Origin of the sequence: Streptomyces sp. NPDC058052 (assembly GCF_042885515.1) — a bacterium.
Taxonomy (GTDB): domain Bacteria; phylum Actinomycetota; class Actinomycetes; order Streptomycetales; family Streptomycetaceae; genus Streptomyces.
This window is the reverse complement of the sequence record NZ_JBHVRX010000020.1, coordinates 1-110,902: the sequence shown is the minus strand read 5'-3', so window position 1 is coordinate 110,902 and position 110,902 is coordinate 1. Positions and strand designations below refer to the sequence as shown.

At 73.5% G+C, this 110,902-nt stretch carries 105 protein-coding genes, 3 tRNA genes, 1 other RNA gene, 1 pseudogene and 2 riboswitches (1 of these 112 cut by a window edge); of the genes and pseudogenes, 79 read left to right on the top strand and 31 right to left on the bottom strand.

Going from position 1 to position 110,902, the window contains the following annotated elements; genetic code table 11:
* Window positions 1-412, top strand: the 3' portion of a protein-coding gene (gene smpB, locus ACFVU3_RS25785; RefSeq protein ID WP_390069700.1) for an SsrA-binding protein SmpB. The gene continues 125 nt to the left of window position 1, outside the view; the window shows 412 of its 537 coding nt (coding positions 126-537); the start codon falls outside the window, past its left edge; it ends in the stop codon at window positions 410-412.
* 78 nt (window positions 413-490) lie between these two features.
* Window positions 491-859, top strand: a transfer-messenger RNA (tmRNA) gene (ssrA, locus tag ACFVU3_RS25780).
* A gap of 87 nt (window positions 860-946) precedes the next feature.
* Here the strand turns inward: ssrA and ACFVU3_RS25775 are convergent.
* Window positions 947-2,197 carry an MFS transporter gene (locus ACFVU3_RS25775; protein WP_390069698.1) on the bottom strand — a complete coding sequence of 417 codons (1,251 nt, stop codon included), beginning with the start codon at window positions 2,195-2,197 and terminating at the stop codon, window positions 947-949.
* Between the two features lie 84 nt (window positions 2,198-2,281).
* Here ACFVU3_RS25775 and ACFVU3_RS25770 point away from each other — a divergent pair, with 84 nt between their 5' ends.
* From ACFVU3_RS25770 to ACFVU3_RS25740, 7 genes are all read left to right on the top strand, one after another.
* Window positions 2,282-3,265, top strand: a complete 984-nt coding sequence (locus ACFVU3_RS25770; RefSeq protein ID WP_390069696.1) for a LysR family transcriptional regulator — start codon at window positions 2,282-2,284, stop codon at window positions 3,263-3,265.
* A 108-nt stretch (window positions 3,266-3,373) separates the two neighbouring features.
* Window positions 3,374-4,729, top strand: a complete 1,356-nt coding sequence (locus ACFVU3_RS25765; protein ID WP_390069695.1) for a nitrate/nitrite transporter — start codon at window positions 3,374-3,376, stop codon at window positions 4,727-4,729.
* Between the two features lie 84 nt (window positions 4,730-4,813).
* Entirely contained in the window at window positions 4,814-5,947 is a 1,134-nt protein-coding gene (locus tag ACFVU3_RS25760; protein ID WP_390069693.1) for a uroporphyrinogen-III synthase, read from the top strand.
* 71 nt (window positions 5,948-6,018) lie between these two features.
* The gene (locus ACFVU3_RS25755) at window positions 6,019-6,534 is read left to right on the top strand and encodes a GNAT family N-acetyltransferase (RefSeq protein WP_390069692.1); all 516 of its coding nucleotides are present in this window, start codon (window positions 6,019-6,021) and stop codon (window positions 6,532-6,534) included.
* Between the two features lie 62 nt (window positions 6,535-6,596).
* Window positions 6,597-8,885, top strand: a complete 2,289-nt coding sequence (locus ACFVU3_RS25750; RefSeq protein ID WP_390069690.1) for a HelD family protein — start codon at window positions 6,597-6,599, stop codon at window positions 8,883-8,885.
* A 399-nt stretch (window positions 8,886-9,284) separates the two neighbouring features.
* Window positions 9,285-10,700 carry an NAD-dependent malic enzyme gene (locus tag ACFVU3_RS25745; protein ID WP_390069688.1) on the top strand — a complete coding sequence of 472 codons (1,416 nt, stop codon included), beginning with the start codon at window positions 9,285-9,287 and terminating at the stop codon, window positions 10,698-10,700.
* Window positions 10,701-11,039: 339 nt separating this feature from the next.
* Window positions 11,040-11,321, top strand: a complete 282-nt coding sequence (locus tag ACFVU3_RS25740; protein ID WP_017237029.1) for an HU family DNA-binding protein — start codon at window positions 11,040-11,042, stop codon at window positions 11,319-11,321.
* Window positions 11,322-11,421: 100 nt separating this feature from the next.
* Here the strand turns inward: ACFVU3_RS25740 and murA are convergent, their stop codons facing one another.
* Window positions 11,422-12,768: a UDP-N-acetylglucosamine 1-carboxyvinyltransferase gene (gene murA, locus ACFVU3_RS25735; protein ID WP_390069686.1), complete on the bottom strand. Its 1,347-nt coding sequence runs from the start codon at window positions 12,766-12,768 to the stop codon at window positions 11,422-11,424.
* Between the two features lie 288 nt (window positions 12,769-13,056).
* On the opposite strand from murA, the gene ACFVU3_RS25730 reads away from it, so the two are divergent.
* The 9 genes from ACFVU3_RS25730 (at window position 13,057) to ACFVU3_RS25690 (ending at window position 24,095) form a co-directional block, all read left to right on the top strand.
* Window positions 13,057-13,617: a YqgE/AlgH family protein gene (locus tag ACFVU3_RS25730; protein WP_388878390.1), complete on the top strand. Its 561-nt coding sequence runs from the start codon at window positions 13,057-13,059 to the stop codon at window positions 13,615-13,617.
* Window positions 13,618-13,647: 30 nt separating this feature from the next.
* Window positions 13,648-13,944 (top strand): DUF3039 domain-containing protein, encoded by a 297-nt coding sequence (locus ACFVU3_RS25725; RefSeq protein ID WP_390069684.1) that lies wholly within the window; start codon window positions 13,648-13,650, stop codon window positions 13,942-13,944.
* Window positions 13,945-14,187: 243 nt separating this feature from the next.
* A complete protein-coding gene (locus tag ACFVU3_RS25720; protein WP_390069682.1) occupies window positions 14,188-15,492 on the top strand; it encodes an extracellular solute-binding protein in 1,305 nt (434 codons plus the stop codon).
* Between the two features lie 5 nt (window positions 15,493-15,497).
* Window positions 15,498-16,451, top strand: a complete 954-nt coding sequence (locus ACFVU3_RS25715; RefSeq protein WP_390069681.1) for a carbohydrate ABC transporter permease — start codon at window positions 15,498-15,500, stop codon at window positions 16,449-16,451.
* Window positions 16,448-17,296 carry a carbohydrate ABC transporter permease gene (locus ACFVU3_RS25710; protein ID WP_390069679.1) on the top strand — a complete coding sequence of 283 codons (849 nt, stop codon included), beginning with the start codon at window positions 16,448-16,450 and terminating at the stop codon, window positions 17,294-17,296. The genes ACFVU3_RS25715 and ACFVU3_RS25710 overlap by 4 nt, the downstream gene beginning before the upstream one ends.
* Before the next feature lie 4 nt (window positions 17,297-17,300).
* Window positions 17,301-18,944 carry a beta-N-acetylhexosaminidase gene (locus ACFVU3_RS25705; protein WP_390069678.1) on the top strand — a complete coding sequence of 548 codons (1,644 nt, stop codon included), beginning with the start codon at window positions 17,301-17,303 and terminating at the stop codon, window positions 18,942-18,944.
* A gap of 308 nt (window positions 18,945-19,252) precedes the next feature.
* Window positions 19,253-20,128, top strand: a complete 876-nt coding sequence (locus ACFVU3_RS25700; RefSeq protein ID WP_390069676.1) for an FAD binding domain-containing protein — start codon at window positions 19,253-19,255, stop codon at window positions 20,126-20,128.
* On the top strand, window positions 20,125-21,771 hold the full coding sequence (locus ACFVU3_RS25695) for a 2Fe-2S iron-sulfur cluster-binding protein (protein WP_390069674.1): 1,647 nt from the start codon (window positions 20,125-20,127) through the stop codon (window positions 21,769-21,771). Before ACFVU3_RS25700 ends, ACFVU3_RS25695 begins: the two co-directional genes overlap by 4 nt.
* Complete coding sequence (locus tag ACFVU3_RS25690; protein WP_390069672.1) at window positions 21,768-24,095, top strand: xanthine dehydrogenase family protein molybdopterin-binding subunit; 2,328 nt, start codon at window positions 21,768-21,770, stop codon at window positions 24,093-24,095. Before ACFVU3_RS25695 ends, ACFVU3_RS25690 begins: the two co-directional genes overlap by 4 nt.
* A gap of 15 nt (window positions 24,096-24,110) precedes the next feature.
* Here ACFVU3_RS25690 and ACFVU3_RS25685 read toward each other — a convergent pair whose 3' ends face one another.
* From ACFVU3_RS25685 to ACFVU3_RS25665, 5 genes are all read right to left on the bottom strand, one after another.
* Window positions 24,111-26,204 carry a protein kinase gene (locus ACFVU3_RS25685; RefSeq protein WP_390069670.1) on the bottom strand — a complete coding sequence of 698 codons (2,094 nt, stop codon included), beginning with the start codon at window positions 26,202-26,204 and terminating at the stop codon, window positions 24,111-24,113.
* An 87-nt stretch (window positions 26,205-26,291) separates the two neighbouring features.
* A complete protein-coding gene (locus ACFVU3_RS25680) occupies window positions 26,292-28,457 on the bottom strand; it encodes a protein kinase (protein WP_390069668.1) in 2,166 nt (721 codons plus the stop codon).
* A 7-nt stretch (window positions 28,458-28,464) separates the two neighbouring features.
* The gene (locus tag ACFVU3_RS25675) at window positions 28,465-29,574 is read right to left on the bottom strand and encodes a serine/threonine protein kinase (RefSeq protein WP_390069666.1); all 1,110 of its coding nucleotides are present in this window, start codon (window positions 29,572-29,574) and stop codon (window positions 28,465-28,467) included.
* Window positions 29,575-29,666: 92 nt separating this feature from the next.
* The gene (locus tag ACFVU3_RS25670) at window positions 29,667-30,050 is read right to left on the bottom strand and encodes a hypothetical protein (protein WP_390069665.1); all 384 of its coding nucleotides are present in this window, start codon (window positions 30,048-30,050) and stop codon (window positions 29,667-29,669) included.
* Window positions 30,051-30,203: 153 nt separating this feature from the next.
* Window positions 30,204-30,278, bottom strand: a tRNA-Cys gene (locus ACFVU3_RS25665).
* A 316-nt stretch (window positions 30,279-30,594) separates the two neighbouring features.
* On the opposite strand from ACFVU3_RS25665, the gene ACFVU3_RS25660 reads away from it, so the two are divergent.
* From ACFVU3_RS25660 to ACFVU3_RS25620, 9 genes are all read left to right on the top strand, one after another.
* Complete coding sequence (locus tag ACFVU3_RS25660) at window positions 30,595-31,008, top strand: hypothetical protein (RefSeq protein WP_390069664.1); 414 nt, start codon at window positions 30,595-30,597, stop codon at window positions 31,006-31,008.
* A 31-nt stretch (window positions 31,009-31,039) separates the two neighbouring features.
* A complete protein-coding gene (locus ACFVU3_RS25655; protein WP_390069663.1) occupies window positions 31,040-33,388 on the top strand; it encodes a hypothetical protein in 2,349 nt (782 codons plus the stop codon).
* Window positions 33,389-33,893: 505 nt separating this feature from the next.
* Window positions 33,894-34,061, top strand: coding sequence for a hypothetical protein (locus ACFVU3_RS25650; protein WP_390069662.1), 168 nt, complete (start codon window positions 33,894-33,896; stop codon window positions 34,059-34,061).
* Window positions 34,062-34,203: 142 nt separating this feature from the next.
* On the top strand, window positions 34,204-35,679 hold the full coding sequence (locus ACFVU3_RS25645) for an MFS transporter (RefSeq protein WP_390069661.1): 1,476 nt from the start codon (window positions 34,204-34,206) through the stop codon (window positions 35,677-35,679).
* A 113-nt stretch (window positions 35,680-35,792) separates the two neighbouring features.
* Window positions 35,793-35,993 (top strand): CopG family transcriptional regulator, encoded by a 201-nt coding sequence (locus ACFVU3_RS25640; protein WP_384312531.1) that lies wholly within the window; start codon window positions 35,793-35,795, stop codon window positions 35,991-35,993.
* Entirely contained in the window at window positions 35,990-36,382 is a 393-nt protein-coding gene (locus tag ACFVU3_RS25635) for a type II toxin-antitoxin system death-on-curing family toxin (RefSeq protein WP_390069659.1), read from the top strand. Before ACFVU3_RS25640 ends, ACFVU3_RS25635 begins: the two co-directional genes overlap by 4 nt.
* 194 nt (window positions 36,383-36,576) lie before the next feature.
* Window positions 36,577-38,370 (top strand): DEAD/DEAH box helicase, encoded by a 1,794-nt coding sequence (locus tag ACFVU3_RS25630; RefSeq protein WP_390069657.1) that lies wholly within the window; start codon window positions 36,577-36,579, stop codon window positions 38,368-38,370.
* A gap of 420 nt (window positions 38,371-38,790) precedes the next feature.
* Window positions 38,791-39,432, top strand: coding sequence for an IclR family transcriptional regulator (locus ACFVU3_RS25625; protein WP_189847334.1), 642 nt, complete (start codon window positions 38,791-38,793; stop codon window positions 39,430-39,432).
* A 64-nt stretch (window positions 39,433-39,496) separates the two neighbouring features.
* Window positions 39,497-39,970 carry a MarR family winged helix-turn-helix transcriptional regulator gene (locus ACFVU3_RS25620; RefSeq protein ID WP_390069655.1) on the top strand — a complete coding sequence of 158 codons (474 nt, stop codon included), beginning with the start codon at window positions 39,497-39,499 and terminating at the stop codon, window positions 39,968-39,970.
* On the opposite strand, the gene ACFVU3_RS25615 is transcribed toward ACFVU3_RS25620, so the two are convergent.
* The gene (locus ACFVU3_RS25615) at window positions 39,908-40,969 is read right to left on the bottom strand and encodes an ArsR/SmtB family transcription factor (RefSeq protein WP_390069653.1); all 1,062 of its coding nucleotides are present in this window, start codon (window positions 40,967-40,969) and stop codon (window positions 39,908-39,910) included. The two genes, ACFVU3_RS25620 and ACFVU3_RS25615, sit on opposite strands and share 63 nt — an antisense overlap.
* Window positions 40,970-41,052: 83 nt before the next feature.
* Here ACFVU3_RS25615 and ACFVU3_RS25610 point away from each other — a divergent pair, with 83 nt between their 5' ends.
* Both ACFVU3_RS25610 and ACFVU3_RS25605 read left to right on the top strand, forming a co-directional pair.
* On the top strand, window positions 41,053-42,147 hold the full coding sequence (locus tag ACFVU3_RS25610; RefSeq protein ID WP_390069652.1) for an acetylhydrolase: 1,095 nt from the start codon (window positions 41,053-41,055) through the stop codon (window positions 42,145-42,147).
* A gap of 189 nt (window positions 42,148-42,336) precedes the next feature.
* Window positions 42,337-43,119: a S16 family serine protease gene (locus tag ACFVU3_RS25605; RefSeq protein WP_390069756.1), complete on the top strand. Its 783-nt coding sequence runs from the start codon at window positions 42,337-42,339 to the stop codon at window positions 43,117-43,119.
* Here ACFVU3_RS25605 and ACFVU3_RS25600 read toward each other — a convergent pair.
* The 4 genes from ACFVU3_RS25600 to ACFVU3_RS25585 all read right to left on the bottom strand — a co-directional run bounded on the left by ACFVU3_RS25600 (window position 43,052) and on the right by ACFVU3_RS25585 (window position 45,894).
* A complete protein-coding gene (locus ACFVU3_RS25600) occupies window positions 43,052-44,425 on the bottom strand; it encodes an MFS transporter (protein WP_390069650.1) in 1,374 nt (457 codons plus the stop codon). The genes ACFVU3_RS25605 and ACFVU3_RS25600 overlap by 68 nt on opposite strands.
* The gene (locus ACFVU3_RS25595; RefSeq protein ID WP_390069649.1) at window positions 44,422-44,595 is read right to left on the bottom strand and encodes a hypothetical protein; all 174 of its coding nucleotides are present in this window, start codon (window positions 44,593-44,595) and stop codon (window positions 44,422-44,424) included. The genes ACFVU3_RS25600 and ACFVU3_RS25595 overlap by 4 nt, the downstream gene beginning before the upstream one ends.
* Before the next feature lie 127 nt (window positions 44,596-44,722).
* Window positions 44,723-45,322, bottom strand: a complete 600-nt coding sequence (locus tag ACFVU3_RS25590; protein ID WP_390069647.1) for a helix-turn-helix domain-containing protein — start codon at window positions 45,320-45,322, stop codon at window positions 44,723-44,725.
* Window positions 45,323-45,417: 95 nt separating this feature from the next.
* A complete protein-coding gene (locus tag ACFVU3_RS25585) occupies window positions 45,418-45,894 on the bottom strand; it encodes an Lrp/AsnC family transcriptional regulator (RefSeq protein WP_043228120.1) in 477 nt (158 codons plus the stop codon).
* A 121-nt stretch (window positions 45,895-46,015) separates the two neighbouring features.
* On the opposite strand from ACFVU3_RS25585, the gene hppD reads away from it, so the two are divergent.
* Window positions 46,016-47,161 carry a 4-hydroxyphenylpyruvate dioxygenase gene (hppD, locus tag ACFVU3_RS25580; protein WP_390069645.1) on the top strand — a complete coding sequence of 382 codons (1,146 nt, stop codon included), beginning with the start codon at window positions 46,016-46,018 and terminating at the stop codon, window positions 47,159-47,161.
* 51 nt (window positions 47,162-47,212) lie between these two features.
* On the opposite strand, the gene ACFVU3_RS25575 is transcribed toward hppD, so the two are convergent.
* Window positions 47,213-48,742 (bottom strand): tetratricopeptide repeat protein, encoded by a 1,530-nt coding sequence (locus tag ACFVU3_RS25575; protein ID WP_390069643.1) that lies wholly within the window; start codon window positions 48,740-48,742, stop codon window positions 47,213-47,215.
* A 98-nt stretch (window positions 48,743-48,840) separates the two neighbouring features.
* Here ACFVU3_RS25575 and ACFVU3_RS25570 point away from each other — a divergent pair, with 98 nt between their 5' ends.
* Window positions 48,841-50,217: an FAD-binding oxidoreductase gene (locus ACFVU3_RS25570; protein WP_390069641.1), complete on the top strand. Its 1,377-nt coding sequence runs from the start codon at window positions 48,841-48,843 to the stop codon at window positions 50,215-50,217.
* 16 nt (window positions 50,218-50,233) lie between these two features.
* On the opposite strand, the gene ACFVU3_RS25565 is transcribed toward ACFVU3_RS25570, so the two are convergent.
* The gene (locus tag ACFVU3_RS25565; RefSeq protein WP_390069639.1) at window positions 50,234-50,725 is read right to left on the bottom strand and encodes an SsgA family sporulation/cell division regulator; all 492 of its coding nucleotides are present in this window, start codon (window positions 50,723-50,725) and stop codon (window positions 50,234-50,236) included.
* A gap of 333 nt (window positions 50,726-51,058) precedes the next feature.
* Here ACFVU3_RS25565 and ACFVU3_RS25560 point away from each other — a divergent pair, with 333 nt between their 5' ends.
* Window positions 51,059-52,450: an RDD family protein gene (locus ACFVU3_RS25560; protein WP_390069637.1), complete on the top strand. Its 1,392-nt coding sequence runs from the start codon at window positions 51,059-51,061 to the stop codon at window positions 52,448-52,450.
* An 81-nt stretch (window positions 52,451-52,531) separates the two neighbouring features.
* Window positions 52,532-53,194 (top strand): RDD family protein, encoded by a 663-nt coding sequence (locus ACFVU3_RS25555; RefSeq protein ID WP_390069636.1) that lies wholly within the window; start codon window positions 52,532-52,534, stop codon window positions 53,192-53,194.
* Between the two features lie 21 nt (window positions 53,195-53,215).
* Here ACFVU3_RS25555 and ACFVU3_RS25550 read toward each other — a convergent pair whose 3' ends face one another.
* Window positions 53,216-53,494, bottom strand: coding sequence for a hypothetical protein (locus ACFVU3_RS25550; RefSeq protein ID WP_390069634.1), 279 nt, complete (start codon window positions 53,492-53,494; stop codon window positions 53,216-53,218).
* Between the two features lie 363 nt (window positions 53,495-53,857).
* Between ACFVU3_RS25550 and ACFVU3_RS25545 the strand changes: the two genes are divergently transcribed.
* Both ACFVU3_RS25545 and ACFVU3_RS25540 read left to right on the top strand, forming a co-directional pair.
* Window positions 53,858-56,290, top strand: coding sequence for an immune inhibitor A domain-containing protein (locus ACFVU3_RS25545; RefSeq protein ID WP_390069632.1), 2,433 nt, complete (start codon window positions 53,858-53,860; stop codon window positions 56,288-56,290).
* Window positions 56,291-56,435: 145 nt separating this feature from the next.
* The gene (locus tag ACFVU3_RS25540; protein ID WP_390069630.1) at window positions 56,436-56,747 is read left to right on the top strand and encodes a hypothetical protein; all 312 of its coding nucleotides are present in this window, start codon (window positions 56,436-56,438) and stop codon (window positions 56,745-56,747) included.
* Between the two features lie 116 nt (window positions 56,748-56,863).
* Here the strand turns inward: ACFVU3_RS25540 and ACFVU3_RS25535 are convergent, their stop codons facing one another.
* Window positions 56,864-57,463 (bottom strand): isochorismatase family protein, encoded by a 600-nt coding sequence (locus tag ACFVU3_RS25535; protein ID WP_390069628.1) that lies wholly within the window; start codon window positions 57,461-57,463, stop codon window positions 56,864-56,866.
* A 93-nt stretch (window positions 57,464-57,556) separates the two neighbouring features.
* Complete coding sequence (locus ACFVU3_RS25530) at window positions 57,557-58,885, bottom strand: nicotinate phosphoribosyltransferase (RefSeq protein ID WP_390069626.1); 1,329 nt, start codon at window positions 58,883-58,885, stop codon at window positions 57,557-57,559.
* A 165-nt stretch (window positions 58,886-59,050) separates the two neighbouring features.
* Here ACFVU3_RS25530 and clpS point away from each other — a divergent pair, with 165 nt between their 5' ends.
* The 10 genes from clpS to ACFVU3_RS25480 all read left to right on the top strand — a co-directional run bounded on the left by clpS (window position 59,051) and on the right by ACFVU3_RS25480 (window position 66,741).
* Window positions 59,051-59,356: an ATP-dependent Clp protease adapter ClpS gene (gene clpS / locus ACFVU3_RS25525; RefSeq protein WP_282695576.1), complete on the top strand. Its 306-nt coding sequence runs from the start codon at window positions 59,051-59,053 to the stop codon at window positions 59,354-59,356.
* Window positions 59,356-59,937, top strand: a complete 582-nt coding sequence (locus tag ACFVU3_RS25520; protein ID WP_390069624.1) for a DUF2017 domain-containing protein — start codon at window positions 59,356-59,358, stop codon at window positions 59,935-59,937. The genes clpS and ACFVU3_RS25520 overlap by 1 nt, the downstream gene beginning before the upstream one ends.
* Before the next feature lie 334 nt (window positions 59,938-60,271).
* Window positions 60,272-61,708 carry an amino acid permease gene (locus tag ACFVU3_RS25515; protein ID WP_390069623.1) on the top strand — a complete coding sequence of 479 codons (1,437 nt, stop codon included), beginning with the start codon at window positions 60,272-60,274 and terminating at the stop codon, window positions 61,706-61,708.
* A gap of 77 nt (window positions 61,709-61,785) precedes the next feature.
* Window positions 61,786-62,211 carry a Mov34/MPN/PAD-1 family protein gene (locus tag ACFVU3_RS25510; RefSeq protein WP_390069621.1) on the top strand — a complete coding sequence of 142 codons (426 nt, stop codon included), beginning with the start codon at window positions 61,786-61,788 and terminating at the stop codon, window positions 62,209-62,211.
* A gap of 22 nt (window positions 62,212-62,233) precedes the next feature.
* Window positions 62,234-62,372: riboswitch (cobalamin riboswitch) on the top strand.
* 37 nt (window positions 62,373-62,409) lie between these two features.
* On the top strand, window positions 62,410-63,387 hold the full coding sequence (locus ACFVU3_RS25505; protein ID WP_390069619.1) for an ABC transporter substrate-binding protein: 978 nt from the start codon (window positions 62,410-62,412) through the stop codon (window positions 63,385-63,387).
* Window positions 63,384-64,457, top strand: a complete 1,074-nt coding sequence (locus ACFVU3_RS25500; protein ID WP_390069617.1) for a FecCD family ABC transporter permease — start codon at window positions 63,384-63,386, stop codon at window positions 64,455-64,457. Before ACFVU3_RS25505 ends, ACFVU3_RS25500 begins: the two co-directional genes overlap by 4 nt.
* Window positions 64,454-65,251, top strand: a complete 798-nt coding sequence (locus tag ACFVU3_RS25495) for an ABC transporter ATP-binding protein (RefSeq protein ID WP_390069615.1) — start codon at window positions 64,454-64,456, stop codon at window positions 65,249-65,251. The genes ACFVU3_RS25500 and ACFVU3_RS25495 overlap by 4 nt, the downstream gene beginning before the upstream one ends.
* Window positions 65,252-65,295: 44 nt before the next feature.
* Window positions 65,296-65,412, top strand: a complete 117-nt coding sequence (locus ACFVU3_RS25490; RefSeq protein ID WP_355958135.1) for a putative leader peptide — start codon at window positions 65,296-65,298, stop codon at window positions 65,410-65,412.
* 94 nt (window positions 65,413-65,506) lie between these two features.
* Window positions 65,507-65,785 carry a MoaD/ThiS family protein gene (locus ACFVU3_RS25485; RefSeq protein ID WP_390069613.1) on the top strand — a complete coding sequence of 93 codons (279 nt, stop codon included), beginning with the start codon at window positions 65,507-65,509 and terminating at the stop codon, window positions 65,783-65,785.
* 5 nt (window positions 65,786-65,790) lie between these two features.
* Window positions 65,791-66,741 carry a PLP-dependent cysteine synthase family protein gene (locus ACFVU3_RS25480; RefSeq protein ID WP_390069611.1) on the top strand — a complete coding sequence of 317 codons (951 nt, stop codon included), beginning with the start codon at window positions 65,791-65,793 and terminating at the stop codon, window positions 66,739-66,741.
* Window positions 66,742-66,750: 9 nt separating this feature from the next.
* Here ACFVU3_RS25480 and ACFVU3_RS25475 read toward each other — a convergent pair whose 3' ends face one another.
* Entirely contained in the window at window positions 66,751-67,257 is a 507-nt protein-coding gene (locus tag ACFVU3_RS25475) for a type II toxin-antitoxin system PemK/MazF family toxin (protein ID WP_390069609.1), read from the bottom strand.
* A 206-nt stretch (window positions 67,258-67,463) separates the two neighbouring features.
* Here ACFVU3_RS25475 and ACFVU3_RS25470 point away from each other — a divergent pair, with 206 nt between their 5' ends.
* Window positions 67,464-68,216, top strand: coding sequence for an MBL fold metallo-hydrolase (locus ACFVU3_RS25470; protein ID WP_390069607.1), 753 nt, complete (start codon window positions 67,464-67,466; stop codon window positions 68,214-68,216).
* A 92-nt stretch (window positions 68,217-68,308) separates the two neighbouring features.
* On the opposite strand, the gene ACFVU3_RS25465 is transcribed toward ACFVU3_RS25470, so the two are convergent.
* Together ACFVU3_RS25465 and ACFVU3_RS25460 are read right to left on the bottom strand one after the other, a co-directional pair.
* Window positions 68,309-69,562 carry a PTS transporter subunit EIIC gene (locus ACFVU3_RS25465; protein ID WP_390069605.1) on the bottom strand — a complete coding sequence of 418 codons (1,254 nt, stop codon included), beginning with the start codon at window positions 69,560-69,562 and terminating at the stop codon, window positions 68,309-68,311.
* A gap of 266 nt (window positions 69,563-69,828) precedes the next feature.
* Window positions 69,829-71,133, bottom strand: coding sequence for a PTS transporter subunit EIIC (locus ACFVU3_RS25460; RefSeq protein ID WP_390069604.1), 1,305 nt, complete (start codon window positions 71,131-71,133; stop codon window positions 69,829-69,831).
* A 237-nt stretch (window positions 71,134-71,370) separates the two neighbouring features.
* Between ACFVU3_RS25460 and ACFVU3_RS25455 the strand changes: the two genes are divergently transcribed.
* The 4 genes from ACFVU3_RS25455 (at window position 71,371) to rdgB (ending at window position 73,597) form a co-directional block, all read left to right on the top strand.
* Window positions 71,371-71,604: a glucose PTS transporter subunit EIIB gene (locus tag ACFVU3_RS25455; protein ID WP_043228148.1), complete on the top strand. Its 234-nt coding sequence runs from the start codon at window positions 71,371-71,373 to the stop codon at window positions 71,602-71,604.
* A gap of 107 nt (window positions 71,605-71,711) precedes the next feature.
* Complete coding sequence (rph, locus tag ACFVU3_RS25450) at window positions 71,712-72,443, top strand: ribonuclease PH (RefSeq protein ID WP_390069602.1); 732 nt, start codon at window positions 71,712-71,714, stop codon at window positions 72,441-72,443.
* Between the two features lie 148 nt (window positions 72,444-72,591).
* Window positions 72,592-72,978, top strand: coding sequence for a hypothetical protein (locus tag ACFVU3_RS25445; protein WP_390069600.1), 387 nt, complete (start codon window positions 72,592-72,594; stop codon window positions 72,976-72,978).
* Between the two features lie 10 nt (window positions 72,979-72,988).
* Complete coding sequence (gene rdgB / locus ACFVU3_RS25440; protein ID WP_390069598.1) at window positions 72,989-73,597, top strand: RdgB/HAM1 family non-canonical purine NTP pyrophosphatase; 609 nt, start codon at window positions 72,989-72,991, stop codon at window positions 73,595-73,597.
* Window positions 73,598-73,649: 52 nt separating this feature from the next.
* On the opposite strand, the gene ACFVU3_RS25435 is transcribed toward rdgB, so the two are convergent.
* From ACFVU3_RS25435 to bcp, 4 genes are all read right to left on the bottom strand, one after another.
* Window positions 73,650-73,722: transfer RNA gene (locus ACFVU3_RS25435), tRNA-Leu, on the bottom strand.
* A gap of 12 nt (window positions 73,723-73,734) precedes the next feature.
* The gene (locus tag ACFVU3_RS25430; RefSeq protein WP_390069596.1) at window positions 73,735-74,388 is read right to left on the bottom strand and encodes an HNH endonuclease signature motif containing protein; all 654 of its coding nucleotides are present in this window, start codon (window positions 74,386-74,388) and stop codon (window positions 73,735-73,737) included.
* Window positions 74,385-75,026 carry an HNH endonuclease signature motif containing protein gene (locus ACFVU3_RS25425; protein ID WP_390069594.1) on the bottom strand — a complete coding sequence of 214 codons (642 nt, stop codon included), beginning with the start codon at window positions 75,024-75,026 and terminating at the stop codon, window positions 74,385-74,387. Before ACFVU3_RS25425 ends, ACFVU3_RS25430 begins: the two co-directional genes overlap by 4 nt.
* A 144-nt stretch (window positions 75,027-75,170) precedes the next feature.
* Window positions 75,171-75,638, bottom strand: coding sequence for a thioredoxin-dependent thiol peroxidase (bcp, locus tag ACFVU3_RS25420; protein ID WP_390069592.1), 468 nt, complete (start codon window positions 75,636-75,638; stop codon window positions 75,171-75,173).
* A gap of 125 nt (window positions 75,639-75,763) precedes the next feature.
* Between bcp and ACFVU3_RS25415 the strand changes: the two genes are divergently transcribed.
* The 3 genes from ACFVU3_RS25415 (at window position 75,764) to ACFVU3_RS25405 (ending at window position 76,912) form a co-directional block, all read left to right on the top strand.
* Window positions 75,764-76,084, top strand: a complete 321-nt coding sequence (locus ACFVU3_RS25415) for a DUF3618 domain-containing protein (protein ID WP_390069590.1) — start codon at window positions 75,764-75,766, stop codon at window positions 76,082-76,084.
* Between the two features lie 22 nt (window positions 76,085-76,106).
* On the top strand, window positions 76,107-76,442 hold the full coding sequence (locus ACFVU3_RS25410) for a GroES family chaperonin (RefSeq protein ID WP_390069588.1): 336 nt from the start codon (window positions 76,107-76,109) through the stop codon (window positions 76,440-76,442).
* A gap of 48 nt (window positions 76,443-76,490) precedes the next feature.
* Window positions 76,491-76,560, top strand: a riboswitch (guanidine-III (ykkC-III) riboswitch).
* Between the two features lie 31 nt (window positions 76,561-76,591).
* Window positions 76,592-76,912, top strand: coding sequence for a multidrug efflux SMR transporter (locus tag ACFVU3_RS25405; protein WP_043228159.1), 321 nt, complete (start codon window positions 76,592-76,594; stop codon window positions 76,910-76,912).
* A gap of 1 nt (window position 76,913) precedes the next feature.
* On the opposite strand, the gene ACFVU3_RS25400 is transcribed toward ACFVU3_RS25405, so the two are convergent.
* Window positions 76,914-79,193, bottom strand: a complete 2,280-nt coding sequence (locus ACFVU3_RS25400) for a transglycosylase domain-containing protein (RefSeq protein WP_390069586.1) — start codon at window positions 79,191-79,193, stop codon at window positions 76,914-76,916.
* Between the two features lie 381 nt (window positions 79,194-79,574).
* Between ACFVU3_RS25400 and ACFVU3_RS25395 the strand changes: the two genes are divergently transcribed.
* The 4 genes from ACFVU3_RS25395 to ACFVU3_RS25380 are packed head-to-tail and all read left to right on the top strand — an operon-like array spanning window position 79,575 to window position 83,542.
* On the top strand, window positions 79,575-80,378 hold the full coding sequence (locus ACFVU3_RS25395) for an ABC transporter permease (protein ID WP_390069754.1): 804 nt from the start codon (window positions 79,575-79,577) through the stop codon (window positions 80,376-80,378).
* The gene (locus ACFVU3_RS25390) at window positions 80,371-81,249 is read left to right on the top strand and encodes an ABC transporter permease (RefSeq protein ID WP_390069584.1); all 879 of its coding nucleotides are present in this window, start codon (window positions 80,371-80,373) and stop codon (window positions 81,247-81,249) included. Before ACFVU3_RS25395 ends, ACFVU3_RS25390 begins: the two co-directional genes overlap by 8 nt.
* 6 nt (window positions 81,250-81,255) lie before the next feature.
* Entirely contained in the window at window positions 81,256-82,236 is a 981-nt protein-coding gene (locus ACFVU3_RS25385) for an ATP-binding cassette domain-containing protein (RefSeq protein ID WP_390069582.1), read from the top strand.
* Between the two features lie 37 nt (window positions 82,237-82,273).
* Window positions 82,274-83,542, top strand: coding sequence for a DUF445 domain-containing protein (locus tag ACFVU3_RS25380; protein WP_390069752.1), 1,269 nt, complete (start codon window positions 82,274-82,276; stop codon window positions 83,540-83,542).
* A 130-nt stretch (window positions 83,543-83,672) separates the two neighbouring features.
* On the opposite strand, the gene ACFVU3_RS25375 is transcribed toward ACFVU3_RS25380, so the two are convergent.
* From ACFVU3_RS25375 to ACFVU3_RS25365, 3 genes are all read right to left on the bottom strand, one after another.
* Entirely contained in the window at window positions 83,673-83,975 is a 303-nt protein-coding gene (locus tag ACFVU3_RS25375; protein WP_390069580.1) for a hypothetical protein, read from the bottom strand.
* Window positions 83,976-84,077: 102 nt separating this feature from the next.
* Window positions 84,078-85,499, bottom strand: coding sequence for a YDG/SRA domain-containing protein (locus ACFVU3_RS25370; RefSeq protein ID WP_390069579.1), 1,422 nt, complete (start codon window positions 85,497-85,499; stop codon window positions 84,078-84,080).
* Window positions 85,500-85,638: 139 nt separating this feature from the next.
* Window positions 85,639-86,637: an SEC-C domain-containing protein gene (locus ACFVU3_RS25365; protein ID WP_390069577.1), complete on the bottom strand. Its 999-nt coding sequence runs from the start codon at window positions 86,635-86,637 to the stop codon at window positions 85,639-85,641.
* A 63-nt stretch (window positions 86,638-86,700) separates the two neighbouring features.
* Between ACFVU3_RS25365 and ACFVU3_RS25360 the strand changes: the two genes are divergently transcribed.
* Window positions 86,701-87,516 carry a class E sortase gene (locus ACFVU3_RS25360; RefSeq protein ID WP_390069576.1) on the top strand — a complete coding sequence of 272 codons (816 nt, stop codon included), beginning with the start codon at window positions 86,701-86,703 and terminating at the stop codon, window positions 87,514-87,516.
* Here the strand turns inward: ACFVU3_RS25360 and ACFVU3_RS25355 are convergent.
* Window positions 87,488-89,104: an MFS transporter gene (locus tag ACFVU3_RS25355; RefSeq protein WP_390069574.1), complete on the bottom strand. Its 1,617-nt coding sequence runs from the start codon at window positions 89,102-89,104 to the stop codon at window positions 87,488-87,490. The genes ACFVU3_RS25360 and ACFVU3_RS25355 overlap by 29 nt on opposite strands.
* A gap of 130 nt (window positions 89,105-89,234) precedes the next feature.
* Here ACFVU3_RS25355 and ACFVU3_RS25350 point away from each other — a divergent pair, with 130 nt between their 5' ends.
* The 5 genes from ACFVU3_RS25350 (at window position 89,235) to ACFVU3_RS25330 (ending at window position 92,964) form a co-directional block, all read left to right on the top strand.
* Window positions 89,235-89,765 (top strand): winged helix-turn-helix transcriptional regulator, encoded by a 531-nt coding sequence (locus ACFVU3_RS25350; protein ID WP_390069572.1) that lies wholly within the window; start codon window positions 89,235-89,237, stop codon window positions 89,763-89,765.
* 96 nt (window positions 89,766-89,861) lie between these two features.
* Complete coding sequence (locus ACFVU3_RS25345; protein WP_390069570.1) at window positions 89,862-90,182, top strand: DUF6412 domain-containing protein; 321 nt, start codon at window positions 89,862-89,864, stop codon at window positions 90,180-90,182.
* A gap of 267 nt (window positions 90,183-90,449) precedes the next feature.
* A complete protein-coding gene (gene yidC / locus ACFVU3_RS25340; RefSeq protein WP_390069750.1) occupies window positions 90,450-91,121 on the top strand; it encodes a membrane protein insertase YidC in 672 nt (223 codons plus the stop codon).
* Window positions 91,122-91,225: 104 nt separating this feature from the next.
* A complete protein-coding gene (locus ACFVU3_RS25335; RefSeq protein WP_390069569.1) occupies window positions 91,226-92,095 on the top strand; it encodes a fumarylacetoacetate hydrolase family protein in 870 nt (289 codons plus the stop codon).
* Between the two features lie 107 nt (window positions 92,096-92,202).
* Window positions 92,203-92,964 (top strand): choice-of-anchor A family protein, encoded by a 762-nt coding sequence (locus ACFVU3_RS25330; protein ID WP_390069567.1) that lies wholly within the window; start codon window positions 92,203-92,205, stop codon window positions 92,962-92,964.
* On the opposite strand, the gene ACFVU3_RS25325 is transcribed toward ACFVU3_RS25330, so the two are convergent.
* Entirely contained in the window at window positions 92,927-94,042 is a 1,116-nt protein-coding gene (locus ACFVU3_RS25325) for a Gfo/Idh/MocA family oxidoreductase (RefSeq protein ID WP_390069748.1), read from the bottom strand. The genes ACFVU3_RS25330 and ACFVU3_RS25325 overlap by 38 nt on opposite strands.
* A gap of 65 nt (window positions 94,043-94,107) precedes the next feature.
* Between ACFVU3_RS25325 and ACFVU3_RS25320 the strand changes: the two genes are divergently transcribed.
* The 14 genes from ACFVU3_RS25320 to ACFVU3_RS25255 all read left to right on the top strand — a co-directional run bounded on the left by ACFVU3_RS25320 (window position 94,108) and on the right by ACFVU3_RS25255 (window position 108,641).
* Window positions 94,108-95,577 carry an ROK family protein gene (locus ACFVU3_RS25320; RefSeq protein ID WP_390069746.1) on the top strand — a complete coding sequence of 490 codons (1,470 nt, stop codon included), beginning with the start codon at window positions 94,108-94,110 and terminating at the stop codon, window positions 95,575-95,577.
* Between the two features lie 124 nt (window positions 95,578-95,701).
* A complete protein-coding gene (locus tag ACFVU3_RS25315) occupies window positions 95,702-96,631 on the top strand; it encodes a hypothetical protein (protein WP_390069566.1) in 930 nt (309 codons plus the stop codon).
* A gap of 247 nt (window positions 96,632-96,878) precedes the next feature.
* Window positions 96,879-97,655 (top strand): GntR family transcriptional regulator, encoded by a 777-nt coding sequence (locus tag ACFVU3_RS25310; protein WP_390069564.1) that lies wholly within the window; start codon window positions 96,879-96,881, stop codon window positions 97,653-97,655.
* Window positions 97,656-97,790: 135 nt separating this feature from the next.
* Window positions 97,791-98,912, top strand: a complete 1,122-nt coding sequence (locus tag ACFVU3_RS25305; RefSeq protein WP_390069562.1) for a TIGR03364 family FAD-dependent oxidoreductase — start codon at window positions 97,791-97,793, stop codon at window positions 98,910-98,912.
* A 5-nt stretch (window positions 98,913-98,917) separates the two neighbouring features.
* Complete coding sequence (locus ACFVU3_RS25300; protein WP_390069560.1) at window positions 98,918-99,604, top strand: phosphonatase-like hydrolase; 687 nt, start codon at window positions 98,918-98,920, stop codon at window positions 99,602-99,604.
* Window positions 99,601-100,653, top strand: coding sequence for an ABC transporter ATP-binding protein (locus ACFVU3_RS25295; protein WP_390069558.1), 1,053 nt, complete (start codon window positions 99,601-99,603; stop codon window positions 100,651-100,653). Before ACFVU3_RS25300 ends, ACFVU3_RS25295 begins: the two co-directional genes overlap by 4 nt.
* On the top strand, window positions 100,646-101,506 hold the full coding sequence (locus tag ACFVU3_RS25290; RefSeq protein ID WP_390069556.1) for a 2-aminoethylphosphonate ABC transporter permease subunit: 861 nt from the start codon (window positions 100,646-100,648) through the stop codon (window positions 101,504-101,506). The genes ACFVU3_RS25295 and ACFVU3_RS25290 overlap by 8 nt, the downstream gene beginning before the upstream one ends.
* Window positions 101,493-102,290, top strand: a complete 798-nt coding sequence (locus ACFVU3_RS25285; RefSeq protein ID WP_390069554.1) for an ABC transporter permease — start codon at window positions 101,493-101,495, stop codon at window positions 102,288-102,290. Before ACFVU3_RS25290 ends, ACFVU3_RS25285 begins: the two co-directional genes overlap by 14 nt.
* A gap of 26 nt (window positions 102,291-102,316) precedes the next feature.
* Window positions 102,317-103,375, top strand: coding sequence for a 2-aminoethylphosphonate ABC transporter substrate-binding protein (locus tag ACFVU3_RS25280; RefSeq protein WP_390069552.1), 1,059 nt, complete (start codon window positions 102,317-102,319; stop codon window positions 103,373-103,375).
* Window positions 103,376-103,507: 132 nt separating this feature from the next.
* A complete protein-coding gene (locus tag ACFVU3_RS25275) occupies window positions 103,508-105,046 on the top strand; it encodes an alkaline phosphatase family protein (protein WP_390069549.1) in 1,539 nt (512 codons plus the stop codon).
* A 118-nt stretch (window positions 105,047-105,164) separates the two neighbouring features.
* The gene (locus ACFVU3_RS25270) at window positions 105,165-105,944 is read left to right on the top strand and encodes an HAD-IIA family hydrolase (protein ID WP_390069548.1); all 780 of its coding nucleotides are present in this window, start codon (window positions 105,165-105,167) and stop codon (window positions 105,942-105,944) included.
* Window positions 105,945-106,018: 74 nt separating this feature from the next.
* Window positions 106,019-106,588 (top strand): hypothetical protein, encoded by a 570-nt coding sequence (locus ACFVU3_RS25265; protein ID WP_390069546.1) that lies wholly within the window; start codon window positions 106,019-106,021, stop codon window positions 106,586-106,588.
* Window positions 106,589-106,685: 97 nt separating this feature from the next.
* Complete coding sequence (locus tag ACFVU3_RS25260; protein WP_390069545.1) at window positions 106,686-107,333, top strand: class F sortase; 648 nt, start codon at window positions 106,686-106,688, stop codon at window positions 107,331-107,333.
* 219 nt (window positions 107,334-107,552) lie between these two features.
* On the top strand, window positions 107,553-108,641 hold the full coding sequence (locus ACFVU3_RS25255; RefSeq protein ID WP_390069543.1) for a glycoside hydrolase family 6 protein: 1,089 nt from the start codon (window positions 107,553-107,555) through the stop codon (window positions 108,639-108,641).
* A gap of 55 nt (window positions 108,642-108,696) precedes the next feature.
* On the opposite strand, the gene ACFVU3_RS25250 is transcribed toward ACFVU3_RS25255, so the two are convergent.
* Window positions 108,697-108,770, bottom strand: a tRNA-Lys gene (locus ACFVU3_RS25250).
* 183 nt (window positions 108,771-108,953) lie between these two features.
* On the opposite strand from ACFVU3_RS25250, the gene ACFVU3_RS25245 reads away from it, so the two are divergent.
* Together ACFVU3_RS25245 and ACFVU3_RS25240 are read left to right on the top strand one after the other, a co-directional pair.
* Window positions 108,954-110,312: a peptidoglycan-binding protein gene (locus tag ACFVU3_RS25245; protein WP_390069541.1), complete on the top strand. Its 1,359-nt coding sequence runs from the start codon at window positions 108,954-108,956 to the stop codon at window positions 110,310-110,312.
* Window positions 110,313-110,337: 25 nt separating this feature from the next.
* A pseudogene (locus tag ACFVU3_RS25240) lies at window positions 110,338-110,902 on the top strand (hypothetical protein); the annotation flags it as partial.

Below are 110,902 nucleotides of genomic sequence, written 5' to 3'. Positions count from 1 at the left end.
CGAGGCGGGCGTGGCGCTCATGGGCACGGAGGTGAAGTCGCTCCGGATGGGGCGGGCCTCTCTGGTGGACGGCTTCGTCCAGATCGAGGGCCACGAGGCGTGGCTGTACAACATCCACGTCCCCGAGTACATGCAGGGCAGCTGGACCAACCACTCGGCGAAGCGGAAGCGGAAGCTGCTGCTGCACCGGGCGGAGATCGACAAGCTGGAGCAGAAGGCGTCGGAGACCGGTCACACGATCGTGCCCCTCGCGCTGTACTTCCTGGGCGGCCGGGTGAAGTGCGAGATCGCGCTCGCCAAGGGCAAGAAGGAGTTCGACAAGCGCCAGACGCTCCGGGAGAAGCAGGACACGCGCGAGACCGCTCGCGCGATCGCCGTGGCGAAGCGGCGCCAGCGGGCCCAGGCCCGTTAATCCGCTGGCACCGGTGGCCGCGGGTCACGTACCATGGGCCACGCACCCCACCGAGGGCGCACTTTGAAAAATCAACATGGGGATGATCGGTTTCGACAGCGGATGTCGAAGCAGGGGAAGCGTGTCGAGGAAGCGGCAATGATCTCGTAAACCACGCGCCGAAACCAATAATCGCCAACACCAAGCGCGATTCCTTCGCCCTCGCTGCCTAAGTAGCGACTTGCGAAGTGTCAGCCCGGGGCTGTTCCCGACCCGGATCCTGGCATCAGCTAGGGGACTAAACCTTGATCCCGGTCACGGGGTGAAGAGGGAAATCAAACAGTGACTGAGCCCGTTCCGGACTTGTCTGGGTGATCCGGAGGGCTGAGAAACTCGTACCAGACTGCACACGGAGAAGCCCTGATTCCGCACCGTTGGACGCGGGTTCGATTCCCGCCATCTCCACCGAGAGCCCGGGAGGCCAAGCACCTCCCGGACGCCTCATCCCATGTGGGCGAAGGCCCGGTGGTCGCGCGAGCGACCGCCGGGCCTTCGTCATGTCCGCACCGCGCCGCGGCGGCCGACACCGGTCGCCGCGCACAGGGCCAGCGCCAGGGCCGCGGCCGCCACCGGGAGGACGAAGCCGAGCGCCGGGTCCGGAGTGTGGTCGGCGGTCCAGCCGCCGAGGGCCGCGCCCGCCGCGACCCCCGCCAGGAGCGCGGTCACCGCCAGGGTCATGCCCTCGTTCAGCCGGTCCGGCGGGACCAGCCGCTGGACCAGGCCCATGCCCGTGACCATCGTCGGGGCCGTCGCCATCCCCGCCACCAGCAGACCGGCGGCCAGGGCCGCGAGCGAGCCCGTGCGGGCCGCCAGCAGGGGCGCCGTCATCACCAGCGTCATCGCCGCCAGGCAGACGGCCAGGCCGGCGGTGCGGCGGGCCCGTCCGTAGAGCAGCCCGGCCGCGCAGGAGCCCGCCGCCTGGAGCGCGAGCACCGGCCCCGCGGCCGGACCGTCCACGAACGCCAGGGCGGTCACCTCCATCGAACCGAAGATCGCGCCCGTGGCGAGGAAGACCGCGAGCAGCGGGACCATCCCCGGCGCGCTCAGCGGCGAGCCCGCCGAGGTGCGCGGGGCGACCGGTGGCTCGGTCGACCGCTGGGCCGTGAAGAGCAGGACGCCGGCCAGGAGGAGGGCGGCGGCCAGCAGCGTGCCCGCCTCCGGGAAGAACGCCGAGCAGACCACCGCCGCCAGCACCGGTCCGAGCATGAAACAGAGCTCGTCGACGGCCTGCTCGAACGAGTTCGCCGTGTGCAGCGCCGCCGGGTCGCCCCGCAGCAGGTGCGCCCACCGGGCCCGGGACATGCCGCCCGCGTTCGGGGCGGTGCCGGTCAGCGCGACCGCGGCGAACAGCGCCCAGGCCGGCGTCCGCCCGAGGACGCAGAGCGCGAGGAGCACCTGGCCGGCGGCGGCCAGCGCGGCGGCCGGGACGGCGATCCGGGCCTGTCCGCGCCGGTCGACCAGCCGGGCGACCCAGGGCGCGGCCACCGCGCCGGACACCAGGCCGGTCGCCGCGACCGAACCGGCCAGGGCGTAGGAGTCGTACGCCGCCGAGATCATGATCACCCCGCTGATGCCGAACATCCCCGAGGGCAGCCGCGCGATCAGGTTCCCGGCCGTGAACGCGCGCGTGCCGGGGAGGACGAAGAGCCGGAGATAGGGGTTGCGGGGGACGGCGGCGGGCCGGTCGCGATAGCGGGGGGCCAGGCCCGGACCCGCCGGGGTGGGGACGAGAAGCTGGTGAGGCATGGTCCAAGGCTCCGGCCCGCCCGCCCGGACCGTCCAACACCCATGGGGTCGCCATTCACGCACCTGTGTTGTTGAATGCGGCGGGTGGCCACACCGTACGACATCGAGCCCCGGCTGCTGCGCGCCTTCACCGCCGTCGCCGAGGAGCTGCACTTCACCCGCGCCGCCGGACGCCTCTTCGTCGCCCAGCAGGCGCTCAGCCGGGACATCCGGCGCCTGGAGCGCGAGGTCGGCGCCCCGCTCTTCGTACGGACCACCCGGCAGGTCGCCCTCACCCCCGACGGCGAACGGCTCCTCCCCTACGCCCGCCGGGTCCTCGACGCCCACGACGCGCTCCGCGACGCCTTCCGGGCCGAGCACCGACCGCTCCTCGTGGACCTCAACACGCCCGGCCTCGTCCAGGACCGCGTCCTGCGCCGCGCCCGCGAACTCGCCCCCGAACAGGAGCTGATGGCCCGCTTCGAGTCCGGGCTCACCGGCGCCGTCCAGGAGATCCTGGCCGGACGGCTCGACGCCTCCTTCGGACGGTACGGCGGGCTCGCGCCCGGCCTGCGGGCCCGGCTCGGCGCGCAGTTCGTGCGGTACGAGCCGATGGCGGTGATCCTGCCCGAGGACCACGCACTCGCCGGACTCCCCGAGGTGCCGCTCGGCCGGCTCGCCGGCGAACGCCTCTACGCCGGCGCGGGGAACGACCGCACCCCCGAGTGGACCGACCTCGCCGTCCGGCTCTTCGACGGCCGCGGCATCCACCTCTCGCCGCCCGCGCCGCTCGCCGTCGGCCCGGAGGAGTTCCAGCGGATCATGGCCAAGCACCGGCACCCGGTGCTCGCCGTCGTCGGCTTCCCGCCCATGCCCGGCTGCGTCCTGCGCCCCCTCGTCGACCCCGTCCCCCTCTCGCCCGTCAGCCTGGTCTGGCGCAAGGGCCTGCGCCACCCCGCTCTCGACGCCCTCCGCGCGGCCGCCGCGGAACTGGCCGAGCGGGAGGGATGGCTGGAACGCCCGGCCGGCTCCTGGCTGCCGGACGGGGAACCGGGCGCCCCGCTCACACGGTCCGCCGCCGCCGGGTGAGAGCAAGGTTCCGCCGACGTCACCTCACGGCACCGTCCTGAAACGCGCCCTTCCTAGCGTCGGGGACACCAGGATCCGGGACCGGATCCGACACCGTGGAGGTGCGAGATGGGCGGGCGCTGGATCGACGTCTGGGAACCGGAGGACGAGACCTTCTGGCGGGAGAAGGGCGAACGGATCGCCCGGCGCAACCTCGCCTTCTCCGTCCTCTCCGAGCACATCGGCTTCTCCATCTGGAGCCTGTGGTCCGTCATGGTCCTCTTCATGGGGCCGCAGTACGGCATCGACCCCGCGGGCAAGTTCTTCCTCATCGCCACCGCCACCTTCGTCGGCGCGCTGATCCGCATCCCGTACACCTTCGCCGTCGCCCGCTTCGGCGGCCGCAACTGGACGATCTTCAGCGCCCTGCTGCTGCTCCTGCCGGCCGGCCTCGCCTTCGTCGTCATGGAACCCGGCACGTCCTATTCCACCTTCGTCCTGGTGGCCGCCCTCACCGGCGTCGGCGGCGGCAACTTCGCCTCCTCCATGACCAACATCAACGCCTTCTTCCCGCTCCGGAAGAAGGGCTGGGCCCTCGGCCTCAACGCCGGCGGCGGCAACATCGGCGTCCCCGTCGTCCAGCTCGTCGGCCTCCTCGTCATCGGCACCGCCGGCGCCCTGCACCCGAGGATCGTCCTCGGCGTCTACCTGCCGCTCATCGTGATCGCCGCCGTCTGCTCCGCGCTCTACATGGACAACCTCACGCCCGTGAAGAACGACACCGGAGCCGTCCGCGAGGCCCTCGGCGCCCGTCACACCTGGATCATGGCCTTCCTGTACATCGGGACCTTCGGCTCCTTCATCGGCTACAGCTTCGCCTTCGGCCTCGTCCTCCAGACCCAGTTCGGCCGCACCCCGCTCCAGGCCGCCTCGCTCACCTTCATCGGCCCCCTGCTCGGCTCCCTCATCCGCCCCTTCGGCGGCTCCCTCGCCGACAGGCACGGCGGCGCCCGCATCACCCTCGGCACCTTCGCCGCCATGTCCGCGGCGACCGGCGTGGTCCTCTACGCCTCCGTGACCGGGTCCCTCACCGTCTTCCTCGTCGGCTTCATCGCCCTCTTCGTCCTCAGCGGCCTCGGCAACGGCTCCACGTACAAGATGATCCCGGCGATCTTCCTCGCCCAGGGCCACCGCAAGGGCCTCTCCGGCGAGGCCGCGGAAGCCTACGGACGGCGGCTCTCCGGCGCCTCCATGGGCCTCATCGGCGCCGTCGGCGCCCTCGGCGGCCTCGGCATCAACCTCGCCTTCCGGCAGTCCTTCCAGACCGTCGGCACCGGCACCGGCGCCTTCGTCGCCTTCCTCGCCTTCTACGCCGCCTGCATGGCCGTCACCTGGGCGGTATACCTTCGGCGCCCGCCCGTCGTCCCCGACACCGCCGAGGGCGCCGAGGAGCCGGAGACCCGCCCCGGATACGCGAAGGTGTGAGCAGGCGTGCAGGGCGCGTACCGTAACGGCCAGGAAATACGCGTGAACCCCGACTGTCACGCGTCCGCGCCACTCTCGATGACCATGGACCAGCACGAACACGGACCCCTGGCCGGCTTCACCGTCGGCGTCACCGCGGCCCGGCGCGCGGACGAACTCATCGCCCTGCTGCGCCGGCGCGGAGCGTCCGTCGTGCACGGCCCCGCGCTGCGGATCGTCCCCCTCGCCGACGACACCGAACTCCTCGCCGCCACCAAGGAGATCATCGGCAACACGCCGGACGTCGTCGTCGCCACCACCGCGATCGGCTTCCGCGGCTGGGTCGAGGCGGCCGAGGGCTGGGGCCACGGCACCGAACTCCTCGGCGCCCTCCGCGAGGTCGAACTCCTCGCCCGCGGACCCAAGGTGAAGGGGGCCGTACGGGCCGCCGGACTCACCGAGTCCTGGTCGCCCTCCTCCGAGTCCATGGCGGAGGTCCTCGACCGGCTCCTCGCCGAAGGCGTCGCCGGGCGGCGGATCGCCCTCCAGCTCCACGGCGAACCGCTCCCCGGCTTCGTCGAGGCGCTCACCGCCGCCGGGGCGACCGTCCTCGGCGTCCCCGTCTACCGGTGGATGCCGCCGGAGGACCTCGGACCGCTCGACCGGCTCATCGACACGGTGCTGTCCGGCGCCGTCGACGCGGTCGCCTTCACCAGCGCGCCCGCGGCGGCGTCGCTCTTCGCCCGGGCCGCGGAGCGAGGGGTACGGGAGCGGGTCGTCGAGGCGCTGCGGCACGAGGTCCTCGCCGTGTGCGTGGGGCCGGTGACGGCACTGCCGCTCCAGGCCGAGGGGATCCCGACGCACCAGCCCGAACGGTTCCGGCTCGGGCCGCTCGTGCAGCTCCTCTGCACCGAACTGCCCGCGCGGTCACGGGTGCTGCCGGTCGCCGGGCACCGCGTCGAGATCCGCGGCCACGCGGTGCTCGTCGACGGCGAGCTGCGGCCCGTGCCGCCGGCCGGCATGGCGCTGCTCGGCCTCCTCGCCCGGCGGCCCGGCTGGGTGGTGTCCCGCGCCGACCTGCTGCGGGCGCTGCCGGGGGCCGGACGGGACGAGCACGCGGTCGAGACGGCGATGGCGCGGCTCCGCGCGTCGCTCGGGACGCCCAAGCTCATCCAGACGGTCGTCAAGCGCGGCTACCGCCTCTCCCTGGACCCCCTGGCCGACGACCCCACCCCATGACCGCGCGCTCCCGCGCCACCGCCCGTCCGCCGGCCCGCGACGGGGCGGCGGGCGCGGGGTACCGTACGCGGATGGCGGACGTGGGGGTCAGGGAGGCGCGGGCGGAGGACGCCCAGGCGCTGGCGGACGCGCTGACGCGGAACCGGGCGCACATGCGGCGCACCGAGCCGTACCGGGCCGAGCGGTACTACACCGCCGAGGCGCAGGCCGAGCGGCTGGCCGACGGCGGCCGCCGCTGGTTCGCCGTGGACGGGGAGCGGATCGTCGGCGCCGCCATCCTTTCGGGCATCGTGCTGGGGCCGTTCCGCAGCGCCTCCCTCGGCTACTGGGTGGACGGGGAGCTCCTCGGCCGGGGCGTCGCCTCCCTGCTCGTCGCCGAGGTGATCCGCGCGTCGCGGGACGAACTGGGGCTGCACCGGATCGAGGCGTGCACCCTGCTGGACAACCACGCCTCGCAGCGGGTCCTCGCCAAGGCGGGGTTCGAGCGGATCGGGACGGCCCCGCGCTACCTGCACATCGCGGGGGAGTGGCGCGACCACCACCTCTTCCAGCGGATCCTGCACGATCAGGCGCCTCCCCTCGCCTGACACGACCGCCACCGGTGGCGTACCTTTGACGGCTGCCCAGTGCACGTCAGAAGGGGGCCTTAGTGGCCGCGCAGGAAGCCGTCGACACGGTCGCAGACCGTGAGATCGGCGTCGAGCAGGAACATCTGGACCAGGTCTACCGCCGCCTGGAGGAGAAGATCCACGAGGCGGAGTTCCTGATGAACGACGCCGCCCAGAAGGGGCACGTCGGCACGCCCGGCGCTCTCGCCGAGCGCGACGCCCAGGTCTTCCGCGCAGGTGTCCACCTCAACCGGCTCAACAACGAGTTCGAGGACTTCCTGTTCGGGCGGATCGACCTCCTGGAGGGCAAGGACGGGGTCAAGGGCCCCGACGGCGCGTACACGTCCGTGGAGCCCGCCGACGACGCCATCCGGCCCGACAACACCGCCGACATCGGCGAGACCCTGCACATCGGCCGCATCGGCGTCCTGGACGCCGACTACTCCCCGCTCGTCATCGACTGGCGCGCCCCGGCCGCCGCGCCCTTCTACCGGTCCACGCCCGTGGAGCCGGGCCGGGTCGTGCGCCGCCGGGTCATCCGGTCGAAGGGACGGCGGGTCCTCGGGGTCGAGGACGACCTGATGCGACCGGAGCTGAAGGCGAGCCTCGGCGGCGCCGAGCTGCACGTCATCGGCGACGGCGCCCTGATGGCCGCCCTCGGGCAGGCGCGCGGCCACTCCATGCGCGACATCGTCTCGTCCATCCAGGCGGAGCAGGACCTCGTCATCCGCGCCCCCGCCGCCTCCGTCACGTACGTCGAGGGCGGGCCGGGCACGGGGAAGACGGCCGTGGCGCTGCACCGGGCCGCGTACCTGCTCTACCAGGACCGCAGGCGGTACGCCGGCGGCATCCTGATCGTCTCGCCGACCCCGCTGCTCGTCTCGTACACCGAGGGCGTGCTGCCCTCCCTGGGCGAGGAGGGGCAGGTCGCCATCCGGGCGCTGGGCGATCTCGCCGAGGACGCCGCGGGGGGCGTGGCCGACACGTACGACGAGCCGGCCGTCTCGCGGATCAAGGGCTCCTCCCGGATGCTCGCGGTGCTCCGCAAGGCCGCCCGGGGCGCCCTGGACCACTCCGACACCCCGAAGCTGCTCCGCGTCGTCGCCTTCGGGCGCCGGCTGGAACTGGAGGAGGCCGAGCTGCGGCGGATCCGGCAGAACGTGCTCTCCGGCACCGCCCCGGTCAACCTCCTCCGGCCGCGCGCCCGCCGCCTGCTCCTCGACGCCCTGTACGCCCGGTCGGGCGCCGCGGGCCGGCACAGCGACCCCGAGCTCGCCGCGGAGCTGCGCTCCTCCTTCGACGAGGACGTCTCCACCGAGGACTCCTTCCTCGGCTTCCTCGACGCCTGGTGGCCCGAGCTGGCGCCGCGCAGGGTCCTCGACGCCATGGGCGACGAGAAGCGCCTCGGCCGCTGGGCCCGCCGGGTCCTCAACCCCGGCGAGGTCCGCCGGGTCGCCCGCTCGCTGCGCCGCCCGGGCCTCTCCGTCCACGACGTGGCCCTCCTGGACGAGCTGCACACCCTGCTCGGCGCCCCCGCCCGGCCGAAGCGGAAGCGGGAGTACGACCCGCTGGACCAGCTCACCGGCCTGGAGGAGCTGATGCCGGTGCGGGAGGAGACCCAGCGCGAGCGGGCCGAGCGGCTCGCCGCCGAGCGGACCGAGTACGCCCACGTCATCGTCGACGAGGCGCAGGACCTGACGCCCATGCAGTGGCGGATGGTCGGCCGCCGCGGCCGGCACGCCACGTGGACGATCGTCGGTGACCCGGCGCAGTCCTCCTGGTCCGACCCGGACGAGGCGGCCGCCGCCCGCGACGAGGCGCTGGGCTCCCGGCCGCGCCGCCGCTTCGAGCTGACGGTGAACTACCGGAACCCGGCCGAGATCGCCGAGCTGGCGGCCAGGGTCCTCGCCCTGGCGATGCCCGGCAAGGAGTCTCCGAGGGCGGTCCGTTCGACCGGGGTCGAGCCCCGGTTCGTCGCCGTCGGCAAGGGCGGCGACCTGGCCGGAACCGTGCGGTCGGAGGCGGAGCGGCTGCTCGCCGAGGTCGAGGGCACGGTCGGCGTGGTCGTCGCGATGGACCGGCGCGCGGAGGCCGCCCGCTGGCTCGGCGGGCTCGGCGACCGGGTGGTGGCGCTGGGCTCGCTGGAGGCGAAGGGGCTGGAGTACGACGCCACGCTGGTCGTCTCCCCGGCGGAGATCGCCGACGAGTCCCCGGCCGGACTGCGCGTGCTGTACGTGGCCCTCACCCGTTCGACGCAGGCGCTGACGGTGCTCGCGGGGGAGCGGGACCTGCCGGACGAGGCGGGCGTCCCGGACCTCCTGCGGGACTGAGCGCCGTCCCCTTCCCCCCGGCGCGGTGGCGATTTCAGGTCAACACGCGCCGGGGGAATCACCTTCGGGGAGGGTTTGTTAGCCTGGTCGTGACACCGGCTCGATCCAAGCCCCCGGGCCCAACCTTCGTCCCTCAGAGGGACCACTTGCCGCGAGGCGAGCATGGCGGGTCGGTGTCGCTTAGACGTACATACGAAGTTGAGGCCCCGGTCGTCTTCCGATGACCGGGGCCTCTTCTGTTGTCCGCCAGACTCTCGTATGGTGGAAACTACTTTCCGAAAACAAAATGACCGCATTACCTGCTACCGGCAGGTAGGTGCGACGATCGGAGGGCGCCGCCAGGGCAACCAGCCGGGGCGGCGTTAGCAACGAAGCTAGGGAAAGCAGAGGAACCCGGCCATGGCAACGGCGCCCAGCGTCTCGTACTCGATGACGGTCCGGCTGGAGGTGCCCGCGAGCGGCACCGCGGTCTCGCAGCTCACCGCGGCGGTCGAGTCCCACGGAGGTTCCGTCACCGGCCTCGACGTCACCGCCTCGGGCCACGAGAAGCTCCGGATCGACGTCACCGTCGCCGCGACCTCGACCGCCCACGCCGACGAGATCGTCGAGCGGCTGCGGGACATCGAGGGCGTCGTCCTCGGCAAGGTCTCGGACCGTACGTTCCTGATGCACCTCGGCGGCAAGATCGAGATGGCGTCCAAGCACCCCATCCGCAACCGTGACGACCTCTCGATGATCTACACCCCGGGCGTCGCCCGCGTGTGCATGGCCATCGCCGAGAACCCCGAGGACGCCCGCCGCCTCACCATCAAGCGCAACACCGTCGCGGTCGTCACGGACGGCTCGGCCGTGCTCGGCCTCGGCAACATCGGCCCGATGGCCGCCATGCCGGTCATGGAGGGCAAGGCGGCCCTCTTCAAGCGCTTCGCCGACATCGACGCCTGGCCGATCTGCCTGGACACCCAGGACACCGACGCCATCGTCGAGATCGTCAAGGCCATCGCCCCCGGCTTCGCGGGCATCAACCTGGAGGACATCTCCGCGCCGCGCTGCTTCGAGATCGAGGCCCGGCTCCGCGAGGCCCTGGACATCCCGGTCTTCCACGACGACCAGCACGGCACCGCCATCGTCGTCCTCGCCGCCCTCACCAACGCGCTCCGCGTGGTCGGCAAGGGCATCGGCGACGTCAAGGTCGTCATGTCCGGCGCCGGCGCGGCCGGTACGGCCATCCTGAAACTGCTGATCGCGGCGGGCGTGAAGCACGCCGTCGTCGCCGACATCCACGGCGTCGTCCACGCCGGCCGCGAGGACCTGGTGGACGCCCCGGCCGACTCGCCGCTGCGCTGGATCGCCGACAACACCAACCCCGAGGGCGTCACCGGCACCCTCAGGCAGGCCGTCGTCGGCGCGGACGTCTTCATCGGCGTCTCGGCCCCGAACCTGCTGGGCGCGGAGGACGTGGCCGCCATGGCCGAGGACTCCATCGTGTTCGCGCTCGCGAACCCCGACCCGGAGGTCGACCCGGCCGCCGCGCGGCAGACCGCCGCCGTGGTCGCCACCGGCCGCTCGGACTTCCCGAACCAGATCAACAACGTCCTGGTCTTCCCCGGCGTCTTCCGCGGTCTGCTCGACGCGCAGTCCCGCACGGTGAACACCGAGATGATGCTCGCGGCCGCCAGCGCCCTCGCGGACGTCGTCACCGAGGACGAGCTGAACCCGAACTACATCATCCCGTCGGTCTTCAACGACAAGGTCGCGGGCGCCGTGGCCGGGGCGGTCCGCACCGCGGCGAAGGCGGCGGGCGCGGGCGCCTGACGTCACCGGGGAGCGGTACCCGAGCGTGTCGCGATTCGCGGAGTCGTAAACCCGCCTTTAGGGTGGCTTTTCGGCTCCGCACCGTTTGCGGGGAGTCGACGCTACGTCACCACCAGGGGGATCCGGCGCTTTTCGTGTGACCCCAGAGGGTGCCGGATTGGCGTTCCCGCCGCTGGTGGGGGCAGGATGCTCCCCCGAGGACTTCGTCCAGGGGGGAACCCCCAGGGCGCGAGGGATCCACGAGAGACAGACCCCCGGTTCCGGGGACTGTCCGAGGCCCCTGGCAGCATCGGCTTCGATCTCACGCCTCACAGGCAAGAAGAACACGGGAGTAACAACATGAACCGCAGTGAGCTGGTGGCCGCGCTGGCCGACCGCGCCGAGGTGACCCGCAAGGACGCCGACGCCGTGCTGGCCGCCCTCGCCGAGACCGTCGGTGAGGTCGTCGCCAAGGGCGACGAGAAGGTCACCATCCCCGGCTTCCTGACCTTCGAGCGCACCCACCGTGCCGCTCGCACCGCTCGTAACCCGCAGACCGGCGACCCGATCAACATCCCGGCCGGCTACAGCGTGAAGGTCTCCGCGGGCTCGAAGCTCAAGGAAGCCGCCAAGGGCAAGTAAGCGGCCTGTAGGCGCACGAAAGGGCGGCCATCCCTTCCAGGGGTGGCCGCCCTTCCGTTCGTCCGGGAGAAGGCCCCGCAGGGCCCTTCCCGGGTTCGTACTAGACCAGCGCGCTGCCCGGCAGCTCGACCTTGGCGCCGAGCTCCACGAGCTTCTCCATGAAGTTCTCGTAGCCGCGGTTGATCAGCTCGATGCCGTGCACCCGCGAGGTGCCCTGCGCGGCGAGGGCCGCGATCAGGTACGAGAAGCCGCCGCGCAGGTCCGGGATGACCAGGTCGGCGCCCTGGAGGCGGGTCGGGCCGCTGACGACCGCCGAGTGGAGGAAGTTCCGCTGGCCGAAGCGGCAGTCGGAGCCGCCCAGGCACTCGCGGTACAGCTGGATGTGGGCACCCATCTGGTTCAGCGCCGAGGTGAAGCCGAGCCGGGACTCGTAGACCGTCTCGTGGACGATGGAGAGGCCGGACGCCTGCGTCAGGGCGACGACCAGCGGCTGCTGCCAGTCGGTCTGGAAGCCGGGGTGGACGTCGGTCTCCAGGTGGATCGCGTTGAGCGAGCCGCCCGGGTGCCAGAAGCGGATGCCCTCGTCGTCGATCTCGAAGGCGCCGCCGACCTTCCGGTACGTGTTGAGGAAGGTCATCATCGAGCGCTGCTGGGCGCCGCGCACGTAGATGTTGCCCTCGGTGGCGAGCGCCGCGGACGCCCAGGAGGCCGCCTCCAGGCGGTCCGGGAGGGCCCGGTGGGTGTAGCCGTCGAGCTTGTCGACACCGGTGATCCGGATGGTCCGGTCGGTGTCCATCGAGATGATGGCGCCCATCTTCTGCAGGACGCAGATGAGGTCCTCGATCTCGGGCTCCACGGCCGCGTTCGACAGCTCGGTGACGCCCTCGGCGAGGACGGCGGTGAGCAGCACCTGCTCGGTCGAGCCGACCGACGGGTACGGGAGGCGGATCTTGCAGCCGCGAAGGCGCTGCGGGGCCTCCAGGTACTGGCCGTCGGCGCGCTTCTCGATGGTCGCGCCGAACTGGCGGAGCACGTCGAAGTGGAAGTCGATCGGCCGGCCGCCGATGTCGCAGCCGCCGAGGCCCGGGATGAAGGCGTGGCCGAGGCGGTGCAGGAGCGGGCCGCAGAAGAGGATCGGGATGCGCGACGAGCCGGCGTGGGCGTCGATGTCGGCGACGTTGGCGGACTCGACGTGCGTCGGGTCGAGCACCAGCTCGCCCGGCTCCTCGCCGGGACGGACCGTCACGCCGTGCAGCTGGAGCAGCCCGCGGACGACCCGGACGTCACGGATGTCGGGCACGTTGCGCAGTCTGCTGGGGCCGCTGCCGAGCAGGGCGGCGACCATCGCCTTGGGCACGAGGTTCTTCGCGCCGCGAACGCGGATTTCGCCTTCCAGCGGGGTTCCGCCATGGACGAGCAGTACATCATGGCTGTCTGTGCCGGTCATGAATCTCGCGTTCCGGAGTCGTCGGTCGGGTGGCCAGAGAAAAGGGTAAGGGGCTATTGGACCTCGATCGGGCCGGTCGGGGTGGTCGGCAGATGTAATGAATTCGGCACAACACCCTCCGTTTCCACGATCTTGCGGACTGTCACCGTCCGGTTGTTCCGGGAGGGCGGTTCGGGGTGTCCTGTCCCGCCCCTCCCGACCTGCGAGGCTCGCCTCGCCCTCCACCGGTTTCCCGGCATCGCGCCCGAGAACCCCCGCACGCGCCGAAGATGCGGGATCATGTGTCGCATGACCGAGGTGTCCTCGCTCACAGGACGGCTGCTCGTGGCCACCCCCGCCCTCGCGGACCCGAACTTCGACCGCGCGGTGGTGCTGCTGCTCGACCACGACGACGAGGGCTCGCTCGGCGTCGTCCTCAACCGGCCCACCCCCGTCACCGTCGGCGACGTGCTCGCCCCCTGGGCGGGGCTCGCCGGCGAGCCGGGCGTCGTCTTCCAGGGCGGGCCGGTCTCCCTCGACGCGGCCCTCGGCCTGGCCGTCATCCCCGGCGACGAGGGTCCGCTCGGCTGGCGCCGGGTCTTCGGCGCGATCGGCCTCGTCGACCTGGAGACCCCGCCCGAACTCCTCGGCCCCGCCCTCGGCGCGCTCCGCATCTTCGCCGGCTACGCGGGCTGGGGGCCCGGACAGCTGGAGACCGAACTGACCGAAGGCGCCTGGTACGTCGTCGAGTCCGAGCCCGGCGACGTCTCCTCCCCGACCCCCGAGACGCTCTGGCGCCAGGTCCTCCGCCGCCAGCGCGGCGACCTCGCCATGATCGCCACCTACCCGGACGACCCGTCGCTCAACTGAGGCCCGCCGCTCCCAGTACCCTTGGGTCCCATGAGCACTCTCGAGCCCGAGCGCGGGGCAGGTACGGGAACCCTCGTCGAGCCGACGCCGCAGGTGTCCCACGGTGACGGCGACCACGAGCGCTACGCCCATTACGTCCAGAAGGACAAGATCATGGCGAGTGCCCTCGACGGCACTCCCGTCGTCGCACTGTGCGGGAAGGTCTGGGTGCCGGGGCGCGATCCCAAGAAGTACCCCGTCTGTCCCATGTGCAAGGAGATCTACGAGTCCATGGGCTCGGGCGGGGACAAGGACGGCAAGGACGGCAAGGGCGGCAAGGGGAAGTAACCCCTCCGGCCCGGTCGGGGACGGCCCCCGTCGTGCGCACCAAGCGGTGCGCGCGACGGGGGCCGTTCCGCGTTTCCGGGGGCGTGGCGGGGGCGTGGCGGGGGCGTGTCGGGAGGTGCGGGAGGGTCCCAATTGGTCGAGACCTCTTGTCGTGATCGCCGGGCGCGCCTAACCTCACCGCAGTTGTTGTGCACTGCGAAACGCCCGTTGCGTATGCTGCAACGCTTGCTCGGAGGGGAACCCATGAAGCTTCCTGCCCGGATCACCGCCCCCGTCGCCCTGCCGCTCGCCGCGGTCGTCCTGGCCGCCTGCGCGCCCCAGACGTCCGCCCCCGCCGCCGGCGGGGACGAGAAGAGCGGCACCCTGCGCGTCTGGCTCTTCCAGGAGGTCGCCAACCAGCCCAAGGAGAAGGTCGTCGACGAGGCCGTCGCCGCCTTCGAGAAGAAGCACGCCGGCACGGACGTCGAGGTGGAGTACATCCCCGTCGAGACCCGCGCCCAGCGCGTCAAGGCGGCCTTCAACGACCCGAAGTCCGCCCCCGACGTCATCGAGTTCGGCAACACCGACACCGCCGGCTACGTGAAGGACGGCGGACTCGCCGACGTCACCGCCGAGTTCTCCGCCTGGGACCAGGCCGCCGACAGCGACGCCACCGCCAAGGAGTCCGTCACCGTCGGCGGGAAGGTCTACGGAGCCCCGCTCTTCGTCGGCGTACGGGCGCTCTACTACCGCACCGACGTCTTCCAGGAGCTCGGCCTCGCCGCCCCCAAGTCCCAGGACGAGCTGGCCGCGACCGCGAAGAAGATCCGCAAGGCCAGGCCGGAGCTGTACGGCATCGCCGTCGGAGGCGCCTACACCTACGGCGCCCTCCCCTTCGTCTGGGCCGCCGGCGGCGACCTCGCCGCCCAGGACGGCTCCGGCAGCTACAAGGCCGCCCTGAACAGCGACGCCGCCGTCAAGGGCCTCACCGCCTACACCTCGCTCCTGGGCGACGACAACTGCCCCGCCGCCACCTGTGCCCAGATGGGCGGCAACGCCACCGTCACCGCCTTCGCCGCCGGCAAGGCCGGCATGGCCATCGGCGGCGACTTCAGCCACGCCGCCGTCGAGGCCGGCCAGGTCAAGGGCAAGTACGCCGTCGTCCCGCTGCCCGGCACCGCCCCCGGCTCCATCGCCCCCGCCTTCGCCGGCGGCAACAACATCGGCGTCCTCAAGTCCACCTCGCACCGCACCCTCGCCGTGGAGCTGATGAAGAGCCTCGCCGGCAAGGAGACCCAGGCCAAGCTGTTCGACGCCATGGGCTTCCTGCCCACCTTCACCGACGTCCGCACCGCCGCCGCCGAGCGCAAGCCCTTCGTGAAGCCCTTCATCGACACCCTCGCCGCCGGCACGAGGTTCGTCCCCGCCACCGCCGCCTGGGGCCGCATCGACTCCTCGCTCGTCGTCCCCACGATGCTCCAGGAGATCGCCAGCGGCCGGAAGGACGTGAAGACCGCCGCCGGCGACGCGGCGAAGAAGATGGACGCGGCCTTCGCCGAGGCGGGCTGACCCGCATGACGCTCACCGCCCCCGCGCCGCCCGCGCCCGGCGGCACCGCGGAAGAACCCGCGCGCCGCCGCCGGAGCCGTACCGGAACCTCCGCCTGGACCCCCTGGCTCTACCTCCTGCCCGCCCTCGCCGTCCTCGGCGCCCTCCTCGTCTACCCCGTCTACCAGCTCGGCCTGATCTCCTTCCTGGAGTACACCCAGGCCCAGGTCAGCGGCGGAGAACCCACCTCCTTCCAGGGCTTCGGCAACTACACCGCCCTCTTCACCGACCCGCAGTTCCGCCAGGTCCTGCTCGCCACCGTCGTCTTCGCCGCCGCCTGCGTGGCCGGCACCCTCGCCGTCGGCTGCGCCCTCGCCGTCCTCCTCACACGGGTACGGGCGCTGCCCCGGCTGGCCCTGATGCTCGCCGCGCTCGGCGCCTGGGCCACCCCCGCCGTCACCGGCTCCACCGTCTGGGTCTTCCTCTTCGACGCCGACTTCGGACCGGTCAACCGGCTCCTCGGCCTCGGCGACTTCTCCTGGACCTACGGGCGGTACAGCGCCTTCGCGCTCGTCCTCCTCGAAGTCGTCTGGTGCTCGTTCCCGTTCGTGATGGTCACCGTCTACGCCGGGATCCGGGCCGTCCCCACCGAGGTCCTGGAGGCCGCCGCCCTCGACGGCGCCTCCCAGTGGCGGATCTGGCGCACCGTGACCGCGCCACTGCTCCGCCCGATCCTGGCCGTCGTCACCATCCAGTCCGTCATCTGGGACTTCAAGGTCTTCACCCAGATCTACGTGATGACCAACGGCGGCGGCATCGCCGGCCAGAACCTCGTCCTCAACGTCTACGCCTACCAGCAGGCGTTCGCCTCCTCCCAGTACAGCCTGGGCGCGGCGATCGGCGTCGTCATGCTCCTGCTCCTGCTCGCCGTGACCCTGGTGTACCTGCGGCTGCTGCGCCGCCAGGGGGAGGAACTGTGACCACCTTCCGGATACCCGGCGTGCGCCGCCCCGGGCGGCTGCTCGCCGAGGCGGCGGCCCTGCTCACCGCCGTCGTCGTCGCCTTCCCGCTGTACTGGATGGTCCTCTCGGCGTTCAAGCCCGCCGGCGAGATCCAGTCGACCGAGCCGAGGCCGTGGACGCTCTCGCCGTCCCTCGACTCCTTCCGGCGCGTCTTCGAGCAGCAGGACTTCGGGCGCTACTTCCTCAACAGCCTGCTGGTGGCGACCGCGGTCGTGCTCGCCTCCGCGGTCGTCGCCTTCCTCGCGGCGACCGCCGTCACCCGCTTCCGCTTCCGGTTCCGCACCACGATCCTGATCATGTTCCTGGTGGCGCAGATGGTGCCCGTCGAGGCGCTGACCATCCCGCTCTTCTTCCTCATGCGGGACGCCGGGCTCCTCAACACCCTCGGCTCGCTCGTCCTGCCGCACCTCGCCTTCTCGCTGCCCTTCGCGATCTGGATGCTCCGCGGCTTCGTCCGGGCCGTGCCCGAGGCGCTGGAGGAGCAGGCGCGGATCGACGGGGCGAGCCACGCCCGCTTCCTCTGGACGATCCTCTTCCCGCTGGTCCTGCCGGGCCTCGTGGCGACCAGCGTCTTCTCGTTCATCTCGACCTGGAACGACTTCCTCTTCGCCAAGTCGTTCCTCATCAGCGACACCTCGCAGTCCACCCTCCCGATGGCGCTGCTGGTCTTCTTCAAGCCCGACGAGAACGACTGGGGAGGAATCATGGCCGGGTCGACCGTGATGACGATCCCGGTGCTCGTCTTCTTCGTACTCGTACAGCGCCGCCTCGTCTCCGGACTGGGCGGGGCGGTGAAGGACTGACGCCATGACCGACACGGACCTGATCCCCGCACCCCTGACGGCCCGGACCGGGGGCGACGCCCCCGGGTCCCTCCCCCTCGACGAGCGGACCACCCTCGACGCCGGACCGGGCACCGAGGCCACCGCCCGCTGGCTGCGGTCCGTCCTCGGCGCCGCCACCGGCCTCGCGCTCGCCGACGGGGCCGGGCCCCACGCCATCCGGCTGCGCCTCTCCCCGGAGACGGAGGCGGCCCGCGGCTCCGAGGGCTACCGCCTCTCCACCGAGGACCCGGACACGGCCGTCACCCTCGACGGCGGCGGCCCCGCCGGACTCTTCTGGGGCGCCCAGACCCTGCGTCAGCTCCTCGGCCCGGACGCGTACCGCCGGGCACCCGTCCGGCCCGGCGCGCGCTGGGACCTGCCGTCCGTGACCGTCACCGACCGCCCCCGCTTCGGCTGGCGCGGCCTCCTCCTCGACGTGTCCCGGCACTTCACCGCCAAGGAGGACGTGCTGCGGCTGCTCGACCTGATGGCCGCTCACAAGCTGAACGTCCTCCACTTCCACCTCACCGACGACCAGGGCTGGCGGATCGAGATCGAGCGGTACCCGCGCCTCACCGAGGTCGGGGCCTGGCGCGCCCGGTCCAAGCGCGGCCACCGCGCCTCGCCGCTGTGGGACGAGACCCCGCACGGCGGGTACTACACCCAGGACGACATCCGGGAGATCGTCGCGTACGCCGCCGCGCGGCACATCACCGTCGTCCCCGAGATCGACATCCCCGGGCACTCGCAGGCCGCCATCGCCGCGTACCCCCGGCTCGGCAACACCGACGTCGTCGACACCGCCGCCCTCACCGTCTGGGACACCTGGGGCGTGAACCCGAACGTCCTCGCCCCGACCGAGGAGGTGCTGCGCTTCTACGAGGGCGTCCTGGAGGAGGTCCTGGAGCTCTTCCCGTCGACCTTCGTGCACATCGGGGGCGACGAGTGCCCCAAGGACCAGTGGAAGGAGTCCCCGGCCGCCCAGGCCCGGATCGCGGAGCTGGGCGTCGGCGACGAGGACGGGCTCCAGTCCTGGTTCGTCCGGCACTTCGACCGCTGGCTCGCCGACCGGGGCCGCCGGCTCATCGGCTGGGACGAGATCCTGGAGGGCGGCCTCGCCGAGGGCGCGGCCGTCTCCTCCTGGCGCGGCTACGGCGGAGGGATCGCCGCCGCCGAGGCCGGGCACGACGTCGTCATGTGCCCCGAGCAGCAGGTCTACCTCGACCACCGGCAGCACGGCGGGCCCGACGAGCCCGTGCCGATCGGCTTCGTCCGGACCCTGGAGGACGTGTACCGCTTCGAGCCCGTCCCGCCCGGCCTCTCCGAGGCGGCGGCCCGGCACGTCCTCGGCACCCAGGCCAACGTGTGGACCGAGGTGATGGAGAACCGGGCCCGCGTCGACTACCAGGTCTTCCCCCGGCTCGCCGCCTTCGCCGAGGTCGCCTGGTCCGCGCTGCCCGCCCCCGCCGACCGCGACACGGACGGCTTCCTGCGCCGTATGGAGACCCACTACCGCCGCCTCGACGCCCTCGGCGTCGCCTACCGCCCGCCGGCCGGCCCCACACCCTGGCAGCGGCGCCCCGGCCTCCTCGGCCGCCCGATCGACGGGCCGCCCCCGATCGTGTGAGCCACCTCGCGTCCCGGGGTCACCCGGGAGCGGCGAAACGGGAGTTACCTTCTCTGTCAGGGCGTGCCGGGGCGTCCCGGGGGGTCTGCGGACATCCCGGGCGTCCCGGGTGTCCCCGGGCGTCCCGGAGGAAGGGACCCGCGCGGCCCCTCGCTCCGGACGGCTCGGAAGATGTGCCAGAGTTGCCACGTCCGGCCTGTGAGCACGTACGGTACGCCCACACACGGGCGCGCCGTGCGCCCGCTCGCGGGCGCGGGGCACCGGGCACAGTCGGGGACGGACCGGGACAACCGGGAAGGGGCAGCGGGTTGACCACGCACGCACCACAGACGGCGCAGTCCGTGACGCTGCCCGCCTCGCTCGACGAGGCCGTGGCCGCGCTGACCGCCATGCCGGCCGCCGTGCCCGTTGCCGGCGGCACCGACCTGATGGCGGCCGTCAACCGCGGCCAGCTCCGCCCCGCCGGACTCGTCGGCCTCAGCCGCATCAACGAGATCCGCGGCTGGCAGTACCAGGACGGCCACGCCCTCCTCGGCGCCGGCCTCACCCACGCCCGGATGGGCCGCCCCGACTTCGCCGCCCTCATCCCGGCCCTCGCCGCCGCCTCCCGCGCGGCCGGGCCGCCCCAGATCCGCAACGCCGGCACCCTCGGCGGCAACGTCGTCACGGCCGCGCCCACCGGCGACTCGCTGCCCGTGCTCGCCGCGCTGGAGGCCGACCTCGTCGTCGTCGGCCCGCTCGGCAGCCGTGAGATCCCCGTCTCGCACCTGCTCGCCGGCCGCGACCTGCTCGCCCCAGGCGAGCTCGTGGCCTTCGTCCGGGTGCCGCTGCTGCACGCCCCGCAGGTCTTCCTCAAGGCCACCGGCCGCACCGGCCCGGCCCGCGCCACCGCCTCCGTCGCCGTCGTCCTCGACCCGGCCCGGCGCGGGGTCCGCTGCGCCGTCGGCGCGGTCGCCCCGATGCCGCTGCGCCCGCTGGAGGCCGAGCGCTGGATCGCGTCCCTGGTGGACTGGGACAACGACCGGGGGCTCGCCCCGGAGGCGCTGACCGCCTTCGGCGAGTACGTGGCCGCCGCCTGCATCCCCGACCCTCCGGGCGAGGAGCAGTTGCCGCCCGCCGTCCTGCACCTGCGGCGCACCGTCGCCACTCTCGCCCGCCGGGCACTGGGGAGGGCCCTGTCGTGAACACCGGCAACAACGAGCAGAACGAGACCGCGGCCCCGGCCGCCCCGGGCGGCTGGGAGCCGATCCCGCAGAGCGAGGGGTACGACGAGGGCGCGACCGCCTTCGTCCACCTGCCGCCGGAGTTCATGCTGGACGGGGTTCCCCTGGAGGCCCCCGGCCACGGCTACACGCCGCCGATGATCGTGCCGCTCCAGCCGCTGGCGCAGGCCGTGGCGGCCGACCCGGAGGCGACCGGCTCCTGGCAGGCGCACGTGCCGGCGGAGGGGGAGCGGCACGGCGAGGGCGTGGAGTTCCTCGCCCCGGAGCCGGGACCCGAGCCGCTGCCGCACGGGTACGGCGACGAGGCCGCCGGGGGACCGATGGCCCGGCCGTACGTGGAGCACGACCCGCACGCGACGGCGGAGTGGCACTTCGGCGGCGGGACGGGCCAGTGGGAGGTCCCGGTGGTCCCGGAGACCCCGCGGGCCCCGTTCGCGCCCGAGGTCCCGCTCGCGCCGGAGGCCCTGCTCGCGCCCGAGGTCCCGCTCGCGCCCGAGGCCCTGCTCGCGCCCGAGGTCCCGCTCGCGCCGGAGGCCCTGCTCGCGCCCGAGGTCCCGCTCGCGCCCGAGGCCCTGCTCGCGCCCGAGGCTCACGAGGCCGCCGGGCTGCCCGCCTTCCCGGCCGAGCCGTTCGCGGAGGCGCCCGCCGAGACGCCCGGGCCGGTCTCGTACGAGCAGGCCCCGCCGACCCTGCCGGGCGGCGCGCCGGCGCCGTGGGCGGTCCCGCAGGCCGTCGAGGAGCCGGCCGCGGAGCCCGCGGACGAGCAGGCCGCCGAGCAGGCCGACCACACCGAGCACGGCGAGTACGCCGAGCACGGCGAGTACGCCGAGCAGGCCGAGCACGGCGAGCACGCCGAGCACGCCGAGCACGCCGAGGAGCCGGCCGCCGAGCCGGAGGCGGAGCCGGAGACCGGGCCCGCCCGCGCGCCGGAGCCCGAGCCCGGGGCGGCCGCCGTGGTCCCCGGAGTCGTGCCGGACGCCCCGGTGCCCTCGTACACCTCCGTCGACAGCGACGAGCACCCGCACACCTCGTACGTCCTGCGGGTCAACGGCGCCGACCGGCCCGTCACGGACTCCTGGATCGGCGAGTCGCTGCTCTACGTGCTCCGCGAGCGGCTCGGCCTCGCCGGGGCCAAGGACGGCTGCTCGCAGGGCGAGTGCGGGGCCTGCAACGTCCAGGTGGACGGCCGGCTCGTCGCCTCCTGCCTGGTGCCGGCCGCGACCGCCGCCGGTTCCGAGGTGCGCACCGTCGAGGGGCTCGCGGTGGACGGCGAGCCGTCCGACGTGCAGCGGGCGCTCTCGCGCTGCGGCACCGTGCAGTGCGGCTTCTGCATCCCCGGCATGTGCATGACCGTGCACGACCTGCTCGAAGGCAACCACGCCCCCACCGAGCTGGAGACCCGCCAGGCCCTCGCCGGCAACCTCTGCCGCTGCTCCGGCTACAAGGGAGTGCTCCAGGCCGTCGAGGACGTCGTCGCCGAGCGCGCCGCCACGGCCGCCGACCACGCCGCCGCCGGCGAGGACGACACCGCGGCCCGCATCCCGCACCAGCTTCCGCACCCCACCCACGACGGCCCGCACCAGCACGACGGAGGCAGGGCGTGAGCAGCGACGCGACGACCGCCATTCCCACGCTCCCCTTCGCGGAGGCCGCCGGGGCCGCGCCGGAGACCGGGACGCCGCTCCTCGGACTCGGCGCCTCCCTCCCGCAGGCCGACGCGCGGGCGAAGGCCGAGGGCACCTTCCCGTACGCCGCCGACCTCTGGGCCGAGGGCCTGCTGTGGGCCGCGATCCTGCGCTCCCCGCACGCCCACGCCCGGATCGTCTCCGTCGACACCTCCGCCGCCGAGGCGATGCCCGGCGTCCGGGCCGTGGTCACCGCCGCCGACGTGCCCGGCGCGGCCACCTACGGCCGGCGCGTCGCCGACCGGCCCGTCTTCGCCGACGGACTGGTCCGCCACCACGGCGAGGCCATCGCCGCCGTCGCCGCCGACCACCCCGACACCGCCCGGCTCGCCACCGCCGCCATCCTCGTCGAGTACGAGCTCCTGGAGCCCGTGACCGACCCGGAGAAGGCGTTCGCCGCCGAGCCCCTCCACCCCGACGGCAACCTGATCCGGCACATCCCGCTGAGCTTCGGCGACCCCGACGCCACCGGCGAGGTCGTCGTCGAGGGCCTCTACCGGGTCGGCCGCCAGGACCCCGCCCCCATCGGCGCCGAGGCCGGACTCGCCGTGCCCCGCCCCGACGGCGGCGTCGAGCTCTACACCGCCTCCACCGACCCGCACACCGACCGCGACCTCGCCGCCGCCTGCTTCGGCCTCGCGCCCGACCAGGTGAAGGTCGTCGTCACCGGCGTGCCCGGCGCCACCGGCGACCGCGATGACCCCGGCTTCCAGATCGCGCTCGGCCTGCTCGCGCTGCGCACCGGCTGCCCGGTGAAGCTCACCGCCACCCGCGAGGAGTCCTTCCTCGGCCACGCCCACCGCCACCCCACCCTGCTGCGCTACCGCCACCACGCGGACGCCGAGGGCCGGCTGGTGAAGGTCGAGGCGCAGATCCTCCTCGACGCCGGCGCCTACGCCGACTCCTCCTCGGAGTCCCTCGCCGCCGCCGTCGCCTTCGCCTGCGGCCCGTACGTCGTCCCGCACGCCTTCGTCGAGGGCTGGGCCGTCCGGACCAACAACCCGCCCTCCGGCCACGTCCGCGGCGAGGGCGCGATGCAGGTCTGCGCCGCCTACGAGGCGCAGATGGACAAGCTCGCCGGCCGCGTCGGCATCGAACCCGCCGAGCTGCGCATGCGCAACGTCCTGTCCACCGGCGACCTGCTGCCCACCGGCCAGACCGTCACCTGCCCCGCCCCCGTCGCCGAACTCCTCGCCGCCGTGCGGGACTTCCCGCTCCCCGCTCTCCCCAAGGACACCCCCGAGGAGGACTGGCTGCTGCCCGGCGGCCCGGAGGGCGCGGGCGAACCGGGCGCGGTGCGCCGGGGCGTGGGCTACGCGCTCGGCATGGTCCACATGCTCGGCGCCGAGGGCACCGACGAGGTCTCCACGGCCACCGTCCGGGTCCTCGACGGCGTCGCCACCGTCATCTGCTCGGCGGTGGACACCGGTTCGGGCTTCTCCACCCTCGCCCGCCAGATCGTCCAGGAGACCCTCGGCATCGACGAGGTGCACGTCGCCCCCGTCGACACCGACCAGCCCCCGGCCGGCGCCGCCACCCACGGCCGGCACACCTGGGTCTCCGGCGGCGCCGTCGAACGCGCCGCCAAGATGGTCCGCACCCAGCTCCTCCAGCCGCTCGCCCACAAGTTCGGCATGTCGACGGAGCTGCTCCAGATCAGCGACGGCAAGATCACCTCGTACGACGGCGTCCTCTCCACCACGGTCGCCGAGGAGATGGACGGCAAGGAACTGTGGGCCACCGCCCAGTGCCGCCCCCACCCCACCGAGCCGCTCGACGAGTCCGGCCAGGGCGACGCCTTCGTCGGCCTCGCCTTCTGCGCGATCCGCGCGGTCGTGGACGTCGACATCGAACTCGGCTCGGTACGGGTCGTGGAGATGGCCGTCGCCCAGGACGTCGGCCGGATCCTCAACCCCGCCCAGCTCGCCACCCGCATCGAGGCCGGCGTCACCCAGGGCGTCGGCGCGGCCCTCACCGAGAACCTGCGCACCGCCCGCGGCCTGGTCCGCCACCCCGACCTCACCGGCTACGCCCTGCCGACCTCGCTGGACGCCCCGGACATCCGGATCGTGAAGCTCGTCGAGGAGCGGGACGTCGTCGCCCCCTTCGGGGCGAAGGCGGCGAGCGCCGTCCCCGTCGTCACCTCGCCGGCCGCGGTGGCCGCCGCCGTCCGCGCCGCGACCGGCCGTCCGGTCAACCGGCTGCCGATCCGGCCCCAGGCGGCGGTGGCCGCGACCCCGTAGCGGTCCGGCCGGGGGTCAGGCCGTGGGCATCGCCACGATCCGGCCCCTGCTGAGGAGGAAGACCCGGTTCCCGGCGGCGGCCACCGCCCACGGGCCCGGGTTCTCCCGGTCGTACGTCCAGACGCGGTCCTTCACGGACGCGGAGAGGGCCGACACGCCGGCCTCGGTGTGGTTGCCCTCGACCACCCAGATCCAGTCGCCCTGCACGACCGGCTGCTGCTGGGACGGATAGGGGCTGAGCAGGGTGACGATCCACAGCTCGCTCCGCGAGCCGTCCTTCCCGTACCGGTACGCCAGGCCGCCGCTGGTCGCGGTCAGGCCCTTCGGGTCGAGCGCCGGCGGCCCCCAGTCGCCGTACCCCTTCTCCTCCCACCGCGTCGCGCCGTCCGCGAGGGCGAACGCGGTGAGCGCCTCCCCGCCGGCGTAGACGGTGCCGTCCTCGATCGCCGGCCGGAGGGCCTTGGACGCCTTGCCCCGCACGCTCCAGGCGACCCGGCCGTCCGCCGTGTCCAGGACGGTGAGGTCGCCGTTCGTGCCGGAGAGGACGAGGCGGCCGGGGCCGACGGCGGCGAGCGGGACGTCGGTGCCCCCCGGCTCCTCCGCCGACTCCACCGTCCAGCGGATCCGCCGCCCGGCCGTGTCCACGGCCCGCACCTTCCCCGCCGACGTCAGGAAGTAGACGCCCTCGGGCGCGGCGGCGAGGAGCAGCGCGACCTCGGCGCCGTCCACCGCCCACGTCTCCTCGCCGGTGGACGCGTTCCGCACCGACAGCCGGCCGGAGGCGTCGGCGCACGCGAACTCGTCCTCGTTCACCGCCACCTGGCCGGCACGCGCCGAGAGTTCGGTCCGGGTCCACTTCGCCGCCCCGTCGACCACCTTCAGCGCGGTCAGCCCGCCGGCCCGGGCCGCGAACACCACCACGTCCCGCAGGACCACCGGTGCCGGCAGCGGGCCCGACGCGGCGGCCTCCAGCGGTCCCCACAGCGGCTTCGGCTGGATGCCCGCGCTCGTGCCCTCCAGGAGGGGCGCGTCCGGCGCGTCGCCCGCCACGGGCGGCTCCGTCCCGTTCCGCCCGGTCAGCCACCAGGCCGTGCCGCCGCCCCCGGCGAGCAGCAGCGCGCCCCCCGCGCCCCAGGCGGCGAGGAACCGCCGCCGGCTCGGGGCGCCGGGCCCGGCGCCGTCCGGGACGGCCGTCACGGTGGCCGCGGTGAGCCGCCGGATCTCGGCCTCCCGCGCCGTCGCCTCCTCGTGCAGCGGGCCCTGCCGCCAGACGGCGCGCGCCTTCCGGCCCTTCGCGCCCTTCGCACCGGCCTCCGGGGCGAAGACGCCGGCGATCTGCGCGGGCGTCGGGCGCAGCGCCGGATCGTGCTGGAAGCAGGGGGCGACGAGCGCGTGCAGCGCGGGCGGCAGCCCGCCGAGGTCCGGCCGCTCGTGGACGACCGCGTACTGCACGGCCGCCACGTGCGGCCCGTCGTAGGCGCGCCGGCCGGTCGCCGCGTACACCAGCACCGCGCCCAGCGAGAACACGTCGGCGGCGCCCGTCACCCGCTGCCCGAGGACCTGCTCGGGCGCCCCGTAGCCGGGGGTGACCGGGATCTGGCCGGTGGTGGTGAGGGTGAGGCCGTGCTCGGGGCGGGCGATGCCGAAGTCGATCAGCCGGGGGCCGTCGGCGGTCAGCACGATGTTGGCCGGCTTGACGTCCCGGTGGACCAGGCCGGCCGCGTGGACGTCCCGCAGCGTCGCGCCGAGCGCCGCCGCCAGGAGCCGTACCGCCGGCTCGTCGAGCGGCCCGTACCGGGCGACGGCCTCTTCGAGGGTGGGGCCGGCGAGGAACTCCGTGGCGATCCAGGGCCGTCCGCCGTCCACCTCGGCCCCGAGGACGCGTGCCACGCCCGGGCTCTCGACGGCTTGAGCGGTGTGCGCCTCGCGGACGAAGCGCCGGACGAGGTCCTGGTCGTGGGCGAGTTCGGGGCGCAGCACCTTGACGGCGGCGGGCCGGCCGTCCCGCCCGGCCGCGAGGTACACCTTGCCCATGCCGCCCTCGCCCAGCACGCCGACGAGTCGGTACGGCCCCAGCCGGAGCGGGTCGCCGAAGCCGAGGGGGTTCATGGTCGGTCACGTCCTGTCGGGAGGGGAAGGCGGTCGGTTCGGGGCGGGCGGTCGGTTCGGGGCGGGCGGTCGGCCCGGGGAAGACGGTCAGTTCAGGGGGAGCGCGAGGAGGGAGTCGGGGCCGATGCCGAACATCCGCTGCCGCTCGGGGAGTTCGACGAAGTGGTCGGCGTCGGTCTGGTAGACCCAGGACCGGCGCCGGGTCTTCAGGTCCACCGCCGCGAGACCGAGGTCGCTGCGGTAGAAGAGGTGCCCGGGGCCCAGGGCGAGGTACTGCTCCGAGACGTAGGCCGGGGGATTGTCCCGCGGGGCCGGCTCCGACCACCGTTCCTTCCCCGAGTCCGCCGCGATGGCGTGCGCGCCCGTGTCCGACACCGTGTAGACGGTGCCGCCGCCGAGCACCGGAGGGGCGTAGGGGTCCTTGCCGTCGCCCCGGAGCCGCCACGCCTCCTTGCCGTCGGCCAGCCGGTACGCGACGAGCTCGGAGCCGCCGACGTAGACGTGGGTGTCGTCCAGGCAGGGCCGCTCGGACGCCCAGCCGACGGGCCGCTTCCAGAGGACGGCGCCGGTGCGGGCGTCGCGGACGACGAGCAGCGGAGGGGCGAAGTTCTGCATGTCGGCCGAGCGTTCGAAGCCGACGAGCCGCCCGCCGCGGACGGCGGCGCCGATGAACGGCGGCGTGTCCCCGCGCTGGTCGGCGGGCCGGGTGCGCCACAGCTCCCGGCCGGTGCGGACGTCGACGGCGGCGATCGCCGCCTCGCCGACGTCGGCGCGGGTCCCGGTGGCGCCCGCGAGGTACACGACCCCGTCGGCGGCGCAGGCGAGCTGGGTCGTCCACATGTTGGCGTTGAGCCCCCGGACCCGGACGCCGGGCTGCCGGAGCGTGTACCGGCCGGTGTCGAGGGTGTGCACGGCGAGGTCGTGGTGGTCGGCCTCCGGCTTCCGGGGGACGGCGTACACCTCGCGTCCGTCGGTGGCGAGGGCCCGCCAGGCCGTGTCGACCGTGCAGACGCCCGTCGTCCTGCCCGTGCCGATGTCGGCGAAGGCGACGCCGAGTCCGGCGAGCACCGCGACCCGGTCGCCCGCGACCAGGGGGAAGCCGCGCTCCTGCGTCTCCTTGGGGACCAGCATGTTCGTGTTCCACAGCGAGTCCGGGGCGTCGCCGAGCAGGGGCGCCTTCGGCAGCTGGGCGCCGGTGGGACGGCCGGTGTCCCGGGTCGCCCAGTACGCGGCGCCCCCGCCCGCCGCGGCGAGCAGGGCGCCGCCGCCGAGCGCCAGGAAGCGGCGCCGGGAGGGCTTGCGGGCGGTGGGCGTGGCGGGCCGGGTCTCCGCCGCGTACGGGTCCTCCTCCGGGGCCGGGAGGCGGGCCGGGAGCGGGAGCCAGACGTCGGTGGCCCGGCGCGCGATGTCGGCGAGGACGACGGGCGGCAGGTGGTCGGCGAACTCGCCCTGCCCGTCGTGGAGCCGCGCGGTCAGCTCGGCCGTCGTGGGGCGGGCCGCGGGGTCCTTCGCCAGGCAGGCCGAGAGCAGCGGCAGCAGGCCCGGCGGGAGGCCGGTGAGGTCCGGTTCGGCGTACCGGACCCGGTAGAGCAGGTCGGCGGGGGTGCCGCTGCCGAAGGGGCCGTGGCCGGCGGCGGCGAAGAGCAGCACCCCGGCGAGGGCGAACACGTCGCCGGGCGGGGTGTGTTCGAGGCCGCCCGCCTGTTCCGGCGACATGTACGCGGGGGTGCCGGCCGCCGCCCCCACCCGGGTCATCCGGTCGTCGCCGGCCGCGCGGGCGATGCCGAAGTCGATGATCTTCGGCCCGTACGCGGTGACGAGGACGTTCGAGGGCTTGAGGTCCCGGTGCACCACGTCCGAGGCGTGCAGCCGCCCGAGCGCCCCGGCGAGCGCGGCGCCCAGCGCCCGGACGGTCGGCTCGGGCAGCGGCCCGCCGAGCCTCACCGCCTGGTCGAGCGGCGGACCGAGGACGTACTCGGTCGCCAGCCAGGGCGTGTCCGCCAGCGGGTCGGCGTCGACGACGGCCGCGCCGTGGCGCCCGCCGATGATCCGGGCCGCGTCCGTCTCCAGCCGGAACCGCCCCCGGAACACCGGGTCGGCGGCGAGCCGGGCGTGCAGCGTCTTCAGCGCGACGGTACGGCCGCCGGGGGAGCGGCCCAGATAGACCGTGCCCATGCCGCCGGAACCGAGGCGGGCGAGCAGCCGGTACGTGCCGATCGCGGCGGGATCGTCATGGGTCAGGGGCGACAGCATCGGGTTCTCAGGTCCGTCGGGGGTCGTGCGGGGCGGTGGGCGTGTGGGGGGCGGGGCCGGCGGGAGCGGTGGGGAGCGCGGCGAGGTGGTGGGCGGGCGGCGCGGCGTGCGCGGGCGCGGTGGGGAGGTACGCGTGCGGCGTGGCGTCCGCGGGGGCCGCGGGCCGCGCCGGGTTCCGGTCCGGGGCGGCGGTGTCCGGGCCCGTGTGCGGATCCGCGTCCGGGTCCACCGGGGTCTCCGCGGCGAGGAGTTCGGCGGACTGGCGGGCGAGCGCGGCCACCACCCGGCCGGGCAGCCAGCCGGGCGCGAGGAGCGACGCCGCCGAGTTCAGCACGGTCGCGTGCGGGGCGGGCGGCGCCAGCGCGGGGATCAGGGCGGCGGCGGTGGGGCGGTGCGCGGGGTCGCGGGTGAGGCAGGAGAGGACCACCGCGCGCAGGGCGGGCGGGAGTTCGGCGCTCTCCGGGACGGTGTGGCCGGTGGCCGCGTACGCGAGGACGGCGCCGAGCGCGAAGACGTCGCCCGGTGGGCGCGGCCGGCCGCCGGTGGCCTGCTCGGGCGCGAGCGCGCCCGGGTCGATCCCCGGCAGCCCGGTGCGGGGGACGCCGTCGGGCCCGGCCGCCCGGACCGCGCCGTGGCAGGTGAGGCGGGGGCCGTCGGCGGTCAGCAGGACGGTGGCGGGGGAGATCCCGGCGTGCGTGATCCCCTGCGCGTGCGCGGCGGCCAGCCCCTCGGCGAGCGCCGTGCCGATCGCCCGCACGGTCGCCTCCGGCAGCGGCCCGCCGTGGACGGCGAGCGCGACGGGCAGCGGCAGCGCCGGCCGGAACGGGGAGGCGTACCAGGCGGGCCGCGCGCCGGCCCCCGACACCCGTCCGACCGGCTCGAACCAGGGCGCCGGCAGCCGCCGCGCCTCCTCGGCCTCGGCCGCGAACGCGTGCGGATCGCTCCCCGGCGGCGCCACGCTCAGCAGCACCGTCCCGCCGTCGCCGCCCCGCGCGACGAACCGCCGGCAGGGGAGCGCGGGGGAGCCCGGCGGGTCGAGCCGGGTGATCAGCCGGTACGGTCCGATGCGCCCGGACGGCCCCGGAGCGGGGGCCTCGTGCGCGCGCGCCGTCTCCACCTGTGCGTCCCCCCGCAGTTCTGCCGTCGTCCTGGCCACCCGTGGCGACGGGGGCGGGACGAGCCTACCGAGGATGCGGCACCGGCCCGCCGTCAGTCCTCCGCGACCTCCACGTGCGAGGTCAGCTGCGAGGCGACGAGCACGGAGGCCCGGGTGAGGAGCGCGGCCGCCAGGATCGTCCCCCAGCCCTCGACGTGCATCGCCGAGATCTTCGGTGCCAGCCAGGACAGCAGCCACCAGATCAGCGCGTCCTGGACGAACCCCAGTCCCCCGAACACGGCGAGCGCCGCGGCCGGCACCCGCCCCGAGGGGCCGATGTGGACGAGCTGGGTCAGCACCACCAGCACCATCGTCGTGATCAACACGGAGAGCAGGGCGTCCACCGTCTCCGCCCCCAGCGTGATCCCCGGAAGCAGCCCCCCGGCCAGCCCGACACCCACGAGGACGCCCACCCTGCGTCTGACGCGATCATCCATACGGCGGACTGTGGCACACCGGAGGGGACCTGTGAAGCGGTCCTCCCGACCCGGGACGGACACCCTCGGCCGACCCCGGGGACGGCCCGGGCCCGTACGACGATTCCCCCCGCCTTCCAGGAAGGCGGGGGGAATCGGGAGGGCGGCTGCCCCTGGAGACCGTGGCGGGATTCGAACCCGCGTCACTCGCTTTGCAGACGAGCCCCTGAACCACTCGGGCACACGGTCGTGCCGGTCATGTCGGTGTGGCGACAACGACGACGTTAGGGGGCCGGAGGGAGGGCCTCAAGGGGGATCGGGGCCGCGCCACGGGACCGCAATGACGCCGCCACACGCCGTTCACAGGAAGGCGCGCGGACCTGATGGATTCAACGGCGCGAAGGATGGCCGATAGCGGGAGCGAACGTTCCCGCACGATCAGGAAGGGGCCTGGTGAGGGGTGTCGGCCTGGTATTCCAGGCCAGTCCGAAAATCGACGCGTACGTCTGTGCGTGCCCGTGTGCGTGCGTAAACTCCGGGGCCTCAGCGGCGAGTGGGGGGCGACGTGGCGTTCGAGGACGAGTGGGCCGGGGCAGCGGAGTCCGACGCGATGAGACTGAACCGGCTGCCGGCCGACCCGGGGCGCTGGAGCCCCGGCGCCGACCTCTCCGTCAAGCAGGACCACCTCGGCGCGATCGGCCACGCCGCGTACGCGCTGCACGGCCGGCTGGCGAAGGACGGGAACCACGCGCGCATGGACAGCGCGGAGGCGGCGACCGCGCTGACCGCCCACCACTTCCGTGCGGGAGCCGCGCTGGCGGCCGTCCAGGAGACCTGGGGGTTCCAGCTCCGGACACTGCTGCACGCCGTGGCCCACATCTCCAATCACCTCGACTACAGCGTGGCCTCGCACGCGAAGGACGACGCGGAGATCAGCGCCTCCCTCTCGGTGTCCAAGATCAGCGAGTACTTCAAGTAGGGGCGGGGAGACGGTGCTTACCTTCGACGACGTGTTCCAGGCGCCCCTCGGACGCCTGAAGGACGCGGTGGACCGCTGGTCCGAGATGAAACGCAAGCTGGACGAACTCGCCGTGGACGCCCAGCTGACGATGGCCACGCAGGCCAGGGCGGAGGACTGGCACGGTCTGAACGCCGAGGTCACGAAGCCCTTCATCGACAAGACCACGCAGGAGTTCAGGGACGCGGCCAAGGCGGCCGACGGCGTCCGCAGGATCCTGGAGGACGGCTACGGCAGCTTCAAACGAGCTCAGGGCGAGTTGAAGAAGATCACGGAGGTCGAAGCCCCCGCTCAGGGGCTCGTGGTGAAGGCCGACGGGACCGTGGAGGCCCGCCGACCGGTGGCGGAGAACGCCGCCGCCCGCCACGACCCCGAATTCGAACTGGCCCTCCGCAAGGAAGAGGTCGACGTGGCCGCCATGAAGCGGCGGATCGACACCATCGTGGAGAGCTGCGACGACGCCGATGTGGCCTGCGCGAACGCCCTGCGCGCCAACATCACCGGCGACGCCCACAATTTCAGCGCCCCGAAGTACGCGAGCCTCGACGCCGAGGAGGCCGCCCGGGCCGCCGACCTGGCCCGGAAGGGCCGGAACCTCACGCACGCGGAGCTGGAACAGCTCAACGAGCTGCTCGCCGACAACCAGAAGGCGGGGGAGTTCTCCCGGGCCTTCTACGACCGGCTCGGCACCAAGGGCGCGCTGGAGTTCTACGGCGACCTGGCCTCCGATACCGGTGGACAGGGCTCGGACGAGCGGGACAAGGAGCGCCTGGCGGACGTCCAGGCCCTCCAGAAGAACCTGGGCCTCAACCTCGCGAACGCCACGCGCGGGGACGAGGGGTGGGCCAAGGAGTGGTCGGCCGAGATGCGCAAGCTCGGCACCGAACGCGTCCCGCTCCCCAGCCGTCCCGACGGCACCGGCCCGTACGGCTACCAGCTGCTCGGCGGCCTCCTGCGGTACGGCGACTACCACCCGAAGTTCCTCGTCCCGATCGCCGAGCACGTCACCCAGCTCCACGCGAAGGAACCGGACCTCTTCAGGCCCGACCGCACGACGTCGGGCCCGCGCTCCGAGGGCACGTACAACCCCTCCGGGGTCAACGGACACGGCTACGACCCGGTGATCCCCGTACTGGAGGCGCTGGGGCACAGCCCGGAGGCGGCGAAGCAGTTCTTCTCGGCCGAACCCACGCCGTACGAGCGCGACGGGAGCGTGGGCGGGACGCTGGATCTGGGGAAGGACAAGGGCGGCATGGACCTCAAGGGCTATCTCGACGTCTTCGCCAACGAGAAGTACGCGTCCTTCTCGGACCACGTCACGGGGGACGACGCCTCGAAGGCCAAGGACTACATGCCCGACGCGCTGGGGCACGCCCTGGAGGCGGCGACCCTCGGGCACGCCTGGGACGACGCGAGTGCAGGGCTCCGCCGGGACGCGACCACGGCCGAGATCATGGCGGACGTCGTGGAGACGTACGGGGGCGACGCCGAGTTCGTCAGGAAGCACCACTCGGCTCTGGCCGACAGCCTGGGCACCATGGGGGCCGGATACGTCGACGACCTGAACTGGGCTCTGAACGACAACGAACTGGACTCCCCCTACGCGCCGGATGTCGAAGGCAAGTCACTGAAGGACACCGCTGACATCAGGGCGAGCCACGCCGAGTTCGGTTCCGACAGAGCGACCAAGTTCCTGAGCGTCCTGGGCCAGTACCCGGACGCGTACGCGACGATGTCCACGGCCGATCGCCTCTACACCACCAGCGTGCTGGAGGCGCAGGTCGGTGCCGACGGGCGGATCAACGAGAGTGCTGCCGTCAAGGCCGCGACCACGGGGGCCCAGTTTCAGGGATTGCTCGACGAGTCGCGTGCGGGGCAGATCAAGGCCGAGGGCGAGAAGGTCATCGAGGACTACGAGAAGGCGCAGGAAGAGCGCGGCGCGTGGGTGCAGTTCGGAACGACCGCCGCCATCGCGGCAGGGGTCGCCTTCCTGCCGGCCACCGCCGCCGCTGCGGGAGCTGCCGCCGTCCTCGTCCCGCTCGCGGTCGACTCGGGTGCGGGCGCCATGGAGACGCTGGCCGGTGTGGTCGTCGGGGACTGGTCCGAGAAGGCCAAGGAGGAACACAAAGACGCCACGGAGGACGCGGTCGACGATGACCGGCAGGCCGTCTACACGGCCGGCAGGCACAGCGCCTTGTCTCCGACGAACCATTTCGCCGACGCACACAGGGGTCAGGGGAGCGAGGGATTCGAGGGGGACCTCTTCCTGGCTGCCCGCCTCGGCTATCTCGACGGCAATTCCCTGGCCACACAGGTCGGTCAGGGACCGGAGACAGGGTGATCACGTGAGGCTGCCGAGGATTTCCGCGGGAAGGGCGTTGAAGGGCACCGCCTTCGGGTTGGCCGTGTGTTTCCTCGCCACTGCCTGTGGCGGGGAGGAGAAGCCGGAACCGGAGCGCGTCAGGGCCGAGCAGCAGTGTGATGACACGCTGTCGCCGGGCGCGGCTCGCGCTCTGGAGACGGCGCTGCGCACGAAGCGTTTCTCGCACGATCCGAGGGGCGGGCTGGAACGGACCGCCGACGCGCTCGCGGCGGATCACGGGAAGGGCGAGCGGAGGCCGCCGGGGCATCGCCTGTGTCGCGCCAGTCCGTCGACGACCTCGGACGAGATCACGGTCGAATTCCGCCTCTACAGGGATACCCAGCTCGCCGGGGGCAGGCGCTTGGCGAGCCTTCATCCGTACGCCATGGGTGTGGAAGCCCTGTCCGGGCCGAAACGGGCGCGGCTCTACGTCAGGTGCACCAGCCCTCGGCTCCAGGGGTCCGACAAGCGTCCCGCCCGCGTCATGGGAGAGCTCAACTTCATCCGGTCCAAGCTCCCCGACACCGTCCCCGTCCGCGAGGCGCACCTCACCGTCCTCCACTCCGTCACCCTCGCCGTCGTCAGGAAGCTCGGCTGTGAGGACGACGCGGGGCTGACCGGGACGCCCGTCCTGAAGGCGCTGCCGGAGTAGATCCGAGCAGATCCGAGCAGATCCGAGCAGATCCGAGCAGATCCGGGCAGGTCCGAGGTGAGGGGGCGTAGGACCAAAGGGGGAAGGGCGGCTACGCCCCGCGACAGGGGTCACCCGGGGATACGGCCCTTACTCTGGGGGGATGAGCGCCCTCGAACCCCGTGAGGCCGGCGTCGACGCCGGACCCGGACACGGACCCGTATCCGTCGACGACATACCCCGCGGCTCCGTCCTGGACGGGGCCCACCGGGCGCTCAGCATCGGGATCGTCTCCGTCGTCCTGCTGATCGCCTTCGAGGCGACGGCCGTCGGCACCGCGATGCCGGTGGCCGCGCGGGAGCTGGACGGGGTGTCCGTGTACGCCTTCGCCTTCTCCGCGTACTTCACGACCAGCCTCTTCGGGATGGTCGTCGCCGGGCAGTGGTCGGACCGGAACGGGCCGCTGGCGGCGCTGACGGCCGGGATGAGCGCGTTCGCGGCGGGGCTGCTGCTGTCGGGGACGGCCACGGCGATGTGGGTGTTCATCCTCGGGCGGGCCGTGCAGGGTCTCGGCGGCGGGCTGGTGATCGTCGCGCTGTACGTGGTCGTCAGCCGGGCGTACGAGGAGCACCTGCGGCCCGCGATCATGGCGGCCTTCGCCGCCGCCTGGGTGGTGCCCTCCGTGGTCGGGCCGCTCGCCGCCGGGACGATCACCGAGCACCTCGGGTGGCGGTGGGTCTTCGTCGGGATCCCGGCGCTCGTCGTGCTGCCGCTGGCGCTCGCGCTGCCGGCGATCCGGCGGACCGCCTCCGGGCCCGCCGACCCGTCGGCGCCGCTCGCGGCGTGGGACCGGCGCCGGATCCTGCTGGCCCTCGCCATCTCGGCGGGCGCCGGGCTCCTCCAGTACGCCGGGCAGGAGCTGCGCTGGCTGTCGCTGCTGCCCGCCGCCGCGGGCGCGGCGCTGCTCGTGCCGGCCGTCCGGGGGCTGCTGCCGCGCGGCACGGTCCGGGCGGCGCGCGGGCTGCCGTCCGTGATCCTGCTGCGGGGCGTCGCGGCCGGGTCCTTCATCGCGGCCGAGTCCTTCGTGCCGCTGATGCTCGTCACCCAGCGCGGGCTCAGCCCCACGCTCGCCGGGCTCTCGCTCGCCCTGGGCGGGCTGACGTGGGCGCTCGGCTCCTGGGTCCAGTCGCGGCCGTGGACGGAGCCGTACCGGGAGCGCCTGGTCGTCCTCGGCATGCTGCTGGTCGCCCTCGCCATCGCCGCCGCGCCCAGTGTGCTGCTGCCGGGCGTGCCGGTGTGGGTGGTCGCGGTCGCCTGGGGCTTCGGCTGCCTCGGCATGGGCGTGGTGATCGCCTCGACGAGCGTGCTGCTGATGAAGCTCTCCCCGCCGGAGGAGGCCGGGGCGAACTCGGCCGCCCTCCAGATCTCCGACGGGCTCTCGAACGTCCTGCTGCTCGCGGTGGGCGGCGCGGCCTTCGCCGCCCTCGGCGGCGGCGCGGTCGGCCACGCCGTCTCCTCGGCCGCCTCCGACGCCTCGCACCCCGGTGCCTTCGCGGCCGTCTTCCTGCCCATGGCGGGGGTCGCGGCGGCGGGGGCGTGGGTGGCGACGCGGCTGCGCGACGGGCGCCGCGGCGACTAGGCCGTCTCTTCCGGATCCTGCCGGGCTCGCGGCCCTTCCGGATCCTGCCGGGCTCGCGGCGTGACCCGAGAGAATCCAGTACCACTTTGGCCCCACGATGGTACCGTTCTGGTATGGCCATGAACCTGCGTCTCCGCGACGACCAGACGGAAGCCCTCAAGCAGCGCGCCGAGCAGGAGGGCACGAGCATGCACGCGATCCTCCTCAAGGCCGTGGACGACTACCTCGCGCGCACCGCGCAGGAGGCGATCGTGCGGAAGACGGCCATGGAGCAGGCGGCCAAGTGGCACGAGCTGATGGAGCGGCTCAAGTGAGCTGTGTCTACCTCTCGGCCGAGGACGTCCTGGTCGTCGCCGGGTACGCGGTCGACGACCAGGTCGTCGTCGTACGTGACGCGGGGCTGCTGGAGTCGGCGGTGCACAGGCCGTCCGCGGCCATGTTCGGCGAGGAGGCGTACCCCGACCTCGTCGGCAAGGCCGCCGCGCTGCTCCAGTCCCTCGCGGTCAACCATCCGTTCGTCGACGGGAACAAGCGCACGGCGTGGCTCTCCTGCGTCACCTTCCTCGCCATGAACGGCGTCCAGCTGCGGCCGGACATCGACGCGGCGGAACGCCTGGTCGTCGACGTCGCCATCGGTTCGCTCGACGAGATCGAGACGATCGCGCGGGGACTGCGCGAGCTGGTGGTCCCCGGCGAGGGCTGAGCCTCGCCTCCCGGGGTGCGCGCGCCGCGTCGAGGCCGGGCCGTGCGGTGGATGTGACGCTCGCCGCACGGCCCGAGGTCAGAGCGTCGGACGCCCCGTGTTCGATCGAGGTTCCGGTCGGCCCGCCGGTAAGGTGGCCCGGTTGTCATATCTGGACGAGCGTCTGGACGAGCGTCGAACCGTGACCGGAGATCGTGACTACCACCACCGCCACCTCCTCTCATCACCTCTCTCCCGCCTTCCCCGGCCGTGCTCCCTGGGGCACCGCCAACAAGCTGCGAGCCTGGCAGCAGGGCGCGATGGAGAAGTACATCCAGGAGCAGCCCCGTGACTTCCTCGCGGTCGCCACGCCAGGCGCCGGCAAGACCACCTTCGCCCTGACCCTCGCGTCCTGGCTGCTGCACCACCACGTGGTGCAGCAGGTCACGGTCGTCGCCCCCACCGAGCACCTGAAGAAGCAGTGGGCGGCCGCCGCGGCGCGGATAGGGATCAAGTTGGACCCGGAGTACAGCGCCGGGCCGCTCAGCAAGGAGTACGACGGCGTCGCCATCACGTACGCCGGCGTCGGCGTGCGGCCCATGCTCCACCGCAACCGCTGCGAGCAGCGCAAGACCCTCGTCATCCTCGACGAGATCCACCACGCCGGTGACTCGAAGTCGTGGGGCGAGGCGTGCCTGGAGGCGTTCGAGCCCGCCACGCGGCGGCTCGCCCTCACCGGCACGCCCTTCCGCTCCGACACCAACCCGATCCCCTTCGTGACGTACGAGGAGGGGAACGACGGCATCCGGCGCTCCTCGGCCGACTACACCTACGGATACGGGAACGCGCTCGGCGACGGCGTCGTCCGGCCGGTCATCTTCCTCTCCTACAGCGGCAACATGCGCTGGCGGACCAAGGCCGGCGACGAGATCGCCGCGCGGCTCGGCGAGCCGATGACCAAGGACGCGATCTCGCAGGCGTGGCGCACCGCGCTCGACCCGCGCGGCGACTGGATGCCGAACGTGCTCCGCGCCGCCGACCAGCGCCTCACCGAGGTGCGGAAGTCGATCCCGGACGCGGGCGGCCTCGTGATCGCCTCCGACCAGGACTCGGCGCGCTCCTACGCCAAGCTGATCCGCGAGATCACCGGCACCAAGGCCACCGTCGTCCTCTCCGACGAGGCGGCCGCCTCGGACCGCATCGACGAGTTCAGCGAGAACACCGACCGCTGGATGGTCGCCGTCCGCATGGTGTCCGAGGGCGTCGACGTGCCCCGCCTCGCCGTCGGCGTGTACGCCACCACCATCTCCACGCCGCTGTTCTTCGCGCAGGCCGTCGGGCGCTTCGTGCGATCGCGCAGGCGCGGCGAGACCGCCTCCGTGTTCCTTCCCACCATCCCGAACCTCCTCGGCTTCGCCAGCGAGATGGAGGTCGAGCGCGACCACGTGCTCGACAAGCCGAAGAAGGGCGGCGAGGAGGACCCGTACGCGGAGTCCGAGAAGGAGCTCGCGGAGGCGGAGCGGCAGCAGGACGAGGACACCGGCGAGCAGGACATGCTGCCCTTCGAGGCGCTGGAGTCCGACGCCGTCTTCGACCGCGTCCTCTACAACGCCGCCGAGTTCGGCATGCAGGCCCACCCCGGCAGCGAGGAGGAGCAGGACTATCTCGGCATCCCGGGCCTGCTCGAACCCGACCAGGTGCAGCTGCTGCTCCAGAAGCGGCAGGCCCGGCAGATCGCGCACAGCCGCAAGCGGCCGGACAGCGAGGCGGACCTGCTGGAGCTTCCGGCGGAGCGGCGGCCCGTCGTTTCCCACAAGGAGCTCCTGGAGCTGCGCAAGCAGCTCAACACCATGGTCGGCGCCTACGTCCACCAGAGCGGCAAGCCGCACGGTGTGATCCACACCGAGCTGCGCCGGGTGTGCGGCGGCCCGCCGAGCGCGGAGGCCACCGCGGGGCAGATCCGCGAGCGGATCAAGAAGGTGCAGGAGTGGGCCACCCGGATGCGGTGACCGCCCGGCCCGGAACGTGGGAGAGGCCCGTACGACGGCGGTCGTACGGGCCTCCTTCTCATCCCGCGCGCGGCGGGAATCGACACCGGGGCCGGCCCCCACGGACGGCCGTCCGGCACCCTCCACGCTACGGGCACGACATAGCCGTATCTGTCAGCCAAAGTCCCGAGGAGGACCGACGAAAGTCCTGAACCGTCCGCATCCGGTCGCCCGCGCCCGGATTCTGGACGAGGTCTTCCGCTGAGCGGAGCGGGTCGCTACTGTCCCGGCTCAAAAGCAATCGCCCCGTGGCAGCGCCGCCGCGGAGCGCAGCCGGTGTACCCCTTCCTGCCGGCGGCCTCTGACGTGCGTCGCCGACGGGACCGGCGCCGCGAACCCCGTGGGAGCCCGCCGCCACTCACTTTCGAAGGAGAGGGCGTCGTGACCGCGGAGACCTCCCAGACGCTCGACAGAGGACTCAGAGTCCTCAAGCTGCTCGCCGACACCGACCACGGCCTGACCGTCACCGAGTTGTCCAACAAACTCGGTGTCAACCGGACCGTGGTCTACCGTCTGCTCGCCACCCTGGAACAGCACGCCCTCGTCCGCCGCGATCTCGGCGGCCGGGCGCGCGTCGGCCTCGGCGTGCTGCGCCTCGGCCGCCAGGTCCACCCGCTGGTGCGGGAGGCGGCCCTGCCCGCGCTGCGGTCGCTCGCCGAGGACATCGGCGCGACCGCGCACCTCACGCTCGTCGACGGGGCGGAGGCGCTTGCCGTCGCCGTCGTCGAGCCCACCTGGACCGACTACCACGTGGCCTACCGGGCCGGCTTCCGGCACCCGCTGGACCGGGGCGCGGCCGGCCGGGCGATCCTCGCCGCCCGCCAGGGCACCCTGATCGACCCGGGCTTCACCCTCACCCACGGCGAGCTGGAGGCCGGGGCGAGCGGGGCGGCGGCGCCGCTGGTCGGGGTGACCGGCATAGAGGGCAGCGTCGGCGTGGTCATGCTGGCGGACGCCGTGCCGGAGCGGGTCGGCCCGCGCGTCGTGGACGCGGCGCGCGAGGTCGCGGACGCGCTGCGGTAGGCGGGCGCACCCGGGAAGAGATACCTATGTTGACATAGGTATCTCTTCTTCCTACAGTGGCGGCATGCCCGACCTCCGTACGCCCTCCGGCGACGCCGACCACGTGGCCGCCGGGCTCGTGGCGACCCTGCCCGTGCTCTCCCGGGCCATCGAGCGCCACGCCGACCTCGAACTCCCGCACCGCAAGCCCTCCGACGCCCAGCTCGCCCTGCTGCGCCACGTCGAGGCCCACGACGGCGTCACCGTCCGCGAGGCCGCCGAAGCCCTCCTGATGAAGGCCAACAACGTCAGCGCCCTCGTCCGCCAGCTCACCGGCCTCGGCCTCCTGGAGCGCCGCCAGGACCCCGACGACAAGCGCGTCGCCCACCTCCACCTCACCGCGACCGCCCGCCGCGAGATCGCCGAGGTCGACCAGCTGATGGGCGCCCACGTGGCCCGCGCCCTCCAGGACCTCACCGCCCCCGAGGTCGCCGCCCTAGGCGCCGCCCTCGACGCCCTCCGGGCCCTCAACGGCACCCTCCACCGCCCCGCCCCCTGACCCCCGGCCCACCGGCGGCTCCGCCACCGCCCCGCCCCTTGACCCCCGGCCCACCAGCAGCTCCGCCACCGCCGTCCGGCTGTGCCGCACCGACCGCCCCGCGCGGACCGTGCCCACCAGCCCCGCCGCGCGCAGCGCCGCCGTGTGCGCCGAGACCGTCGCCGCCGACACCCCCAGCGCCCTCGCCAGCTCGGTCGTCGTCCGCGGCTCCGCCAACGAGCGCAGCAGCGCCGCCCGCGTCGCCCCCACCACCCCCGCCAGCGGCTCCTCCGCCGCCCCGGGCCCCTCCGGCACCGGCGGCACGCCGGGACCCGCCGGGTACGCGACGACCACCGGCCTCCCCGGCACGTCCTGCACCAGCGGCCCGCCCCGCCAGTGGAAGGTCGGCAGCAGCACCAGCCCCCGCCCGCCGAGCCGCACCTCCCCGGACCCGCCCGGCCACGCCCACACCCCGCCGGCGAACCGCGACCCCGGCGCCAGCGCCGTCAGCGCCGCCCCGAGCCCGCCCTCCGCCAGCGCGACCGCGTGCCGCGCGAACTCCGCCCGGTGCAGGTCCTGCACCCGCCCCCACACCGGCGCCAGGACCGCCCCGTACGCCGCCCGCTGCGCCCGCTCCAGCACCCGCCACGCCCCCTCGTCCCCGGCGTGCAGCGCCCCCGCCCAGGGCGGCACCGGGCGCCGCCCCGCGCGCACCCGCTCCAGCTCGGACCGCACGAGCTGCGCCGGCGCCGACCGGACCAGTGCGAAGCCCTCCTCCCGGGTCTCCCCGAGCACGTCCAGGAAGACCGGCGGCGCCACCCCGCCCGGCGCCAGGTCCGCCAGCGGTGCCGCCGCGTCCGGCAGGGCCCGCAGCAGCCGCGCCCGCCACCGCCCGAAGAACACCCCCTCGTGCGGCGCTCCCAGCATCAGCAGCGCCGCGTGCAGCTCCGGCACCGGCGAGGGGCGCGGCGCGTGCCGCACCAGGGCCAGGTCCTCCGCCGTGAAGTGGATCCGCAGCAACCCTCTCGCCCCCGTCCGTCCAGCCTTGAGGCAGGGACCGAAAGCCTCGCCGCCGCGCCCCCGCCGCCCCCAGCATGCCCGTCATGACCAGCCTCTCCCGCCGCGGCCTCGGCAAGGCCGCCGCCCTCGGCGCCGCGACCGCCCTCCTCGGCGCCCGCGCCCACGCCGCCGCCCCCGTGGGCCCGCTCCTGCCGGTGCTGCCCGCGCCCACCGGCCCCCACCCCGTCGGCGTCGTCCGGCACACCTTCACCGACCGCACCCGCACCGACCCCTGGGACCCGGCCCTGGGCGCCCGCCAGGTGGTGGTCTCCGCCGTCTACCCGGCCCGGACCGTCACCGGCCTGCCGCGCGCCCCGCAGCTCACCCCGGCCGAGGCGTCCGTCTTCGCGACGCTCGCGCCCCTGGTCCGGGGCCTTCCGGCGGCCGGCGTCGACTGGGCCGGGACGCTCACCCACGCGCACTCCGGCGCCCCGCCGCTCCCCGGCCGCCGGCCCGTCGTGCTCTCCACGCCCGGAGGCGGCGACGCCCGCACCCTCGGCACCGGCCTCGCCGAGGACCTGGCCAGCCACGGCGCGGTCGTCGTCCTCGTCGACCACCCCGGCGAGGCGAGCCAGGTGGAGATGCCCGACGGCACTGTCCGGGAGACCGTGCTCCACGGCCCGCCGGACCCGGCGACCTTCCGCACCATGGTCGAGACCCGCGTCGCCGACCTCCGCCTCGTCCTCGACCGGCTCGGCGAGCTGCCGCTCGGCACCGTGCCGGACCCGCGCGGGGCCGGGATCTACGGCCACTCCGCCGGCGGCACCGCCGCCGCCCTCCTGGCCGCCCGCGACCCCCGGATCCGGGCCGTCGCCGACCTGGAGGGGTACCTCGACCTGGAACCCTGGCCCGGCCGGCGCCCGCTGCTCCTGCTGGACACCGACGGCTTCGAGGGCGCCGAGCGGATCGCCCGCTCCTGGGCGGGCCTGCGGGCCCGGCGCCGTACCCTGCGCGCCGCCGGCCACTGGGTCTTCACCGACCACGCGGCCGTCGTCCCCCGGCTGCACGCCGCGGGCCTCGTGACGGACGCCGTACGGAACGGGCTCGTCGGCCCCGGAGACGCGTCCGCGGCCTTCGCGACCGTCCGCCGCGAACTGCGGGCCTTCTTCGGCCGGACGCCGGCCCGCGCCCGCGGCTGAGGCGGCCGGGCGCCGGTCCGGGACGGTGCCGGCGGCGGCCCGGCGGCGGCCCGGCGGCGTGCGGGCCCCGCGTCCGGTGCCCGGTGCCGGGGCGGTCGCGCGCGGCCGCCCGCCGGGCCGCGCCCGGTGCCGGGTCCGGTGCCGGGTCCGGCCCAGTAGATTGGGGACGTGCTCTCGCGTCTCTCCCGTATGCCCCGGTCCCGTGTGCTCGCGGCGTGTGCCGTGCCCGTCGTCGCGCTGGTCGCCGTGGCCGGGCTCGCGCCGCTGCCGTTCGCCATCGCCCAGCCCGGGACCACCACCGACGTCCTCGGGAAGGACCAGGGGCGGGAGGTCATCACGATCACCGGCGCCCCGGTCCGGCCCACCACCGGACAGCTGCGGATGACGACCATCCTCGCCACCGGCCCCGGCACCGACGTCGACCTCGGGGACGTCGCCGACGCCTGGTTCCGCGCCGACCGCGCGGTGCTGCCGCACGACTCCGTCTACCCGCCGGGGAAGTCCGACGCCGAGATCGAGAAGCGCAACCTCGGGCAGATGAAGGAGTCCCAGGACGCCGCCGCCGTCGCGGCCCTCAACTACCTCGACCTGGACCCGAAGCAGGTGAAGGTGGACCTGCACCTCGCCGACGTCGGCGGGCCCAGCGCCGGCCTGCTCTTCGCCCTCGGCGTCGTCGACAAGCTCGACGGGGACGGCGACGGCGGCGATCTCACCGACGGCGCGGTCGTCGCCGGTACGGGCACGATCGCGCCGGACGGCAAGGTCGGCGCGGTCGGCGGAGTCTCCCTCAAGACCCAGGCCGCCTCCCGCGACGGCGCCACCGTCTTCCTCGTGCCGAAGGACGAGTGCTCGGACGCGGAGGCCGAACTCCCGGACGGGATGCGGCTCGTGCCCGTCTCCACCCTCAGCGACGCGGTGGCGTCCCTGCGGAACCTGGGACAGGGGCAGGAGTCGAAGGTCCCGTCCTGCTAGCCGGCGCGTCCGCCGCCGGGTCCGGGCCCGGTCCCGCCCCGGCCGCCCCGGCCGGTTTCGCGTCCATGCCGCGCCAGGCGGGGAAGAGCGCCGGCGTGAGCGTCACCAGGAAGTAGACCGCGGCCACGCCGAGCAGTGTCGCCGTCAGCCCCGCCCGCTCGACCAGCAGGCCCGTCAGCAGGCCGCCCAGCGGGGTCGCCATCAGGACCCCGGCCGTGCTCGCGCCGGCCACCCGGCTGCGCAGCTCCTCCGGCACCCGCTCGTACATCACGGTCGCCAGGATCGGGTTGAGCACCCCGGCGCCGAGCCCGGCCGCCACCGCCGTCACCAGCAGCGGCGCCACCGTCTCCGTCGTCGCCGCCACCACGAACATCGGGGCGCCGGTGAGGAGGAAGCCGACGGTGAAGATCCCCCGGCGCGGGAAGCGGTGGCCCACCGCCCCGTAGAGCAGCGCCCCGCCGAGCGCGCAGCCCGCGAAGACGGCGACCAGCAGCCCCTGCATCGCGGGGCCGCCCAGGTGCTCCCGGGCGTGCAGCGGCAGCAGTACCGAACTCCAGCTCAGCGCCAGGCCGTTGGTGACCATGACCATCAGCATGATGCCGAGCATCAGCCGGTCGCCGAAGAGGTACGCGTACCCCTCGCGGAGGTCGGCGCGGTAGCGCGCGGCGGAGAGCGGCGGCCCGTCCCGGCGCGGCGCCGCGGCGGCGAGCCGGCGCAGCCCGACGGCGGTGAGCACCGCGGACACCCCGAAGGTGGCCGCGTCGAAGAGCAGCACCGAGTCCGCGCCGACCGTCGCCACCAGGACGCCCCCGAGCGCGGCGCCGCCCATCCGGGCCCCGCGCGAGACCGCGTCGTACAGGCTCGCGGCCCGGGCCAGCGGGGTCCCGGCGCGCTCGGCGAGGTCCGGCACGAGGACGTACCGGGAGGTCTCGCCGGGGGCGTGGAAGAGCCCGCTGACGCCCATCAGCGCGCACAGCATCCAGAAGGCGAGGAGCCCGGAGTGGTGCAGCAGCGGGATCGCGGCGAGGGCGAGCCCGCAGACGAGGTCGGAGGCGACGCCGACCCGGCGCCGGCCGATCCGGTCGAGGACGGGCCCGCCGGCGATCGCGGAGAGGACGACCGGCAGGGCCGCGCAGAAGGCCACGAGACCGGCCTTGCCGGGGGAGCCCGTGGTCTCCAGGGCGAACCACGGGACGCCGATCAGGGTGAGCGAATTGCCCGCTATGGAGATCGCGTTGGCGGTCAGGACGGTGAACAGGGGCTTCCTGTCGGTCCCGTTCGGCGGTGTTCCCCCCGTGGCGCTCATGCGGCGAGGGTGACCGAGAGGCCGTCCGGGGCGGACGGGCGCGGGCCCCAGGTGACGGGGCGCCGCCCGAGCGGGACACGCGGCGGAGCCGGCCGTGCCGCGGCGGCGGCCTTCCGGTGGGCCTCGGCGGCGGTCGCCCGGTGCAGCAGGAGGTGGATGTCGGCATGCATGATCTCGCGGTCCCTTCCGTGGTGGTGTTCGGTGCGGGGTGCGGGGTGCGGGGTGCGGGGTGCGGGGTGCGGTGGCGGTGGCGGGTGGGCCCGCGCGGGCGCGGCGGCCCGCCGCGCCCGCCCCGCGTCACTCCTCGCGCTGCGGAAACGCGTGCAGGTGGAGCCGTACGCGCGCGGCGTCCGGGGCCTCGGCCTCGGGGGAGTACCGGTACTCGTCGATCAGCGCGTGCAGCCGCTCGCCGAGTTCGCGTGCGACGGCGGGCGGGAGCCGCAGGGTGAAGTCGCTCATGTCCGACGCGCCGGACCAGGCGGGCCAGTCGTGGCGGGTGGCGATCCAGGTCGACAGCTCCTGGGTGTGGTTGGTCGCGATCTCGTGCAGCAGGAGGTCGGCGGCGCCGCGCACCTCCGGGTCGGGGTCCGCGTGCAGCGACTCGTCCCAGCGGATGCCCTGCTGGGCCGCCCTCCACCAGCGCTCGCGCCCCTTGCCGAGGCTCGGGTCGTCCTCGACGAAGTGATGGGCGGCGAGCTGGCGCAGGTGGTAGCTGGTGGCGCCGCTGGACTCGCCGAGGCGCTCGGCGAGCTGGGAGGCGGTGGCCGGCCCGTGGTGACGCAGGGCGCGGAGGAGCTGCATGCGGAGCGGGTGGGCGAGACCGCGCAGGGAGCGCGGGTCGAGCGTGCGGGTCTCGTGCTTCTGCGGGGCCTTCGCGGCCTTCTCGGGCTCGGGCATGCCCTGAGCGTAGACATGCAAAGAAGGTGTTGCAAGGGTTTCTTTGCAACACCTTCTTTGTAACTCGGGGTGCGTCCCGGCCCGGCCCTCCGGGGCTACTCCGGCTCCCCGCCCGCCGCCTGTTCCACCAGCGGGATGATCCGCAGCGGCACCGCGTTCTCCATCACGATCGCCGTCGACGCCCGCACGATCCCCTCGAAGGCCACCACCTTGTCGATCACCCGCTGGAGGTCCGCGTTCGACCGCGCCACCAGCCGGCAGAGCATGTCCCCGTGGCCCGTCGTCGTGTGCAGCTCCAGCACTTCCGGGACCGTCGCCAGGTGCTCCCGCACGTCCGCGCCCTGTCCCTGCTTGATCTCCAGCGTCGCGAAGGCCGTCACCGGATAGCCCAGGGCCGCCGGGTCCACCTGCGGGCCGAACCCGCGGATCACCCCGCTCGCCTGGAGCCGGTCGAGCCGTGCCTGGACGGTGCCGCGGGCCACCCCGAGCCGGCGCGACGCCTCCAGGACGCCGATCCGCGGTTCCCGCGCCAGCAGCACGATCAGCCGCCCGTCCAAATGATCGATCGCCACAGCGCCCTCCGAATGGTCACGATGTACAAGTCGCCCGCACATACTCCTGGGTCGCTGTACAGATTGACCACCCCTCCAGCGAACTATTGCGCACCTTGCGGGTCGGCGGGACCCTGCTGCCATGACTGAGACCCTTGACCACACCCCTTCCACCGCGCGTGAGGCCGACCCCTTCCCGGTGAAGGGCATGGACGCGGTCGTCTTCGCCGTCGGCAACGCCAAGCAGGCCGCGCACTACTACTCCACGGCCTTCGGCATGAAGCTGGTCGCCTACTCCGGACCGGAGAACGGCAGCCGCGAGACCGCCAGCTACGTCCTCACCAACGGCTCCGCCCGTTTCGTGTTCACCTCCGTCATCAAGGCGACCACCGACTGGGGCCGTTTCCTCGACGAGCACGTCGCCGAGCACGGCGACGGCGTGGTCGACCTCGCGATCGAGGTCCCCGACGCCCGCGCGGCCTACGCCCACGCCGTCGCCCACGGCGCCACCGGCCTGGTCGAGCCGTACGAGCTGAAGGACGAGCACGGCACCGTCGTCCTCGCCGCCATCGCCACCTACGGCAAGACCCGCCACACCCTCGTCGAGCGCTCCGGCTACACCGGCCCGTACCTCCCCGGCTACGTCGCCGCCGCCCCGATCGTCGAACCGCCGGCCAAGCGCACCTTCCAGGCGATCGACCACTGCGTCGGCAACGTCGAGCTCGGCAAGATGAACGAGTGGGTCACCTTCTACAACGACGTCATGGGCTTCACGAACATGAAGGAGTTCGTGGGCGACGACATCGCCACCGAGTACTCCGCCCTCATGTCGAAGGTCGTCGCGGACGGCACCAAGAAGGTGAAGTTCCCGATCAACGAGCCGGCGATCGCGAAGAAGAAGTCGCAGATCGACGAGTACCTCGAGTTCTACAACGGCCCCGGCGTCCAGCACATCGCCCTCGCCACCAACGACATCGTCGCCACCGTCCGCGCGATGCGCGCCGCCGGCGTCCAGTTCCTGTCCGTCCCGGACACCTACTACGACACCCTCGGCGAGTGGGTCGGCGACACCCGCGTCCCGATCGACGAGCTGCGCGAGCTGAAGATCCTCGCCGACCGCGACGAGGACGGCTACCTGCTCCAGATCTTCACCAAGCCGGTCCAGGACCGCCCGACCGTCTTCTTCGAGATGATCGAGCGCCACGGCTCCATGGGCTTCGGCAAGGGCAACTTCAAGGCCCTCTTCGAGGCCATCGAGCGCGAGCAGGACAAGCGCGGCAACCTGTAGGACCGGCTCGCGCGTCCGGGACGGGGCACGGGGCCCGTCCCGGACGCGGGGTCACCCGGCCTCCGGCTCCTCCGGCCCGCCCGGATCCACCGACCCGGCCGATTCCGCCGATTGCTCCGATTGCTCCGGATTTCCCGCACCCTCCGGGTCCTCGGCCGCCCTCGCCTTCCCCCGCTCCTTCATCTCCCTCAGCTCCTTCTCCGACAGCGCGTCCTCCGGGACCGCGTCCGGATCCGGCTCGCCCAGCCCCACGAGCGCCGCCCGCGCCCGCGGCGCGTGCAGCGGCGAGAACGACGGATGGATCCGCAGCGCCTCCGCGAGGTGCCGGCGCGCCGGTCCCGTCCGCCCGAGCGCCCGCTCGATCTCGCCCAGGTGGTACGTGAACGACGCGCTGCGCAGCCCCTCGTCGGTGGCCCGCCGCGCGTACGGCAGCGCCTCCGCCGGCTCACCCGCCCGGTACAGGGCCCAGCCCAGCGCGTCCGCGACCGCCACCGACCGGTGGCCCTTCGCCCACGCGGCCTTCAGCCGGGCCACCGCCGCCACCGGCTCACCGTGGTCGGCGTCCAGCAGCCCCCGCACGACCTCGGTCGACGGAGACGCCCACCGCCCGCTCCGCAGGCTCGCGTACGCCGCCCGCGCGTCCCCGTCCAGGCCCAGCGACTCGGCCAGCTCCCCGGACTCCAGGACGTACTCCGGCAGCGGCTGCCGGGCCAGCGCGCCCCGCCAGTCCCGCTGCGCCTCGTCGGTCCGCCCGAGGGCCGCCAGCGCCCGCGCCCGGCCCGCAAGCGCCGGCGCGTGGTCCCGGACGAACCCCAGCGCTGCCCCGTACCGCTCCAGCGCCTCCGCCGGCTCGCCCCGCTCCCACGCGAACTGCCCGAGCCGGGTGTGCGCCGCTGCCCGCTCCGCGTCCGTCGCCGCCAGCGCCGCCGCGTCCAGGGCCGTGGCGTCCGCGTCCTCCCGCCACCCCCGGTCCCGGTAGACCTGCGCCGCCCGGCCCCGCACCACCGCCCCGCCGTGCAGCTCCTCCAGGCGCTCCATCGCCTTCCGGGCCGCCGCGTGGTCCCCGAGGCCGTTGTACGCGTCGATGAGCGGCGGATACGTGGTCCACCGGCGCGGCGCCGCCTTCCTGGCCAGCTCGCCCCACCGCTTCGCGCCCGTCCAGTCGCCCCGCGCCCCCGCGAGGACCCCGAGGCCGAGCTGCGCGTCCACGTTCCCCCGGGACGCGGGCAGCTCCGCCAGCGACCGGTTCAGCGCCCGCTCGGCCCGCGGCAGGTCCCGCACGTCCCCGAGCCGGGTGCCCCGCTCTGTGTAGGCCGCTCCCAGCACCGCCCACGACGACGCGTCGTCCGGGTGCTCCCGCAGCCACTCCTCCCGGTCCCCGATCAGCGCGAGGAGGTCCGGCAGCGCGGCCGGGGCCCCCGCGTGCGCCGCGCTCGCCGCCCGCTGCGCGGGACCCGGCGGCCGCGGATCGTCCCGGCCCAGGAACTCCGGCAGGTACAGCAGCGCCGTCGCCGCGAGGACCGCCCCCACCCCGGAGGCGAGCACCACCCGCGACACGTTCTGGCTCTTCATGGGGCTCATGCGCCTCACTGTGCGCCCGGCCGCGCTCGTACGAAGAGCACACGAGCCACCCGCCCCGGCGGGTTCACACCGATGGCCGCCGGTGCCAGGCTGGAGGCATGGACGATCTTCAGACGCTCCACGCGGCACTCCGCGCCGGGCTCCCCGCCGACGCCGTCCTCACCGATCCGGACGTGACGGCCTCCTACACCCACGACATGGCGAGCTTCTGCGCGGCCGGCACCCCCGCGGCCGTCGTGCTCCCGCGCACCGTCGAACAGGTCCAGCACGTCATGCGGACCGCGACCGAGCACCGCGTCCCGGTCGTGCCGCAGGGCGCCCGCACCGGACTCTCCGGGGGCGCCAACGCCTCCGAGGGATGCGTCGTGCTCTCCCTCGTCAAGATGGACCGGATCCTGGAGATCGACCCGGTCGACCGGATCGCCGTGGTCGAACCGGGCGTGGTCAACGCCGTCCTGTCCCGCGCCGTGAACGAGCACGGCCTGTACTACCCGCCGGATCCCTCCAGCTGGGAGTCCTGCACCATCGGCGGCAACATCGGCACCGCCTCCGGCGGTCTGTGCTGCGTCAAGTACGGCGTCACCGCCGAGTACGTGCTCGGCCTCGACGTCGTGCTCGCCGACGGGCGGCTCCTCACCACCGGCCGGCGCACCGCCAAGGGCGTCGCCGGATACGACCTGACCCGGCTCTTCGTCGGCTCCGAGGGCAGCCTCGGCATCGTCGTGAAGGCCGTCCTCGCGCTCAAGCCGCAGCCGCCCGCCCAGCTCGTGCTCGCCGCCGAGTTCCCCTCCACGGACGCCGCCTGCGCCGCCGTCTGCGCGATCATGGAGCGCGGCCACACCCCCTCGCTCCTCGAACTGATGGACCGCACCACCGTCCAGGCGGTCAACCGCGTGGCGCGGATGGGCCTCCCCGAGACCACCGAGGCGCTCCTCCTCTGCGCCTTCGACACGCCCGACCCGGCCGCCGACCTCACCGCCGTCGGGGAGCTGTGCACGGCCTTCGGCGCCACCGAGGTCGTCCCCGCCGCCGACGCCGCCGAGTCCGAACTCCTCCTCCAGGCCCGCCGGCTCTCCCTCACGGCCCTGGAGACCCTGAGGCCCGCCACGATGATCGACGACGTCTGCGTGCCCCGCACCCGGCTCGCCGAGATGCTCGCCGGGACCACCGCCATCGCCGGGAAGTACGCCCTCACCATCGGCGTCTGCGCCCACGCGGGCGACGGCAACACCCACCCCGTCGTCTGCTTCGACCACACCGACGAGGACGAGTCCCGGCGCGCCCGCGAGTCCTTCGACGCGATCATGGCGCTGGGCCTCTCCCTCGGCGGCACCATCACCGGGGAGCACGGCGTCGGCGTCCTCAAGAAGGAGTGGCTGGCCCGCGAACTCGGCCCCGTCGGCGTCGAACTCCAGCGGGAGATCAAGCGCGTCTTCGACCCGCTGGGGCTGCTCAACCCCGGAAAGCTCTTCTGAGCCCACCGGTACGGGCTCACAGCTCGCCGTCCTGCGACTCGTCCGACGGCCACGGGTCGCGCAGCCACAGGTCGTCGCCGACCACGGTGGTCGCGAGCAGCTCGGCCAGCCCGTCGTCGATGCCCAGCCGCTCCGACTCGGTGCCCGGCGGGACCGCGCGCAGGGTCCGCTCCAGCCAGGCGGACACCTGCGCCGACGGGGCCTCCAGGAGGGCGTCGCCGTCGGGGGAGGAGAGGGCCATCAGGATGACGCTGCGGCCGTCGACCTTCGTCGGCCAGATCCGCACGTCCCCGTGGCCGCAGGCCCGGAAGACGCCCTCGACCAGCAGCTCGCGGGCGAAGGTCCAGTTCACCGGGTGCTCGGAGCCGACGTGGAAGGTCATGTGCACCGCGTACGGGTCGTCGGTGCGGTAGGCCAGCCGTGCCGGCACCGGGACCGAGCGCTCGGGGGACAGCACCAGCTTCAGCTCCAGCTCGCGCTCGACGGTGGTGTGCTCGGTGTTCCGCATGGCTGACTGCCTCTCGCGTAGGGGCCCCGGACGGGCCTTCACCTGGAGAGAGCGCGGTCGCCCCGGTTCATTACGCGACTTCGGGAAGTTTTTTTTCGAGAAGTTCTCCCCGGGTCCGGACGTCCCGGGCCGGAGGGCCCCGCGACCCCCGATCTGCGGGCCCGAACCTCACGTGGAGTGAGCGATTCCGGCCCGTGTCGCCCGAAGGCGGCCTTTCTCGCGGGCTCTTTCTTCTCTCGGGGAGGTTCTTCGTTACTGTGCCTCCTTGGGTGCGGCACACCGGGCGCGGAGCCGCGCGGATCCAGAGCGTTGTGACTGAACGGAGTCGGGGCAGTGGCTACTCCTCCCGGAGGCGGCGGCGAGGTACCGCAGGCGGGGTACTACCCGGACCCGTCGATCCCCGGATACATCCGGTACTGGAACGGCGGCTCCTGGGTGCCCGGCACGAGCCGGCCCGCCCCGAAGGACGGCGAGGCCGCACCGGCCCCGCCCGCCCCGGCCATGCCGGCCGGGCCGATCCTCGCCCCGAGCCCCGCACCGGCCCCCGTGCCGGCGCCCGTCCCCGAACCCGCGCCGGCCGTCACCCCCGTGCCGGCCGCCGTCGAGGAGACCGGGCCCGTCTTCTTCGACGAGGAGCCCCTCGTCAGGGAACCGGCCACCGCCTGGCGCGCCGACGCCTCCCGGCAGTCCGGCCACGCCGACGGACACGACCGGCCGGCCGCCTGGGGCACCCCCCGGCCCGCCGCGCCCGCCGCCGAGCCGTCGCCCGCCGTGCCCGACCCGAGGTCCCCGGTCGAGTGGCCGGCCGCCCCCGCGCAGGCCGAGGCGCCCGCCGCCGACCCCCGGATCGCGAGCGCCCCCGCGCGCCTCGGCGGCATGCCGGTCACCCCGGCCCCCGCCCCGGCGCCCACCCCGGCCCCGGTGCCCACCCCGGCCCCGGCCCCCGTCCACGAGGCGCCCGCCCCGGCGCCCGCGCCCGTACAGCCGCAGCCGCAGGTCCAGCCCCAGCCCCACGCTCAGCCTCACCCCCACCCGCAGCCCCACCCGCACCCCCAGCCCATGCCGGCCCAGGGCGCGGCCCCCGCCCCGGCGCCCGCGCCCGCCGCTCCCTCCTGGGCCCGGCCGGCGCAGCCCGCCGCGCCGCAGCCCGCCGCGGCGGAGCAGCAGGCGCGGCAGCCGGTCGTGCCGTGGAAGCCGCCGGTCGAGGACCCCTTCCTCCAGGCCGTCCGCGAGCAGGCGTCCGCACCCCCGGCCGGGCTCGGCCGCCGGCTCCTCGCCCGGCTGGTCGACACCCTCCTCCTCGGCGCGATGGCGGTCGGCGCGGGCTACCCGTTCGTCACCGCCGCCCTCGACCACATCCAGGCCAAGATCGACGCGGCCAAGCGGTCCGGCGTCACCGTCCAGGTCTGGCTGGTCGACGGCACCACCTCGGTCCAGTTCGGCATCGCGCTCGGTCTGCTGCTCGTCCTCGGCGTGCTCTACGAGGCGCTGCCCACGGCCAAGTGGGGCCGGACGCTCGGCAAGAAGCTGTGCGGGATCCAGGTCAGGGACATCGAGGCGCACGAGCCGCCCACCTTCGGCCGGTCGCTGCGCCGCTGGTTCCTCTACACCTTCCTGGGCCTGCTGGTGATCGGCGTCCTCAACGTGCTCTGGTGCGTCTTCGACCGCCCGTGGCGCCAGTGCTGGCACGACAAGGCGGCCCGCACCTTCGTCGCCAGGGCCTGACGCCGACCCGACGGGGGATCAGGTCCCCCGAACGGGCGTCCATCCGTTGCGGGCCCCTGGTGGCCGGGATGCGATGCCCCCATGAGCACCGACCAGCCGCCGCCCGGCCCACCCCCCGACGACGACCCGTTCAGCAAGCGGCCCCAGGGGCCGCCACCGGGCTCCCCGCCGCCTCCCGGGCCGCCGCCGCCGGGGAGCCCGTACGACTCCCCGTACCCGCCCCCGCCTCCGTACGGCGGCTACGGCGGCGGCTACGGCGGCACCGACCCGCTCTCCGGGATGCCGCCGCTCGCCGAGACCGGGCGCCGCGTCCTCGCCCGGCTCGTCGACTGGGTGATCATCGCGGTGCCGCTGGCGATCATCGGCATCCCCTTCGACATCTACGACCGGGCCACCCGGGACGACACCGACTTCCAGGACGCCCTGACCGGCGGCGGCCAGCTCGTCTTCCAGCTGCTCACGATCGTCGCCTACGTCGCCTACGACACCGTGCTCACGGCGAAGAACGGGCAGACCCTCGGCAAGCGGCTCATGAAGCTGCGCGTCGCCATGCTCAACGACGGCTCCACGCCCCCGATGAGCCAGTCGCTGCTGCGCGCCGTCGTGCTCTGGCTGCCCGCGCTGGTCTGCTGCGCCTGCCTGTGGCCGCTGCTCATCCTGATCCTGATCCTGGTCGACAAGCCCTACAAGCAGGGCCTGCACGACAAGGCGGCGAAGACGGTGGTCGTCACCGTGCCGCGGTAGCCGCCGGCGGTACGGACGGACTCAGTGACCGGTCCGGGTATCGGCTCCCGCGCCCACCTGCGCGGCCGGTGCCCGGACCGCGTCGTTCCCGGGGGCCGTGCCGGTGGTGCCGGGGGTCTTGACGGGCCGCGTCCCTCCCGGCATCGTCACCGCCACGAGGACGCCGAGCAGCAGACCGGCGAGACAGGCCGCGGCGATGCCGGGCGGTCCGGTGGCGCCGGTGAGGAGCAGGAGCGCGGCGGTCGCGAGGACCACGACGGCCGAACCGTAGGCGTACTGCGCTGCGTTCGGACGCTGCATGACGGATACCGCCCCTCCGGACTTCCGGTCGACTCTACGACGCTCGATGCCCGGGCGGAACGACGGGTAAGCGTGACCTGACCCACGGTGCCGGAGCACGGGGGGCGCACGGGTGGCACGACGTGGGCACGGGGCGGGCCGGACGGCCCTCCGGCACCCGAACTTTCCCTTCCTTTACCCGGCTTGACCGTCCGCATACCGGATTGCGACACCCGCATAGTGCACTTGGTGTGTGCAAGTCAAGATCTGTCTTTTCTCGGCTCTCTCCGGTCGAATGTCGTCACTTGTGACGCGCGCCCTGCCGGACGGGACACCCCACCTCCTTGGTCCCGAGGCGTGGGCGCCGGGGAGGAACGACACCAAGTGACCAACAGACGACGGGCGATTCGGGCGTCCGCGGTCGTCGTGGCGCTCGCGGCCACCGCCGCCACCGCCTCGACCTTCGGCACCGCCTGGGCGAACGACAACGGCAGGATCTCCGCGGCGGACGTCCGCCAGGACCCCGCCCCGGGCAACGGCAACGAGAAGACGACGGTCGACCACGACCTCGACGGCCCCTTCAGCAAGCAGCAGGCGCAGCAGCGCAAGGCCGCGCTGGAGCAGGTGCTGAACGGCGAGGCCAAGGTCGAGAACCGCGGCGGCTCGAAGGTCGTGAAGCTCGACGCGAAGAAGTACGTCGAGCTCGGCCGCGAGAAGACCGACAAGATCTTCACCATCCTGGTCGAGTTCGGCGACCAGGTGGACACCACCACCCTCGTCGACCGCAAGGACGACGACACGGACGAGCTGAAGCCGAAGTTCGGCGGCACGCCCGGCCCGCTGCACAACGCGATAGCCGAGCCCGACCGGTCGAAGGACAACTCGACCGCGTGGCAGGCCGACTACAACCAGCAGCACTTCCAGGACCTGTACTTCGGCACCGGCAAGGACAAGAAGACCGGTCAGCAGAAGCAGTCCCTGAAGACCTACTACGAGCGCACCTCGTCCGGCCGCTACTCGGTCGACGGCACGGTCTCGGACTGGGTCAAGGTCCCGTACAACGAGGCCCGCTACGGCTCCAACTACTGCGGCCAGACCAACTGCGCCAACGTGTGGGACACCGTCCGCGACGGCGTCACGGCCTGGGTCGCCGACCAGAAGGCCAAGGGCCGCACCGACGCCCAGATCAAGGCCGAGCTGGCGACCTACGACCAGTGGGACCGCTACGACTTCGACGCCGACGGCAACTTCAACGAGTCCGACGGCTACATCGACCACTTCCAGATCGTCCACGCGGGCGAGGACGAGTCGGCGGGCGGCGGCGCCCAGGCGACCGACGCCCTGTGGGCGCACCGCTGGTACGCCTACGGCACCAGCGCGGGCAAGACCGGCCCCGAGAACAACAAGGCCGGCGGCACCCCGATCGGCGACACCGGCATCTGGGTCGGCGACTACACGATGCAGCCCGAGAACGGCGGCCTCGGCGTCTTCGCCCACGAGTACGGCCACGACCTCGGTCTGCCGGACCTGTACGACACCGCGGGCGGCGAGAACTCGACCGGCTACTGGTCGCTGATGTCCTCCGGCTCCTGGCTGGGCCTGGGCAAGGACTCCATCGGCGACATGCCCGGCGACATGAACGCCTGGGACAAGCTCCAGCTCGGCTGGCTCAACTACACCAAGGTGAGCAACGAGCAGCGCGGGTCGAAGTCCACCCACAAGCTGGGTGTGGCGGAGTACAACACCAAGAACCCGCAGGCGCTCGTCGTCGAGCTGCCGAAGAAGGCCGTCACCACCGACATCGTCGCCCCCGCCGAGGGTTCCGCCCAGTGGTGGAGCGACATGGGTGACGACCTCAAGAACACCCTCACCCGCTCCGTCGACCTGACGGGCAAGTCGGCCGCCTCCCTGGAGCTCCAGGGCTGGTACGACATCGAGGCCGAGTACGACTACCTCTACACCGAGGTGTCGACGGACGGCGGCGCCAACTGGACCGCCGTGGACGGCACCGCCGACGGCAAGGCCCTCCCGCGCGACGCGGCCGGCTCCCCGGCGCTGACCGACGTCTCCGGCGCCCACAAGAAGCTCGTCTACGACCTCTCGGCGTACGCGGGCAAGAAGTTCGACCTCCGCTTCCGCTACCAGACGGACGGCGGCGCGGGCGGCAAGGGCTTCACCGCCGACGCGATCACGCTGACCGCCGACGGTGCCGCCGTCTTCGCGGACGGCGCGGAGAACGGTGACAACGGCTGGACCGCGAAGGGCTTCTCGCGGGTCGGCAAGGGCTTCACCAACGAGTACGAGCAGTACTACATCGCCGAGAACCGCCAGTACGTCTCGTACGACGCCACCCTCAAGGTCGGCCCGTACAACTTCGGCTTCACCGGCGACAAGGCCAGCTGGGTCGAGCACTACCCGTACCAGAACGGTCTGCTCATCTGGAAGTGGGACCTGTCCCAGAAGGACAACAACACCTCCGTCCACCCGGGCCAGGGTCTGATCCTCCCGATCGACGCCCACCCGACCCCGCTGAAGTGGAAGGACGGCACCCTGATGCGCAACCGCGTCCAGGCGTACGACTCCACCTTCGGAACGTACCGGACGGACGCTTTCCAGCTGCACAAGGCCGACGTCCCCACCTGGGTGAAGTCGCAGGCCGGCAACCCGGTCTTCGACGACCGCAAGGGCACGTACTGGTTCCAGGAGACCGAGCGCGCCGGCGTCAAGGTCACTGACACCAACACCAAGATCCAGGTCGTCAAGGAGCCGAAGAACGGCCAGACGGTCACGGTCCAGGTGGGCCCGTCGACCCGTTGATCGACTAGCCATCCGGTAGAACAGCAGGTCACAGCATGATCGGCCGTCGCCCCCTAGCGGGCGGCGGCCGATCGTGTTTAGGTGCAGCTGACCGAGTCCTCAGGGACTCCTTATTGACAGTCGGCTCACGGGGGAGTGGTTCCGCATGCCCGGTGGAGGGTTCTGCAAGTTGCCGGGAGGCAGTGTGGTGGTCGCGATAGGGCTGCCCAGCCCGGCCGGCGACGGCGCGCACGTCCGCTTCCTCGTCCACGCCGCGAACCGCGCCAGGGCCCTGACCAGGCTCCGAAACCTGGGCCTGCGGTCGGTTTACCTGCGGGGGAACGCCGAACCGCCCACACCGGACGAGATCACCGCCGTGCTGCACCACCCGGACGGGCTGCTGTGGAGATCCGCGCCGGGCGCCGCACAGGAACTGTGGCACCCGGCCCGCACCCTGCCGAAGGCCCCGGCGGCCTGAGAGGCCCTGGACGGCCCGGGAAGCCCGGACGGCCCGAGAGCCCCGGGCGGGGCCCGGGGGGTCCCGGAGGCGCCCCGGGGGGTCCCGGAGGCGCCCGGGAGGTTCTGGCGCGGCCCCTACGCGACCACGGGGACGCCGGAGAGCTCGACGCCCGCCTCGCGGAGCTCCACGAGGGCCCGCTCGGTGGTCTCGCGGGCGACGCCGGCCGTGAGGTCGAGCAGGACGTGGGTGCGGAAGCCCTCGCGGGCCGCGTCCAGGGCGGTGGCCCGGACGCAGTGGTCGGTGGCGATGCCGACCACGTCGACCTCCGTCACGTCCCGCTCGCGCAGCCACCGCGCCAGCGTCTCCCCGTTCTCGTCCTGCCCCTCGAAGCCGCTGTACGCGGCGGCGTAGGCGCCCTTGTCGAAGACGGCCTGCACCGCGCCGCTGGCGACGGCGGGGGCGAAGTTCGGGTGGAAGCCGACGCCCTCGGTGCCGGCGACGCAGTGCCGCGGCCAGGAGTCGACGTAGTCCGGGGCCTCGCCGTCCGGGGCGAAGTGCGCCCCCGGGTCGATGTGGTGGTCCCGGGTGGCGACGACGTGCCGGTAGGCGGCGCCCGCCGCCTCGCCCACGAGTTCGGTGATGGCGGCGGCGACGTCCGCGCCGCCCGTCACCGCGAGGCTGCCGCCCTCGCAGAAGTCGTTCTGTACGTCCACGACGATGAGTGCGCGGTGCATGGCGGGTGTCCTCGGATGGTCGGAAGGGAGGGGACCGAGCCTAGAGACTTCCCCTCCGGATAGGGAGAGGGCGTCACCAGGCCCCGGACCGTACTAGAGGTACTCCGTCGGCAGCACGGGCTCGCCGCGGGAGAGCTGGATGGCCGACATCGGCAGGCCGCCGCGGGCCGTGATGTGGCGGGCGCGGGCTGCCTCCAGGGGCTCCCGGGCGACCACCTCGCCGCCCTTGACCAGCTCGACCAGGAGCTGGTCGGCGGCGAGCGCGTCGGGGACCGGGCCGGTGCCGATCACCTCGGCCTCGGCGATGCCGTGGGCGTCCTTGCGGCGCGCGGCCCACTTGCGGCCGCCGACGGACGCCTTGCCGCCGAGCGACTTCTTGGCGACCGGGACCAGGGGCGCCTTCGGATCGGCCGAGGCGGCGCGGGCGACCAGCTTGTAGACCATCGAGCAGGTGGGGTGGCCGCTGCCGGTGACGAGCTGGGTGCCCACCCCGTACGCGTCGACCGGCGCGGCGGCCAGCGAGGCGATGGCGTACTCGTCCAGGTCGGAGGTGACCACGATCCGGGTGGACCGGGCGCCGAGCTCGTCCAGCTGGGCCCGGACCCGGTGGGCGACGAGGAGCAGGTCGCCGGAGTCGATGCGGACGGCGCCGAGCTCGGGCCCGGCGATCTCGACGGCCGTGCGGACCGCCTCCGCCACGTCGTAGGTGTCGACGAGGAGGGTGGTGCCCCGGCCGAGGCTGTCGACCTGGGCCCGGAAGGCGTCCCGCTCGCTGTCGTGGAGCAGGGTGAAGGCGTGCGCGGAGGTGCCGACGGTCGGGATGCCGTAGCGGAAGCCGGCGGCGAGGTCCGAGGTGGAGTCGAAGCCGCCCACGTAGGCGGCGCGGGAGGAGGCCACGGCGGCCAGCTCGTGGGTGCGGCGGGCGCCCATCTCGATCAGGCGCCGGCCGCCGGCCGCCGCCGACATCCGGGAGGCGGCCGCGGCGATGGCCGAGTCGTGGTTGAGGATCGAGAGGATCACCGTCTCCAGGAGCACGCACTCGGCGAAGGAGCCCTCGACGCGCAGCACGGGGGAGCCGGGGAAGTACACCTCGCCCTCGGGGTAGCCCCAGATGTCGCCGGAGAAGCGGTATCCGGCCAGCCACTGGAGGGTCGGCTCGTCGACGATCGCCCGCTCGCGCAGGAAGCCGAGGACGGCCGGGTCGAAGCGGAAGTTCTCGACGGCGTCCAGGACCCGGCCGACGCCCGCGAGGACGCCGTAGCGCCGCCCCTCGGGCAGCCGCCGGGTGAAGACCTCGAAGACGGAGCGCCGGTCGGCGGTGCCGGCCCGGAGGGCCGCCTGGAGCATGGTCAGCTCGTACTGGTCGGTGAAGAGCGCGGTCGACGGCACGTCCACCGGGAGCCCAAGGTCCGCAGCGTTCATGCCGATGATGCTACCGCAGTATTCGTCAGTTTGACGAATACCCCGTCGGTGGCGTCGGCGGTCCCGGCGGGCTCGGCGGCCCCGGCGGCCCCGGCGGCCCCGGCGGGCCCGGCTAGGGGCGGCCCGTTTGTGCGTCGGGGGGGCCTGGGTGGCAGCATGGGGTAAGTGAGCATCGCGCCTATCGAGATCGAACGGACCGAGTCGGCCGAGGAGGTCTCCGCGGTCGTCGAGCCCGACGTCCCCTGGGTCACCCTCGTGCACAACGACCCGGTGAACCTGATGAGCTATGTCACCTACGTCTTCCAGACGTACTTCGGCTACTCCAAGGACAAGGCGCACAAGCTGATGCTCGACGTGCACAACAAGGGCCGCGCGGTGGTCTCCAGCGGCACCCGCGAGGAGATGGAACGGGACGTGCAGGCGATGCACGGCTACGGACTGTGGGCGACGCTCTCCCAGGACCGCGGCTGATGGCCGGCCACTTCGAGGCCGTGCCCGGCGGCGGAGCGGCCGTCGCGCTCGACGAGGTCGAGGTCTCCATCCTGCGCTCGCTCGCCGTCCAGCTCCTGGAGCTCGTCGGCCCGGGCGACGAGCCCGACGCGGACGCCGACCCGCTCGCCGCCCTCTTCGCCGAGGGTCCCAGCGAGCCGCCGTCCGACCCCGCGCTGCGCCGGCTCTTCCCCGACGCGTACGGGGACGACACCGAGGAGCTGCGGGCCGCGGCGGCCGACTTCCGCCGCTTCACCGAGAACGACCTGCGGGCCCGCAAGCGCGAGGACGCCCTCGCGGTGGTGCGCGCCCTGGACGGGCTGACCAGCGGGGGCCCGGAGGAGTCCGTGGTCCTGAAGCTGACCCCGGACGAGTCCCGGGCCTGGCTCGGCACCCTCAACGACCTGCGGCTGACCATCGCCACGCGCCTCGACATCACCGAGGACGAGGAGAGCGAGCGGCTCTACCGGCTGCCGGACAGCGATCCGCGCAAGCCGATGGTGATGGCGTACCTCTGGCTCGGCGCGCTTCAGGAGTCACTGGTCGAGACGCTGATGTCCTGACCCCTGGGGCGCCACTCCGGCGCCTCCGGGTGTTCGCTCAGCGGACGCTCAAATCCGGATAACGAATGCGTTATCAAGCCGCCACGCTTGCTCCATTGAGTCCCTTTTGTGCGCCTTTTTGTGTGGTCCACGCCACACGAACGGCGGTCGATCACCCCTCAAGCCGTGATAAATCTTCACGACCACTCGGGCACGCCACCCCTGTTCCCGAGGGCGCTTGAGCCGGCTGACCGCCGGTGGCACTCCATCCATATCCGGGGGGATCAGGACCTGATCCGCGGCAGACACGGCCCACGGCCGGTGCGCGGATCGGCATGGAGAAAGGCGCACCACCATGACCTCAGTGCGGGTCGACAAGCAGCACGACGGCAATGAGGCCGCGGACTCCGCCTCGGGCGAGGGTTACCACCGGGCACTCGGCGCCCGCCAGATCCAGATGATCGCGATCGGCGGCGCCATCGGCACCGGCCTCTTCCTCGGAGCGGGCAAGGGCATCTCCAAGGCGGGCCCCAGCCTGATCCTCGCGTACGCCCTCGCGGGCCTCGTCATCTTCTTCATCATGCGGGCGCTCGGCGAGCTCCTCATGTACCGCCCCGTCTCGGGCTCCTTCTCGGAGTACGCGCGGGAGTTCATCGGCCCCTTCGCGGGCTTCGTGACCGGCTGGACGTACTGGCTCTTCTGGGTCGTCACCGGCATCACCGAGGTCACCGCCGCGGCCACCTACATGACGTACTGGTGGGACATCCCGCAGTGGATCTCCGCCCTCGTCTTCACCGTGATCCTCTACGGCGCCAACCTGATCTCCGTGAAGCTCTTCGGCGAGCTGGAGTTCTGGTTCTCCATGGTCAAGGTCACCGCCATCATCGGCATGATCCTGATCTGCGCCGGCATCCTCACCCTCGGCTTCTCCGACGCCGGTGACACCGCCTCCATCACCCACCTGTGGGACCTCGGCGGCTTCTTCGCCGGCGAGAACGGCATCGCCTCCACCCTCATGACCCTCCAGATGGTCATGTTCGCCTTCCTCGCGGTCGAGCTGGTCGGCGTCACCGCCGGCGAGTCGAAGGACCCGAAGACCGTCCTGCCCAAGGCCATCAACACCGTGCCGTGGCGCATCGCCGTCTTCTACGTCGGCGCGCTCATCATGATCCTGTCGGTCGTCCCGTGGACCCACTTCAAGCCGGGCGTCTCGCCGTTCGTCGCCGCCTTCGAGGAGATGGGCCTCCAGGCCGGCGCCGCCATCGTCAACTTCGTCGTCCTGACGGCCGCGCTCTCCTCCTGCAACTCGGGCATGTACTCCACCGGCCGCATGCTGCGCGACCTCGCGCTCAACGGCCAGGGCCCGAAGCTCTTCACCCGCCTGACCAAGCGCGGCACCCCGCTCGTCGGCACCACCTTCTCGGCCGCGCTGATGATGGTCGGCGTCTGGATCAACTACCAGTGGCCCGGCGACGCCTTCAACTACGTCGTCTCCTTCGCCACCATCTCCGGCATGTGGGCCTGGATCATGATCCTGGTCTGCCAGATCCGCTACCGCCTCAAGGCCGACCGCGGCGAACTGCCCCAGTCCTCCTTCAAGGCCCCCGGCGGCATCTGGGCCAGCGTCTTCGCCCTCGCCTTCATCGGCCTGGTCGTCGTGACCATGGGCATGGACGCGGGCAACCGCGTCGCCCTCTACGGCGCCCCGGTCTGGGGTCTGCTCCTCGCCGTCTCCTACCTGGTCCTCAAGGCCCGCAACCCCGAGGGCGCCGCCTTCGTCAAGCGGTCGTAACAAGGGTCGCGTCCAGCATCCGGGCCGTTCCGTACCACTCCTCGGTACGGAACGGCCCGTCTGCTTATCCTGTCGGCATGCTGACCATCACCCGGGCCCTGTACGACCGGATCGTGGAACACGCCCGCGCGGACCACCCCGACGAAGCCTGCGGCGTCGTCGCGGGACCGGTCGGCGCGGGCCGCCCCGAGCGGTTCATCCCGATGCTCAACGCCGCCCGCTCGCCCACCTTCTACGAGTTCGACTCCGCCGACCTCCTCAAGCTCTACCGCGAGATGGACGACCGGGACGAGGAGCCCGTGATCATCTACCACTCGCACACGGCGACCGAGGCGTACCCGTCCCGCACCGACATCACCTACGCCAACGAGCCCGGCGCCCACTACGTGCTCGTCTCCACGGCCGACACCGACGCCGCCGGACCCTTCCAGTTCCGCTCGTACACGATCGTCGACGGCGTCGTGACGGAGGAGGACGTGAAGGTCGTCGAGGAGTACGCGTAGCCGTACCCCTCCCCGCGCGTCCGGACCAGTAGTCTGTGCGCGACCTTTCAGGGCGGCAGGACCCAGGAAGCCGGTGACGAATCCGGCGCGGTCCCGCCACTGTGACCGGCCCCCGCCCGGGGGCCGCCAGCCAGGAACTGACCTGCCGCCTTCTCACCACCGATCGGGGACGTGGAAATCCCCGGAGGAGGCTCCGCCATGACCTGGCGTCACCGGCTGCCGCTCGCCGCCGCCCTGCTGCCCCTGCTCGCCGCCTGCACCGCCGCCCCCGCGAGCGCCCCCGGCACCGCGAAGCCCGCGCCCGGCTTCCCGTACGAGATCACCAACTGCGGCACGACCACCACCCTCCAGGCCCCGCCGAAGCGCGCGGTCACCATGAACCAGCACGTCACCGAGGTGATGCTCGCCCTCGGCCTGGAGAAGTCCCTCGCCGGCACCGCCTACCTCGACGACGCCGTCCTCCCCGCCTACGCGAAGGCGTACCGCTCCGTCCCCGTCCTCGCGAAGGAGTACCCCTCCAAGGAGGCCCTCCTCGCCGCGAACCCCGACTTCGTCTACGGCGGCTACACCAGCGCCTTCGACGCCAAGGCCGGCCGGAGCAGGGACGACCTGGCCGACGCCGGCGTCGCCACCCGCCTCAACACCGAGTACTGCACCACCGGCGCCGTCTCCGTCGACGACCTCTACCGCGAGATCACCGAGGTCGGCCGCACCTTCGGCGTCCCCGACCGCGCCGAACGGTGGAACGAGGACGCCCGCGCCACCCTCGCCGCCACCGGCCGGCGGATCGAAGGCGTGGAACCGGTCTCCGTCTTCGTCTACGACAGCGGCGACAAGACCGCCTTCACCGCCGGCGGCCGGGGCATCGGCAACGACGTCATCGCCCGCGCCGGCGGCCGCAACGTCTTCGCCGACCTCGACAAGCCCTTCGGCGACGCCTCCTGGGAGGAGGTCGTCGCCCGCAGGCCCGAGGTCGTCCTCATCTACGACTACGGCTCCACCACCGTCGAGCAGAAGAAGCGCCGCCTCCTCGACGACCCCGCCCTCAAGGACGTCCCCGCGATCAGGAACCACCGCTTCGCCGTCCTCCCGCTCTCCGACACCGTCCTCGGCGTCCGCGTCCCCGCCGCCGTCGGCAAGCTCGCCGCCCAGCTCCACCCGGCCACCCGCCGATGACCACCGGAACCCGCCCCGCCCGCCCGGAGACCGCCCCCGCCCCCGCGCGGCGGCCCGCGCCCGGGCGGGCCCGGTACACCGCCGTCGTCGCCGGACTCCTCGCCGCGCTCGCGGCCGCCGTCCTCGCCTCCCTCGCGCTCGGCTCCGTACGGATCCCGCCCGGCCAGGTGCTCGACGCCCTGACCGGGCGGGCCGGCCCCTCCCCGTACCGCACGATCGTCCTCGACGTACGGCTGCCCCGGGTCCTGCTCGGCGCCGTCGTCGGCGCCGGGCTCGCGGTCGTCGGCGCCGTCCTCCAGGCCCTCGTACGGAACCGGCTCGCCGACCCCTTCCTGCTCGGGATCTCCTCCGGCGCCTCCACCGGCGCCGTCCTCGTCATCGTCCTCGGCATCGGGGCGACGACCGCCCTCGCCCTCCCCGCCGGCGCCTTCGCCGGCTCCCTCCTCGCCCTCGTCCTCGTCTACGGACTCGCTCGCCGCGGCTCCACCATGAGCGGCCCCCGGCTCGTCCTCGCCGGCGTCGCCGTCTCCTACGTCCTCTCCGCCCTCACCACCCTCCTCCTCGTCACCGCCGGCCGGCCCGAGCACTTCCAGGAGGCCCTGTACTGGTCCCTCGGCGGACTCGGCTCCGCCCGCTGGGACACCCTCGCGCTCCCCACCGCCGTCCTCGTCCTCGGCACCGGCGTCCTCCTCGCCCTCGCCCGCCCCCTCGACCTCCTCCTCACCGGCGACGAGGGAGCCACCGTCCTCGGCCTCGACACCGGCCGCTTCCGCGCCGCCGTCTTCGTCCTCGCCTCCCTCGTCACCGCCGTCATGGTCGCCGCCAGCGGCGCCGTCGGCTTCGTCGGCCTCATGGCCCCGCACGCCGCCCGGCTCGCCGTCGGCGCCCCGCACCGCAGACTGCTGCCCGTCGCCGCGCTCGGCGGGGCCGTCGCCCTCGTCGCCGCCGACCTCGGCGCCCGCACCCTCGCCGCACCCCAGGACATCCCCGTCGGCGTCCTCACCGCCCTCACCGGCGGACCCTTCTTCCTCTGGCTGATGCGCCGCCGCCCCGAAGGAGCCGCCCTGTGACCGGACTCCGCGTCGAAGCCCTCTCCTACGAGGACCGACTCCGCGCCGCCGACCTCACCGCCCGCCCCGGCGAGACCGTCGGCCTCATCGGCCCCAACGGCAGCGGCAAGACCACCCTCCTGCGCTGCGTCTACGGCACCCTCGCCGCCACCTCCGGCCGCGCCCTCCTCGACGGCGCCGACCTCGCCCGGCTCGGCCCCAAGGCCCGCGCCCGCCGGGTCGCCACCGTCCCCCAGGACTCCTCCGTCGACTTCGAGCTCACCGTCCGCGAACTCGTCGCCCTCGGCCGCTCCCCGCACAAACGCTTCTGGGAGGGCGACACCGCCGCCGACCTCGACCGCGCCGACACCGCGCTCGCCCGGGTCGGCCTGGCCGGCCTCGCCGACCGCCCGTACCCCACCCTCTCCGGCGGCGAACGCCAGCGCGCCCTCGTCGCCCGCGCCCTCGTCCAGGAGCCCGAACTCCTCGTCCTCGACGAACCGACCAACCACCTGGACATCCGCCACCAGATCGACGTCCTCGCCCTCGTCCGCACCCTGGGCACCACCAACCTCCTGGCGCTCCACGACCTCAACCTCGCCGCCGCCCACTGCGACCGGCTCTACGTCCTCGAAGCCGGCCGGGTGGTCACCGGCGGCACCCCCGCCGAGATCCTCACCCCGGAACTCCTCGCGGCCGTCTACGGCGTGGAGGCCGACGTCGTCCCGCACCCCCGGACGGGCACCCCGACCGTCCTCTACCTCCCCGGTCAGGCGGCGGGTCCGGCCCTCGGTCAGAAATCATCCAGCATCTGAGATCACATTCCGGAACCCGGACCGGGAATCGATACGATGACCGCATGGTTTCCCACGACGTGAGCGAAGAGACGCCAGGCACCCCGCTGCTTGTGGCGCGCCTGCACGTCGACCTGTGTCGCCTCGCCAGCGCGATCTGTCCGTCCCGCGCCGCGCTCTGAGCGACCTGGCCGAACGCACCTCACGCACGACCCCCCTCCGCGCGGGGGCCCCAGCAGCGCGCCCACCACGTCACTTCCGACAGGAGCCCACGCCATGGCCATCGAGGTCCGCATCCCGACCATCCTCCGCACCTACACCGACGGCGAGAAGGCCGTCGAGGGCAGCGGCGCGACCCTCAGCGAGCTCTTCGCCGACCTGGAGACCCGCCACGCCGGCATCGAGGCCCGCATCGTGGACGACGGCAAGCTCCGCCGCTTCGTCAACGTCTACCTGAACGACGAGGACGTGCGCTTCCTCGACGGCATCGACACCAAGCTGGCCGACGGCGACAGCGTCACGATCCTGCCGGCCGTCGCCGGCGGCATGGTCTGATCCACATGCGCTACGACTCCTCGCTGGCGGCGGTCGGCAACACGCCGCTCGTCCGCCTCCCCCGGCTCTCGCCCTCGGACGACGTCCGCATCTGGGCGAAGCTGGAGGACCGCAACCCGACCGGCTCGGTCAAGGACCGCCCCGCGCTCCACATGATCGAGCAGGCGGAGAAGGACGGCCGCCTCACCCCCGGCTGCACCATCCTGGAGCCGACCAGCGGCAACACCGGCATCTCGCTCGCCATGGCAGCCAAGCTCAAGGGCTACCGCATCGTCTGCGTCATGCCCGAGAACACCAGCGAGGAGCGCCGGCAGCTGCTCGCCATGTGGGGCGCGGAGATCATCTCGTCCCCCGCGGCGGGCGGCTCCAACACGGCGGTGCGCGTCGCCAAGGAGCTCGCCGCCGAGAACCCCACCTGGGTGATGCTCTACCAGTACGGCAACCCGCACAACGCGGGCGCCCACTACGCCACCACGGGCCCCGAGATCCTCGCCGACCTGCCCTCGATCACCCACTTCGTGGCCGGCCTCGGCACCACCGGCACCCTCATGGGCGTCGGCCGCTACCTGCGCGAGCACAAGCCCGACGTCAAGATCGTCGCCGCCGAGCCGCGCTACGACGACCTCGTCTACGGGCTCCGCAACCTCGACGAGGGCTTCGTCCCGGAGCTGTACGACGCCTCCGTCCTCACCACCCGCTTCTCCGTCGGCTCCGCCGACGCCGTCACCCGCACCCGCGAACTCCTCCAGCAGGAGGGCATCTTCGCCGGCGTCTCCACCGGCGCGGCCCTGCACGCGGCCATCGGCGTCGGCAACAAGGCCCTCAAGGCCGGAGAGAGCGCCGACATCGCCTTCGTCGTCGCCGACGGCGGCTGGAAGTACCTGTCGACCGGCCTCTACACGGCCGCCACGACCGAAGAGGCGATCGCGGCCGTCCAGGGCCAGCTCTGGGCCTGACCCCGATCCCTACCGCGCGAGATGGCGGACCTGGTCCCAGAGGACCGGGTCCGCCTCTCCCGCTTTCCGGCGGAAATCCGCGACCGGCACGTCCCGCAGCTCGTCCGTCTCCAGGAAGCTCGGCCGCCCCCGCGCGTCGCCCACCGCCCCCGGCGGCAGCGCGATCACCCCGGGCCGCTCGTCGTGGTACTTGCTGGTGATCTTCGCGACCAGCGCGCTGTCCCCGCGTACCGACAGCACCAGACACGGGCGGTCCTTCGACCCCGGGCCGTCCTCGAAGGGCACCGCGGCCCACCAGATCTCCCGCGCCCGCGGCGCCCGCCCACCCGGCTTCCGCCCCGCGGGCCTCCCCGGAGGGCGGGTGCGGACCGGCGGGCGGGCGCGCCCCGGAGCCGGGCGGCGCGAAGCGCGCCGCCGTCCTCCCCCGAACTTCGTCCGGGGGGACCCTGAGGCGACCGCCACCACCAGCGCGATCACCACGACCGCGGCCAGCGCGGGCCACCACGACGTGTCCATACCCCATGACGTTACCGGCGCCCGGGTCACCGCGCCGCCGCGCCCCGCCGTCCATCCGAACCGGTGACAGAGCCCGTGAGTTCGCCCACAACGGGCCGCCACGAAGGAGCGACCGGCCCCCGTGCGCCTTACGCTCGTCTGACCGCACGGCCTCCCCCTCCCCTTTGCGTGCCTGACCGCACCCGTCCACGGAGGTTCACGCTCCTATGAAGCTCACCGTCGTCGGCTGCTCCGGGTCGTTCCCGTCCGCGGAATCGGCCTGTTCGAGCTACCTCGTCGAGGCCGACGGCTTCCGGCTGCTTCTCGACATGGGCAACGGCGCCCTCGGCGAGCTGCAGCGCCACATCGGCCTGTACGACCTGGACGCGATCTTCCTCAGCCACCTCCACGCGGACCACTGCATCGACATGTGCGGCTACTTCGTCGCCCGCTACTACCGGCACGAGGGCGGCCGCTGCGACGCCCTCCCCGTGTACGCCCCCGAGGGCGCCGAGCAGCGCCTGACCACGGCGTACGCGGACACCCCGTCGCCGACCTCGATGAGCGAGGTCTTCGACTTCCGCACCCTGGACTCGGGCACCTTCGAGCTGGGGCCCTTCACCGTCCGCACCGAGAAGGTGTGCCACCCGGTGGAGGCGTACGGCATCCGGGTCGAGCACGGCGGCCGCTCCCTCGCGTACTCCGGGGACACCGGGGTCTGCGACTCCCTCCACGAACTCGCCGACGGGGTGGACCTCTTCCTCTGCGAGGCGTCCTTCACCCACGGCAAGGAGGACATCCCGGAGCTCCACCTCAACGGCCGCGAGGCCGGCGCCCACGCGACCCGGGCCCGGGTCGGCCGCCTCGTCCTCACCCACATCCCGCCGTGGACGGACGGCGAGCGGAACCTCGCCGACGCCCGCGCGGTGTACGAGGGCCCGGCGGAGCTGGCGAAGGCGGGCGCGGTCTACGAGGTCTGAGCGCCGGCCCGGCCGCGTACGGACGTCCGCGGACACGGGGAAGGCCCCGGAACCCTGAGGGTTCCGGGGCCTTCGCCTCGTACGGGGAGGGCTCACGCCTTGGTGAGGTCCTCGACCTCCTCCTCGGGCTCGCGGCCCGGGGTGGTGAGGTTGAACTTGGTGATCGCGAAGCGGAAGACCACGTAGTAGATCGCCGCGAAGACGAGACCGATCGGGATGATCAGCCACGGCTTGGTCGCCAGGTTCCAGTTGAGCAGGTAGTCGATGCCGCCGGCCGAGAACGTGAAGCCGGCGTGGACGCCGAAGGCCCAGGTGACGGCCATCGAGACGGCGGTGAGGACCGCGTGCACCGCGTACAGGACCGGCGCGATGAACATGAAGGTGAACTCGATCGGCTCGGTGATGCCGGTGACGAACGAGGTCAGCGCGAGGGAGACCATCATGCCCATCACGGCCTTGCGGCGCTCGGGGCGGGCGGCGTGCGCGATGGCGATGGCGGCGGCCGGGAGGCCGAACATCATGATCGGGAAGAAGCCCGACATGAAGATTCCGGCGCTCGGGTCACCGGCGAAGAAGCGGTTGAGGTCGCCGTGGACGACCTTGCCGGCGGCGTCGGTGAAGTCGCCGATCTGGAACCAGGAGACGGTGTTGACGAACTGGTGCATGCCGACCGGGATCAGCGCGCGGTTGATGAGGCCGAAGAGGCCGGCACCGGCGGCGCCGAGGCCCGTCATCCACTCGCCGAAGCTGGAGATGCCGTTGCCGATGGGCTCCCAGACCAGGCCGAAGACGACGCCGACGAGGGTGCCGACGAAGGCCATGATGATCGGGACGAGGCGGCGGCCGTTGAAGAAGCCGAGCCAGTCGACCAGCTTGGTGCGGTGGTACTTCTGCCAGATGACCGCGGAGATCAGACCCATGAGGATGCCGCCGAGGACACCCGGGTTGTTGTACTTCGCGGCGATGTCCTCGCCGGGCTGGATGACGGCCTCGGCGACCGGGAACGCCTTCAGCACGTTGCTGTAGACCAGGAAGCCGACCAGGGCGGCCAGGGCGGTGGAGCCGTCCGCCTTCTTGGCGAAGCCGATGGCGACGCCGATGCAGAAGAGCAGGGGCAGGTTGTCGAAGACCGCGCCACCGGCGGTGGCGAAGACCGACGCGACCTTGTCCCAGCCGAGCCCCTTTTCGCCGAAGACGTCAGGCTGGCCGAGACGGAGCAAGATACCCGCGGCCGGCAGAACGGCGATCGGCAGCTGCAGGCTGCGACCGACCTTCTGCAGGCCCTGGAACAGGCCGGATCCGCGCTTCTTCGCGGGAGCGGCGGCCTGGGCGGTGGCCGTACTCATCAACTTCCTCCAGTAGGCAAGGCGCCGCCAGAGGACAGTGAAAGGGGGTGACGGCGGCGTCTCGGGAACGCGGTGGTCTGGACCGCGTGGTCTACACCAATGAGTGGTGTAGACCAGTTGTAGCACGTGAGACTTAGATAAGGAACCTGCGAATTTTTCTCGTCCCGGCATAGTGATGAAGGCGTGACAAAAGGCCCCTGGACCACGAGGTCCAGGGGCCTTTCCGTCCTCCCGCCAAGGGCCCGAAAGCCCCGGAACGGACGGTTCTACTTCGTGTTGTCCCGCTCCATCTCCTCCTGCACCTCCTCGGGCTCACGGCCCGGCGTGGGGAGGTTGAACCTGGTGATCGCGAACCGGAAGATCACGTAGTACACGACCGCGAAGCACAGGCCGATCGGGATGATCAGCCACGGCTTGGTCGCCAGGTTCCAGTTGATGACGTAGTCGATCAGACCCGCCGAGAAGCTGAAGCCGTCCTTCACCCCCAGCGCCCACGTCACGCCCATCGACACACCCGTCAGCACCGCGTGGATGGCGTACAGCACCGGGGCGATGAAGAGGAACGAGTACTCCAGCGGCTCCGTGATGCCGGTGACGAACGACGTCAGCGCCACCGACAGCATCAGGCCGCCGACCTCCTTGCGGCGGTTCGGGCGCGCGCAGTGGGTCATCGCCAGGGCCGCCGCCGGCAGCGCGAACATCATGATCGGGAAGAAGCCCGTCAGGAACTGGCCCGCCTCCGGGTCGCCCGCCAGGAACATGCTGATGTCACCGTGGACCACCGTGCCGTCCGGCTTCGTGTACGAACCGAACTGGAACCAGATGGGCACGTTCAGGAACTGGTGCAGACCGATCACCAGCAGCGCGCGGTTCGCCACGCCGAAGATGCCCGAACCCCAGGCGCCGAGCCCGACCAGCCAGTCGCTGAAGCTCTCCAGCGCGTCACCGATCGGCGGCCAGATCCACAGGCAGAGCGCGGCGAAGAGGATGCCGACGAAGGACATGATGATCGGGACGAGCCGCCGCCCGTTGAAGAAGCCCAGCCAGTCGACCAGCTTCGTGCGGTGGTACCGCTGCCACAGATAGGCGGTCAGCAGACCCATGATGATGCCGCCGAAGACACCCGGGTTCTGGTACGTGTACCCCGCGAAGGAGTCGTCCACGCCGAGGCATCCCCCGCCGATGTCCGTCGTCCCCGTCGGGCAGTCCTTCGGGAACTGGCGCAGCACCGTGTAATAGACGAGGAAGCCGACCACCGCGGCCAGCGCCGTCGAGCCGTCCGACTTCTTCGCCATGCCGATCGCGACACCGATGCAGAACAGCAGCGGCAGACCGAGACTGCCGTCGAGCAGCGCGCCGCCCGCGCCGGCCATCACCTTGGCGACGTTGTCCCAGCCGAGACCGTCGGCGCCGAAGACGTCCGGCTGGCCGAGGCGGTTGATGATGCCCGCGGCCGGAAGCACGGCGATGGGAAGCTGCAGACTGCGGCCCATCTTCTGCAGGCCCTGGAAGAAGCCTCCCCACGAGACCTTCCTCGATCTCGATCCCGCTGCTGAGCTGTCCGTACTCATCGGCGACCTCCCTGTCCCGGAACAACCCGGGGCCGCGTCTCGTTGCACACTGGTGTAGACCACTTGCGGTAGGCTCCGGGAGCCCGCTGAGGACAGGCCGCCGGTGATCGTCATCATTCGGCAGAACGGCGGCATGCGCTCGCGAAGTTGGGCCAACCGTGGGTTACCGTGACGAAGCGGACCGCCGGTGCGCCGAGATTCGCGTGTCCCGCGAACGGAACGGACAGGGAGAAACACATGGCCACCAAGGCTGAGAAGATCGTCGCCGGGCTCGGCGGCATCGACAACATCGAAGAGGTCGAGGGCTGCATCACCCGCCTGCGCACCGAGGTCGCCGACGCCAGCCTCGTCGACGACGCCGCGCTCAAGGCCGCCGGCGCCCACGGCGTCGTGAAGATGGGCACCGCCATCCAGGTCGTCATCGGCACCGACGCCGACCCGATCGCCGCCGAGATCGAAGACATGATGTGAGCAGCTGACACACCAGCTGACGAGGGCCCGTTCCGGCAGGGGAACGGGCCCTCGTGCGTCCCCGGGCGCGCACCGGAAGACGCCGCCGATGGAGCTAGGCTCGTCCCATGTCTCGCATCGACGGCCGTACCCCCGAACAGCTCCGCCCCGTCACCATCGAACGCGGCTGGAGCAAGCACGCCGAGGGCTCCGTCCTCATCTCCTTCGGCGACACCAAGGTCTTCTGCACCGCCTCCGTCACCGAAGGCGTCCCCCGCTGGCGCAAGGGCAGCGGCGAGGGCTGGGTCACCGGCGAGTACTCCATGCTCCCCCGCTCCACCAACACCCGCGGCGACCGCGAATCCGTCCGCGGCAAGATCGGCGGCCGCACCCACGAGATCTCCCGCCTCATCGGCCGCTCGCTCCGCGCCGTCATCGACTACAAGGCCCTCGGCGAGAACACCATCGTCCTCGACTGCGACGTCCTCCAGGCCGACGGCGGCACCCGCACCGCCGCCATCACCGGCGCCTACGTCGCCCTCGCCGACGCCGTCGCCTGGGCCCAGGGCAAGAAGCTGATCAAGGCCGGCCGGAAGCCGCTCACCAGCACCGTCTCCGCCGTCTCCGTCGGCATCGTCGGCGGCGTCCCCCTCCTCGACCTCTGCTACGAGGAGGACGTCCGCGCCGACACCGACATGAACGTCGTCTGCACCGGCGACGGCCGCTTCGTCGAGGTCCAGGGCACCGCCGAGGCCGAGCCCTTCGACCGCGACGAACTCAACGCCCTCCTCGACCTGGCCGCCGCCGGCTGCGCCGACCTGGCCGACCTCCAGCGCAAGGCGCTGGACGCCACCCTCTGACCCACCCCTCCCCGCCCATCCCCTAGGGGAAGTCTCAGGGAAACCCCTGAGCAACTGCCCCCCGGCGGGCTGCGTCCTTTACGGCAAGGGGCGCGCGGCCGTACCGTGCGCCCCGTCGATCTGTTCGCAACCCGGGGAGGACCCGAAAGTGAAGCGCCGCCGCACCATAAAGCTCGCCGTCGCCACGGCGGCAGCCGTGACGACCTTCGCCCTGACCGGCTGCGACGCCATCGACAAGGCGATGGACTGCGTCACGACGGCCGAAGCCATCGCCACCTCGGTGGGCAAGCTCCAGGACGCCGTGGCCAACGCCACCAACGACGTCACCAAGGTCGAGGAGTCCCTCGACTCCATCTCCACGGAGCTGAACGACCTCAAGGACACGACGGACAACGCCGACCTGTCCAAGGCCGTCGAGGACCTCACCAAGGGTGTCGAGACGGTCCGCGACGCGGTGAAGAACGGCGACGCCACCCCCGACATCTCCCCGATCACCAGCGCCGCCACCGAGCTGGGCAAGGTCTGCAGCCCCTGATAATCGGGGCATGACCCGACAGCGCCTGATCCTCGCCACCCGCAACGCGGGCAAGATCACCGAACTCCACGCGATCCTCGCCGACGCGGGCCTCGACCTCGACCTCGTCGGCGCGGACGCGTACCCGGACATCCCCGACGTCAGGGAAACGGGCGTCACCTTCGCGGAGAACGCCCTCCTCAAGGCCCACGCCCTCGCCCGGGCGACGGGCCTTCCGGCCGTGGCCGACGACTCCGGTCTCTGCGTCGACGTCCTGAACGGCGCCCCCGGCATCTTCTCCGCCCGCTGGGCCGGCGCCCACGGAGACGACAAGGCCAACCTGAACCTGCTCCTGGCCCAGCTCTCCGACATCGCCGACGAGCACCGCGCGGCCCACTTCGCCTGCGCGGCCGCCCTGGCCCTGCCCGACGGCACGGAGCGCGTGGTGGAGGGCCGCATGGAGGGCACCCTCCGCCACGAGCCGGCCGGCACCAACGGCTTCGGCTACGACCCGATCCTCCAGCCCGCCGGCCGCGACGTGACCTGCGCGGAGCTGACCCCGGCGGAGAAGAACGCCATCAGCCACCGGGGCAAGGCATTCAGGGCCCTGGCCCCGGTGGTGCGGGAGCTGCTGGGCTGAGCCCGGAACGCGAACGGCTCGGTGCGGAGACCGCACCGAGCCGTTCGTGAGGTACGCCCGGTCGGATTCGAACCGACAGACACGACCACCTAAAGATCGCCGCTCAGCCCTTGGCGTACGGGCGCGTACACGATGCCCTACTCTACTCGCCGTCCGCCCCGGCACCAGGTGTCCGTGGCCGCATGGCAGTTGGGGCACAGCAAGCGCAGGTTCTCGCGCCGGTCGTCGCTCCAGTCCCCGTCGACGTGATCGATCTCCAGAGTGATCGGCTCCCCGAGCCACTCGGGGCCGGTGCCGCATTCGGCGCACTCCTGGGGCGTACCCACCTCACGGAGCGCGCGCCGGAGCAGATGCGTCCTGGTCCTGCGCCTGCCGCTGTGCTTGACCAGGATCTCCGCCGCCGGTCGCGTCGGACCGGACCTGCCTCGGTGGTGGGCCTGCCCCAGGAAGTGCGAGGTGGCCAGGTCGTCCTCTGCCGTCCACCGCCGAAACAGCTCACGCATCCGCCCACTGTCCGGCCGTCCCAGGAGGCGCAGGGCGCCGGAGACGGAGAGGGATCTCTCGACCGCGCTCCGCAGGTCCTCCTGTGTCGGGCGAGGTGGCTGCCTGCCGCGCCGCCGGTGGGGAAAGTGCGAGATGTCGATGCCGTAGTGGGCGAAGCGCTTCAGAAGATAGCGGCGCAGCTTGTCGCATGGCTGCACTCCGAAGAACTCCATGACTTCGCTGATGTCCGGGCACTGCGACGCTGCCTCGGTCAGCCGCTCGCGGGTGTAGCGGATCCCTTCCCTCACCGGAGACGCCCCTTCCCGCGCCCTCGGTAGTTGTCCGTCGCCGAGTGGCAGTTCGGGCAGAGGAACCGCAGGTTCTCGATGCGGTTGTCGCGCCAGTCGCCGTCGATGTGGTCGATCTCCAGCCGGAGCGGGCGGCCACGCCAGACGCCGTCGTTGCCGCACCTCGCGCACTGTCTCCGTACCCCCGCCTCTGTCATCGCCCAGGCGAGGCGGTCGCTCGGGACGCGTCGGGCCTCTGGACCGGTCTGGAGGGTGAGGAAGGACTCAGGGGACCGAGGGCGCCAGGATCTGCCACGCTGGGACGGCGCCCGGAAATGCGAGATGTCGATGCCGTACGCCTTGATCCGGCGGCTGATGTGCGTGTGCTGCCCGCCCACCACCTCCACACCCAGCAGCCGTAGCACCTCGCACATGTTCGTGGACGCCGCCACCGCCTCCGCCAGCATCTTCCGCGTCCACCGCACTCCCTCCCGCTCGAAGTGTGAGGTGTCCACCCCCAGCTTCCGCATGCGGTCGTGCAGATAGCGCCGCGATCCGCTCCTCGGGTCCACCCCCAGCCGCTCCAGCGCCTCGGTCAGCGTCCGCGCCCCTCGGGCCGCCGATTCCAGCCGATCCTGCGTGTACGGACTCGTCCCCATCGGATCGGACCCCTTCCCCCGTACGGATCTCGCACACATCAACGAGCCGAATATCGGACGGTTACGCCCTTTGGCGTAGGAAAACGGACGGGCCCGCGCCCTCCGGTGGGGAGGGGGCGGGCCCGTCGCGGGGCGGACCGGAGGTCAGATGCCCAGGTCGCGGATGATCTTGGCGACGTGGCCGGTCGCCTTGACGTTGTAGAAGGCGTGTTCGACCTTGCCCTCCTCGTCGACGACGACCGTGGAGCGGATGACGCCCGTGACGACCTTGCCGTAGAGCTTCTTCTCGCCGAAGGCGCCGTACGCCTCCAGGGTCTCCTTGGAGGGGTCGCCGACCAGGGTGACCTTCAGGTTCTCCTTCTCGCGGAACTTCGCGAGCTTCTCCGGCTTGTCGGGGGAGACGCCGATGACGTCGTAGCCGGCGGCGGCGAGGACGTCGAGGTTGTCGGTGAAGTCGCACGCCTGCTTGGTGCAGCCCGGGGTGAGGGCGGCCGGGTAGAAGTAGACGATGACCTTGCGGCCCTTGTGGTCCGCGAGGGAGACCTCGTTGCCGTCCGCGTCGGGCAGGGTGAAGGCGGGGGCGGTGTCGCCGGGCTGCAGTCGCTCGCTCATGGCTCGCTCTCCTCGGGGGGTGTGCGCGTACGTGATGAGCCTAATGGGGGTCGGGGACGGCCTCCCGGCGGCGGAACTGACAGACTGTCCATCAACGACCGGATCACGACTACGGAGGCAGCGCGGTGTCGGACGCCAGGACCCCTGCGCAGATCGAGGCGGACATCGTCCGCCGGCGCGACCAGCTCGCCGTCACGCTCGACGAGATCGGCATTCGGATGCATCCGAAGACGATCATCGGAGACGCGAAGGCCAGGGTCGCCTCGACCGTCGACGAGACCGCGGGGCGGGCGTTCGTCGCCGTGAACCGGGTCGTGTCCGACGTGAAGGCACGTTTCACCGACGAGGACGGCGCCCCGCGCCTGGAGCGCGTGGTCCCGGCCGCCGTGGTGGCCGTCGCGGTCGTGGGGCTGCTGTTGACCTCCTCCCGGCGGCGCAAGGGCTGAGCCCGGCCGGTAGGTTCGTCCCGTGAGCGACAACACCCACGACAAGCTGCCCATCCGGATGCTCCACGACCGGGTCCTGGTCCGCACCGACACCCCGGAGGGGGAGCGGCGCTCCGGGGGCGGGATCCTGATCCCGGCGACCGCCGCGGTCGGCCGCCGCCTGGCCTGGGCCGAGGTGGTCGCGGTCGGGCAGAACGTCCGGACCGTCGAGATCGGCGACCGGGTGCTGTACGACCCCGAGGACCGCGCCGAGGTGGAGGTGCGGGGTGTCGCCTACGTGCTGATGCGGGAGCGGGACCTGCACGCGGTGGCGGCGGACCGTTTCCAGAGCGCGGACTCGACCGGGCTCTACCTGTAGGACCTGCGTGCCCTGAGGCCCTGGTGACCGGTGTCACCAGGGCCTTTGCCCGTTCTTTGCTAGGCTGGGGGGACCCCGACGAGACGCGCCGTACCGGGTAGTGAAAAGACGACGCACCCCCTGTTGTTCCGTCTCGCGGAGGTGTCGTCATGGCCTGGGTTCTTCTGATCGTCGCGGGTCTGCTGGAAGTCGGCTGGTCGATCGGGATGAAGTACACCGAGGGCTTCACCCGTCTGTGGCCCAGCGTCTTCACCGGCGCCGGGATCGTCGCCTCGATGCTGCTGCTGTCGCAGGCCGCCAAGACCCTTCCCATCGGTACCGCCTACGGCGTCTGGGTCGGCATCGGCGCGGCCGGTGCGGCGGTGCTCGGCATGGTGGTGCTGGGGGAGCCGGCGACCGCCGCCCGGATCTTCTTCGTCTGTCTGCTGCTGGTCGCCGTGGTGGGCCTGAAGGCGACCTCCGGACACTGATCTAGCGGTCCCGCTTCCCGGGCCGGGCGGGTTTCGCGCCGGGGCCCGCCTCGCCCGGCCCGTACCAGTCGCCGCCGTCGCCCCCGGCGTCCTCCCTGCCGTCCCCGTCGTTCTGCCTGCCGTCTCCGGCGTCCTCCCTGCCGTCTCCGCCGTCCCTGCCGTCCCTGGCGTCGTTGCCGTCCCTGGCGTCGCTGTCCTGCCTGTCGTCCCCGCCGTCCTCCGGTCCGTCCGGTACCGGCGGCACGGCGGGGAGTTCCGCGCCCGGCATCAGGCGGAGGTCGAAGTCGCGTACGGGGGCGTCCGCGAGGGCCTCGCGGGTGAAGCGGGCCCAGATCTCGGCCGGCGGGCCGCCGCCGTTGATCCGGGGGAGGCCGAGGGCCCCGTAGAGGGGTTCCTGGCCGCCGGTCTCGGGGTCCTGGCCCATCAGGGCCACGACGGTGGCGAGTTCGGGGGTGTAACCGGCGAACCAGGCCGCCTTGTCGTCCTCCGCCGTGCCGGTCTTGCCGGCCGCCGGGCGCCCGGCGCCGAGGGCGGCCGTGCCCGTCCCGGTCTCGACGACGCCGCGCAGCACGGCGGTGGTGGTGTCGGCGGCCTCCCGTCCGACGGCCTGCCGCGGCTCCGCGGAGGGCAGCGGCAGCGGCTCCCCGTCGCGGCTCACGGCGGCGACCAGGGTGTGGTCGCCGCGGCGGCCGTGGGCGGCGAGCGTCGCGTACGCCTGCGCCATGTCGAGGACGCTGGCGGTGGCCGGGCCGAGGGCGATGGAGGGGGACGCGGTGAGGTCGGGGGTGGTGGTCGGCAGGCCGAGCGCGACGGCGGTGCGGCGCACGTGGGCGGGGCCGACGTCCACGGCCATCTGGGCGTACACGGCGTTCACGGACAGGTCGGTGGCGGCGCCGACGGCGATCTCGCCGTAGCTCCGGCCGTCCTCGTTGGCGGGGTCGTACGGGGTGCCGGGCCAGCCTTCGACGGGCCGGCGGTCGGTGCCGTCGTAGAGGGTGTACGGGGTGATCGGCTCGCCGTACTGGGTCTGCGCGCCGCTCTGCACGGCCGCGGTGAGCACGAACGGCTTGAAGGTGGAGCCCACCTGGTAGTCGCGCCGGGTGGCGTTGTTGACGTACTGCTCGGTGTAGTCGACGCCGCCGTAGAGCGCGACGACCCGTCCGGTGGCCGGTTCGACGGCGGCGGCGCCGGCCCGGACGTACCGGTCGGCGGGGTGCGCGGCCGGGTCGAGACGGTGGGTGACGCGGTCCTCGACGGCGCGGACGAGTGCGGCCTGCCGGTCGGGGTCGATGGTGGTGACGATCCGGAAGCCGCCGCCGGCGAGGGTCTTCTCGTCGACGATGCCGCGGCCGGTCAGGTACTCCTCCACGGCCTGCACGAGGTAGCCGCGCTGTCCGGAGAGGCCGGTGGCGGGGCGGGCGGTCTCCGGGTCGGGGAAGCGGAGGGCGGCGCGCTCGCCGGGGGTGAGCCAGCCTTCGCCGACCATGCCGTCGAGGACGTATCCCCAGCGGGCGAGGACGGCGGGGCGGTTCTCGGGGTGGGTGGTGACGTCGTAGGCGCTGGGGGCCTTGAGGAGGGCGGCGAGGTAGGCGCCCTCGGCCGGGGTGAGGCGCTCGACGTCCTTGCCGTAGTAGGCGTGCGCGGCGGCCTGGACGCCGTAGGCGTTGCGGCCGAAGTAGCTGGTGTTGAGGTAGCCCTGGAGGATCTCGTCCTTGGTCTTCTCGCGTTCCAGCTTGATCGCGATGAAGAACTCCTTGGCCTTGCGGGTGAGGGTCTGTTCCTGGCCCAGGTAGTAGTTCTTCACGTACTGCTGGGTGATGGTGGAGCCGGACTGGCGGCCCTTGCCGGTGACCGTGTTCCAGGCGGCGCGGACCATGGCCTTGGGGTCGACCGCGCGCGAGGTGTGGAAGTCGCGGTCCTCCGCGGCGAGCACGGCCTGCCGGACGGCGAGCGGGATCCGGTCGAGGCGGACGTTCTCGCGGTTGACCTCGCCGTCGCGGGCGAGGACGGTGCCGTCGCGGTAGAGGTACAGGTTGGACTGGGCGACGGCGGCGGCGTTGGCGGGCGGGATGGACACCAACAGGTATCCGGCCACGAAGGCCCCGGCGAGCAGGATGCCGCCGAGCAGGAGCAGTCCGAGGGCGGCGCGCAGGAGGCGGCGGGCGCGCGGGGCACGGCGCCGGGCGCCGGGGCGGGCCGCGGGGAGGGTGGGGTCCCTCGGTTCCCAGCCCGGATCCGGAGGTGGCGCGGCGGGGGAGGAGGAACGCAAGGAAGGGGACATGGCATCACATAGTGCACACAAAACGGGCAAAACCCCGGCAGGCGGCGGGTGGCCGCCGGGAAATCGGCCCGGAAATCCGTCGGGCGCGGGGCAGGGGGCCAGTGGATCCGCGGGGAGTGGGGCGGGCGGCCGCGGGACCGGCCCGGAGATCCGTCGGGCGCGGGCAGGCGGGGAGGGAGCGGGCAGGCGGGGAGGGAGCGGGCGGCGGGGGCGGGCGGGCAGGGCCAGGCGGCCGAGGGGCAGGCCCGGAAACCCGTTCGGGAGCGTTCGGGCCGCCGGGAAATCCGCTCGCGGGGGTGTGGCCCGGGCCACTAGGGTCGTGCGCTTCGTCCGTTTTCCGCATCGCTCCGACCCTCCGACCTCCCGAAGGGACGCTCCATGCTGCGGCTGTACGCGACCGTGGCCGCGGGGGGCTTCCGGCGGTACGCCACCTACCGGGTGGCCACCCTGGCGGGCCTCTTCACCAACACGGTCTTCGGTTTCGTCTTCTCGTACACCTACATCGCCCTGTGGGCCGAACGCCCCCAGCTCGGTGGCTACTCCATGTCCGACGCCCTCGCCTACGTCTGGATCGGCCAGGCGCTCATCACCGTCTGCGGCCTCATGGGCGGCGGCTTCGAGGACGAGCTGATCGAACGCATCAGGACCGGCGACATCGCCGTCGACCTCTACCGTCCCGCCGACCTCCAGGGCTGGTGGTGCGCGGCCAACGCGGGCCGCTGCGCCTACCAGCTGCTCGGCCGCGGCGCCGTCCCCCTGGTGATCGGCGCGCTCGCCTTCCGGTTCACCCTTCCGGACGGTCCCGCCGCCTGGGCCGCCTTCCTGCTCGCGGTGGCCCTCGGCTCGCTCGTCTCCTTCGCGCTCTGGTACCTGGTCGCGATGAGCGCGTTCTGGCTCCTCGACGGCCAGGGCGTGGTCCAGGTCGTCTGGCTGAGCGGCCTCTTCTTCTCCGGGATGCTCCTCCCGCTGAACGTCTTCCCCGGCACCCTCGGCGAGATCGCCCGGGCCCTGCCCTGGGCCGCGCTGCTCCAGGTCCCGGCGGACGTCTACCTCGGCCGGTACGGGGACGCCGCGGGCCTCGCCCGCGCGTACGGCTTCCAGCTCGGCTGGTTCGCGCTGCTGCTCGCGGCGGGGCGGGCGGCGCAGACGGCGGCGACACGGAAGGTGGTGGTGCAGGGTGGCTGAGTCACTGCTGACCGGAGAGGCCCCGCACGGCACGGCCCCCGGTGCGTCGGCGTCCGGCCGCGCGGGCGACGCCCTCCGTGCGTACCGGATGGTCGCGGGCATGTGGATCCGCTCCACGATGACCTACCGCGCCTCCTTCGCGCTGACCCTCGTCACCTCCTTCTGCGTCACCTTCTTCGACTTCGTCGTCATCCTGCTGATGTTCGGTCAGGTCCGGGGGCTCGGCGGCTTCTCCTTCGCCGAGGTCGCCTTCCTGTACGGCACCACCGGCACCGCCTTCGGGATCGCCGACCTGACGCTGGGCTCGCTCCAGCGGATGGGGCGCCGGATCCGGGACGGCTCGCTCGACGTGTTCCTGCTGCGCCCGGCGCCGCTGCTCGCGCAGGTCGCGGCGGACAAGTTCGCCCTGCGGCGCCTCGGCCGGGTGCTCCAGGGGCTGATGGTGCTGGTGTGGAGCCTGGTGCTGCTGCGCGGCGAGGTGGCCTGGTCCTGGACGAAGGTCCTGATGGTGCCCGGGATGGTCGTCTGCGGGGCGGTGATCTTCATGGCGGTGATGGTGCTGGGCGCGTCGACGATCTTCTGGCTCCAGGACGCGGCCGAGGTCACCAACTCCTTCACCTACGGCGGGAACACGCTGCTCCAGTACCCGCCGACGGTCTTCGCGCAGGACCTGGTGAAGGGCGTGGTGTACGTCGTCCCGCTCGCCTTCGTGAACTGGCTCCCCGCCCTGTACGTCCTCGGCCGCCCGGCCCCGCCCGGCGTGCCGGCCTGGACGGCCTTCGCCGCCCCGCTCGTCGCCCTGGCCTGCTGCGGGATCGCCGGCCTCGCGTGGCGGGCGGGCGTCCGCTCGTACCGATCGACAGGAAGCTGAGCGCGCATGTCCTTCATCGAACTGGACGGGATCGAGAAGACCTTCACCGTCCGCCGCAGAGCCGGCCTGCTCCGCCGCGAGAAGCGGGAGGTCCGGGCCGTCGACGGCATCTCCTTCACCGTGGACCGGGGCGAGATGGTCGGCTACATCGGCCCGAACGGCGCCGGGAAGTCCACCACCATCAAGATGCTCACCGGCATCCTCACCCCCAGCGGCGGCCGCCTGCGCGTCGCCGGCATCGATCCCGCGCGGGAACGGACCCGCCTCGCCCGCCGCATCGGCGTCGTCTTCGGCCAGCGCACCACCCTCTGGTGGGACCTGCCGCTGAAGGACTCGTACCGGCTGACCCACCGCATGTACCGGATCCCCGACGACCGCTACCGGGAGAACCTCGCCCGCTGCGTCGACCTCCTCGACCTCGGCGACCTCCTCGACGTGCCCGTGCGCCAGCTCTCCCTCGGGCAGCGGATGCGCGGCGACATCGCCGCCGCCCTCCTCCACGACCCGGAGGTGCTCTACCTGGACGAGCCGACGATCGGCCTCGATGTCGTCTCGAAGTCCCGGGTCCGTGCCTTCCTCCGCGCCCTGAACACCGAACGCGGCACCACCGTCCTCCTCACCACCCACGACCTCACCGACATCGAACAGCTCTGCTCACGGGTGATGGTCATCGACCACGGACGGCTGATGTACGACGGCGACCTCGCCGGTCTGCACGAGGCCGGCGACGGCGAGCGGATGCTCGTCGTCGACCTGGCGCGCGAGCTGCCCCCGATCGACACCGTGCCCGGGGCCCGCTTCGTCCGGGCCGACGGCCCGCGCCAGTACCTCGCCTTCCCGGCCTCCGCCTCCGCCGCCCCGCTCGTCGCCGCGGTGGCGGAGGCGTACCCGCTGGTGGACCTCTCGGTGCGGGAACCGGACATCGAGTCCGTGATCGCGAAGATGTACGGGGGAACTCGCGAGGACCGCCGGGAGTCCCTGAAGTAGGCCCCCGGTGGAGGTGGGCAGGGAGGTCGGGCTGGCGATGGTGAGTTTCTCGTACACGGCGGCGGACGAGGAGAAGAGCAGAGGCGTCCGCAGAATGAAGGCCCTGGCGACAGGGCTGCTGGCACTGGTCGCGGTCGTCTACGCCCTCGCGACCTGGGCCGAGAACGCGGGCGCGGGCGCCTGGGCGGGGTACGTGGCCGCGGCGGCCGAGGCCGGCATGGTCGGCGCGCTCGCGGACTGGTTCGCGGTCACCGCCCTCTTCCGGCACCCGCTCGGCCTCCCCATCCCGCACACGGCCATCATCCCGACGAAGAAGGACCAGCTGGGCGCCTCGCTCGGCTCCTTCGTCGGCGAGAACTTCCTCTCCGCGGACGTCGTACGGGGCAGGCTGCGCGCCCTGGGCGTGGCCCGGCGCCTGGGCGCCTGGCTGGCGGAGCCGGCGCACGCGGACCGGGTGACGGCCGAGGCCGCGACGGCGCTCCGGGGCGCCCTCACCGTCCTGCGGGACGCCGACGTGCAGGCGGTGGTCGGCGAGGCGATCACCCGCCGCGCCGACCAGGCCGAGGTCGCGCCGGGCCTCGGCAAGACCCTCGACCGCATGGTCACGGAGGGCGCCCACCACCGGGCGGTGGACCTGATCTGCGTCCGGGCCCACGACTGGCTCGTCACCCACGGCGACTCCGTCATGGACGCCGTCCAGGGCGGCGCCCCCGGCTGGACCCCCCGCTTCGTGGACCGCAAGGTCGGCGAGCGCGTCTACAAGGAGCTGCTGCGCTTCGTCACGGAGATGCGCGACATGCCCGGGCACCCGGCGCGCGGCGCCATCGACCGCTTCCTCGCCGACTACGCGGCGGACCTGCAGTCCGACACGGAGACCCGCGCCCGGGTGGAGCGCCTCAAGTCGGACCTCCTGGCGCGCCCCGAGATCCAGGACGTCATCGCCTCCGCGTGGGCCTCGGTCCGCGCCCTGATCCTCGCCGCCGCCGAGGACGACCGCAGCCAGCTCCGCCTCCGCGCCCGCGCCTCCCTGATCTCCCTGGGCAAGCGCCTCGCGTCGGACGCCCGCCTCCAGGCGAAGGTCGACGGCTGGCTGGAGGCGGCCACGACGTACGTGGTCACCACCTACCGCACCGAGATCACCTCCCTGATCACGGACACGGTCGCCGGCTGGGACGCCGACCAGACCTCGAAGAAGATCGAGGCCAACATCGGCCGCGACCTCCAGTTCATCCGCATCAACGGCACGGTGGTCGGCGCCCTGGCCGGCCTCGCGATCCACACGATCAGCCACGCCCTGGGCGCCTGACCCCCGGCCGGGGGCCGGCTCCGCGCCCACGGACCACGGCGGCCGCGCGCCCCGCCCATGGATCACGGCGGCCGCCGCCCCGCCCGCGGGCCACGGCCCGGGACACGACGGGCGCGCGGCCCCGTTCCGCCTACCGCTGCGCGTGGGTGACGGCCCAGGAGGCGGCGGCCATGCCGCCGGCGACGGAGAACACCGCGGGCCACGCCCCGACCTTCTTGGCGAGCGGATGCGACCCCCCGAACGCCGCCACATAGGCGGCCGACAGCCCCACGGCCACCTTCGCCCCGCCCACCCGCCGCCACTCCCGGGCCGCCACCCCACCGGCCACGGCCAGCACCACCCCACCGAGCGGCCGCTTCCCGGTCCATCGGGCCACGGCGTACCCGCCGACGAGCCCGGTGGCGGCTATGGCGGAGGAGGGGATGCGGGGCATGGCGGCACCTCGTGTTCGGATCGACGTCTCTGTCCGAAGCCTAACGATGAGGATGAGGTGAGCCGCTCGGCCACTTCCGGGTGGGGCTTTCGCTCCGACTTGTCACCCTTCATGGTGTGCGCGGTGGTATGCGAGGTGAGCCAGATCGACGTCGTGGCCCGGCACGGTACGAAGACGGCGAGGCGGTCCCCCGTGGTTCTCTCGCTCGTGGATGGTTCCGTCGTCGCCGATCGTCAACATGCCGAAGTCAAAGGCCACGTGATGGTTGGGGCAGAGACACAGGATGTTGTCCGTGCGGTCGGGGCCGTTGTGCGGGCGTCCCAGCGGCCTGACATGGGCAGCTTCGGCGTACGCCCCCGTGGGGGTAGCGATCCGGAGGGCGCAGACCTGGCACGTGTAGTCGTGGAGCTCCTTGACCCTATTGGCGCGCTTCGTGCTGCGAACGATGCGCTGGGTCATGACCGCTCGTCGGTCGGGACGCTCGCCCGGTTCGGGTTCTTGTGGCGGCTGCGTGGTGTCAGGGCTGGTAGAAGAGGGGAACGGGAGGACGTCTTCGTTGATGCTCTGGAGCTGCTCGGGGGTGGGTACTTCGCCCAGCGCCCGAAGGCGGAAGCGCCAGATGCGGAAGTCGTCGGCATCTCTGCGCTCCGACCAACAGTCCTCCACCCGGAAAAGGCCGTCGTACCGAAGTCCTTGTGCGGGAGCGTACGGAGAATGGTCACCGGCACCACGGATGACGCGGACAGGCGTGCCCGACGCAATGCTGTTGAGGAGAGCGGCGTTGCCTCGCGAAAGGTCCTGGTCGTGGGTGTGCCGACCTTCGGTCATGCCGCCCTGGCCGGTGTAGATGATCTCCGCCCCGAGGTCTTCGTCGTCCTCATAGCCGCCGGACACGACGATGGACTTCGCATCCTCCTTCTGCTTGCCCCAGATTCCGGCCTGGAGGGGGCGATGAATGTTGGCTGCGGCGAGGGCGTCTCGATTGGTGAAGACCGTTCCCACCGGTACGTAGGGGACGGGGCCGAAACCGTGGAAGGGACCGGACTGCAGCCCGACGTCGATGAGGATGTCCTGCCAGTCGACGTCGGTGAAGTACGTTTGGAGAAGGCGGCTGACGGCTTCGTCGCGGAAGGGCATATCACTGACCAGCCGCTCGTGCAGGTCCTTCTCAAATCCGCCGCGCGGATCATGTTGGTCCAGCCAGGGGCCTAGGCTCGACCCGCGTGCCTGAGGGACGTCCTCCGTGATCCCCTCAAGCTTCCACAGCGGGGAACGGTGCAGGGCGGTGAACGGGTACTCCGGGGCCGGCATGGACCCGGGCTGCCCGTACTTGGCGAGGAGCGCGGCCAGCTCGTCCTTCGACGCATTCCAGGGCGTGAGTCGCTGCTTTCCTTGGTGGGCCCGCCCTGCCGCCCACAAGAGCACGATCGGCTGGTGCCGCGCCGGCTGGCCGGATGAGCGGTCGACGCGGAGCGACGTGAAGGCGTTCAGGTAACCGGTCGTGGTTCTGGTGTCCTCGGACAAGAGTGAGCTCCCCGTTGGGTGTCGGTCGGACGTATCACTGCGACGCGGTCGGTCGGCCGACAGAGACGAAGCGAAGGTACTCGACGTCTCTGACAACGGGGTGAGGGAGAACGGTGAGTGCGATCTCCCGCAAGGGGGCTCACTCCGCCCCGTGGCACTCCCCGTACGGCCGGTCCTGGCCGCACCAGCACGTGTCCGTCCGCAGGGGGGGCCAGGGGGTGGCTCGGGCGCGGGCGGCGAGGGTGGTGGCGTACTGGGGGAGGAGGGGGGCCTGGGAGGGGTGGGTGGACTCGGAGGCGGCGAAGGCTTCGTAGGAGGGGACCGTGGCGCGGACGATGCCCAGGTTCGGGGTGCCGGCCGCGGCGAGTTCGCGGAGGGACGCCTCGATGTCCGTCAGGTGGGCGCGGTAGGTCGGGTACTCGGTCTCCAGCTCCGGGTAGGCCGCCAGGAGTTCCGTGAGCTCGCGTTCGGGCCAGTGGAGGACCGCCACCGGGAAGGGGCGGGAGAGGGCCGTGCGGTAGGTGCCCAGTTCGGCGCGGAGGCGGGCGATCTCGGCCTGGAGCTCGGTGGGGTCGGAGGAGCCGAGGGACCAGAGGCGCTTCGGGTCGTGGAGTTCGTCGAGGGGGATCGTGCCGGGGTGGAGGCGGTCCGCGAGGGTGTCCCAGTCGTCGTGGCCGAGGGCCAGCATGCGGCGGATGCGGTGGCGGGTCGCGAGGAGGGAGCGGGTGGCGTGGGGGAGTTCCGTGCCGGGGGCGGTCAGGAGGGTCGCCGCCTCGGTGAGGGTGGCCTCCGCCGCCTCCAGTTCGTCGTGGGCCTCCAGCGTCTCCGCCGCGATCTCCCACGGCGGCGCCTCCGCGGGGCGTGAGCGCCGGACGCCCTCGATGATGGCCCTCGCCTCGGCCTCGTGCCCGTACTCCCACAGGTTCGACGCCTTCAGCGCGCGGATCAGGTGCGGGTCGGCCGCGTCGCCGGCCAGCAGGTCGTCGTAGAGCGCCGTCGCCCCGGGCCGGTCGTCCGCCAGCTCCAGGTGGGCCGCGGCCTGGAGCAGCAGCGGCTCCCGGTCTCCGGGGTACTGCGCGGCGGTGCGCAGCAGACGCTCGGCTTCGGCGGTGTGGGCGGCAGGCGTGTCGGGGCGCATGTCGTCCACCGTACTGCTGTACGGCCCTGGAGAGTTGGCGCCGCAGCGCTTATCGTGCCGGGCGTGCGGGACAGGGGGCGGGAGAGGGTACCGGTCGTCGTCCAGGCGCGCTCGGGGCGCCGTGGACTCGCCCGCGTGCTCTGGTTCGCCGCCGAGACCGTCGTCACCTGCGGTGTTCTCATCCTCCTGCTCGTGGTCCACCAGCTGTGGTGGACCAACCAGCAGGCCCGCGCCGAGGCCGGCGCGCAGGTGCGCGCGCTGGAGCGGGAGTGGGGCATCTCTCTCCCGGAGGCGGCGGGCGGCGGCGAGCCGTCGCCCTCCGGCGCGCCGGCGGCGGAACCGTCCGCCCCGCCGTCCGCGCCGCCCGCCGCCGGGACCCGGCCCCCGCGCCCCCCGAGGCCCTCCGCCGCGCCCGCCCGGCCCGCCTCCCCGCCGCCCTCCGGGGAGACCTTCGCCGTGCTCCGCATCCCGCGGATCGGACTGACGGTGCCGGTCGCCCAGGGGATCTCCAAGAGCAAGGTGCTCGACAAGGGGTACGTCGGGCACTACCCCGGCACCGCCGCGCCCGGCCGGCCCGGCAACGTCGCCCTCGCCGGGCACCGGAACACCCACGGCGAGCCGTTCCGGTATGTCGACCGGCTGCGGAGGGGGGACGAGATCACGCTGCGGACCCGTGAGGGGACGTACACCTACCGCGTCGACCGGATCCTGCCGGTCACCTCGCCGCGCGACACCGGCGTCATCCAGCCCGTGCCCCGGTCGATCGTCAAGCCCTCGTACGGGTACTCCACGGCCGGGTCCTACCTCACCCTGACCACCTGCACGCCCGAGTTCACCTCCCGCTACCGGCTCATCGTCTGGGCGACCCTGCGACGGTGAGGGCGGCGCCCGCGAGGGCGAGGACCGCCGAGGCCGCCACCGCCGCGTCGGGGCCCGCCGCCGACAGCGCCAGCATCAGCGCCACGCCCGCGGCCGAACCGATGTACCGGGCCGTGTTGTTCGCGCCCGAGCCCATCGCCGCCCGTTCCGGGGGCACGGAGTCGACGGCGAGCCGGGGCAGCGCCGCGTTCAGCAGGCCGCTGCCCGCGCCCGCCACCACCAGGCCCGTGACCAGCCGCGGCCAGGGCAGGGAGGGGGAGTCCAGGGCGCCGAGCAGAGCAAGGACGCCCGCCGCCGACAGGACGAAGCCGAGGGCCAGTTGGTGCGGGGCGGAGAGCCGGCCCGCGAGCCGGCGGGCCTGGAGCGCCACCACGAACCCCGTGCCCGACCAGAGGACGAAGAGCCACGCCGCCGCCAGGGGCGCCATGCCCGCGCCGCGCTGGATCAGCGCCGGGACCACGCTGAACAGGCCGATCACCGCCAGACCGGTGAAGAGCGCCCCCACCGTCGCCACCCGGAACTCCGGCCGCCGCAGCAGGCCGAGGTCGATCATCGGCTGCGCCGCGCGGCGCTCGACCCGCAGGAACAGGGCCGTGAGCGCCAGCCCCGCCAGGAGCAGGACGCCGATCACCGGGCGCAGCCAGCCGTCCCGGCCCAGCGTGAGGGCCGTCAGCAGCGTCCCCAGCGCCAGCGCGAGCGTCGTCGCGCCCGCCAGGTCCGGCCGGCGCCGGCCGGACCTGGCGGGCGAGAGCGGTTCCGCGGCGGACCGTGCCGCCGTGGACTGTGCTGCCGCGGACCGTTCTGCCGCGGACCGTTCTGTCGGGGACTGTGCTGCCGCGGACCGTTCCAGGGCGGACTGTCCCGTCGCGGACGGTTCCGCAGTGGACGGTCCCGGCCGTCCTGGTGCCGACAGTCCCGGTGCCGACAGTCCCGGTGCCGACCGTCCCGCGGTGGGGCCCGGCCCCTCCGGTCGTGCGAGCGTGCGGGTCCCCGCCGCCGCCGTCAGCAGGGTCGCCGCGCCCAGTGCCGCGTACGCCAGCCTCCAGTCCACCGGGCTGAGCGCCCCCGCGAGCAGCGGGCCGAGCGCGATCCCGCCGCTCACCGCCGCGCCCCAGACGCCGGTGGCCCGGATCCGGTCGCGGCCCGAGGGGTACGCGTCGGCCAGCAGGCCCAGGCTGCCGGCGAGGACCGCCGCGCTCGCCGCGCCCTGCGCGATCCGCGCCGCCGTGAAGAGCGCCGTCGAGCCGGCGATCGCCCCGAGCGCGGTCGTCACGCCGAGCGCGAGGGTGCCGAGCAGGAAGACCCGGCGCCGGCCGTGCGCGTCGGCCAGCGCGCCCGCGACGAGGAGCAGGGCGGCGAGGCCCAGCGGGGTGCCGTTGAGCAGCCACGCCTGCGCCGAGGACGGCGTCCCGAACGCCTCCGCCATCGCCGGGAGGGTCAGCATCGGCGCCGTGTAGTTCATCAGCGCGAGGGCGGTGGCGATGCCGGTGACCGCGAGGGTGGCCGGACCGGGCGAGCTCCCGGGGGGTGGGGGCGGGGAGCCGGGGGCGCGGGCTGGGGAGTGGGGGTGGGAGTGGGCTGTACGCACGGGGGCCTCCGCCCGGTCGCCGGTCGGTTCGGTGGGTGAACCGGGACTCTGCTTGCTCGGTTCATTGATTGAACCATGACTCTACCCGCTCGGTTCGTTCAATGAACTCTCTTTTCGGTACGCTGGTCCCATGGCTCTCGGCAAGGACTACGCCCAGCAGCAGTGCTCCATCGCCCGCGCCCTGGAGATCGTCGGCGAGCGGTGGACGCTGCTCGTCGTGCGCGACGCCTTCTACGGCGTCCGCCGCTACAGCGACTTCCTCACCCACCTCGGGGCGCCGCGCGCCGTCCTCGCCGCCCGCCTCCAGGCGCTCGTCGAGGCCGGGGTGCTCGACCGGCGCCGCTACCAGGACTCCCCGCCCCGCGACGAGTACGTCCTCACCGAACGCGGCCTGGCCCTCTGGCCCGTCCTGCGGGCGCTCGGGGCCTGGGGGAGGGCCGAGGTCCCGGGCACCGTCCCCATGCGCCACTTCCACCACGCCGTCTGCGGCACCGAGCTCGGCCCGTACGGCGAGTGCCCCGCCTGCCGCCTTCCGGTGCCCCCCGCCGACGTCGAGATGCGGCCCGGCGCGGGACTCGACCCGGATCCCGCCGACCCCGTGGGCCGCGCCCTCCTCGCCCCCCGCCGGCTCCTCGTCCCGCTGGAACCCGCCGCGTCCTGAGGCGGCCGGGAACCCGCCGCGTCCTGAGGCGGGAACCCTTCCGCGTGCCTGTTCGTCCTACCCGATGACAGTGAAGTCCGGGAAGCGGGGGGCGTGATGAGCGGGAGTCTGGTCCTGCGCCGATTCGCGCCCCTCGTGCTCCTCTCGTTCGTCCTCTCCTTCTTCCTCGCCCTCGCGGTCACGTCCGCCGGGGCGCTCCACTCCGACGGCTCCGTCGGCGCGATCGTCCTCGCGGCCTCCGCCGTCGTCTGCGCCCTCGTCGGCGCCCGTACGGCTCCGGCCGTGCCGCCCACGCTCATCCGCACCGCGCTGCGCGACCGGGCCCTCCGTACGGCCTTCCTCCCGCAGTGCGACCCCGACGCCGCCGGCCGCAGCCGGCCCCGGGCACCAGGACGTCCCCTCCCGACGGCCGCGTAAGGACCCCCGCGCCCCGCCCGGAGGTCCCTTCGCGCGGTCCGTCATGCCGAGACACACCATCCCCGGCACGACGAACCCCGGAGGGTTCCCTTGTTCCCGTCCCTGACCACATCCCTGACCACATCTCTGACCACATCCCTGACCGCGCACCTGCCCGCGGTCCCGCCCGTCCCCACCCCTCACCCCGGCGACGGCACATCCCTCGCCTTCTCCGTCTTCCCGTCCTCCGTCCTCGACGCGTTCTCCGTCCTCGTCGAGCAGCTCGCCGTGCTCCTCCGGCCGCTCGCCGAGGGCGGTGCGACCGCCGCCGCCGTCATCGCCCTCACCGTCCTCGTCCGGCTGGCCGTCCACCCCCTCTCCCGCGCCTCTGTCCGGGGCCAGCAGGCGCGGATCCGGCTCGCGCCGCGGATCGCCGCGCTCCGGAAGAAGCACGAGCGGCGGCCGGAGCGGCTCCAGCGGGCCATCCTGGAGCTGCACGCCGAGGAGAAGGTCTCGCCGCTCGCGGGGCTGCTGCCGGGCCTGCTCCAGGTGCCGGCCTTCCTCCTCCTGTACGCGCTGTTCTCCTCCGGCGACCGGATGGGCGGGCACAGCCTTCTCGCCGCTCCCCTCGACGGGCGCTGGACCGGGGCCCTCGGCGACGGCGGGCCCTTCGGGCAGGCGGGGCTCGTGTACCTCGCGCTCTTCGGGGTGGCCCTCGCCGTCGCCGCGTACCAGTACGTGAGGGCCCGCCGGGAGGCGGCGCAGGCGCCCGCGCCGGCCGGGGGGCCCGCGGCGCTGGGCAGGATCCTGCCGCTGCTCTCCTTCGGGACCGCCGTGACCGTCGCCGTCGTGCCGCTGGCCGTCGGGCTCTACCTCGTCACCAGCACCACCTGGGCCGTCGTCGAGCGTTCCCTACTCATGCGTAAGGGTCCGCAGGCTGAACGGGGTCTTGCGGGCTGACCCGGAGTCTTGGACGATCGACCAATCCTCCGATGGCCGCACTCCATCGGCCGGGGCACCGAAGGGCCTCCCCCCGGGCCCACCTCGACCACAGGGAGAAGACCATGAAGCTGCTGCGAGTCGGCCCGCCGGGCGCCGAGCGTCCCGCCCTCCTCGACGGGGACGGGACCCTCCGTGACCTGTCCTCCTTCGCCGACGACGTCGACGGCCGGCTGCTCTCGGACACCGCCACGCTCGACCGGATCCGCGCCGCCGCCGAGGCCGGGGTGCTGCCCGCGTACGGCGGTTCCGGCGACGCCACCGGGCTGCGCGTCGGCCCGCCGGTCGGCCGGATCGGCAAGGTCGTGTGCATCGGGCTGAACTACCACGGTCACGCCGCCGAGACGGGCCAGGCCACCCCGGCCGAGCCCGTCGTCTTCCTCAAGGCCGCCGACACCGTCGTCGGCCCGGACGACACCGTGCTCGTACCGCGCGGCTCGGTGAAGACGGACTGGGAGGTCGAGCTGGCGATCGTCATCGGCCGGACCGCCCGCTACCTGGAGACCGACGAGGAGGCGCTGGCGCACGTCGCCGGGTACGCGCTCGCGCACGACGTCTCCGAGCGCGAGTTCCAGATCGAGCGCGGCGGCACCTGGGACAAGGGCAAGAACTGCGAGACCTTCAACCCGCTCGGGCCCTGGCTGGTGACCGCCGACGAGGTGCCCGACCCGCAGGACCTCGCCCTGCGGCTGTGGGTGAACGGCGAGCTGAAGCAGGACGGCCACACCTCCGACCAGATCTTCCCGGTCGCCGAGGTCGTCCGGTACGTGAGCCGCTTCATGACCCTCTACCCGGGCGACATCATCAACACCGGCACGCCCGCCGGCGTCGCCATGGGGCAGCCGGACCCCAAGCCGTACCTCCGCCCCGGCGACATCGTCGAGCTGGAGATCGAGGGGCTCGGCCGCCAGCGCCAGGAGCTGAAGAGCGCCTGACCCGGCCCGCCCCGGCCCACGGTCTTCGCGCGAGCGGGCCGTGACCCGGGTCCGATTCTGGCGGCACCCCGTGCGGGGTGCCGCCATTTTCGTATCTTTTTATGCACATGGCGGCATATGGAACCTCGCCCGCGTACCCCGACGTCGGCAACGGTGCCGTCGAGTGGCGCGACAACGCCGTCAACGTCTTCGTCGGCGGCGACTTCCTCGTCCGCGAGGCCGCCGCGGAGGCCGAGGGCAAGGCCGTCGTCCTCGGCGGCTTCGACCAGAACAAGCGGGCGGGCGTCTCCGCGGTCTGCAACGTCGGCGTCGCCGGGGGCGGTTCACGCGTGGTGCCCGACGACGGCACCGACTTCCTCACCGTCGGCGAGAGCGTCACCGTCGCCGCCGAGCAGCGTCTCCTCACCGAGGGGGGCGCCGTCACCGGAAAGACGCGGGTCGCGGGCGCGGTCACCGGCACCGTGGTCCCGGCGCCCGTCCAGGACGCGGGGGCCGCCGCCCCGTACACCGCGCTGCGCGGCGAACTCACCGCCGCCAGCCAGTGCTACGCCTACGTCGACGGCGCCTCCCGCACCGTTCGACGGCGACCTGCCGTCCTGCGACGAGGACCCCACGCCGACCGGGCCGACCCCGACGGAGACCACCCCGACCCCGGCCACCCCGACCCCCACCGAGACGACGCCCACCGAGACGACGCCCACGGCGACGACACCGGCGGCCGGCACGGCCCGGACGGCGGCCGGCTCCCCGAGACCGGCGCCGGCACCGGGAAGGTCGTCATGGGCGCGACGGCGGCCGCCCTCGCCCTCGGCGGCGGCGTCCTCGTCGCCGTCAGCCGCCGGCGCCGTCGTTCCCGCGGGGAAGCCTGACCGTGACGCCCTCGCGGGCCGACCGCTTCGCCGCCTCCAGGACGTCCAGGGCGGCGGCTGCCTCGCGCGCGGTGACCGGGTTCGGGCCGGTGCCGCGCACGGCGTCGGCGACGGCCGCGTAGTACGCCGGGTAGTCCCCCGGCACCGGCTCGACCGGCGTCCCGCCGCCCGTCAGCGGTGACTCCCCGGAGCCGATCCGGCCCCACAGCGCGTCGGGCTCCACGCCCCAGGCGGTGCCGGGGCCGGGCCGCAGCCCCTCGCGCAGCGCCGCCTCCTGCGGGTCGAGGCCGTACGTCACGAAGCCGGCGCGCTGCCCGAGCACCCGGAAGCGGGGCCCGAGCTGGGCGGCGGTGGCGCTCACGTACAGGTGGGAGCGGACGCCGTTCGCGTGCGTGATCGCCACGAACGTGTCGTCGTCGGCCTCCGCGCCAGGACGGCGCACGTCCGACTCGGCGTAGACGGAGACGGCGGGGCCGAAGAGGACCAGCGCCTGGTCGACGACGTGGCTGCCGAGGTCGTACAGCAGACCGCCGATCTCCTCCGGGGCGCCGGACTCCCGCCAGCCGCCCTTCGGGCGCGGCCGCCACCGTTCGAAGCGGGACTCGAAGCGCTGGACCTCGCCCAGCTCGCCCTCCTCCAGGAGGCGGCGGAGGGTGAGGAAGTCGCTGTCCCAGCGCCGGTTCTGGAAGACGGACAGCAGCAGCCCGCGCTCCTCGGCGAGGTCCGCGAGGCCGCGCGCCTCGGCGGCGGTCGCCGCGAGCGGCTTGTCGACGACGACGGGCAGCCCGGCCTTCAGGGCGGCCTCGGCGAGGGGGACGTGGGTCTTGTTCGGGGAGGCGATCACGACCAGGTCGAGCTCCGGGCCGCCGTCCGCCCAGAGCTCCTCCGGGCGGGCGAGCACCCGGACACCCGGGTGGGCCTCCCGCGCCTCGGCGGCGCGCTCGGGGTTGCCGGTGGTGACGGCGGCGAGCGTCAGGCCGGGCGAGGCGGCGATCAGCGGGGCGTGGAAGACGGAGCCCGCGAGGCCGTAGCCGACGAGGCCGACGCGGAGGGGGCGGGGGGTGGTGAGGGGCGTCATGAGCAGCACTTAAGCAACGCTGTTGCCGAAGTGCAAGCAGGAGGCATGATGGGCCGGTGACGGTGATGACGAGAGACCCCGGCGGCGGAGCCAACCTGTCGGCGCTGCGCGGCCACAACGCGGCGCTCGTGCTCGACCTGCTGCGCACGGCGGGGGAGGACGGCATCAGCCGCCTCGAACTGGCCGAGCGCACCGGCCTCACCCCGCAGGCCGTCAGCAAGATCACCGCCCGGCTGCGCGCCGAGGGCCTGGCCGCCGAGGCCGGCCGCCGCGCCTCGACCGGCGGCAAGCCCCGCACGGTCCTGCGCCTGGTCCCCACCGCCGCGTACGCCGTCGGCGCCCACCTCGACCGCGACGGCCTGACCCTCGTCCTCACCGACCTCACCGGCACCCCCGTGGCCCTGCGCCACCGCCCCCTGACCCTCGCCACCGGCCCGGCCCCGGTCCTCGCGACCCTGGCGGAGGAGGTACGAGCCCTGCTCACGGCCACCGGCCTCGGCCCCGCGCCGGACACGGCGGGCGGGGCGGGACCCGGGCCCGGCCCCGCGCAGGCCGAGGGCGGGGCGCGGGGCGACACGCGGCCGGCGGTGGAGCCGGCCGGTTCCGAGGGGGGCGTCGGCGGGGCCCGTACGGCCCCCGGGCCGCCGACCGCGGGCCGTACGGCCCCCGGGCCGCCGCCCCCCGGATCGCCGCCCCCCGCCTCCCGTCCGGCGGCGGCGCCGGTCGTCGGGGTGCTCGGGGTCGGGGTCGCCATGCCCGGGCCGCTGGACCACCGGGGCGGGGTGCCGGGGCGGGTGACGGGGGCGCCGGCGTGGGAGGGGTTCCCGGTGCGGGAGGCGCTGAGCGCGAGCCTCGGGCTGCCCGTCACGCTCGACAAGGACACCAACGCCGCCGCCCTCGGCCTCGCCGTCCGGCCGGGCGCGCCCCGGTCCTTCGCCTACGTGCACCTCGGTACGGGGCTCGGCGCCGGACTCGTCGTCGGCGGGGTCCCGCTGCGCGGCGAGCGGACCGGGGCGGGCGAGCTCGGCCACCAGACCGTCCAGCTCGACGGGCCCCCGTGCGACTGCGGGGCGCGCGGCTGCCTGGAGGTGCTCTGTCTCGCGGCGGTGGCCCGGGGGGAGCTGGGCGAGGCCGCGCGGATCCTCGGCACCGGCGCGGCCAATCTGGTCCGGCTCCTCGACATCGACCGGGTCCTGCTCGGCGGCCGGGTGGTCCTCTCCGCGCCGGAGGTCTTCGCGGACGGGGTGGCGGCCGTGCTCGCCGGCCTCCGGCTCCCGGCCCCGGTCGAGATCGCGGCCAGCCCGCACGCCGTGGCGCTCGGCGCGGCCCAGCTCGTCCTGGCCCCGTTCTTCGGCCTGGAGCCGAGGCCGGAAGCTCCCTCGGCCGCCCCGGACCCGCGGCCCGCCCTTCCGGTTCCTCCGGCTGCTCCGGCTGCTCCGGCCCCTCCGGCCCCTCCGGTTCCTCCGGCCCCTCCGGCCCCTCCGGTTCCTCCCGCTCCTCCCGCTCCTGGCGTTCATAAGAAGGTCGGACCATAGGCTGATCGGGCGGATCCGGCGGGCCGGCCGGGGGCACGGGCGGTGTCGCCGCCGGTTCCGCGCCGGCCGCTGTGGCAGCGTCGCGGGCGACCCGCACGTCCGCGAGCAGCAAAGGCACCCGCACATGGCACCCGCCCCCCGGCCCCTGCGCAGCGCGCCCGCCCTCGCCGCCGCGGCCGTCACCCTGACCATCGGCCTGCCGCCGGCGTCCGCTTCCGCCGCCCCGGCCCCCGCACCCGCCCCGACCTGCGGCAGCCCCTCCGACGCCGGGTTCCCGCTCGACACCCGGATCCACGAGGGTCCCGCCGACTACCCCGCCGGAGGGGCGTTCCGGACCTGGGAGCTGGAGCTGCGGAACACCACCGCCGGACCCTGCACCGGGGTGCATCCGGTGCTCGTCCTCGCCGACGAGGGGCGGGTGCTGCGGCCGGAGCAGATCCGGCTGGAGTTCTACGACGCGGAGGCCGAGCGCTGGCGGCGGGTCGCCTTCGAGGCGACCGCGGAGGCCGAGAGCGTCGGCGCGTTCACCGGGTTCGGCGGCTTCGCCGTCCCCGCCCGGCGGACCGTCACCGTGCCGGTCCGGCTGGCCTTCCGGGCCGACGCCGTGCCCGAGGAGGTCGTCGTGAATGCCGCGCTCGTCCAGCGCCGGGGCGCCGACGGCGACTGGGTCGGCCGCTCGGACGACTACCGGCTCACGATCGGACCGCCCGACCCGCCCGACCCGGCCGCCCCCGCCGAGCCGTCCGGGCCGGTGGAGCCCGCGGCACCCGACGCCACCCCGGCCCCCACCCCGGCGCCGGACGGCTCCCCGCCCGCGAGCCCGCCGCCCCCCGCGGTCCGGCCCCCCGGCGCCGCCACGCCCCCGCGTCCCGAACTCGCCCACACGGGTCCGGAGGGCGCCACGCCCCTGGCCCCCTGGGCGGCGGCCCTCGCCCTCGCGGGCGCCCTCCTCACCCGCGCCGCCCGCCGCCTGAGGCCCGGCCCCGGCCGCCGAACCCGCGACACCCGCCGAACCCGCGCCGCCCGCCGCCTGAGGCCCGGCCCCGGCCGCTGAACCCGCGACACCCGCGGCACCCGCTGAACCCGCGGCACCCGCGACACCCGCGGCACCCGCTGAACCCGCTGAACCCGCGACACCCGCCGAACCCGCGACACCCGCCGAACCCACGGCACCGACCCCGCCCCCGGTCCCAGCCCCGAACCCGCCACACCACCTCCGAAACCGACTTCGAACCCACCCCGAACCCCCGGGACACCCGCCGTACACCCTCCCGTTCACCCCCGTCTGCGACGATCCCCGGATGAACCAGCACCACACCCCGAGCGCTCCCGGCGCCCCCGGCGGTCCCGTCCGCTCCGGCGTCCCGGAGCACGGCCGGGTGCCCAAGTACTACGCCGTGAAGGCGCGACTCGCCCTCCTCGTCGACGAGTTGGGGGAGGGGGGCACGCTGCCCACCGAGCGCGACCTCGCCGTCCGGTACGAGGTCTCCCGCGAGACCCTCCGGCAGGCCCTGCGCGAACTGCTCCTGGAGGGCAGGCTGCGCCGGCAGGGGCGGGGCACGGTCGTCGCCGGCCCCAAGCTCGAACAGCCGCTCTCCCTCGCCAGTTACACCGAGGGCGTCCGCCGCCAGGGCCGCCGCCCGGGCCGCAGTGTCGTCTCCCTGGACCGCTTCCCCTGCCCGGACGCGCTCGCCCCCGAGGTCGGCGTCGCGCCCGGCGCGCCCGTCTGGCACATGGAGCGGGTGCTGCTCGCCGACGACGAGCGGGTCGGCCTGGAGAGCACGTACGTCTCCGAGGCCCGCGTCCCGCGCCTGGACACCGAATTCGACCCCGACTCCTCCTTCTACGGCTACCTCCGCGAGCGGCTCGGCATCACCTTCGGCGACGCCGACGAGCGGATCGAGACCGTGCTCGCCACCCCCCGGGAGGCCCTGCTCATCGGGACCCCGCCGGCCCTGCCGATGCTGCTGCTGCACCGCGTCTCCCGCGACGAGGAGGGGCTGCCCCTGGAGCGGGTCCGCACCCTCTACCGGGGCGACCGCTTCAGCTTCACGGCCCGCCTCGGCCGCCAGGACTGACCGGATTCCGCCCGATCCAGGGCCCCCGTCGCATCACAGAAAGGTAACGGGTCTAGTCCAAGCTTGTCGGGCCGTTCACCGTCCCGTCGTCCGCGCGACCGGCCCGGGTCACCCGCCGCCCCGACCGTGGACGGCATGAAGGTGATCGTCGTAGGAGCCGGCGTGGTGGGCACCATGCACGCCTGGCAGGCAGTGGAACGCGGCCACGAGGTCGTACACATCGAGCGCGAGGCCGAGGCGCGCGGAGCCTCCCTGAGGAACTTCGGCCAGATCTGGGTCAGCGGCCGTGCGGGCGGGGAGGAACTCGACACCGCCCTGCGCGCCCGCGAACTCTGGGAGTCCGTCGGCGCCCGCGTCCCCGGCCTCGGCTTCCGGGCCATCGGCTCCCTCACCCCCGTCCGGGGCGAGCTGGAACTGGCCGTCGCCGAGGCGGCCGTCGCCCGCGAGGACGCCCCCGCCCGCGGCTACAAGCTGCTCACCCCCGAGGAGGCCCGGGCGGTCAACCCGGCCCTGCGCGGCGCCTTCGACGCCGCCCTCTGGTGCGAGCGGGACGCCGCTGTCGAGCCGCGCACCGCGCAGCTCGCCCTCCGCGAGGCCCTCCTCTCCACCGGCCGCTACACCTTCCTCCCGAACCGCGAGGTCCGCGAGGTCGTCGGCGAGCACGCCGTCCGCGACGACCACGGCGACCTCCACAGCGGCGACGCCGTCGTCCTGTGCACCGGGGCCTGGCTCTCCGGCCTGGTCCGCGAGGTCGCGGGACCGGTCCCCGTGCGCCGCGTCCGCCTCCAGATGATGCAGACCGCCCCCCTCGGCGAGCCGCTGACGACCTCCGTCGCCGACGCCGACTCCTTCCGCTACTACCCGGCCTACGCCTCCGGCGCCCTCGACGCGCTCGCCGCGGGCCAGGCGCAGGACCCGACCGCCGCCGCCCACAGGATGCAGCTGCTCATGGTGCAGCGCCTCGACGGCGGACTGACCATCGGCGACACCCACGAGTACGAGCACCCCTTCGCCTTCGACACCGTCGAGGACCCCTACGACCACCTGGTCCGCGTCGTCGAGTCCCTCCTCGGCCGCCCCCTGCCGGCGATCCGCCGCCGCTGGGCCGGCGTGTACGCGCAGTGCGTGGACACCACCCGGGTCGTCCACCGCCAGCGGGTGCGGGACGGGGTCTGGCTCGTGACCGGACCCGGCGGCCGCGGCATGACCTGCTCGCCCGCCATCGCCGAGACGACCGCGAACGAACTGGGCTGGTGACACGCATGACCACGAAGAACACCCTCGGCCTCGTCGTCCTCGACATGGCCGGCACCACCGTCGCCGACGACGGCCTCGTCGAGGCGGCCTTCACCGCCGCCGCCGAGCGCCTCGGCGAGGACCCCGCCACGATGATCGGCCACGTCCGCGCCACCATGGGCGAGTCGAAGATCACCGTCTTCCGGCACCTCTTCGGCGGCGACGAGGACCGCGCCCAGCGCGCCAACGCCACCTTCGAGCAGGCGTACGGCGAACTCGTCGACGGCGGCCGGATCGCCCCGGTCCCCGGAGCCGCCGAGACCGTCGCCGCCCTCCGCGAGGAGGGCCGCACCGTCGTCCTGACCACCGGCTTCGCCCGCGTCACCCAGGACGCCATCCTCGACGCCCTCGGCTGGCGGGACCTCGCCGACCTCACCCTCTGCCCGGCCGACGCCGGCGGCCGCGGCCGCCCGTACCCGGACATGGTCCTCGCCGCCCTCCTCCGCACCGGCGCCGTCGACGACGTCCGCCGGACCGCCGTCGCCGGCGACACCTCGTACGACATGCTCAGCGGCGTCCGCTCCGGCGCCGGGATCGTCGCCGGCGTCCTCACCGGCGCCCACGACGGGCCCGCGCTCACGCGCCACGGCGCCACCCACGTCCTCCCCTCGGTCGCCGGACTCCCGGCAGCGATACGGGAGTACGAGGCATGACCAGCGGCATCCGCTTCGACGGCGTCTCCGTCGCCTACGGCGACACCACCGTCCTCGACCGGCTCACCCTCACCGTCGAACCCGGCGAGGTGATGGCCCTCCTCGGCCCCTCCGGCTCCGGCAAGACCACCGCCCTGCGCACCGTCGCGGGCTTCGTCCAGCCCTCCGCCGGCCGCGTGCACATCGGCGACCGCGACGTCACCGACCTCCCGCCGTACAAGCGGGGCATCGGCATGGTCGTCCAGCAGTACGCCCTCTTCCCGCACCTGCGCGTCGACGAGAACGTGGCCTTCGGGCTCAAGGCGCGCAAGCACCCCAAGGCCGAGATCCCCGGCCGGGTCGCCGAGGCCCTGGAGATGACCGGGATGGGGGCGTACGCCCGGCGCCACCCCCGCGAACTCTCCGGCGGGCAGCAGCAGCGCGTCGCCATCGCCCGCGCCCTCGCGATCCGTCCCGACGTCCTCCTCCTCGACGAGCCGCTCTCCGCGCTCGACGCCCAGCTCCGCTCCGGCATGCTCGCCGAGCTGGCCCGGCTCCACCGCGAACTCCCCGACGTCTCCGTCCTGTACGTCACCCACGACCAGGTCGAGGCGCTCACCCTCGCCGACCGGATCGCCGTCATGGACAAGGCCCGGCTCCAGGACTGCGGCACCCCGCAGGAGCTGTACCGGCGCCCCCGTACCGAGTTCACCGCCTCCTTCGTCGGCAACGCCAACCTGCTGCCCGTCCGGGTCGGCGCCGGCGGCGTCGACTTCGCCGGCACCGGACTGGAGGTCCCGGTCGGCGACGCGGCCGCGGGAGCCGCCGCCACCCTCTGCGTCCGCCCCCACCTCATCGGCCTCGGCGACGGACCCAACGCCCTGCGCGGCCGGATCGCCGAGGTCCAGTGGCGGGGCGCCACCCACCGGCTGTACGTCGACGTCGGCGGGCACCGGGTGAAGGCGGACGTCCGCGAGCTGCGGGACACCCCGCCGCTGGGCTCCGAGGTCACCCTGCACTTCGCCCCCGAGGACGCGGTGCTGCTCGCCGCGGGGGTCAACGATGGCTAGCGCCTCCACCACCGCGCCGCCCGTCGTCGCGGCGGCCCGCCCGGCCCGGAGCCGTACCGTCCCCGCCTGGGTCTGGGCCCTGCCGCCCGTCGCCGTCCTCGGGCTCGTCTTCCTCTACCCGCTCGGGCTCGTCGTCCAGGAGTCGCTCGCCCCCGGCGCGTACGCCGAGGTGTTCTCCTCCGCCTCCTTCCGCGACGCCCTCGGCACCACCGTGTGGCTCGCCGTCGGCGCCACCGCCGGCTGCCTCGTCCTCGGCTTCGTCCTCGCGCTGATCGTCGCCTTCGTGCCCTTCCCCGGGGCGAAGGCGGTCTCCCGGTTCATCGACGTCTTCCTCTCCTTCCCCTCCTTCCTCATCACCCTCGCCCTGCTCTTCGTCTACGGCACGGTCGGCATGGCCAACGGGCTGTGGACCGGCGTCACGGGCGCCTCGGAAGGGCCGTTCCACTTCCTGACCACCCCGTGGGGCGTCCTCCTCGCCGAGATCACGTACTTCACGCCCTTCGTGATGCGGCCGCTGCTCGCCGCCTTCTCCCAGCTGGACACCGCCCAGCTGGAGGTGGCGTCCTCGCTCGGCGCCCGGCCCGCGCGGATCGTGCGCCGGGTGATCCTGCCGGAGGCGCTGCCCGCGCTCGCGGCCGGCGGCAGCCTCGTCCTCGTCATGTGCCTCAACGAGTTCGGGATCGTGCTCTTCACCGGCGCCAAGGGCGTCACCACCCTCCCGATGCTCGTCTACTCCCAGGCCATCCTCGAATCCGACTACGCGGCGGCCTGCGTCGTCGCGGTCGTCAACGTCGCGATCTCGGTCGGCCTCTACGCCGTCTACCGGGTGGTGAGCAAGCGTGCTGGTGCATAGCCGCGGGGGAAGGGCCGCGTCCTGGCTCGTCTTCGCCGTCCTCTTCGTCCCGCTCTTCGCCGTCCCCCTCCTCGTCATCGTCGCCGCGTCCTTCTCCACCCACTGGTCCGGCGCCTTCCCGTCGGGGCCGACGGCCGAGCACTACACGGCCGCCGTCCGCGGCGAGTCCCTCCAGGCCCTGACCACCAGCCTCGTCACCGCCGGAGCCGCGAGCCTCCTCGCGCTCACCCTCGGCACGTGGGCCGCGCTCGCCGCCGCCTCGCTGCGCGGCCGCGGCCGCCGGGTCCTCGACGCCCTGTTCGTCCTGCCGCTCGCCGTGCCGTCGGTGGTGGTCGGCCTCGCCGTCCTGGTGGCCTTCTCCCGGCCGCCCCTCCTCCTCAACGGCACCCGCTGGATCGTGATCCTGGCCCACACGGTCCTGGTCACGGCCTTCGCCCACCAGTCGGTCTCGGCGGCGATCCGCCGCCTCGACCCGATGTACGAGCAGGCGGCGGCCGGACTCGGCGCCCGCCCCTCGTACGTCCTGTTCCGGGTCAAGCTGCCCCTGCTGCTGCCCTCGCTGAGCGCCGCCGCCGGCCTCTGCTTCGCCCTGTCCATGGGGGAGCTGAGCGCCACGATGATGCTCTACCCGCCGGACTGGATGCCGCTGCCGGTGCTCGTCTTCACCGCCACCGACCGCGGGTCCCTGTTCACCGGATCGGCGCTGGCCGTGGTCCTCATGGCCACGACGCTGCTGGTCCTGCTCGCCGTCTCCCGTATCCGCACCAGAGCGTCCTACCGATAACTCTCACGCAGGAGAAGAACGACGTCATGCTTACGCACGCCAAGCCGGTCGCCGCCGTCACCGGCGCCCTCGCCCTCGCCGTCTCCCTCACCGCCTGCGGCGGCTCCTCCGCCGCCTCCGACGAGAAGGTCGTCACCGTCTACAGCGCCGACGGCCTCAAGGGCGAGAAGGGCGACGGCTGGTACGACAAGGTCTTCGCCGACTTCGAGAAGGAGACCGGCATCAAGGTGAAGTACGTGGAGGGCGGCTCCGGGGAGATGGTCCAGCGGGCCCTCCGCGAGAAGTCCAACACGCAGGCCGACGTGATCGTCACCCTCCCGCCCTTCATCCAGCAGGCCGGCTCCAAGGGCCTCCTCCAGAAGTACACCCCGAAGGGCGCCGACCAGGTCGACGGCGCCGACAAGGCCGCCGACGGCTCCTGGACCTCCGTCGTCAACAACTACTTCGGCTTCATCCACAACAAGAAGGAGCTCCCCGAGGCCCCCGGCACCTGGGAGGCCCTGCTCGACGCGAAGTTCGAGAACAGGCTCCAGTACTCCACCCCCGGCGTCGCCGGCGACGGCACCGCCGTCCTCATCAAGGCCATGCACGACTTCGGCGGCCAGGCGCCCGCCATGGAGTACCTGAAGAAGCTCCAGGCCAACAACGTCGGCCCGTCCTCCTCCACCTCCAAGCTCGCCCCCAAGGTCGACAAGGGCGAGCTCCTCGTCGCCAACGGCGACGTCCAGATGAACTTCGCCCAGGCCAGGTCCATGCCGAACCTCGCCATCTGGTTCCCGGCCAAGGAGGGCGGCAAGCCCACCACCTTCGCCCTGCCCTACGCGGCCGGCCTGGTGGACAAGGCCCCGCACACCGAGAACGGCAGGAAGCTCCTCGACTTCATGCTGAGCGAGGGCGCCCAGCGCGAGGTCAGCGCCGTCGGCGGCGGCTTCCCGGCCCGCAAGGACATCAAGGCCACCGACGCCAACGCCATCGAGCTCGCCCGGATCATCGACGGCGTCGAGATCTTCGAGCCGGACTGGGCCGACATCGACGCCAACCTCTCGTCCTACGTGGACGCGTGGAAGTCCGCCACCGGCAGCTGAGAGTTCACCGCACGCCCCCTCGACCCCCTCCGCGGATAGCGGAAAGATAACGGGTACGGACCAACGCCCCTGGAAATTCAGGGGCGTTGGTGTGCGTATCCGCCTCTTCCCCCTCTCGTGGAGGACTCCGACATGCCGAACCCCGGCATCTCCCGCCGCACCGTGCTCGCCGTCGCCGGCGCCGGCACCGCCCTCGCCGCCACCGGCCTCGCGACCGCCCCCGCCGCCCACGCGGCCGCCGCCCCGACGCTCCCGAACGGCACCAGCGCCGACAAGGTCCTCGTCGTCGGCATGGACGGCCTGCGCCACGACCGCATCGACGCCGCGAACGCCCCCGCCCTCAAGTCCCTGATGGCGAACGGCACCTACGGCCGCTCCCTGCTCTACGCCAACCCCATGGCGGCCACCTCCTCCGGCCCCGGCTGGTCGACGATCTCCACCGGCGTCTGGCCCGACAAGCACGGCGTCAAGGACAACACCTTCGCCGGCAAGAACTACGCCCAGTACCCCGGCTTCCTCGCCCGCCTCGCCCAGGTCCGGCCCCAGCTCTCCCTCTTCGCCGCCGTCGACTGGCCCGAGCTCGACACCCACGGCACGGTCACCCCCGGCGCCGACGCGAAGCTCGTCTACGACAACGACTACGTCGTCAACGACGCCCTGATCACGGACCTCACCGAGCAGGTGCTCCGCCACCAGAACCCCGACGTGCTCTTCGTCTACTTCGGCGAGACCGACGAGATCGGTCACAACCACGGCGCCGCGAGCCAGAAGTACCTCGACGCCATCGCCGTCCAGGACGCCTACCTCGGCCGCCTCCTCGCCGCGATCGAGGCCCGCCCCACCCGCGCCGCCGAGCGCTGGACCGTCATCGTCACCACCGACCACGGCCACACCGACGCCGGCGGCCACGGCGGCTCCGCCATCGAGGAGCGCCGCACCTTCGTCCTCGCCCAGGGCCCCGGCATCGCCGCCGGCGCCCGCCCGATCGACACCCGGCTCGTCGACGTCGCCGCCACCGTCTTCCGCCAGCTCGGCATCGTCCCCGACCCGTCCTGGGGTCTGGACGGCAAGCCGGTCCAGGAGCGCACCACCGACCCCTTCGACACCCTCCAGCCCTCCCTCGCCGGCCGCGTCGACGAGACCGCCGTCCCGGCCGGCGTCCTCGGCTTCACCCACACCCCGCCCAGCGGATGGTCCGTCATCAACGGCGCCATGGGCACCGGCGGCGTGAGCGAGTGGCGCGGCTGGGCGTTCGCCACCGACGAGTTCTGGTCCCGCTCCCAGCGCGACCAGTGGCGCGAACTCAACGTCCGCGCCCGGGGCGTCTTCGCCGTCGCCGACTCCGACGAGTGGGCCGACAGGTCCTTCTCGGGGACGTACGACTCCACGCTGGTCACCCCGGCGTACCCGGTCTCCGGGGCCTCCTCCGTCACCCTCGCGTTCACCACGCTCTACCGCCAGGAGGGCGCCCAGACCGCCCGGATCCTGGCCTCCTTCAACGGCGGCACCCCCACCGTCGTGAAGAGCTACACCGCCGACGTCCTCTCCCGGTCCCAGACGGTCACCGTCCCCGTCCCGGCCGGCGCCTCCAGCGTCGGCTTCCGCTTCCACTACACCGGGTCCAACAACTGGTACTGGACGGTCGACGGGGTCACCGTGACCACTTCCTGACCCCAGGCCCTCCCCGCCCACGCGTGCAGGGGGAGGGCCTACGCTGGGGGCGTCGCCACAGCGCTGTCGCGTCGCCCCCCAGCACACGCACGTCACGTACGGCAGGAGTCCCGCACCCATGGCAGAGCGCAAGCCGATCGAATCCTGGCTCACCGACATGGACGGCGTCCTCATCCACGAGGGTGTCCCGATCCCCGGCGCCGACGCGTTCATCAGGAAGCTGCGGGAGACCGGCAAGCCGTTCCTGGTCCTCACCAACAACTCGATCTACACCGCCCGGGACCTGCACGCCCGTCTCCGCCGCATGGGCCTCGACGTCCCCGTGGAGAACATCTGGACCTCGGCGCTCGCCACCGCCAAGTTCCTCGACGACCAGCGCCCCGGCGGCACCGCGTACGTCATCGGCGAGGCCGGACTCACCACCGCCCTCCACGACATCGGCTACGTCCTCACCGACCACGAGCCCGACTACGTGGTCCTCGGCGAGACCCGGACGTACTCCTTCGAGGCCATGACGAAGGCCGTCCGGCTCATCAACAACGGCGCCCGCTTCATCTGCACCAACCCCGACGAGACCGGCCCCTCCCTGGAGGGCCCGCTCCCCGCCACCGGCTCCGTCGCCGCCCTCATCACCAAGGCCACCGGCAAGGAGCCGTACTTCGCGGGCAAGCCCAACCCGCTGATGATGCGCACCGGGCTCAACGCGATCGGTGCCCACTCCGAGTCCAGCGCGATGATCGGCGACCGGATGGACACCGACATCCTGGCGGGCCTGGAGGCGGGCATGCAGACCTTCCTCGTCCTCACCGGTCTGACCACGGAGGCGGAGATCGACCGCTTCCCGTTCCGCCCCTCCAAGATCGTGAAGTCGATCGCGGACATCGTCGACCGCGTGTAGCGCTCGCGGAGCGCCGCCCCTGCGGATGCGGAACGGCGCGAACCGGGTGACCCTGCCAGTACCAGGAGGTCACCATGCGTTCAGGTCCCATCGCTCTCCGTGCCGCGGGGGCGGCGCTGGCTCTGGTGCTCGCGCCCGCGGCCGGCACCGCCCTCGCCCACGACGGCGTCCAGGCCACCGTCACCCCGTCCACCGCGGCCCCCGGCGCCGACATCGACGTCCGCGCGCAGGGCTGCAAGGGCACCACCGGCGCCGCCAAGTCCCCGGCGTTCGTCGCGGACGCCGAGCTCACCGGCCGCGACGGCGGCGCGTACGCCCTCTCCGGCGGCGCCACCGTCCGCTCGGGTCTCCAGGACGGCACGTACAAGGTCTCCGTGACCTGCGACGGCCACGACCACCCCGACGTCGGCACCCTCACCGTCCGGCACCACCAGGAGCCGACCCACCGCCCGGCCCCGGTCGCCCCGGTCCGCGCCGGCGGCGGCGGCACCGCCGCCTTCGCGGCCCCCGCCGCGCCGGGCGTCGCCCAGACGGCGAGCGGGGACGGCCTCGGCACCCCGTACACCCTGCTGGGCCTCGGCATGGCGGCCGTCGCCGCCATCGCGGTCGCCTTCCGGAGCTCCCGCCGCCGGCGTACGGAGTAGGCATGCCGGACGGATCCTTCCGGCCCGTCCGCCCGGGCCCGGCCCGGGCCGTCCCCTTCGGATCCTGCCGGGCCGATCCGAAAGAAACGGCCTAGCCGTGGCCGCCTCCAGCCGTCCGGTCACCGGTGTGGCCTGGGCGGTCCTGCTCCTCGGGCTCTGGCTCTGGGGACGCGACGCCGCCTGGGGCCCCGGCGGCAGCTCGGCCCCGACCCACGGCGACATCGCCGCGGTCGGCCGCCCGCTCGGCGTCGACCTGCCGCCGTCCCGGGAGCCGATACCCGGCGCGGCGGAACCCCGCCGCGTCCAGATCCCCGCCCTCGGCATCGACGCCCCCGTCGTCCCCCGGGGCCTCGACTCCACCGGGGCGGTGGACCCGCCGCCGTACGAGCTGCCGCAGACCGTCGGCTGGTACGGCCCCGGCACCACACCCGGCGCGGCGGGCCCGGCCCTCCTCGTCGGCCACGTCGACACCGAGACCCGCCCGGCGGTCTTCTACGACCTCAGCGCCGCCCGCCCCGGAGAGACCGTCCGCGTCACCCGGACGGACGGATCCGTCGCGGTCTTCACCGTCGACGACGTCCGCGTCGTCCAGCGCGACGCCTTCGACGCCCGCGCGGTCTACGGCCCCCGCGACCCCGCCCGCGCCGAGCTGCGCCTCATCACCTGTGGAGGCGCCTTCGACCGCGCCGCGGGCGTCTACACGGCGAACGTGGTCGTCTCGGCGTACCTGACGGCGGCGGAGTAGCCCCTGGCGGACCTGGCCCCGGCCGGCGGACCGCGTCCCACGGGCCGCCGGCCGGGCCGGTCCTCGACCGCGGGCCCACGGGCTGCGGGAGGAGCCCGGCGCCGCCGCGGGAGGCGGGAGTTCCGCACACTGTAGAGGGCCGTGCCTCGCACGGCCCAGAGGGCTGCCGTGTCACGATGGCCACGACTCCGCCACCCCGCACGCGCCCGAGGGGCCCGCATGCCCGCACGCCCGTCCGCGTCCCCCGCCGGCCCCGGGCCCGCGCCCCTTCCTCCCGCGCCTCCGGTGCCTCCGCGCCCGCCCGCGTCCAGGACCGGAGCGGTCGTCCGGTGTTCCGCCGCGGCCCTCGCCCTCCTCACCGTCACGGCCTGCGGCGCCCCCGGCACGGAACCGGGCGCGCCCGGCGCGTCGGCGGCGGCCGAGGCGCCCTTCTGGGTGAACCCGGACGGGAAGGCCGCCCGGGCCGTCGCCGCCCATCGCGCCGCGGGGCGGACCGCCGAGGCCGCGCTGCTGAGCCGGATCGCGGCCCGCCCGGTCGCGGAGTGGATCGGCCCGGACCGGCCCGGGGCGGAGGCGGAGGCGGAGACGAAGGTTCTCACCGAGGCGGCGGCGAAGGCCGGCCGGGACGCGCTCCTCGTCCTCTACGGCATCCCGAACCGCGACTGCGGGCAGTACTCGGCCGGCGGCGCGGCGGACGGGACGGCGTACCGCGCCTGGGTGGACGCCGTCGCCCGGGGCATCGGCGCGCGGCGGGCGACGGTGGTCCTGGAGCCGGACGCGGTCACGCACATGGTCGACGGCTGCACCGGCGAGCAGCATCACGAGGAGCGGTACGCCCTGCTCACGGCGGCCGTCGCACGCCTGAAGCGGCAGCCGGGGGTCACCGTCCACCTGGACGCGGGCAACGCCGGCTGGGTCGCCCCGGAGCGGCTGGCGGCACCGCTGCGGCAGGCCGGCATCGCCACGGCGGACGGCTTCGCGGTGAACGTCTCGAACTTCCGCACGACCGAGGAGAGCGTGGCGTACGGGCGCGCGCTCTCCGCCCTCGTCGGCGGGAAGCCCTTCGTCGTCGACACCAGCCGCAACGGGAACGGCCCCTACACGGACGGCGAACCGGCGGAGAACTGGTGCAACCCGCCGGGCCGGGCGCTCGGCGAGCCGCCGACGCTGCGGACCGGCGATCCGCTCGTCCTCGCGCATCTGTGGATCAAGCGCCCCGGAGAGTCGGACGGTGCGTGCCGGGGCGGCCCGAGCGCGGGGGAGTGGTTCGACGCGTACGCCCTGGAACTGGCCCGCAACGCAGGGTAGTTGGAGTGTGGCAACAAGAAGGCCCCTCACTCGCGTGAGGGGCCTTCTCTGTCGGTGCGCCGCCAGGGACTCGAACCCCGGACCCGCTGATTAAGAGTCAGCTGCTCTAACCAACTGAGCTAGCGGCGCCTGCTGACAGAGAGAACTCTACCCGACGTGCGGGGGTGCTCCTGACCAACAGCGACCGTCTCCGGCCTGTCGGATGGTCGTATCAGGCCGTTGATCCGTCAAAATGCGATTTGTCCAGACAGTTGAGAAACTGGCGCCCGAAACGAGGCCCAAAAGATCTTGACGAGTGTGGAGGGGAATCGCATGAGCGTGCCGGTCTTCGAGGAATTCGAACCCGCGCCCGACTGTGGCTGCCCGGGCTGCGCCCGGCACCGCCGCGACCTCGCGCTGGGCCTGCCGGTCCGCGCGGGCGGCCACCCGGCGGCGCACGGCGCCCGCCGGGCCCTGGTCCTGGTCACGGCGGCGGGGGCGGTCCTGGGCGGGGGAGGGGCGGGCGGCATCGCCGCGGCCCTCGCGCCCGCGGCCCCGGCGACCCCGGCGGACGCCGCCGACGCCGCGCTGGGCTCCGACACCCCGCAGGGCGGCCCCGCCCCGCTGCACGGCCCGCCGGCCGCGCAGTCCGGCGGCGGTCCCGCCCCCGGCGCCGTCCCGGCGACCGGTCAGGTCTCGACCGAGACGCTGCGGAGGACCACCCGCACGGAGATCATCAACCGGGCCAAGAAGTGGGTCTCGGCCCAGGTGCCGTACTCGATGGAGAAGTACTGGTCGGACGGGTACCGCCAGGACTGCTCGGGCTACATCTCCATGGTCTGGAACCTGACCAGCAACGAGTGGACGGGCAGCCTCGACCGCTTCGCCGTCCGCATCGACCGGACCGCGCTCCAGCCCGGCGACATCCTGCTCTTCCACAACCCGGCCGACCCGACCCGGGGCTCGCACGTGACGCTCTTCGGCGGCTGGACGGACTACACCCACACGTCGTACGTCGCCTACGAGCAGACCAAGCCGCGCACGCGGAAGCAGGCCACGCCCCTGGCGTACTGGGAGAACTCCGACCGGTACGTGGCCTACCGCTACAAGGGCCTGGTCAGCGGCAGCACCGGCGCGGGCAGCGGCCCGGCGGGGTCCGCCGGCTCCGCGTACCCCGGCGGGGCGAAGTTCGGCCCCGGCGCGAGCAACGCCCACGTCACCAGGCTCGGGCAGATGCTGATCGCCCGCGGCGCCCGGCCGTACTACGTCCAGGGGCCGGGCCCGAAGTGGGGCGAGTCCGACCGCAGGGCGACGCAGGCGTTCCAGCGCGCGCAGGGCTGGAAGGGCAAGGAGGCCGACGGCCTGCCGGGCCCGCACACCTGGAAGCTCCTCGTCTCGGGCGGGGGCAGGGACATCGGCGGTTCGAGTGGTTCGAGCGGTCCGAGCACAGATGCGAACGGGTTCCCCGGGCGTGGCTCCTTCCGTCCGGGCCAATCCAACGCATATGTGGAGAAGCTGGGCAAACAACTGGTGAAGCGGGGCTTCGGCAAGCACTACCTGTCGGGACCCGGTCCGCGCTGGACGGAGGCGGACCGCCGCAACGTCGAGGCGTTCCAGCGGGCGCAGGGCTGGCGCGGCGCGGCGGCCGACGGCTACCCGGGCCCGGAGACCTGGCGGCGATTGTTCCGATGACCCCGAGACAAGAGGTGGACCCCGAATGACGGCAGCGATCCCGAACGACTCCGGCGCGGCGGCCTCGCGCGACGCGGCCAGAACGGCCCGCCGCCTCACCGACGGCACCCTCCCCCGCCGCCCCCCGGCCTCGCTCCCGGAGACCCCCGGCACCACGGGCGCGGCCCCTCCGCCCCCGTTCCCGTCCGTGGGCGTGTCCCCCGGCACCCGCCCGATCCCCGTGGCCGCCGACCCCCACCCCCCGGCCACCACCCCGACCACCGCGCCCCCGCCCTCACCCCCGGGCACGGGCGCGGGCACGGGCGCGGACGCAGCCACGGTCCCGGTCACGCCGACGGGCGCGGGCCCGGTCGCGGCGGCGGGGGCGGGTGCACCGGGCGCGGCGGCGCGTCCGTCGTCGCCCGAGGCCGGTGCGCCGGCGGGATCGGGCCCGGCCACGGCGCCGGGGGCGGTGCGCCCGGTGCCGGCCGAGACCGGTACGCCGGCGGCCCCGGGCTCCTCCACGGCGCCGGGCGCGGCCGGCAGGCCGACGGGTTCGAGCCCGGCCACGGCGCCGGGCGCCGGTACGCCGTGGACAGTGCGCCCGGTGC

Excerpts from the sequence above, each read along its gene's own strand:
- ACFVU3_RS25775 (WP_390069698.1), bottom strand. The coding sequence starts at position 2,197 with ATGCCTCACCAGCTTCTCGTCCCCACCCCGGCGGGTCCGGGCCTGGCC.
- ACFVU3_RS25765 (WP_390069695.1), top strand. The coding sequence starts at position 3,374 with ATGGGCGGGCGCTGGATCGACGTCTGGGAACCGGAGGACGAGACCTTC.
- ACFVU3_RS25760 (WP_390069693.1), top strand. The coding sequence starts at position 4,814 with ATGGACCAGCACGAACACGGACCCCTGGCCGGCTTCACCGTCGGCGTC.
- ACFVU3_RS25755 (WP_390069692.1), top strand. The coding sequence starts at position 6,019 with ATGGCGGACGTGGGGGTCAGGGAGGCGCGGGCGGAGGACGCCCAGGCG.
- ACFVU3_RS25745 (WP_390069688.1), top strand. The coding sequence starts at position 9,285 with ATGGCAACGGCGCCCAGCGTCTCGTACTCGATGACGGTCCGGCTGGAG.
- ACFVU3_RS25740 (WP_017237029.1), top strand. The coding sequence starts at position 11,040 with ATGAACCGCAGTGAGCTGGTGGCCGCGCTGGCCGACCGCGCCGAGGTG.
- murA (WP_390069686.1), bottom strand. The coding sequence starts at position 12,768 with ATGACCGGCACAGACAGCCATGATGTACTGCTCGTCCATGGCGGAACC.
- ACFVU3_RS25730 (WP_388878390.1), top strand. The coding sequence starts at position 13,057 with ATGACCGAGGTGTCCTCGCTCACAGGACGGCTGCTCGTGGCCACCCCC.
- ACFVU3_RS25725 (WP_390069684.1), top strand. The coding sequence starts at position 13,648 with ATGAGCACTCTCGAGCCCGAGCGCGGGGCAGGTACGGGAACCCTCGTC.
- ACFVU3_RS25720 (WP_390069682.1), top strand. The coding sequence starts at position 14,188 with ATGAAGCTTCCTGCCCGGATCACCGCCCCCGTCGCCCTGCCGCTCGCC.
- ACFVU3_RS25715 (WP_390069681.1), top strand. The coding sequence starts at position 15,498 with ATGACGCTCACCGCCCCCGCGCCGCCCGCGCCCGGCGGCACCGCGGAA.
- ACFVU3_RS25705 (WP_390069678.1), top strand. The coding sequence starts at position 17,301 with ATGACCGACACGGACCTGATCCCCGCACCCCTGACGGCCCGGACCGGG.
- ACFVU3_RS25685 (WP_390069670.1), bottom strand. The coding sequence starts at position 26,204 with ATGAACCCCCTCGGCTTCGGCGACCCGCTCCGGCTGGGGCCGTACCGA.
- ACFVU3_RS25680 (WP_390069668.1), bottom strand. The coding sequence starts at position 28,457 with ATGCTGTCGCCCCTGACCCATGACGATCCCGCCGCGATCGGCACGTAC.
- ACFVU3_RS25670 (WP_390069665.1), bottom strand. The coding sequence starts at position 30,050 with ATGGATGATCGCGTCAGACGCAGGGTGGGCGTCCTCGTGGGTGTCGGG.
- ACFVU3_RS25650 (WP_390069662.1), top strand. The coding sequence starts at position 33,894 with ATGGGAGAGCTCAACTTCATCCGGTCCAAGCTCCCCGACACCGTCCCC.
- ACFVU3_RS25645 (WP_390069661.1), top strand. The coding sequence starts at position 34,204 with ATGAGCGCCCTCGAACCCCGTGAGGCCGGCGTCGACGCCGGACCCGGA.
- ACFVU3_RS25640 (WP_384312531.1), top strand. The coding sequence starts at position 35,793 with ATGGCCATGAACCTGCGTCTCCGCGACGACCAGACGGAAGCCCTCAAG.
- ACFVU3_RS25620 (WP_390069655.1), top strand. The coding sequence starts at position 39,497 with ATGCCCGACCTCCGTACGCCCTCCGGCGACGCCGACCACGTGGCCGCC.
- ACFVU3_RS25610 (WP_390069652.1), top strand. The coding sequence starts at position 41,053 with ATGACCAGCCTCTCCCGCCGCGGCCTCGGCAAGGCCGCCGCCCTCGGC.
- ACFVU3_RS25605 (WP_390069756.1), top strand. The coding sequence starts at position 42,337 with ATGCCCCGGTCCCGTGTGCTCGCGGCGTGTGCCGTGCCCGTCGTCGCG.
- ACFVU3_RS25600 (WP_390069650.1), bottom strand. The coding sequence starts at position 44,425 with ATGAGCGCCACGGGGGGAACACCGCCGAACGGGACCGACAGGAAGCCC.
- ACFVU3_RS25595 (WP_390069649.1), bottom strand. The coding sequence starts at position 44,595 with ATGCATGCCGACATCCACCTCCTGCTGCACCGGGCGACCGCCGCCGAG.
- ACFVU3_RS25590 (WP_390069647.1), bottom strand. The coding sequence starts at position 45,322 with ATGCCCGAGCCCGAGAAGGCCGCGAAGGCCCCGCAGAAGCACGAGACC.
- hppD (WP_390069645.1), top strand. The coding sequence starts at position 46,016 with ATGACTGAGACCCTTGACCACACCCCTTCCACCGCGCGTGAGGCCGAC.
- ACFVU3_RS25575 (WP_390069643.1), bottom strand. The coding sequence starts at position 48,742 with ATGAGCCCCATGAAGAGCCAGAACGTGTCGCGGGTGGTGCTCGCCTCC.
- ACFVU3_RS25570 (WP_390069641.1), top strand. The coding sequence starts at position 48,841 with ATGGACGATCTTCAGACGCTCCACGCGGCACTCCGCGCCGGGCTCCCC.
- ACFVU3_RS25565 (WP_390069639.1), bottom strand. The coding sequence starts at position 50,725 with ATGCGGAACACCGAGCACACCACCGTCGAGCGCGAGCTGGAGCTGAAG.
- ACFVU3_RS25555 (WP_390069636.1), top strand. The coding sequence starts at position 52,532 with ATGAGCACCGACCAGCCGCCGCCCGGCCCACCCCCCGACGACGACCCG.
- ACFVU3_RS25550 (WP_390069634.1), bottom strand. The coding sequence starts at position 53,494 with ATGCAGCGTCCGAACGCAGCGCAGTACGCCTACGGTTCGGCCGTCGTG.
- ACFVU3_RS25540 (WP_390069630.1), top strand. The coding sequence starts at position 56,436 with ATGCCCGGTGGAGGGTTCTGCAAGTTGCCGGGAGGCAGTGTGGTGGTC.
- ACFVU3_RS25535 (WP_390069628.1), bottom strand. The coding sequence starts at position 57,463 with ATGCACCGCGCACTCATCGTCGTGGACGTACAGAACGACTTCTGCGAG.
- ACFVU3_RS25530 (WP_390069626.1), bottom strand. The coding sequence starts at position 58,885 with ATGAACGCTGCGGACCTTGGGCTCCCGGTGGACGTGCCGTCGACCGCG.
- ACFVU3_RS25520 (WP_390069624.1), top strand. The coding sequence starts at position 59,356 with ATGGCCGGCCACTTCGAGGCCGTGCCCGGCGGCGGAGCGGCCGTCGCG.
- ACFVU3_RS25515 (WP_390069623.1), top strand. The coding sequence starts at position 60,272 with ATGACCTCAGTGCGGGTCGACAAGCAGCACGACGGCAATGAGGCCGCG.
- ACFVU3_RS25510 (WP_390069621.1), top strand. The coding sequence starts at position 61,786 with ATGCTGACCATCACCCGGGCCCTGTACGACCGGATCGTGGAACACGCC.
- ACFVU3_RS25505 (WP_390069619.1), top strand. The coding sequence starts at position 62,410 with ATGACCTGGCGTCACCGGCTGCCGCTCGCCGCCGCCCTGCTGCCCCTG.
- ACFVU3_RS25500 (WP_390069617.1), top strand. The coding sequence starts at position 63,384 with ATGACCACCGGAACCCGCCCCGCCCGCCCGGAGACCGCCCCCGCCCCC.
- ACFVU3_RS25490 (WP_355958135.1), top strand. The coding sequence starts at position 65,296 with ATGGTTTCCCACGACGTGAGCGAAGAGACGCCAGGCACCCCGCTGCTT.
- ACFVU3_RS25485 (WP_390069613.1), top strand. The coding sequence starts at position 65,507 with ATGGCCATCGAGGTCCGCATCCCGACCATCCTCCGCACCTACACCGAC.
- ACFVU3_RS25480 (WP_390069611.1), top strand. The coding sequence starts at position 65,791 with ATGCGCTACGACTCCTCGCTGGCGGCGGTCGGCAACACGCCGCTCGTC.
- ACFVU3_RS25475 (WP_390069609.1), bottom strand. The coding sequence starts at position 67,257 with ATGGACACGTCGTGGTGGCCCGCGCTGGCCGCGGTCGTGGTGATCGCG.
- ACFVU3_RS25470 (WP_390069607.1), top strand. The coding sequence starts at position 67,464 with ATGAAGCTCACCGTCGTCGGCTGCTCCGGGTCGTTCCCGTCCGCGGAA.
- ACFVU3_RS25465 (WP_390069605.1), bottom strand. The coding sequence starts at position 69,562 with ATGAGTACGGCCACCGCCCAGGCCGCCGCTCCCGCGAAGAAGCGCGGA.
- ACFVU3_RS25460 (WP_390069604.1), bottom strand. The coding sequence starts at position 71,133 with ATGAGTACGGACAGCTCAGCAGCGGGATCGAGATCGAGGAAGGTCTCG.
- ACFVU3_RS25455 (WP_043228148.1), top strand. The coding sequence starts at position 71,371 with ATGGCCACCAAGGCTGAGAAGATCGTCGCCGGGCTCGGCGGCATCGAC.
- rph (WP_390069602.1), top strand. The coding sequence starts at position 71,712 with ATGTCTCGCATCGACGGCCGTACCCCCGAACAGCTCCGCCCCGTCACC.
- rdgB (WP_390069598.1), top strand. The coding sequence starts at position 72,989 with ATGACCCGACAGCGCCTGATCCTCGCCACCCGCAACGCGGGCAAGATC.
- ACFVU3_RS25425 (WP_390069594.1), bottom strand. The coding sequence starts at position 75,026 with ATGGGGACGAGTCCGTACACGCAGGATCGGCTGGAATCGGCGGCCCGA.
- bcp (WP_390069592.1), bottom strand. The coding sequence starts at position 75,638 with ATGAGCGAGCGACTGCAGCCCGGCGACACCGCCCCCGCCTTCACCCTG.
- ACFVU3_RS25405 (WP_043228159.1), top strand. The coding sequence starts at position 76,592 with ATGGCCTGGGTTCTTCTGATCGTCGCGGGTCTGCTGGAAGTCGGCTGG.
- ACFVU3_RS25400 (WP_390069586.1), bottom strand. The coding sequence starts at position 79,193 with ATGTCCCCTTCCTTGCGTTCCTCCTCCCCCGCCGCGCCACCTCCGGAT.
- ACFVU3_RS25385 (WP_390069582.1), top strand. The coding sequence starts at position 81,256 with ATGTCCTTCATCGAACTGGACGGGATCGAGAAGACCTTCACCGTCCGC.
- ACFVU3_RS25380 (WP_390069752.1), top strand. The coding sequence starts at position 82,274 with ATGGTGAGTTTCTCGTACACGGCGGCGGACGAGGAGAAGAGCAGAGGC.
- ACFVU3_RS25375 (WP_390069580.1), bottom strand. The coding sequence starts at position 83,975 with ATGCCCCGCATCCCCTCCTCCGCCATAGCCGCCACCGGGCTCGTCGGC.
- ACFVU3_RS25365 (WP_390069577.1), bottom strand. The coding sequence starts at position 86,637 with ATGCGCCCCGACACGCCTGCCGCCCACACCGCCGAAGCCGAGCGTCTG.
- ACFVU3_RS25350 (WP_390069572.1), top strand. The coding sequence starts at position 89,235 with ATGGCTCTCGGCAAGGACTACGCCCAGCAGCAGTGCTCCATCGCCCGC.
- ACFVU3_RS25345 (WP_390069570.1), top strand. The coding sequence starts at position 89,862 with ATGAGCGGGAGTCTGGTCCTGCGCCGATTCGCGCCCCTCGTGCTCCTC.
- ACFVU3_RS25335 (WP_390069569.1), top strand. The coding sequence starts at position 91,226 with ATGAAGCTGCTGCGAGTCGGCCCGCCGGGCGCCGAGCGTCCCGCCCTC.
- ACFVU3_RS25330 (WP_390069567.1), top strand. The coding sequence starts at position 92,203 with ATGGCGGCATATGGAACCTCGCCCGCGTACCCCGACGTCGGCAACGGT.
- ACFVU3_RS25325 (WP_390069748.1), bottom strand. The coding sequence starts at position 94,042 with ATGACGCCCCTCACCACCCCCCGCCCCCTCCGCGTCGGCCTCGTCGGC.
- ACFVU3_RS25320 (WP_390069746.1), top strand. The coding sequence starts at position 94,108 with ATGACGAGAGACCCCGGCGGCGGAGCCAACCTGTCGGCGCTGCGCGGC.
- ACFVU3_RS25315 (WP_390069566.1), top strand. The coding sequence starts at position 95,702 with ATGGCACCCGCCCCCCGGCCCCTGCGCAGCGCGCCCGCCCTCGCCGCC.
- ACFVU3_RS25310 (WP_390069564.1), top strand. The coding sequence starts at position 96,879 with ATGAACCAGCACCACACCCCGAGCGCTCCCGGCGCCCCCGGCGGTCCC.
- ACFVU3_RS25305 (WP_390069562.1), top strand. The coding sequence starts at position 97,791 with ATGAAGGTGATCGTCGTAGGAGCCGGCGTGGTGGGCACCATGCACGCC.
- ACFVU3_RS25300 (WP_390069560.1), top strand. The coding sequence starts at position 98,918 with ATGACCACGAAGAACACCCTCGGCCTCGTCGTCCTCGACATGGCCGGC.
- ACFVU3_RS25295 (WP_390069558.1), top strand. The coding sequence starts at position 99,601 with ATGACCAGCGGCATCCGCTTCGACGGCGTCTCCGTCGCCTACGGCGAC.
- ACFVU3_RS25290 (WP_390069556.1), top strand. The coding sequence starts at position 100,646 with ATGGCTAGCGCCTCCACCACCGCGCCGCCCGTCGTCGCGGCGGCCCGC.
- ACFVU3_RS25280 (WP_390069552.1), top strand. The coding sequence starts at position 102,317 with ATGCTTACGCACGCCAAGCCGGTCGCCGCCGTCACCGGCGCCCTCGCC.
- ACFVU3_RS25275 (WP_390069549.1), top strand. The coding sequence starts at position 103,508 with ATGCCGAACCCCGGCATCTCCCGCCGCACCGTGCTCGCCGTCGCCGGC.
- ACFVU3_RS25270 (WP_390069548.1), top strand. The coding sequence starts at position 105,165 with ATGGCAGAGCGCAAGCCGATCGAATCCTGGCTCACCGACATGGACGGC.
- ACFVU3_RS25265 (WP_390069546.1), top strand. The coding sequence starts at position 106,019 with ATGCGTTCAGGTCCCATCGCTCTCCGTGCCGCGGGGGCGGCGCTGGCT.
- ACFVU3_RS25255 (WP_390069543.1), top strand. The coding sequence starts at position 107,553 with ATGCCCGCACGCCCGTCCGCGTCCCCCGCCGGCCCCGGGCCCGCGCCC.
- ACFVU3_RS25245 (WP_390069541.1), top strand. The coding sequence starts at position 108,954 with ATGAGCGTGCCGGTCTTCGAGGAATTCGAACCCGCGCCCGACTGTGGC.